Here is a 115,343-nt window from a genome sequence, read left to right on the forward strand (position 1 = left end):
TCGAGGGTTTTACCTTGTTAGCACCGAGGATTACTGTTGATAGGCCAGCAATTATTCCTTCCTGGATCTGCGAGGCAATTTCTTCAGATGGCGGTTGTGGCCACTGTGGAGGCTCAATGTCGGATGTCCATCCCCTGCGCCCTGCTGGGTACCACGAGAGGTAGGTAGATTCGCCGTATCGCACTACATCTCCAAAAGGTCCCAGAACGATTGTGGCTGACTGGAAAGCGACCGGCGCACTAGCGCCTAGTCGGAGAAAATATTTCATGCGGAAGTTCCATGGCTCGGTTGGCTTGATGCCGAGCGTTGAATCAATCGCTAGCCTACCAGCCCATGCGCAGTTAACGACATGGTCGTATGGACCGTATATCAGTTTGGACCCGTGTTGGTCCAATGTCCTCAATGAGCGTTCATCTCTGTCTATCGAGTTGACTTTGGCGCCGGCTAGAAATCGAATCCGCGGTTCGTTTGCAATTGCTTTGACGAGAAGGTCTGCCAGCGCATGGGGGTCTACCGCTCGTTCGTCGGTACGATAGACTGCTGCTACAGTGCTGCCATATCTGTTTTTCCACTCCCGTTCCGGTAGAGTTACGGCCTGCTGTAGTGTTCTCTGGCCCAGATAGTTCCAGTTGTCAGTGCCTTGAATACGTCGATCGATTTCGCGATACGCTGCATTCAGTGCTTCTGCACTCAAAATGCTGTCCTTGTGAATGACGTATTCAAAATGCTCTGATACTGGCACCTGATCAAAGTCTGGGCCGACCCAGCGGCGGAGAAGCGGTGTAAATACCTTGGCACCAGATATCATTAAATCGGCTGTTGCCATGCAGGGGTCGTTCGCATAAACATAGCCGAGGTGAATTTTCCCCTCGGTGTGTCGTGAGCTGCCATTGAGCGGCTGGTCTTCCAGGTCGAAGAGATCAACTTCGATGCCCCGGCTAGCGAGCTCCAAGGCTATCGACGTGCCCTGAATGCCGGCACCAATAACTGCTGTTTTCATTTGAATCTCGATTGCTCTCTGAAGTGCACACCGGGTAATAGGTATGTGCGGGGCGATTGTAGAACACTTCCTTGAAATGAAATACGTCTGTCTTCCATTGAAAAAGGCTGAAAAAGAAGCGAAAGTCTGTCTACGCAACACTCAGGAAGTGTGTGAGGTTGGCACATGATACATTCTTGATTGGGTATTGGCCTTAACTGGAGCGCAGGTATTGTTCTCAAAATTCCACCATCTAGGGTTGGTTTTTGCCTTGGTTTCCGTTTCCTGCTCTGGGAACAGGGTGGTCACGGTAGCTGATCCGGTAGATGACAGGCCATTTGTCTGGAAGGTGCAGTGTGAATCTTCACTAAAGCCCAGGGTCAAGCCAGGGGATGATCCTGAAACTGCAGTAGCCAAGGGTTGGATTGTCGCGCGGACGCCTGGTGACTATGAGATAAGTGTCCTCGGCCGAATGGAGGATGGATTTCTCCAGGTCGAGGAGGTTTTAAGCGATGACCCCGACTGGAGCCTGGATCAGACCCAGCCCTATGTGCACCTTCGCAAGGTGTGTCGCGACACTCTTTCGAACCGAAGAAATGGAGGGCTTTATCGGCCAGGTCTGGTGAGAACGTCGCACGAAGATTCGGGTGTCTACACTTCGCTGGTTTTTGATGAGTGGTCAGAGCGCGATCATGTTACGCGGCTGGTCATTTTCGGCGACAGTCTCAGCGATACGGGACGTCTCAAGCGGAGATTGAAAATGGTGCCGCGCCCGCCTTACTGGGTGGGTCGATTCGCCAACGGCCCGGTCTGGAGCGATTATCTGGAAGTATCAGCGCAGCTGGCGGTGCAAAACCATGCCCGTGGCGGAGCGATGGCTACCCAGCGCGAGCCCATGGATAGCGAGGAGCTGATCCAGCGGATCTATACGAACGGACAGTTTTTTGTCAGCGGCAGTATCACCCATCAGATCGATGGGTATACCGCCAATGATGTAGGCGACAGTGGGGTTGTTCGTGCCGATGCATCTGTGGCGATCTTGTGGGCGGGGGCGAATGACTATATCTCCAAAGAAGCTTTTGACAGTTCTATAAGCTTGCTCTTGAGCAAGCCGTACGCAGAAGATGGCTATGCGAGTATTGTCTCGAAAGTGACTGATGCCCTGGAGCTTAATCTGGCGCAGTTAAGGGAGCTGGGCTTCAAGCGCATGATGCTTGTTAACCTCCCTAACCTCGGCCTGACGCCTATGGTGCTCCAAAATGATAGTTACATGGTTTCGCGCAAGTACGAGAGTGAGGAGGCGAGGCTGATAGATTTCTCGACGCGGCTTGCAGAGCTAACGCGGCGGCACAATCAGGAGCTGGTGACTATGGTCGACAGATTCCTGGCTGATTCGCCAGGCGTGGAGGTGATTGTGATGGACGCTGATGCGGCGTTCGCCCAGGTGACCGATCCTGAATTCGGCGGTGACATCCTGGGGTTTGATCTTGAATCCAGAAAGGTGCAGGTTGAATTTGAGGGCCGCGAGGTGGCAATTCAGAATCAGTGCTACTCCGGAATGACGATGGGCGTTTTTTCGCCAACTGCGAATGTCTGTGACGAGGCATCGCGCGCTGTCTTCTGGGATTTAGTGCATCCCACCACATTCTTCCACTGCTGGATGGCCTACATGATGGGGGATTTAATGTTCAATGAGGGCTGGATCGGGCCGATGCCGCCTTTGGAAGAATACCGGGGGTGGTGCGAGATGGTAGCGGATGCCTATTGATCGGGTGACAGATCATTCAGCCAGACCACGATCATCGTTCATTGCCCCACCGCTAACATTCAGGCAACTGCTACACTTTGAAGAAATAACTTGGATTCTGGTGGCATCACATGACAGATATTCCCTTGTCCACCTGGGCGGCCATGGCCGAAATTATCGGCGCCGGCAGCATCATTACAGGGCTTCTTGTCGTACTGTTTCAAATACGTCAATTCAGGGTTCAGCAACGCAATGCCGTGGCGATCAATTTGGCCCAAACCTTTTATAGCCCCGACCTTGCACAGGCGCTCAGCCTGATGCAAAACGTGCCGGATGGGATCAGCCTTGCAGAAATTCGGGCTCGTGGCCCTGAGTATGAGCAGGCGGCTATCACGGTGTGCACTTCTTTCGAAACCATGGGGTTGTTGGTACACGAAAAGATTGCGCCGATGGGCCTGGTGCTGGATCTTGCCGGAGGGATTGTATCCACGATGAGTCGAAAGCTGGCCCGTTGGCAGGAGGACCTGCGAGAAGAACAGCAACAGCCTTCCTGGGGTGAGTGGTTCGAATGGTTAGGCGACCAGGCGCGAGCGATCAAGCATGAGCAGCCGCCGGCGCACATCCGCCTGGACCAGGGGGCTGGCGGCAGTTGATGACTATAACTCGCTGCCGGCCGCTCGCGTAATTCCCATGACCTGCTTCGTAAAGACCGTGGTTTTCGCTCTCCTGACCGCTGTGCTGTCGACCAGTGCCCTGGCAGCCGAGTATGGCTGTCGAGACGGCTCCTTTCCCGATGCTGTGCATGAGGGAGAAAGCTTGCGCCTGGCCACGCTGAATGTCGCACATGGAAGAGGTGATGGACTCAACCAGTTGCTGATTGGTCGGCGCAAGATAGAGCGAAATCTCGATAGTGTAGCCATGATGTTGGCCGATGTGGCTGTCGATGTAGTGGCTTTGCAAGAGCTCGATGTGGAGTCGCTCTGGAGTGGGAATTTCGATCACGCTGAGCGATTGATGACGCAATCGCCGCAGGATTGTGCGGTGCTGGGCCTGCACGCCCAGACATGGCTGTACCGCTTTGGCACCGCCATTCTGTCTCGTCTGCAACTCACTGATCCCGTAGTGACAACGTTCGAACCTACACCGCCGACGACTACCAAGGGATTGGTCGCCGCTACACTGAACTGGCGTCGGGGAGATGAGGTGGTACCGGTGCGTCTGGTGTCGGTGCATCTTGATTTCTCTCGCCGTTCGGCTCGCAGGAGGCAAGTGGGCGCTATCATCGAGGCCGCGAAGAGTTCCAGTGAGCCCATGATTGTCATGGGTGACTTTAATGAACAATGGCACAGTGAGGACTCGATCGTACGCCATCTGGTTGAGGAGGCGGGTTTGATTGCTTTTGAGCCTGAATCCAAGGCGCACCCAACCTATAAGGCCAAGCGGCTCGACTGGGTTTTACTGTCTGAAGAACTGGAGTTCGAAAGCCACCAGGTGATGGAAGAAGTTGTATCGGATCACCGTCTGGTGGTGGCACAAATTCGCTGGCGCAAAGAGCAATGATAGAGGGGAGTACGTCATGAGGTTTAGCCTGCTGTTCCTGGTCGTATTCCTTCACGCCTGCGCCACAACCGATATTCCCGCAAACCAGTGTCCGGCTGACCGGCAGGCCCTGGAAAATTGCCCGCCGCTGGACGCAGTCGACGATCCAGAGCTTAACGCGTGGTACGACGCACGAACTCGCTTGCCGCCCAAGTTCGAGGGAAGAGACTCCCTGGAGCTGGGAATAGAAGCGCAGATCCCGGTCCAGAATGCCCGTGCCAAATTGCTGGGAAGCAGCGAAGTAGAGGCGATCCGCTCTCTTACAGTCAAAATACATATGGTGGAGAATGCCCGCCATAGTATCGACGCGAGCTACTACATTTTTCAGGATGATCTGGCGGGGAGAGCCCTGCTTGGCGCGATGTGTGAAGCTGTGCAGCGTGGCGTCGATTTGCGTTTAATGGTCGATTCAATTGGTTCTGTTACTCTCGACAAGACCTGGCTCCGCGCGCTGCACAGCTGCCAGATAGGCGCGGGGTTTGTGCGGAATTCCACGGGCGAGGTCACCAATCGTCGGGCGCGAGTACAGATCTTCATCTTCAATGCCTTGAGCAAGTCACCGATTACCGCCAACCGGAGGTCGCACGACAAACTGCTGGTGGTCGACGGTTTTGTGCCGGAGAGGGCCATCGTGATTACCGGTGGCCGCAATGTTTCTCTGTCCTACTTCGGCATCCTTGAAGACGGCTCACCGAACCCGGATACCTACAACGATGCTGAAATCCTTCTAAGACCGGAGTTGGGGGTAGAAAAAGAGAGCACGGTAGGCGAAGTCGCTGAAGTCTATTTCACATTGCTTTCTCTGTACAAAAACAATAAGTACCTGCGTTCAAAGCAATTTCTGACCGGCACCGACTTATATCTGGACAGGCGTAAAGCCTTGTCTCGTTCACTGAGCGAATTGAAGTCGCTTGAGAGTTTGAAACCTCACTTCGAAGCTATGCCTGACTACCTGGAGACCGAATGGCGAGAGGCCGATGTGCGGCTGGCCCATGAATTCGCAAATCTCAGTAACGAAACGGTGGTGACGGAGGCGGTGGCGAACCTTACCAATAATCCGAACTCCATCATGTATTTGCTCGAGCACTCCAGGGAAGACAATCGCAATAGATCGGAGTCCAGGGTGGTATCACCCTATTTGTTTCTAGCACGCTACTACGATAAAGAGGGCAATCTACTGCTGGATGAAGCGGAACGGGTTCTCGAGTGGCTTGCGGAGGACCCGAGCCGCAGTTACGAGATGATCACCAACTCAGTGTTAACCTCGGATAATGTCCCTGCACAGGCCATCGTCGATATGGATATGGCGCCGCGGATGTTGCTGGATGATGATCATAAAGAGGGTTGGCTGGCGCACGCCGAGGGAAGTGAGCTTAGTGCCGAGTTGGTCGGAAGCGAAACCTGGGCCAACCTGGTCAATCACCCGCAGCTCAAAATCTACGAGACAGGCCGTCTGGACGATGCCTATTTCGGTGGTGACAAACACTATGGCAAGCTGCACTCGAAGTATCTTCTGGGAGATGAGGTCGGTTTTATTGGCACCGCGAACTTCGATTACCGCTCTCGCCTTTTTAACAATGAGATGGGATTCTTCTTCGAAAGCCCGGAGTTGGCGCAGGATCTTATTGAAGATTTTGAGCTGTTGAAGAGCGAGTCCTACCACTGGGGTACACCCGAATGGCTTGATATGCGGCGTCAGTTGATGGAGGGCAAAGGACTGAAGGCTGGCGCAGTGCGCAATCAACGCAAGGTCTTCAATGTTTTGCGTAAGACCAAGCTGGAATACCTCTTCTAGCCAAAAAGGTCTCTGCATCCAGTGGCTGCCGGCCAGGCGGCGCCCAGTATTGCGTGTTAGTATCTCGCGCTTCAAGACTCAGAAGATTTGACCCCGGTTTGAAAGCAAGCACTTCCCGTATACACGTCATCGATGCCATTCGTGGTTTCGCCGTGCTGGGTATTCTCATCGCCAATATCCAGAGTTGGAGTGGATACAAGTTTATCCCCTTCGACGTTGTGGCAACGCTACCTTACTTCCATCTGGACGCGCTGTTCCTGCAGCTCCATGAAATTCTGGTGGATGGAAAGTTCTACGCAATATTCTCAATATTATTTGGTGCTGGATTCGGCATTCAGTACGAAAGAAACCGGGAGAAAGGACCTGCATTTATCAGCAAGTACCGCAAGCGGACCGGTTTGTTGCTGATCTTCGGTATCGTGCACACGCTGTGCTGGTCGGGTGACATTCTTGGCCTTTACGCTCTATTGGCTTTTGTTTTAGTGATGCTCAGGAAAATCGCCGTACAGCATCTCTTGCCCGTAGCGGTGGCACTGCTGCTGTTTTTTCTATTGCCGCAGGTTCTTGCCTCGGTGTTCTATGAGCATCCCGCTGGTGTTGCGAAGGTCGCTCTCAAGACCTTCCCCGATGCAACGCCACTGGAACTAACGGCGTCGTTTGGTACTGGTGGCTGGGCAGATGTCCTGCGGATGAACCTGCATAACATTTACTGGCGCTGGCACGATTTTCTGCCTAATGGTCGTATTTCTCGGGTGCTTGGGTTGTTCTTGCTTGGTTTTTATCTGGCCAGATCGGGCTATTTCACCTCAGGTATATACAGCAAAAGTCGACTGGCGGTGTTTCTTTCAATCGGAATACTGGCAACTGCGACAGCGGTGTCTACTGATACGAATATCACGCAGTGGGCCGTGTCCTCGCAGGACGTGATCTTGAAAGGCGTCCTGGTCCTGGGGCAGATATGCCAGGCCATGGCCTACATGTCGATGCTGGCGATGATATACGCCAGTACCCGCGGAGAAAGCCTGCTGAGCCCCTTCACCCTGATCGGCCGGATGGCATTTACCAGTTATCTTCTACAGACGGTGATTGGCATGACGCTATTTTATGGCGTCGGATTTGGCTATTGGGGCAGCATGGGCCTGGCCCAATTGTGGTTGTTGGCGCTGCTGATCTACACGCTGCAGGTGTTGTTCTGTGCGCTCTGGCTGAAGTTCTACCAGAAAGGACCGGTCGAGTGGCTTTGGGCATCGTTGACGGCGGGTAGAATGGCAGCGAATCGACGGTCATGAACTCAGGCCGATCTCCGTGAAACCGGCCTTTGAGTTCTAGAGGCGGCCCTCTTTGGTCCTAGCGGCGGTACTTCTTCTTGTCCAAACCGGTAAGCGCTGCTGGGTCGAGTATTTCGTTGACCTGCTCCTCGGTCAAAATATCCTGTTCTCTGATGATCTCGAGAATACCCTTGTTGGTGCGATACGCCTCAGCCGCGAGCTCGGTAGCGCGCTCATAGCCAATCACGGGATTGAGAGCGGTCACGATACCCACGGTGCGCTCGATATACGCTTCCAGGGTATTTTCGTTAACGGTGATGCCATCGACGCAGCGTTCACGCAGGGTCTGCATGGCGTTGCCCAGCAATCGCTGGGAATCGAGAATCGCAATGGCTTCCAGCGGCTCGTAAGCGTTGAGTTGTAATTGACCGTTGCGAGCGGCAAGGCTGACTGACACATCATTACCAATCACCCGATAGGACACCAGATTCATCAGTTCCGCGATCACCGGATTGACCTTGCCCGGCATAATAGACGATCCGGGCTGCATGGGCGGCAGGTTGATCTCACCCAGGCCCGCCCGCGGGCCGGACGACAGGAGAATCAGGTCGCTGGAGATCTTGGACAGCTTGATTGCGAGGCTGCGCAACGCGGCTGACTCGGCAACGAAAGCGTGCTGGTCCCAGGTTGCGGCGAAAAGATCATCTGCGAGAGTGATTGGCTTGCCGGTCTGTTTCGCCAGGTGTCGGGTGGTCTTCTCGGCATAGCCCTTGGGGGCGTTGAGACCTGAACCAATCGCAGTTGCGCCCATATTGATACTGAAGAGGGGCTTCTCGGCATCGCGTAAAAAGGAAATCTCGGTTTCCAGTGCTGCTGCAAAGGCGTGGAATTCCTGTCCCAGGGTCATCGGAACAGCATCCTGCATTTCGGTGCGCCCCATCTTCAAAATGTCGATGAACTCATCGCCCTTGTTTCTGAAGGCCTCGATAAGGTTCTCGATCTCTGCGACAAGTTTGTCATTGTTCTGGAAGATGGCGACTTTCAGGGCAGTAGGATACGAGTCGTTGGTCGACTGGGACATATTGAGGTGGTCGTGAGGCTCAATGATGTCGTATTCACCTAACTGATGGCCGGTTAGTTCTAGTGCCACATTCGCCATCACCTCGTTGACGTTCATGTTGGTCGAGGTGCCTGCGCCGCCCTGGTAGGGATCGATGGGGAACTGGTCATGGTAGTTGCCGGCTATAATGGCTTCGCCAGCCTTGATGATCGCGTCGCGTACTTCCCTGTCCATCTTTCCGACGTCGGTATTGCCCTTTGCCGCGGCCATTTTGGTGTGGGCAAAACCGGCAATGAGTTCCGGGTAGTCACTGATCTGGCGGCCAGAAATTTGGAAATTCTCGAGGGCACGCGCGGTTTGTACTCCATAGTATGCCGAGGCCGGGACCGCTTTCTCGCCGAGCAGGTCATGCTCGATACGCATTTTCGGGGCGGTTTCGGAAATTGCCTGGACGCAGACCGCGCTCATCCCAACGACCAGAACGGAATTGCCCAGTGTACGGCGCCAGTTTTTCATCGATAGTTACTCCTGTGTCCATGAAGGTCGCTAGAAAGTATAGACAGTCCTGCGACGGCCACGGTACTTTTCACGGCTTGACCCCCCGAACACCGTTTGCGATGCTGCTGGCGCAACGATTGCCCAGCGTCAGCTTATTCACTCCCGGGTAAAGGGAAGGGGTCTCCATGTTAGTGTTGGAACTCGGCATACTTCTTACCTGCATTTTGCTGGGGGCTCGCCGCGGTGGTATAGCCTTGGGAACCATCTCGGGCATCGGGCTGGTTATCTTTGTCTTCCTCTTCGATATGCCTCCCGGCCAGCCGCCCGCTGTTGTGCTCGGAATGATCCTCGCGGTGATAACCGCACTTGCGATGATGGAGGCAGCCGGTGGCCTGCAGTTCCTGGTGGAGACTGCAGAGAAGCTATTGCGGCGTAATCCCTCGCGCATTACTTTTGTTGCCCCGCTAGTCACCTACCTTTTGATATTCGGCGCCGGTACCCAGCACGTCATTTACTCGCTGTTGCCGGTGATTGCCGAGGTATCTCGCAAGGCAGGTGTGCGGCCTGAGCGACCACTTTCTATTAGCGTTATCGCAGCGCAGCAAGGCTTGATAGCCTCACCGATCTCTGCTGTCAGTGTTGCCCTTGTGGCAGCGCTGGCCGGTTTCGAGGTTGGGCTTGCAGACATTATGATGGTGGTCATACCGGCGACTCTGGTTGGGCTCGCCGTTGGCACGCTATCCGTTGCCTGGCGAGGTGCGCCACTTGCCGAAGACTCGGACTATCAGGCGCGATTAAAGGACCTTGGCATTGATACTGAAGCGACGGCGGCTCCTCTGGCAGGTAAGGCTCGGCGCCGGGGCGCCGGCGCCTGTGCTGTGTTTCTGGTATCCGTTGCGCTAATTGTTATCATCGGCATATTTCCTGAGCTCCGGCCCGTGCATGGCGCTGACAGCGCCGGGGTGCCGCTGCAAATTGATATGGCCGCCGCGATCATGGTGATCATGCTGGGCGCGGCTGGCCTGGTAACCCTGCTGTTCGATGCCAGTCCTGCGCGTGCGATGAAAGGTGAGCTGATGCGCAGCGGACTGGTGGCGATAATTTCCATTCTGGGCGTGTCCTGGCTGGGGGCGTCATTTTTTGCAGCCAACGAGGTGCAGATTATTGCTGCCATTTCCTCGGTCATTGAGACCAGCCCATGGCTTTTTGCGCTCGGCTTGTTCGTCCTCAGTATTCTGTTGTTCAGCCAGGCCGCTACGATCGTGATTCTGGCGCCTATCGGCTTGGCACTGGGCCTTCCACCCCACCTGATGGTTGGGTTGTATCCTGCAGTGAACGGCAATTTTTTCTTGCCCACCTACGGCACAGTATTGGCAGCCGTTTCATTCGATAGAACCGGTACCACGCGTATCGGGAAGTATGTGCTCAATCATAGTTTCATGCGCCCGGGCCTGGCCGCGACTTTTTCAAGTACCCTGACAGCGCTGGCTTTGAGTCAGTGGTTGCTAGGCTGATTCTCAGCAGTCAGTCGTCTCTTCGATTGCTGCCTGCGGTTGCAAAACAGAGCTCACCGACAGATCAAAGCGTAGTGCACCCGCCAGACACCGCTCTCTCAGCTGGGTGCCCACCTCTATGCCCCGCTGAACGATGCCACTCGCTTCTCCGGCAGACAGTCGGTAATTTTGCCGCACAGCCTGGGCAATGGGGCCCGATTGTTCGAAATCGGCCGCCAACGATGTGATGCGTCGGTACAGGCCAGGGTCCATGTGGTGCCAGCTGTCGAGCATTCCGGTGCGACGGGCGTAGTTGGCATAGCTTGAGCGTACACCGGCATCATTGTCATTTAGTACGCTGACCTGCAACTTTGTAGCGGTGGATGCGTCCGGCTTTGATGGGCTTTGATGCAGGGCCTTGCCTTCGGTCCAGAGCCAGCGCCATTGGTAGTCGATATTGCCGATGCGATCCTGTTGCCGGAGAATCGTATCGAGGATAACGATCTCCGTGATTTCATGCATCCACCAAGCTACCTGCGCTGGCGAGATGGTTTCTGGTAGTGCCTTCGCCATGGCGGTATCTGCGCGCGCCTGTTTCAACCCTGAAACGATTGCTTGGGATAGTGGCAGATCGGTCCGCAATGCGAGGAATGGGGCTGTCTGTTGGAAGTCCCGGTTTTGACCGTCACCCCAACCCGATTTGCGTGTGCCGTTTACTTCAGGCCCGTAGCGATGGCCGCTTTCCAGCAGTAGGACCCCCCAGAGACTCTCGCCATCAGTGCTTATGATTTCTCTGCTGTGGCTGTAAGCGGGAGGATTCGAGAGCGCTTTGTCCATTTCCTGCCAGCCGGCGTGGAGCATTGTGAGTCGCTTCGAATCACTATAATTCAAGCCGGGACCCACAACTCTTTGTCGATAGGCGGATACGGGAAACTGCGCCATTACGGCGACAGGCACCTGTATCCGTGTCTGCAGCAGTCGACTCATGTGGTAGTAGAGCAGGGAGGCGGGCGCAAATGTTCCGCTGGTCTCACGCCCGTTCATACTGTTCTTGAAAATAGCGAGCTCGCGGCGAGCCTCGTCTCTGGCGTGGCCGCCGACTTGGCAGATCGCTTTTTCGTAGTCGCTCTTTCTGCCTTCCCAGGCGGTCGTGGTCAGGTCGTAGATCAATGCGCCCGGGCTGGTGCTCCAGGTTTTGGGGCAGATCGCAGTTGAGGTGTTGGTGAAATCAATGCCGCAGAAGGCGTCTTCTTCTGCACTGTCCCCGGGGGCAAGCGCTTCAACAAGAGGGGCAGTCTTGATGCATTTCATCTCTAGCGCAGACTCGGCTTCTGCTTGCAAGCCGATGCTTTGCAAGCAGATAAAGACACAGCTTGCCCGCAAGATGGTACGGCGAGTGATCCCGTTGAGCATGATGCTGTCTCCCTGGAGGGAAGATGGGTGGAAAGCGCCAAAAGAATACAATAGTTGCCGGGCTTGTTCTATTTTTACCCTGAAGGGAAAACTGCCATACTCGGGCAAATCCATATAGAAAATATTCACTGTGGAATACTTGCTAGCGCCGTTGGTCATATTTCAGCAAATACCTCTGTTGGCCGTATTGGTCGCGTTGCTGCTTCTTATAACCCTGCTTGGTAAGACGCAGAGAGAGATACCTCGGCCAACCCGTCTGGTGGTTGCTAGCGCTCTCTGCTGGGTCGCATATGGGGTATGGGAGTACCGCGTACTCGTTTGGTCTGAGACGGTTATCGCTCCGATCAGAGTGGACCTGTTGGTGATCTACCCGCTTCTGGCCCTTCTCACGGTGTGGTCGCTGCTCGCAATCTGGCGTTGGCGTAAAGCACCTGAGGGAGGTGGAAGCTGATGCACGCAAGAATCGGCACACCCGTTTTTCTAGCCGCTCTATTTTTGACTATCTGCTGGCCCAGTTTTGCCAGAGAGCCACTTGAGATAGTTATCATTTCCGACATTAATGGCCGTTACGGTAGCACTGGCTATCACAGGCGTGTTGCGGTGGCGGTTAGCCAGATTATCAGCCTTGAACCGGATCTAGTCATCAGCACCGGTGACATGGTCGCGGGGCAGCGGCCTTCGCCAAAACTGCAGCGGCTGGAGCTGGACGCCATGTGGGACAGTTTTCACCAGACGATAAGGCGTCCTCTGGAGGCAGCCGGTATCCCAGTGATAATGACCCCCGGAAACCACGATGCCTCCGCCTATCCTGGTTTCGAGGGAGAGCGGGCGGCCTATGCTGACTACCATCGTGCTCATCCGCCTACTGTGACCTTAGAGCCCGGTGGATTCTTTCCGTTTTACTTCTCGCTGGAATTTGGCGGACTGTTGCTGGCTTCGCTGGATGCAACGCGCAGTGGTGAACTGCCTGTAGAGCAGCGGGATTGGCTGCGAGCCAAATTGCAGGGTGAACACCTGGCAGCGCCCAAAATTCTATTCGGCCACTTGCCTATGCAGCCCATTGCTTCCGGCCGAGAGAGCGACGTCATAAATGATACGGCGCTGGAGCAACTGCTTCAGCAGAGTGGCAATGTGAGTTATCTCAGCGGGCATCACCATGCGTATTATCCGGGCCAGCGGCAGGGTATAAACATGTTCAGCATGGGAAACCTTGGCGGTAACCAGCGGAAGTTGATTGATGGTGGCAACGCTACCGGTTTCAGCTTCGCCCTAATGCGAGTTGACTCACTGGGAGTGGCAACGATAAAGGCATTCGCTGGGCCGGGTTTTGAGGACACCGTGCCGATCACTTCGTTGCCAGCGCAATTAGGAAATGGAGATCATCAACTTACTCGTTATAGAGGGAGTAGCGGTAACTTGGAGAATGCTCTGGATGAATAGAATAGCCTTCGTCGGAATAGTAATAGTATTGGGAATGGCGAGCGCAATGTCGCAGGCAGACTCGATGCGTGCTAGATGTGGATTTTCTGCAACAGCAGACGCCTCGCCAGCGAGCAACGCTTCTTGCACCTTTTCTCAGCGTCAGGGTTTTATCAGTGTAAGAATTGACGGAGGAAGAGATTTCGAGTTTTCACCGACAGGTGATGCGCCTGGAAACTACGTCGATCAACAGGGTAAATCCGTCTATCGCCTGGCAGGGCTCGGTGATGCTGGCCAGTTATTCAGACTGCCTGATTCCCACTTGTATGTTTTCTGGGATCGCGATAGCTGGCGTTGCGACAGGCAGCAAATCGCAACTCCCGGGCAGTGCACCCTACGTCACGACGCTCTGGGTTTTGACGTTGAGGTGACGGGTGAACGCAGTCTTAGTGTTCGGTCCACAGGGTTGTCACCTGCCGCTGATGAGTTGCTCGCAGAGTTGGACGGCACGGCCTATCAGGCCGAACTCGCTGATCTCGACGCCGACGGCTGGCCCGAAATCTATGTTTATGTCAGTTCAACGGGTAGCGGTAGCTACGGATCCCTGATCGCCTTTGCAGTAAACCAGGGAAAGTCACTCTCGCCCATTTACCTGCCGCCATTGAAGCAAACTCCGGAGGCGGTAAAAGGCTATATGGGGCACGACGAATTTGCTGTGGTAGAAAATAATCTGGTACGACGGTTCCCGATTTATGCGGCTAGCGACACGAATGCAGCGGCCAGCGCGGGAACGCGGCAACTGCAATATCGCTTGGAGAAGGGCGAGGCCGGCTGGGTTCTGGCAGTAGATCGAGTTGTTGAGTTCTAGTTGAGGCCGGCCCAGTTGATGAGGAATTTCGCCACGCGCTCCCCGAGAACCTCAGCACCCTTGTTACCTTGCGGGCCGCTGGCTCCCCAACCCAGGCCGTTGCGGCAGTCCGCAAAGTCTGCGAGTTTTTTCCCCGCTGCGTCGGTCAGTTGTCCAGATATACATACCTTGCTCTCGCCGGCACCAAGGCCAACCCAGACTCGCAGGTTCTGGCTGCCTGGATCCAGCTTGGTGAAATGACCGGTTAGGTTCATCGCGTTTTCTGCGGGCCCTTCCTTCGACTCATCAAGCGTTACGGCGGTAAAGCCGGAATTTCTAAGAGTACTTACGATGTCAGTGGCCAGGAGATGCGGGGCGGATTTGGCCATGGCCTGCGCTGTATCTTCAAATTTGGGGTTTCCCAGGTCGGCATCTGCCGTGCCGAAGGGGTGAACATGGATAGGCGCGGCTGAATCGATTTTGTCTATGTAAGTGTTTGTGTAGTCCATGTTGCCCTGGGCGAAAATACTCTGGCTCAGAGTGAGAGAAACAAGAGCGGCGGGGCCAATGAGACGAATTGTGCTTCGGGTCATACTGTTCATTCTCCAATGTTGGCAATCACATTAGTAACCGCGGGTCGGAAAACCGTTCTCCGGGGTACAGGTGTGGCAAACGTGGCCGTCGGGGTCGCGCCACTTCGCAACGTGACGGTCATAATAGAAGCCGCCGTACTCACCCTTGTAGTGCTCGCTTTTCTTGTGGTGATGGGAGTGTTTCAGGTGGGTATGTATTTCCACGCCCTTGAAGTGACCATCGTGGAACTTGCAGCTGCCAGTGGCGGTCTGGCCATCCCAGTGTATTGTCCAGAGCAGGTTGTGGTGATGGTGGCCATTCTGGGAGAACCCGGCCATCGGTATGTCCTGGAATTCCGCGGTTTCCGTCATGACTGCATTTTTGCATCTAGCGGCGTGATCCCCATGGTCAGAAGCTTGTGCGGCAGCTGCGGCGCAGCTTGCTGCCAAAAGGGCGACCCTGACAACAGTAGTGATGTTCATGTGGAACTCCTTGAGTTGAGCGAAGCGATATTTGATAGAAGGATAGGTAAGATACTCCGGTATTGCCACCCCTGATCATGTCGGCTTGGAGCGAGTGAGAAATGACAGAGACAGTATGCATGCGGCGCACTATCAGCATGACGATTCTATTCTTCTCAGCGTGTTTGGCTGCTTGTGGTGCGCGAGACACTGAGTCGCAAATTCAGCAGTTCTGTAGCACCTTGACAGAGGTAAATTCGGGCAGTGTCGATACGGTCGGGCTGAGTGAGCTCGACGGGCATACTGCTGTGGCTCTGGTGTTGCTGGAGAATTCGCCTCCCAGTTTAGCGAGTGATCTGGAGCGTATACACCAAACCGTGGGAGCCTGGGCCCGTTCGATAAGCGAGGGTCACTCGATGGTGGATACCTTTGACTTGTTGTCTGCCCCCGAACTCATCGGGAGCGAAGGGCGGGTGACTGACTTTGCTGCGAACCACTGCGACATCGATCTGGGCGGCCCCCAATGGATTGAGGCTCCTCCGCCATCGTCCGAGCAGTTGTGCCCTGCCTGGCCGCGCGTCGGCACGCCCCTTACCTTTAATCATTTCCCTAATCTTCCGGATATCGCGGGCTCTAACTACTTCGCGCAAAATTTTCTGATCTCGAAATTCGCGGCTATGCTGGGAATTGAGACGCTCAAGGGAGCCTTCGTGGTCGAACCTGGGGGGAGGGTAGTGTTTCGCGGTCAGTACCCTGAAACACGCTACTTCGCTTACCACCCCAATGATATGGACCTGAATAATCTGGAGACACTTAGGGATGAGAATCTGGAACCAGATACTGGCAGTGTCAATCCTTTCCGGGAGATTGCTTCATCGCTGGCCGAGAATCGTTACTCAGCGACATTGGTGTTTGGGCCGCAGCCGTCCCGCCCCGAGCCAAATACCAGCTACGTAGGTTTGCGCAAGGACGGTATGTCTGACAACAGTTTTGTGATCAACATGTTGAGGATGTATCACGTTGACAGTGGCAACGGCCCTGGATCTGGTGGAGTGCCGCTGCCCTCGTTAAGCATCTACGACGCCGAGGGTGAATTGACACTGCACTTTGAAGAGTGCGATATGTTCGCGCCCGGAAATGCGCCGGTGAGGACAGAGCAAGTCTTTCCAGCGCTCCCTGTCATTGATCATAGAGCGCGAAACCCTGCCCAATGGACGACCTCGTCAAACTTCGATGGCCCCTCCGACCTCATGGCCAATAGCGATGTGCAGTATCTGGCCACCCACTATAGCGAGTTGTTTGGCCACATTTTTGTTGTTCGCGGGAAGTACCTGACGCAACCGAATACGCGGAACGGTGAATCGCCAGCAGCCGAGGGTAAAGATGTCAGGCTGTTCAATTTGTGCACCTACAATTTTTGGAATGGCGGTGCCAGCCACTGCCTCTTGGGTAACCAATTGCAAAGGGATCCAGAGGGTTTTTACACTCTGGTGATATCGAAGCATGCGGATAAGCCGGAAAATTTGCAGGCCACTCACGCAAGCTGGATGGATTGGGGGCCTTACATGGACGGCCAACTGCAATACCGTTTTGTGTTTCGGGACAATCCGATTGTCGCTGCCATTGCCGCAGCGGCTGATGGAGGATCAGTCACCGAAGAAATAGAGCCCTACGTCCCGGCGGCTGTGGCTTGTGATCGAACGACCTATGAATCCGGTGGGTGGAGGGCATGCTTCGAGAAGGCGGGTATGGATAAGGTTCCCTACATGTAACCGACATTGCGTATTCAGGTGAGAACCGCCAGGCAGATCAAGCCGGTAACGGCACTGCCAGTGGCGGCCTTTCCCAGCACCGCCGGTGTGATTCCTGACAATTCCTGCAGTGGATTTTTACTCTTTCGTGTTCGGAGCAGTACCGGCCATTCAATGATTGAGCCAAAGGCGAAACTGGCAGCAGCACCTGCAACGAGGGCAGCGCGTCCGGTGGAGTCAATATCGATGGCCTGGGATATGAGCAGAAGGGCAGTCGCCCCGCCCAATGTGCCTGCGATGCTCATTGTATAAAACTGGCCCAGTCCATTTTTCTCGAAGTCCCAGTCAAACACAAACAGGCTGGGCTTGGCACTGAGCTTATAATTGGCCGAAGTCAGCTTTGCGCCGAAATAGTGGAACCATTCGTGCACGAGGTTAACCGTCAGAAAGCCCGCTGCGAGACCAGTGATTACGCTCAGTAGTGACGCCATTGACCAGCCGGTAAGTTGGTACCAGCCATCTGCCGCTGCAAACATGGAAAACACTGCCACCCAGGCTGCGAGATGAACCCCAGCCTGTTTCATCAATACTGCTGTCGGAGTCTCAGCCAATGCCCTGAATTTCTCTTCTGGGTTTTCCATTCAATCTGCCCCCTGCAGCTGCGCTGCCCCGGTAATGCGGGGTAGGTCGAGCACGGTGACGATGCCTGGATTGGCCTCGCACACCGCCGGGATTGCGTTGACCAGCCAGGCGGCAGCGGATGCGTTGCCACCTCCGCCAGCACCCGCTTCGACCGAATCGTCCCCGTGGACGCTGACCTGCAGCCTGGGGCTACCGGTGATAATAACCTGATGACAGCCTTGGCCGGACTCCGGGTACGGCCAGTCTGGCGCGCAGTCGTCGTCGATCCGGGTGATGTGTTCCAGCACGAAGAGGGGCTTGCCCTCGGAGTGGCCGACTACCTCGAAACGGAAAGCGCCTTGCGTACCCGTCTCGAACAGGCCCATGCCTGGCACATCGACGCTCTTCTCCAGAGCACGGCGCTCAACGTTTACCGCGATGCGTTCCACCGGCTTGCCCAAGGCCCGGGCCACGAGTTTGATCATGGGGGCCCACACCATCTCAATGGCGAAGTCGTGCAGCATCAATGGCAACTCGTCCATTGACTGGCCGAAGCCGATAACCTCGCGTACCACCTGTGGTTGGTCATACGAGGCGTAGTTGAAAACTTCGCGCGTGCGTATCTCGGTGATATTGGCGACAGCGCCCGACAGCACAACCGGTAGCATGTCCATGACCCAGCCGGGATCAATGCCTGAGACGAACAGCGACGCACCGCTCTTTTTACAAGCGTCTTCAATGGGGGCTAAAGCCTCCTGGGGAGTGGAGGAAGGGTCGAGATAGGCGTATAGACCGGGGGCCACGACACTGATGCCAGCCTCGAGGCAAGCGGTCACGTCTGCAATGGCCTCGACCGGCCGGGTATCCGCCGTCGCGCTATAAATCACCGCATCGGCACCGCCGCCGATGGCAGTCTCCCAGTCACGGGTTGCGAGAACACCACACTTCTCGACGCCGGCGATACTGCCAGCGTCCAGATTCTCCTTGGCGGCGCCAGAGACGATAACAGCGCTGAGTTCCAGGTCACTGTGGGATAGTACAGCCCTGATGGCCGGGCGACCGACATTGCCTGTGCCCCAGACAAGTACGCGCTTTTTCATAGTGAACCTCATCGTTATTATTTTTGTACGTGGTCACAGATCATGGAGATCAATGTCAATTAACGCAACAGCGACGCCCCACCTGCGAAACTAATCCGGAGATCCGCATATATTTTCGACCCACCGGGGAGGAATTCCAGAGATTTTATGTGGCAAGTGATCCGATTTGCGGGCAAATCGTGTATAAGAAAAGTAAGCCTTAAATCCAACACGGGTGGCGGCTGGACCCAAACAATACAAATAAGGGGTGACATCATGCGCGAGAAGCGCGTAGTAGTTTCAAGTCTGGCTCTGGGCATCGCCGCCAGCGCTGCGACCGTAGTGCCAATCCACGCTCAGGCCCAGATGGTGCTAGAGGAAGTGATAGTAACCGCACGGAAACGAGAAGAGTCGTTGCAAGAGACGCCCATTGCTGTAACGGCGCTATCGGCACAGGCGATGGAGGAACTGGGTGTCCGAGATATATCTGACTTGCGCAAAGTGGCGCCGAACGTGGACGTATACGACGGCAACGGCTCCACGGGTACCGGCAGTATTTATATTCGTGGTATTGGCGCGCGCAACGAAGGGGTAAATTTTGATTCCGGCGTTGGTCTCTATCTCGATGGCATATACGTGTCACGTACTTCTGGTGCGGTTCTGGACAACGTCGACCTGCAGTCCGTACAAGTGCTGCGTGGTCCGCAGGGGACGCTCTTTGGTAAGAACACTACCGGTGGAGCGGTTCTTTACACCACTAACAAACCCTCTGAGGAATTTGAGGGTCATGTGGAAGTGTTAGCGGGAAACTACGATCAGCGGACCGCCAAGGTCACCGTAAATGTGCCATTGATCGGTGACCAGCTGCTATCTCGCGTCTCTGTTTACAGCAATAGTCGTGACGGATATGTGACCAACCGGGCAAATGGCAACAGCTTCATCCCGGACGGCGAAGAGTTCAATGATATTGATCGCCAGGGGGCTCAGGTACAACTGCGCTGGGCCGCGAGCGATGATGTCACGTTGGACCTCAACTATATGTACAGCGAGACGGACCAGTCCGCTCGCGGTATGGATTGCGAGGTGGTGGACTCTATCCCCGGTTCAGGCTGGCAGGCTGAGTTGCAGAACCCCTTCATTATTGTTCCCTCTACCGGCCAGACCATTCAGGAATGGTGTGCGGAGAACAATGCGTTGGGTATCGACGATGTTATGGCTGGTATTGACCCGCCAGGCTACTGGGCAGAAACGAATACGCTAGGGTTTACTCTCGATTGGGAACTCGAGAACGCTACCTTCAAGAGTATTACCGCCTGGCGCAAAACCGAATCAGCGTTTTCTCAGGAAGTAGACGCCATTGGCATTCCGCTACTGGTGCGCAGTAACTATGACCGCGAGTTTGCCGGCGACTATATCACCGATGCGTATAGCCAGGAGTTCCAGCTCTCCGGGGCGGGTTTCGATGACCGATTGGATTATGTTGTGGGCCTTTATGCTTTCTGGGAGGATTCAGACTCCGGCCCGCGGGTGGAACCGGCTGGGCCATTTTTCAATTCCCTGTTTGTACCTAACATCGCGTACTACACGGCGTCGCACACTAGCCTGACCTCAGAGAACAAGGCGGCCTCGGTGTTTGGCCAGGCGGACTGGAGCTTCAATGATTCATGGCGTTTGACGCTGGGTTTGCGCTACACCTGGGAAGAGCGGGATCTGGAGCGCACTTATGAGGTAGCCAATATTGAGGAAGTGGCGACTACTGGTGACGCCAGTTATATTATCTCCGAGCAATTTATTCAGTTCCCCAGCGGGCCTGAGAGTTTCAATCCTCTCCACGGCTATCTTCTGCCGGACGACCCCCTGGCGCAGCAGTATGACAAGGTCGATGACTCTGACATTACCCCGATGGCCAGCCTGCAATACAGTTTTGATGAATCCCGTTTTATCTCAGGTGGCTCAGCTTACCTGTCCGCGACCAACGGCTTCCTGTCTGGAGGCATCAGTGACACGCTGGATATCGAGACTGGAATTCTGGAGCGTTACGAGCCTGAAGAAGTCTGGAACTACGAACTGGGCTTGAAGGTTGATTCGCTGAATCGCCAGTGGCGGGTGAATATGGCGCTGTTCTACACCGACTATGAAGATCGTCAGCTAACCACGGTCAAGATCAATCCGGTGGACGGTCGTATCGCAGGCTCGTTGATCAATGCAGAATCCTCCAGAATTGCGGGCATCGAGTTTGAGACGATGTACCTCCCCACCGACTCGCTTCAGATCATGGCCAATATCACCTTCAACGACGGTAAAATAGACGAATATAACGACACCCGCATTCTCACCGTACCTGAAAGTGGCGCGCCGGCGGAGTGCGAGGTCGTCACGGTTGGGACCGGTGATGTTATGAACTGTCCTGTCGATCGTTCCGATGAAAACCTGCCGCGCCTGCCGGAGGCCATCTACTATCTTGCGGCCCAGTACACCTGGGACACGTCTATTGGAGATATTCTGGCCATGGGAGCCTGGTCGTACCGCAAGGACGTGGACAACTGTTTCGATCGCAGCAGCTGCCTATCCGGCCTCTATTTGAATGACCAGGAAGACTTTTCCGCCAGGCTCACCTGGCTTTCCAGGGATGAGAACATCAGGGTCACGGCGTTCGGCAATAACCTGACGGATGAGCGGTATATTGTCGGCGGCGTGCCATTGGTGGATGTTACCCAGACGGCCGGCGTGGTTTACAGCGCACCGCGCATGTACGGCCTGGAGGCGAGCTACTCATTCTGACCTGGCAGCGCAGTGGTTAATTTTTGTCCATGAATAACGACCTTGTATTGCATCCAATCCAATTTTGGCCGCGTAGAAGAAGCTGTAATTGATACTGCGATGAGGTGTGGAGATGATCGAGAAGAATATTGGCAACATTGAACGGGTGATGCGACTGGCCTTTGGTTTGTTGCTAGCGGGCTGGATACTGACCCGCCAGGACGCGAATGGGATAGACATTTTCGTGGGGGTGGTGTCACTGGCGCTTATCCTGAATGGCATTTTCTCGCGCTGCTATCTTTGGTACGTCCTTGATATTAATACGGTAGCGAGCCGAGAGGACGGGCGAGCGGCCAGCCGAGACTGTAAGTCAGTCTAGGGTTTTCGTGATGACGAGTAGCAGATTTCCAACCCGCACACCGAATTTTGAGAGGGTGGATTCATTCAGCAGGACGGTTTCTGAAAGGAGGTACATGCGGTCATCGACGCGGACATCGATGGTATCTGCCCGGTAGGGTATGCGTAGGACATAGTCCAGGAAAGCACTGTTGCCCGAGACGGTCATAGTGCCGTCCCCAACCACATCGCCTGCAGTACCTATATAACTATTTTGCCCAGTGGGCGTCAGGGTCCAGACGCGTCGCTGCTCCTCTCCATCATCAAAGACAAAATCCTCCTCCAGCGTGCCCACACCATCCTTCCAGTAGGCAACGATGTCGGCGTTGAAGCTGCGAATGACGCGACCACCGCGATCTTTAACAACGCCATGGGCAGTCAATTTGCCATCAAAAAATTGTTCTGCGCTAAATACGGGCTGCATGTCGCTGTAGTCGCTAACCTGAACGCCTGAGCAGGCGGATAGGAAGGTCAGGAGAAGAAAGGCCTGCAAGCTGCGTAGTAGCATGGTGGTGGTCCAGTGATATTTCCTGTTTGTACGCAGTCCGGCTCCGATGCGATTAATCCGTAACAGGTATTTCGGCGTAGACAGGTGCATCCCTTTCAATGGAATTCAGGTGGAGAAAATGCCGAGAAAGAACAGGGTTGTCGCAGTAACAGGCGCTACCGGCTTCGTAGGCCGGCATTTTGTCGAACGAATTTTGCAGGAAACTGGCATCAGTGTGCGCTGCGTGGTCCGTGATAGTAGCGATGTGGCAGGCCTGGAGCACCTCGATGATGATATCGAGGTCGTTCACGCAGATGTCACTCGCCCGGACACGCTTGAGGACGCGTTTGCTGATGTATGGGGTGTCGTGAATCTCGCGGGCTACCGTGAATTCTGGAGTAAACGCCGAGAGCATTTCTACGACGTCAACCAGGTCGGTGCCGGCAACGTCTTTCGGGCATGTCTGGCCCGTGGGGTAGAGAAAGTTGTCCAGGTCAGCACCCCGCTCGCGTTTGGCCGGCCTGATGAGCAGCCTTTCGATGAGATGAGTGCCCCAGGGGCGCACCCCAGCGATTATGCGAGAAGCAAGTTTCTGGGAGACGAGGAAGGTTGGTGCCTCCATCAAGAGGAGGACTTGCCATTGACCGTCGTGCACCTGGCGGCAGTGATTGGTGCTGGCGACGACAAGGCGACCATGGAAGTTAAGCGCGCTGTCGATGGCAAACTACCCGCGTTAGTGGGTGCAGATACCACATACACATATCTGTATGTGCGAGACGCGGCCGATGCCATTGCTCGGGCGCTGTTGAACCCTGACACTGTAGGGCAACGTTATCTCATCGGTAACCAGCGAGCGACTACACGTGAGTACTTCTCGATCATTGGGCGGATAGCCGGTGTGCCGGTGCCTTCCAGAAATATACCCGAATCCTGGCTTATGCCTGTTGCGCGATGTATGGAGGCCGCCTCAAGAGTCACCGGAATCAGGCCAGTGGTCCCGTTGGATGTGTTGAAGACCACGGCTGCCGGTTCGCTACTCTTTGATGCGAGCCGCTCGGTGGACGAACTGGGTATGACGTATACATCCCTATCCACCGCCTTGTCCGAATCTGTAGAGGAGATACGCTCCGCTGCATGAGCGGCCTGGTGTATCCAGTACCCAGGGAAAAGCGAGGCTATGAGATGCCCTAGAGTTGATTGTGCAGCATCAGCTCCTGCGGATGAGGCTGCATATAGTAGGACTGGTTGATATAAGGATCGGGTGTTTTCCTGAAGTGGTGTCTGAGAATGGTGATGGGCACGATCAACGGAATATAGCCGAGACGATACTGCTCGATCATCTGGTCGAGTTCGGCACGGTCGTCTGCATCCAGTTTCCGCTTCAGATAGCCTTGAATGTGGCTCAACACATTGCAGTGATTGCGCCGACTTGCCGGTTTCTGCATGATTTCGGTAACCCCGGCCAGATAACTTTCACAAAACGTGTCTATATCCTGCCCGCCAATATCGGCGACCAGCCTTCCGAGCTCTCGTGCCTTGGTCTGGTTGTGGCTCATGTAGATGAGTTTGTTGCGTGCATGGAACTCAACCAGGTCCCGTTTTTCAGGTTGATCACTGATCAGGTCGCACCACCGTTTGTAAAAGAACACGCGTTTCACGAAGTTTTCCCGCAGTCGGGCGTCGTTCAGGCGGCCCTCTTCTTCCACAGGCAAATTAGGGAACATATCCATGATTTCCCCTGCAAACATGCCTCGCCCGTCGCGTGTTGCTGAGGATTTCCTATAAACTTTGACTCGCTCCATGCCACAGCTGGGTGAGTCTTTCTTGAAGATGTACCCGTACACAGAAGATACCCATGATGCCTGTGCCCTGGCGCTCGCGACCAATTCGTCTGTCACATCCAGGCTTGGATCTTTGGTGCCGACACAGCGAACGGAGTCATCATCTGCGTTGTTGACCAATCTGATGGGTTCACGGGGTGTGCCTAGGCCAATACTCACCTCTGGGCAAAAAGCCTGGAAGGAGAAAAACTCGCCCAGGTTTTGTGTGATGTAGGGGTTGTGCTTGTGACCCGAGTCGAACCTGACCTTCTGGCCTAATAGGCAACTGCTGATGCCGAGTGGAATCTTCATGGTGTCCTCAACGTAACTAGCGAGTGCTGAATCCTTCGTTGTCATAGTAGCACGTGAATTATCGTGGAGAGGCTTGATGCGCGTGCGCGCGAGAAATGTTGGATTCCAGGTGCATGAAGGTCTGCAGAGAGGAATATTGCGTATATCACTGTACTGTCTGGAAGAGCGAAAAAATTATGAAGTCCACCAATGTCGAAACAGGTGCGCGGTTGCGTTGTCGTGGTTGCACGCAGGATTGTGCTTATTATGAAATTTGCGATGGCAGACCATGGCGCGAGATGGATCCCGAGATGGCTGCTGGAGCAGCGGTCGTAGAAACAGATGTCTCCGGCGTGGAGCCGGTCAGCAACGCGTAGCGATGGCCGGGGATATCCTGAAACAGGAAGGCCTGAGTGCGGTTGTCGTGGGCAATGGAAGCATTGGCCTGGCGTTGGCGGCGAATCTCTTGCAGAGGGAGAACCTGAACAGCCTGGTTATTCTGAATCGCAATGGTGATGTGCCGTTCAGCGACCCGCGGGTAGCGAACGTGAAGTTTGATGCGGAAGCTCCTGAATCGATAGCGGCCGCGGCGAAGGTCGTGCGGTCTTCGGTAGATCGGGTACATCTGATGATTAACACAGTGGGTATGTTGCATAACCAGCAACAACAACCTGAAAAACGCCTGAGCCGTGTCTCGCCTGAGAACCTGCAGAGATCCTTTGCGGTGAACACTATGCTGCTGCCCGTTCTGGTGCAGGAATTTTCGAGCCTTCTTCGTCATCTGGACAGCGCTCTTTTTGTGTCACTTTCCGCCAGGGTAGGCAGTATCGAAGATAACCGACTGGGCGGCTGGTATAGCTACCGCGCCTCCAAGGCTGCGCACAATATGCTGTTGCGGACCATCGCGCAGGAATGGCGGTTGAGCCACCGTAATGCTGCGATAGTGGCTATGCATCCGGGGACGGTTGCGTCGCGGCTGTCAGAGCCGTTTATATCATCAGGCTATCAACATACCGTTCACACACCCTCCGAATGTGCTGATCATCTCGCGGCCGTATTCAGTACCCTGACATCAGAATCTTCGGGCAGTTTTCTCGACTGGCGAGGGCAGCCTGTCCCCTGGTGATGCCGGCGAACACCGGTTGCCAGAGGTGAAGATGCTAAGCTGAGCCTATGGAGAACGAAGCTTCATCTCAAGCTGTAAGCCTGGTGTTCGGTGCCAGCGGTTATATCGGGTCTAACCTGGTGCCTTTTCTCGCCTCCCGGGATAAGCGCGTGCGCGCCGTTTCGCGTAACCGGGCAGTTCTCGAGGGCCGTGAATGGCAGGGAGTGGAATGCGACAGTGCCGACGCGCTCGACCCCGGCTCACTTGATCGAGTGCTGTCCGAAGTGGACGTCGCCTACTACCTGGTGCACTCCATGGCCGCCGGAGCAAACTTTGGGGCGCTGGATCTTGAGGCCGCGACCAACTTCAGGGATGCTGCGGCCCGGGCGGGTATCCGGCGTATTGTGTATCTTGGCGGCCTGATTCCGAATGAACCCGAGTCTTTGCATCTGCAATCACGTTTCGAGACGGGACAGGTTCTTCGCCAGGGACAAGTGCCAGTAACCGAGGTGCGGGCCGGGATGATCATTGGTCCTGGCTCGGCGGCCTTCGAGGTTATGCGAGATCTGGTGAACAATTTGCCGGTCATGGTTACACCACGCTGGGTGTTTTCGCGCTCTCCCCCCATCGCACTGTCCGATTTACTGTCATATCTGGCGGCGCTGGCGGTGCTGCCCGAAGCGGCAGGAAAGATCTACGACGCTGCAGGCCCTGAAGTGCTGACATACGAGAAAATCATGCGGCGTCTTGCCGACATATTGGGGCGCCGCATTATCATAATTCCGGTACCTGTACTGACTCCGAAGTTGTCTTCTTATTGGCTGCGCCTGGTCACTACCGTGCCAGTCAATATCGCCCGGGCCTTGATTGATGGCCTCAAACACGATGTGTTGGCCGACGACGCCGCGTTGCGCGAACTCGTACCGATTCCCCTGCGCAATGTGAAGGAATCGATAGAGGATGCGCTGGCGGCCGAACGCAGCCTCTCGCTACCGGCACACTGGGTGGAGGGTTCGATTCGTTGCCGAAACTTTGAGCCCAGATACGCGTTTTATGCGAAACAGGCGACAGGAAAGTGTGAAACATTGGCGGAGCCAGACAGGCTCTGGCAGGCTATCTGCAGAATCGGCAGCGATCATGATTTCTTTGCATTGAATGCGCTCTGGTGGTTGCGCGGTGCTGCCGATTGGCTACTTGGCGGACCCAGCTTCAGGCGCAAACGCCGCGATCCTGACGTTCTTCGCATGGGGGACGTGGTGGATGCCTGGCGAGTTATCGCCCTCGTGCCCGAGCAAAAACTAACTCTCCTGTTGGAAATGAAGCTACCTGGGGCCGGCGTGCTTGAATTTGAGATCGTTGATTTGGGCAGCAGTCGCGAAGTACATGCTAGCGCCTACTTTCACCCCGCGGGTCTATGGGGACTGTTGTACTGGTATCCACTTGTGCCGTTTCATCTGTGGATATTCAAAGCGATGACGCGCGAGATTGCGCGTCGCGCAGAGTAAGTTCTGTGGGGGCCACCCTCGCGGCCATCAAACATGCAGTTCAATACATATTGTTCTGCGCATCATCTTCGATGGCGAACTCCAGCATGTTGGTAGTGTCGTCGTCTAATTGAAGGTGCCCTGACATTAGCTCAGCAAGTGTGGGGACGTCGCTATCCGGTAAATAGTCTGCCTGCCACAGCTTTGCTCGCCTGAATGCTTTGGAGCAATGCCCTAGAGCCTCTTCAACCGTGACAACTATGACCAGTGACGGCAGCTTGCCGTTGACGTCAAAGAGCCGCAGCAATTCGGGATCTGTACTCACAATACCCTTGCCGTTCACGCGCAGGGTTTCAAGAACCCCCGGTATCATGAACAGCAAACCCATGCTCGATTGCTCGATGATGTTGATGATACTGTCCAGACGTTTGTTGCCCGGACGATCCGGAATCACCAATGTGTGGTCGTCCAGAATATGGACGAAGCCCGGTGCATCTCCTCGCGGACTCACGTCAGCTGAGCCATCCGCACCGTGAGTTGCCATACAGACGAAGGGTGAGAGCTGAATATACTTTTTCATCGAAGGCGTTAAGCAATCAGCACTCTTAATGATTACTAATTCATGTACGGGTTCCCCCGTTATGGCTCGGAGCTGTTCTTCAGATGTGATTTGATGTTCGGGCACGGTTGAGTTCCTTCCGTCGGTGGATGGATAGGCATCTCTGCTGCGTCTACGGATGTTAAGCGTTATGACGCTGGAGGGCGCGCAGTGCGCTGAGCTTCAGGATTACCCTTCCCGTCTGGCTCAGGCGGGAAGGGCGACCCTGGGTTGCCAGAGCCTACTGCCGGCTCATGGCACCTTTCATTTTGTCCATGACAGCGTCAATGCTGAGAGAATCTCCCATGGATGGCGGGAAGTCTTTGAAGGTGGCCAGGAACTCACCAACCAGTGCTTGTGCCGGGACGAACATCCACATCTGATCTGCGTAGAACTGACGGATGTAGAGCGCTGAGTCGGGTCCCGCCTCGAACGGATCCATCCTCAAGTTCACAATCAGCGGCCATGATGGGGTTTTACGATACGCTTCGTTGATGGCCCCTTCCATGATAGTGAAGTGTATTTTCCAATCCTTGAAACGTACCGCGTTAAGGTTGCCGCCTGCATCGAAGTAGAAAATCTCATTGCGTTTGCCAGGCCCCTTGCCGGACAGTAGGTCAGTCTGGTTGTAACCGTCCAGGTGCGCCTTGAACTTGCTGCCGCCGGCCCGATGGCCTTTCAGCAATTTCTCTTTTACATCGGGTTCTCCGGCTGCTGCCAATAGCGTGGGTAGCCAGTCCTCTTGAGAAAATATGTCGTTAATGACGGTGCCCGGCTTGACGGTGCCGGGCCACCTCACCATCATCGGAACGCGAAAGCCGCCTTCCCAGGTGGTGCCTTTCTCGCCTCGGAATGGAATGGTGCCGCCGTCGGGCCAGGTAAACTTCTCGGCGCCATTGTCAGTGCTGAAGACAACGATTGTATTGTCGGCTATGCCCAGCTCATCCAGCTTGTCCAGCAGTGCGCCCACGCCGTCATCGAGTTCCATCATGCCGTCGGCGTACAGGCCATAACCTGATGCGCCTTTGTACTTTTCGCTCAAATGAGTCCAGACGTGCATGCGAGTAGAGTTGTGCCAGACAAAGAACGGCTTGCCTTTGCTGTGCGCATCCTCAATAAACTTGAGGCTCTCATTCAAAAACTCGGTATCTGCTGTCTCCATGCGCTTGCGGGTCAGTGGGCCGGTGTCTTCAATTTCCCCGTCAGCGCTGGAGCGGATCACGCCGCGCGGACCAAACTTTTTGTGGAATTCCGGATCCTTGGGATAAAACTCGCTTTCGGGCTCTTCCTCGGCATTGAGGTGATAGAGATTGCCAAAAAATTTGTCGAAGCCATGTTCGGTTGGCAAGTGCTCATCGCGATCGCCGAGGTGGTTTTTACCGAACTGACCGGAAGTGTATCCGTGATTCTTAAGCAGTTGAGCGATCGTGGGATCCTTTGCATTGATCCCCTGCTTGGCGCCGGGCATACCAATAGTCAGCAGGCCTGTACGGAACGGATGCTGGCCCAGTATGAAGGAAGCGCGGCCCGCGGTGCAGCTTTGCTGAGCATAGCCGTCTGTGAAGATGGCGCCTTCGTTGGCGATACGGTCAATGTTGGGTGTGCGTCCACCCATCATGCCATTGTGATAGGCGCTGATATTCCACATACCTACGTCGTCGCCCCAGATCACCAGAATATTCGGTTTGTCCGTTTTAGCGATGGAAAGGCTACTGAAGAACAATAACGACAGCGTGAGTAGGGTGTTTCCGATAGTTTTGGCGAATCTCATTGTGTGGTCTCCCTGGGAGATTGGGGTTGAAAAGCTCAGAATACCATTGAGAGTAGGCTAGATTTCGTCAGGGTGAAAGCTGGTCGCGAAGCATTTCTACCCTGCTGCGGTTAGCGCCCATGTCACTGATGCCCAATCTGGACGAGGAGCGCACCTGAATAACGCCCGTGTTTTGGTCAAAGCGGAGCTGTACATCATCGCGAAAGCGCATCAACGGTGTTTTCACCACGGCCTGCATAAAGTCACCATTGTCGATCGTGATGGTCCAGTCATCCTGTGCCGCAATCCAGGTTTTAAGTTCTAGCCACTGTTGCGCCGTGGCCGCGATCGGCGCGACGGCCTGGGTGCCTTCGGTTGAACTACTGCTCACACAGTTTGGGAACGTGCCGCAATCAGGCAGAGCGGCATCACTGGCGGGCTGGTTCGGCGCGCTTGTGCAGCTTGCGAGGGACATTGCGATCAACAGATAGATAACGCGATATACTCTCATGACGAAACGCTCTTAGGGCAGTTTCTATACTCTAACCCCTCGAAGCCCTAATCGGTATCAGTGAGTCGTCTTATGATTCGAATAATTCCACTTCTACTCGGTCTGTTATTGGCGTCCAGCCTTGCTTCTGCCGAATTAGATTCGGCAGCCTGGAACAAGCTACTCGGATCCGCTGTTGTCGCAGGGCATGTAGATTACGCTCAGTGGCGTGATAATCCTGATTTTGATGCAGTCGTCGAGCAAGTGGCGCGGGCCGATACCGGCGCAATGAGTCGTCAGCAAAGGCTGGCCTTCTATATCAATGCATACAATATTCTGGCCGCGCGCGGCATACTCGATGGTCGCTCGCCCGACGGCATATTGGGTAGATACCTGTATTTCAAGCGAGACACCTATGCCGTGGCCGGAGAGCGCATCAGCCTGCACCAGCTGGAACACGAGTGGATACGCCCACTGAAGGAGCCGCGTATTCACTTTGCCATCGTCTGCGCCAGTCAATCTTGCCCTATATTGCAGAGCGAGGCCTACACGGCAGATCGTCTGGAGGAACAGCTGGAATCCGCAGCTCGCGGGTTCATCAATGACAGATCTCGCAATCGGTTTGATCTACGCTCGGGGCGAGCCGAACTCTCCAGAATCTTTCAATGGTTCGAGGAAGACTTCGAGGAGTCGTCGGGTTCCGTCCAGGCCTACCTTGCGCCAATGGTGAGCAATGCGGAGGCTTCATCGCAGTTATCTCGCAACGGATTCGAGATCAGCTACCTTGAATATGACTGGAGTCTGAACGGGAGTCTCTAACGCGCAGCCCTGTCATCCTCTACATGACCTTTGCCTTGCCGTGCACTATCGGTAAATCCAGGTAGGTTTTGATGCCGGTAGTCGCTTTGCACACGAAGGGTATGCTGTTGACGCAGTGCATTGCGGTCGCGACCATTCCCGGATTGCGCCTGTGTACTTCGCTCCAGTCCATATCGCGGGAGGGGTGGACTCCATGGGTGGCTGTATAAACAGGGGGGTCGCCTTCAACGCGCATGGCGAAGCACTCTCCTGATTGGGCGATTTTCCTGGCGTCGAACCAGTCGGTCTCGATGTTGTCCGTGCCCATGTACCAGTTCACTTCGGCTTTCACCACAGGCTCACCTTGCTGCAGCCCCTCCCAGCGAAATCGTTGTGCAGCGATCAAGCCCGGATTGATGATACCCATGGGCGTGTCGATCGGCGCGGTGGCGAGTGCAAAGTCGTGTGTCGCTCTCAGTGGCCCATCCAGCGTAAAACCGAGTGAGTCGGCCAGCATGTGCACAGATTGGCCGAAGCCGCTCCCCAGCAGTTGTAGCATAAAGCTGTCTTTTGCCTCCTGCGGCGTTTTGCCGAAGAGCATGATATCGCGGAGTACATCTGCAGATCCGTAGGTGCGACAGTCGGAATATTCTTCGCAGCTGACATAGGTGACGTCACGAGAAAAGCTCGACATCATCAGCGGCCACTTCTCCGTGACGCCTCCGGGGTGAATACCGGTGCCGTGTAGTGTGCTGTTACCCTCGTTGCAGGCAGCTTCGATCGCTGTAGTTTCAAGGTCGCGGGGATAGAACCAGCCCAGAGGGGTCACCACATTGATACCGGCGCTCAGAAACCTCAGGAGTTCGTCCTCTATCGGTACCAGTGGGCTGTAGAGAATACAGTCCGGTGCCAGTGCGATCAGTGCATCGACATCGTTGGTAGCTTGTACGCCTGTTTCGAGGTCTGGCCGGTCGGCCAGGGCGCCGGCATCCTGGCCGATCTTGGCTGCGCTATGTACCCATACCCCGACCAGTTCTAACTCCGGGTGCGATACGATTCCTTCGATGGCAGGTCGCCCGAGGTTTCCTGTTGCCCATTGGACGACGCGATAGCGCATTATATGGCTCCTTATTAGAGTTATGGTTGCACGACTGCCGGTAGATTGGGCTGACTGGGTGTCGGCTACGATACAAGCCTATGCCAGATATCACAATGATAGGGGATGGGGCAGCGGGGCTGCGCGCGCCCGACGGCAGAGTCTGAATCTCGTGTAAACCTGCTACGCTGGGCGTCGAATTCGGGCGTGTATTGTTCTATCCGTCTAGCTGAAGTTCCTTGAGTTTTCTGTAGAGTGTCGCCCTGCTTATTCCTAGCAAGCGAGCGGCTTTGGTCCGGTTACCGCCAGCTTGTTCTAGCGCCTGCTGAAGCCTTTGCTGAAAGTCAGGCGCTGTCGTTGCCCGCTCGGCCGCTGTGGATTGGGCGGAGAGAAGCTCCGGCGGTAGGTCGCTGAGCGAGATTGAACCTGAATGGCAGTGAATCGTCGCAAACTGGATCGCGCTCCTGAGTTCCCGAACGTTACCAGGCCAGTTGTATTGACTAAGCTGACTTACGACAGGCGCAGCAATAGAGGCGATGGCTTTCCCTGTTTCCACTCTCATTTCTGCGAGAAACGCCTCGGCAAGTAAGGGAATATCTTCGCGTCTTTCTCGTAGAGGGGGCACCAGTACCCTGCCCACACGGAGTCTGTATAGTAAGTCCTCCCTGAAGCTACCAGCCGCCACCTGGTCACCAAGGTTTCTGTTTGTAGCGGCGATGATGCGGAGATCGATATGCTCGGTGTTGGGCTGCCCGAGTGGCGCTACTTCGGCGCTTTCTATGGCGCGAAGCAAGCTGACCTGCACGTCTTCGGAGATGTCTCCGATTTCATCTAAAAACAGGGTGCCACCATCGGCGGCCTGGAAGTACCCGGTTTGATCTTTCACAGCGCCTGAAAAAGCGCCCCGGCGGTGTCCGAACAGCTGACTGCCGAGGAGAGAACTACTTAGTGCCGCACTGTTTACCGCAATAAAGGGCCCGTTGCTTCTAGGGCTCGCAGCGTGGATCGCGCGTGCCACAAGTTCCTTGCCCGTTCCAGTTTCACCCTCAATAAGCACGGTCCAGTCGCCGTTTGCCACGTCATTGATGGTCCGATAGAGATTTCTCATGCCCTGGCTTTTGCCGATAAGTTGGCCGAATCGGCTGCGATCGAGTTGCCGCTGCAATTGTTTCAGCTGTTTGTCGGCTTCGGCTCTCTCTGACAGGTCACGAAGCATGCCAATGAACAGTCTCGATCCCTGTACATTCGTTTCGTTAACGGTCAGGTGAATAGGGAACTCTTTGCCATCTCTGTGGCGGCCTAATACTTCCCGTCCCTGGCCGATGACTTTTGCGTCGCCCGTTTCCAGATAATTTTTAATGTAGGTGTCGTGTTCCAATCGGTAGGGTGTTGGCATCAGGTTGCTGACATTTTCCCCACGTAATTCTAGCTGTGAATAGCCAAACATTTGTTCCGCTCGCTGGTTTGCGGACTCGATAATTCCTCGTTCGTCGATGGTAATAATCGCCTCGTAGGCGCCATCGAGAATCGCACGCAGGCGTTGTTGCTCATCTGATAGCTCGTCTGCCGCTTGCCTTCTGTCGGATTCAGCGCGGAGTGCAAAGATTGCGTTGGCACAAGTTTGGAGGAAGGGCGCCAGGTCGTTAATCAGTTTCTCGTCGTAGCCTTCAGGCCGATTGGCAATACCGATCATGCCAATCATCCGTCCCGCACTGTGGAGAGGAACACCCAGAAATGAATTCAGATCCGGGTGGCCCAATGGCAGGCCACCGCGTCTGGAATCGTTTTGGGGTTCGTTTGCTATAACCGGCTTTTCCTCCGTCATCACATGACCAAACAAAGTTTCCAGATTATGAAACTCGAGGCCATTGGGGGCGTTTTCTTCGAAGTGCCGGCGGGTATATTCGTTCCAGGCAATATTGGTGATGGCGTGTGTCCTCAGGAACACCTTGCCTTCTTCATCTAAATGGGTCTCACCTATGAACCCGTATTCGCTATCGCTGAGTTCAAGCAAGGCACTGAGGAGTCCGTCAAATAGTTGCTTGCGCTCGACCGTCCCGATCAATTGGGACTGAGCGTTCGTAATGGCAGTAAGCAGCCGCATATACCAATCAGAGCTTTCGATTCTATCCACGGACGACCTCGTTGTGTCATGAGACACTTAGAGTGTCTCATGAGTCGTATCAAAATTCTATCGATAGCTGTCTCAGTGGTGTAACCATCTGTTTTTTATAAATAAAAACTGTTTCGTTTTGTTGGTACGGTGTTTGCAATTGTTTAAGCCAGTATGTAGCGACGGGCAGAATCGAGGGAAACGTAGATGCTAATTATCACTAGACGTATTGGAGAGAGCCTGAAAATAGGGCAGTTGGAAGACCTGCTTGAGGGCCCGGTTACCGTGACCGTACTCGGAGTCAAAGGCAATCAGGTGCGCATTGGAGTGGATGCACAACGCAGCATACGCGTTGATCGGGAGGAGATCAGGAAGAAAGTTGATGCCGAGGCGGCGCAAAAAGGTCGCACCGTGTCATCTCCAGATTTCGCCGCTTCAGCCAGGGTGTAGACGAGCAAGAGGCGCCAAGCAGCATTGAGTGCCGCAAATTTGAATAGGTTAATAGTGAGAGGATAGCCAATGAGCGTTGCATATGAATTCGGTGGAGTCGATCGCACGCCCGTCAAGTGGGCGAGAAAGACCCCGTCAGCGTGGGGCGTGGGCAGCAAGAAGTTTGCAGGTTGGAGGCAAACCCTGAAAGCCCAGTTGGCTAAGGAAGCGTGGCCCAGGTCAGCTAGCGGAGGGCGGCGGTAAATTCGGCGTTCGAAAAACACCAGTTTCCAGGCGTGTACTAGAGCCAGATAATGTATGCTGCTAGCCTTCGAATTTAATGAAGGCTATCCGGATGTCGACATGCCCTTACACGAATCTGTTGGATCCCGATCTTTACGGCCAGGGCAACCACCTGCCGAAACTCGGTGAACTGCGTGCACTGGCGGACGCGCCGATTATCAAGATAGAAGACCCGCTTCAGGGTGTGCCGTATTGGGCGGTGCTGGAGCGCCAGCATGTCGACTACATTGCAAAACACCCCGCAATTTTCTCCAGTGAAAAGCGACTAACCATTCCCACCGAGTACGATGACGAAACCATTGCGATGCAGACGCAAATGCTCGTCAATATGGATCCGCCCAAACACGGCAAGTTCAGGCGGATAGCTCGAAATGCGTTTACCCCTAAAGCCGTTGAGAGTTATCACGCTACGTTTAAGCGCTACGCAAAGGAAATTGTCGACTCAGTGGCAGCCAAGGGGCAATGCGAGTTTATTACGGAAGTTGCGGCTGAGCTGCCCCTGATGGCGATTCTTGCACTGTGCGGTGTGCCGATCGAGGATCGCGACAAGTTCTTTACCTGGACCAACCAGATGATGTTCCAGGAAGATGAAGATATCGGAGGTGATGACCCTGCTGCCTTGGCGCAGGACGCCGCGGCCAATATTTACCTGTACGCTGGCGAACTCGCTAAGAAGCATGCCGAGTCGCCACTGACTAATATCGTTGGCTCTCTCCTGGATAGTGAGGTCGAGGACGAGAAGTTAACGGAAGAAGAGTTCCAGCTGTTCTTCCTCATGCTGATAGCGGCGGGCAACGAGAGTACCCGGTCAGTAACAGCGCATGGCATGCGACTGCTGATGGAGAACCCGGATCAGTTACAGATGCTGGTCGATGACCCCAGCCTGATTCCCGATGCCTGTGAAGAGATGCTCCGCTACAACCCAGCCTTTGTCACCATGCGCCGAACAGTAATGGAAGACACCGAGGTAGCGGGTGTGGAGATGAAGGAAGGCGATAAAGTCTTGCTTCATTGGCATCTCATCAACCAGGATCCTGGAATATTCGAAGAGCCGGAGAAATTCGACATTACCCGCGCCCGGCGCATGCCGGAATTGGCCAGGGAGCATCGTTCCTTTGGTATTGGTACGCACTTCTGTTTGGGGGCTCACCTGGCTCGGATGGAAATGCAAATTATGTTTGAGGAAGTTATTCCGCGCTTGAAAAACCCGCAGTTCGCAGAACCCGTCAAATATATGCGCGACTACTTCGTAAATGGGATCAAGGAAATGAATATCACCTTTGATCCCGAGCCCAAGCCCTGAGTATGGTAAGTGAAGGCAAGTATCCCTGAAACTCAATCAGGGGCAGAGTTGTCAGCTTTACGAAAGGTCATCAGATGTTGTTTTGGCAGCACATCGGATACGCCAGCGAAGTCCAGCCCCACTGCGGCCATTTCTTTTTTGGCCTGCTTAAGAGTCATGGTGTGAAGGGGCTTGATGCCAATGGTCGAATCTTCGCCTCGATATTCAACGAGCAGCACTCTGCCATCAGCTGCAAGGGAAGCGGTAATTGCCTGCATCACCTCTCGTGGGCAGGAAAATTCATGATAGGCATCTACCAGCAGCACGACATCGACTTCGACATCACTCAGAAGCGGATCGCATTCCTGCGCGAGACGTGGCTCCACGTTGGGCACGCTGCCGGTGACGATGCGCTGCTCAATGATGGCCAGCATCTGTGGTTGAATGTCGACGGCCAGCACGCGGCCTTCAGGTACCTGCTTGGCCATGGGAAAACTGAAGTATCCCGTGCCCGCCCCAAGGTCGACGACGGTGTCGTCTGGGCGTAGCTTCAGGGCTGCCAATAACAGGTCTGTGCGCTCCTCCTGTACTCGCTGCGGTCGTTCCAGCCAGCCTGCTCCGAGGTGACCCATAACGTGACTGATTTCCCGGCCCAGATAGAATTTACCGATGCCGTCGCGACTGGCCTGGGCTATGTTGTAGTGCTCGCTGCGCGCTGCGATTGGGTCAGAGGCTTCAGCGAAGCCTGGCACCGATAAACAGGCCTGTAAGGCCACCACCAAGATGCAGAGAACTGTGGTTACAGGGTTGCGTTTGTAAGTCATGCAGTAGTTACGTGTGCGGGTTCCCGCTGGATTGCCGCTGTGTCGTTTGCTGTGCTGTCGAGGCAGACCTACACTGTTCGACGTATCCCTTCAGGAGAGAGCGCATGACTCTGCCCCGTCCGTTTGCCGCATGTGGTTTTGCCGTTTTATTGGCGTTGAGCAATTTCGATGTTGCTGCCCAGACACACGGGCAGGTGAAGGGTGCTGCCACGACCCCTGAGGCCTGGAATGCCATGGAGGGCCAATGGCAGCCGGTAGAGGCCTGGTGGTTGGCTTACGCCAGCACGAGCGAGGGCCACTTCTGGGGCAAGCGCGCCGATTACCCGCCCTACGAGGAGGTGGGCGAACACGATACTCTTTTAATCGTTGCGCAGGACGGGCCGTGCCTCATGTACTTTTTCCACAATCGCTGGCGGCGGGCACAGGATGTTCGGCGCTGGGATCCGGTCTTCAATCAAATCCTCGGTTGTCCCACCGTATTTGATTGAGACGTGGCGCAACTAACCCTCTATCCGGAGCCGGCGTCGGAGACGCTCGAGTTGCCGGGTGCCGACTTGCGATTGATCAGACGCCCGGACCTGGGCGTAGATCCGGATTGCCTGATGGAATTGCTACTGGCGCAAACGCCCTGGCGGCAAGAGAGCATCACGGTGTACGGAAAGACCCACCTGCAGCCCCGGCTACTGGCGTGGTATGGCGAGCCGGCTGCGGTCTATCGCTATTCCGGCAAGACTCATCAACCGCTGCCATGGACAGATCAACTGGATGGATTGCGACGTCGCATGGAGGCGCTGGCCGGAACCCCATTTAACAGTGTGTTGCTGAACTACTATCGCGATGGGCGTGATTCCATGGGCCTGCATGCAGATGATGAGCCTGAGCTCGGTCCTGAGCCGGTGATAGCATCACTGAGCCTGGGAGAAGAGCGGGCGCTGTACTTCAGGCACAAACGCGACAAGCAAGCGCGGGGGCTGGATGTGAGTTTGCCTCACGGTAGTGTGTTGTTGATGAGCGGGGCCACCCAGCGCTATTGGAAGCACGGCATTCGCAAGCTGCGACGCGATTGTGGGCCGAGGCTTAACCTGACGTTTCGTCTGGTCGGTTCTATTTCGGCGCCCGGAGAAGACTAAACATGGACATACACTGCACATTTATACTCTTCAGCCACTAATGTTGCCCGGTGCTGCTGTATTTTGTTGCATATGCGCGGCATATTAACAGGCTATAAAAAGATAAGGATAAGCTGTGATGCGCAACCTCCATCGACTGACTCTTGCCGCCCTCCTTGGCCTGAGTATTACCGCCTGCAGCGATTCTTCTGACAGAAGTCCCAGCCTCCCCATTGAGCCTCCCGTTGAGCCACCGGTGGAACCTCCGGTAGAGCCCACATTTTCCGCAGAAATCCGCCGTACCGAATACGGCATCCCCCACATCAAGGCGGATGACTGGGCCGGCCTGGGTTACGGTTATGGCTACGCTTATTCGCAGGATAATTTTTGCGTCACCATGCGCGAGGTAGCGCTGGCGAGTGGACGCTGGGCTGAGTTTACTGGCGACAATGTAGACCGCGATCTGCTGTCGCGCTATATCAATGGCACCAAGGAGGAGTTCACCGCGAACTTCTTCGAAAAATTACCACAGCGCGACCAGGAACTGATTACCGGCTATGCGGCCGGTATGGCTCGGTACCTTGATGAAACCGGTGTGGACAATCTGCCGGACGGTGAGAATGGCTGCCGGGGTGAGCCGTGGGTTTTCACCCCTGATCGCATCGACCTGATGATGTATCTGCGCAGTATTGCCCTTCAGGCCAGCACCGGTCAGGGCATTGTTCGCGACGCTATTCTTGCGGTGCGCGGTCCGGACGCACTGCAAGACGCGAGCGCCAAGTCACTGCAGGTCAGGTCCGGCCTCAAGCAGGATCTTTCGACGGCGGGCAGGGCAATGCGTCCCGCTGAATCCGGCAGTAACGCCATTGCCCTGGGAAGCGATGCCACCCAGAACGGCGGAGGGCTGCTGCTGGGTAACCCTCACCAACCCTGGAATGGCAGTGGCCGCTGGTATGAAGCGCACTTGACCATACCCGGCGAGTACGATGCCGCTGGCGCTTCGTTGCAAGGACTGCCCTGGATTGGCATTGGCTTTACCCGCGATGTGGCCTGGACACACACCGTTGACTACGCCACGCGCTTTACCCTGTACGAGGTGCCCCTGAACCCTGAGGACCCCATGCAGTACGAATTCGACGGCGAGTACCGCGATATTGTCGAGACCACCGTGTCTGCCCAGCAATTGCTTGACGACGGCAGCCTGGAAACCCATGAGCGCACCTTCTATAGCACCCAGTATGGTCTGGTGTTGGATCTGGGTGGGGTCAACCCGGCCATAGGCGGCTGGCCCACGTTCGCCGGCACGCTAATGACCATGCGTGATGCCAACCTCGATACTGGTCTGCGCTCACTGCGCCAGTGGGTGGAAAAAGCCCAGGCCACCAACATGGAAGAGTATCGGCAAGCGCTGCGCTATATCGGCAACCCGGTGTTCCACGAGTTTGCAGCTGACCGCGACGGCGGCATGTTCTACGGCCAGATCAGCGCTGTGCCCCATGTTGACCAGGCCAAGCTGGACGAGTGCCTGACAGGCATTGGCGCACTGGTCGCCAGCGTCACCACCAACGCATTTATAGGCCTGGATGGCAGCCGTTCTGCCTGCGAGTGGGGCGAGGATGCGGATAGCCCTGAGGGTACCAATCTGTTTGGCCTGGATTCACATCCGCAGATCCTTGGCACCGGTACCGCAGGCAACAGCAACAACAGCTACTGGTTAACCGATGCCACCCAGCCGCTCGAGGGTTTCCCGGTGGTCTTCGGCTGGATGGGGCATGAGGGCAATCAACAATTCCTTCGCACTCGCATCACCCATCAGATGATCGCCGACAGGTTGGCCGGTGGCGACGAGTTTAGTGAAACACCGTTGTTCGATCAGGAAACCCTGAAAACCCTGATGTACAGCAATCGGGTGCACGGCGCGGAGTTGGTGTTGGACGACGTGTTACAAATCTGTAGCGAGTACCTCGATGGTCCTGGAGCGGACCCGTCCAGTGCCGCGGCGTTGGCAGAGACCTGCGAAGTGCTCACCAATTGGGACCGCAGAGTAAACGTAGAGAGTCGCGGGGCGCAGGTGTTTACTGAGTTTTGGGGAGGCATTCGCAATACCTATGGCAGCCCCTATCAGAATGTAGTGGTCAGCGACGAGTTCTGGGCCGTCGATTACGACCCAGCCGACCCAATCGCCACGCCGGCCGGGATAGATCTCACCGTGCAGGCCAATCGCGACCTGGTAATTGAACAGCTGCTACAGGCCAACCAGCGCCTGACTGATGCTGGCGTTGCCCTGGACGCGCCCTGGGGAGAAGTGCAATACCTCGAGCGCAACAACGAGAACGTCCCCATCCATGGTGGCGCGGGCACCATGGGTGTCTTTGGGGCGATCAGCGCCAGCCTGCAGGACGGGGGTTACATCAACCCGCGGGCGGGTAACTCCTATATCCAGGTGGTCACCTGGGATGAGAGTGAGTGTCCCATTGCAGACACTATTCTCACCCACTCACAGAGCGTACAGCCAGATTCAGACCATTACGCTGACCAGACCAAACTCTACGCCGACAAGCGCTGGGTCAGGTTTCCGTTCTGCGAGGAAGAAATCCAGGCTGCACAGATCGGTGAGACTCTGATACTCGAGGAGTAAGCCCTTGTCTCGTCGCGCAGCTTTAAACGGAGCAGCTATGTCTACTTTTGTTGATAATACTCGCCGCTACTTGTCCTCGCGCTTACTGGTGGCCGGCCTTGTTTTGTTGCTGCTTTCAGCTTGCGGTGACAGTGACAGCCGGGACCCATTGCCCCCAAGCTCCCCCACGCTGCCGATCGCAGTGGCAGAAATTTCAGCCCCGCCGGACGAGGGTCAGCCGAATTTGCTGTCCACTACCTTTGCCCTTGCGGACGTTGGCTATGAACAGCAAGAGTTTTTCTTGTCAGGCTCAGCCAGTGCGTTTACTAACCTTGGTGAACTTGCGAGTGATGGCCTCTGGGAAGTTGAGCCCGGAGAGGCGGCCGACTATCGCACGCGGGTGCTGGTCTATATGCCGGTCGACGCTGCTGCTTTCAGTGGCTCGGTCTTCGTGGAGTGGCTCAACGTCACAACCGGGTTCGAGTTGCCGGTAAGTTATGGCACTGCACATACGGAACTGCTGCGTGAAGGCCATGCGGTTGTTCTGGTCTCCGCTCAGTTTAATGGCGTAGAAGGCGGCGAAAACTCTTTGCTGCCGCTGCATTTGAAAGCCGTTAATCCGGACCGATACGGAAGTCTCGATCATCCGGGCGACAGCTTCTCCTATGATATTTTTACTCAGGTTGCCGGATTGCTAGACAATGACAGCGGCAGCGAATTACTGGGCGGCGCTACAGCGAATCTGTTATTCGCGATGGGGCAGTCGCAATCGGCATCGCGGCTCGTCACTTATTTTAATGCCGTACAGCCACTTTATGGCGCATTCGATGGCTTTTTGATCCAGAACCGCGGCGCCGGCAGTTCGTCTCTGGCACAGGACCCGCTCGTGGCCATAGCCACACCCACGCCAGTTTTGCTGAGAACTGACATTGCCGCCAAGGCAATTAATGTTCAGGGTGAGTCTGACGTTCACGGCCGTGGGATGAATTCTTCACGGCAAGCGGATAGCGCGACATACAGGCTATGGGAAGTTGCTGGAAGTGCCCACAACGATGAATACACGTTTGTGTCAGGCAGAAATGACCTGGGTGACGATCCCAGTTATGCGGTGGTCGTGGAGCAAACCAGTATCCTGGGCTTTCAGGAGTGTACGTTACCGATGAATTCCGGCTATCTGGTATGGCCGGTAAATGCGGCAATACACGCGCTCAACGATTGGGCAGGCGGGGGTGTGGCACCCGCACCAGTGCCCAGATTGGATATGGATGCTGCCGGCATCGATTTCCTGTTGGACGATTCGGGTAATGTGACGGGCGGACTACGTACCTCCTACGTTGACGCTCCAGCAGCAGTCTTGTCGGGCATTGGCCAGGAAGGTAACGCCTTTTGTTTTCTGTTCGGCACCACGGCGTTGTTCGATGCCGCTCAAATGGCGGCGCGTTATACCGACAAAGCAGGATACACGGCGGCGGTGCGCCGCTCCGTGGATGAAGGCATAGAGGCGGGCACGCTGTTGGCCCCTGATGGTGAACGTATCGTACAGGCAGCTGCACTGCAGTGGGACAGCCTGGATAACTAGTTCTGCGCGCGCTGCCGGGTTTAGCCTGAGCAGGGCTAAAAGCTACAGCCGCTCTATCCCGGGAACCCGCCAGCTACCATCGAGCACTGTGTCCCGGGGCAGATAGAGGCGCATGGTAACTGCAAATTCCCCCGCTGGAGCCGGGAGCCAGTTGTCCTGCGAGCCCAGTGGCGCATCGTGCTGGATCAGCACATCCAATGAGCCGTCCTCATTGAACACCAGCGTATCCCGGTCTCCCAGCGTGTACCGATCAATCGGGTTTTCCACAAGGAAGCCATTTGCGTCATACATCGTGAGAGACCAGAACGCATCTACGGGAGGCGTCTGCCCTGGCGGGAAGTGGATGCGATAGCGATGCTCTCCTGACAGAGGCTGCCCCTGGGCGTCCGAGATTGCGTTGGGATAGATTGCCTCTTCTGGAGGCAGGGCCCCCAGCCCGATCATCGCCACTCCGGTGCGGGTTCCGTAGTCGATTCCATAGTTGCCGATACCAGATCGTGCCACTCTCCAGCCATTTTCTGGGGTGCGGCTATCGAGTGCCTTGCGCACCCCGGCGTGGGCCAATCGTTTGCCAGTGTCCAGCAACCATGCGTCCAGCGAAGACAGACGCTCTATCTCATAGCGCTGGCCCGCCAGCAGGCCGATGCCCACCAGTTGCTGCAGGTAGGGGGCGTCTCTGGTTGTCGCCGGCTGCTCCGCCATTAGTTGTGCCAGCAATTGCAGGAAATCCGCTGCGGGCATGTTCTCTATCTGAGCGTAAGGATCGAGACCGGCATTCGTTGGCGACAATGGCGCGGCTTTTTTAGCTAAGTGGGCGCTCGGCGCTGGATTGTCCAGCGGGACAAGCCGAAACCCTTGTTGCAGAACACCAACCGAGGCGACGTCATCGGGGCCATTGGTCTGAATGCGGCCGATGACCCAAACCATGTTGGTGGGTGCCCTGACCAGTTCCATGCCTGTGGGAGCATCTCCCTGCCAGTCAGGGCCTGCCAGCAGATAGCTAGCTGCACCCGTGCCGCGGGTTCTCTTGCCAATGCTGGCGAAAACGTTGGTCCAGGCGTCCATCAGTGGAATAACGAAGTAGCGTCCGGCGGTATCCGGAGTGTCAAGCTGCAGGGGGCCGTCGGTGAGATCGAGCCAGGCTGAACTGTAGAGCGTGTCGGTGTTTGGCCGTACTACCTCGCGGAAGGTGTGATCCGGAAACACTTGATTGTGATTAAAGCGGTTTACACCCTCAGCCTCTACCATTCCTCGGCGGGTGAGCTCCATGACCACGAGAGGATAACCAAACACGTAGGCGCGGGCACCGCCAATCACTTTGGGAACGGTATAGAAAGCGCCAGCGGCGATCATGATCGTTGCGATGATAAGAACTTTTTTCAAAGCATTAGCTCCTCGGTAAAACTCAGGTCATCGTAGCAGTCTTTTTTTGGGTGGTCAGTGCTGCACGGTATCAATTGGTAGAGCCTCAGGCATTATGCGACCATCAACTGCATCGATGCCAAAGCGTCAATTCATAAGTAACAAGACGCCGCCCAGCAACTGGAAGCACAATGCTAAAAAAAGTACATCACATTAATCTGCTAGTGAATGATCTTGATAGTGCTGTTCGCAAATATCAGCTCGCATTTGAGATCGATCATTTTGAATATGGCGACCTCGATGCCAGGGGCGTTAAAACTGCCCGGTTCAAGGCGGGCGAAACCTGGATTGTCCTGATCGAGCCAATTGACCCTGATGGCGTACCGGCAAAACATCTCGCCGAACACGGGGAGGGCTTGTTCCTCTTGTCGTTTGAGGTTGAGTCTCTAGAAGCTGCCTCGGCCAAGGTAGAGTCCAACTTAAACGGACTCGGCGGAGAGGGTCCGCGTACAGGGCTTGAAGGGTGGCAAGTACGCGACCTTGATCCCACCATTTTCAACGGCGCTATACTGCAGTTGACGCAAGATGACGGAGCGTGAGCGCCTGCGTTTTGAAATTCTCTTCTCGAGATGAATCCAAAGCTACCTGCCTGCCGTAGCCTTATGTATGACGCGCGCTCGCTGTTTGAGCGCACATGGTTGTATAAGTAACTGATTATAAAATAATTTTCGCTTTCGTTCTGTGGTCAGGTACCCGGGAGAAGCGTTGGGTTCAGCCGTTGCGGCGTGAAAAAAGCCGGCGAGCTAGAGGCCAGGGTCATCAGTACCTTTCGCTCTCAATAAACCGCGTAGACCTTCCTCAGGCAATCTTCAAGGAGAAGAAGAATGACGTACCGGTTGGGTGTGGATGTGGGAGGAACCTTTACCGATTTCCTGCTGATGAATGAAGTCAGCGGCGAAACGTACACTGCCAAAGTGCCCTCTACGCCGGAAGATTCGTCCGTCGGAGTCCTCAATGGCGTAGCGCGTATTTGCGAAGAGTCAGGCGTTGACCCCGCAGGTATAAAACTGGTGATGCACGGCACCACTGTCGCCACCAATGCGGTACTGACCGGCAAGGGGTCGACAGTCGGTTTGGTCACCACCGCCGGCTTTGAGGACACCCTGCAAGTCGCTCGCTCGTTCTGCCCGGGTGGGTTGGGTGGTTGGGTCAGCTACGTCAAAAAGCCATTACTGGCCCCACTTGAGCTAACGATTGGAGCGAGCGAGCGCATTGATGCCGGCGGCAACATTGTCGCTGACCTAAACGAAGAAAAGCTAAGAGCAGATCTAAGGTTGCTGCATGAGAAGGGCGCTGTAGAAGCCCTGACCATATGCTTTATCAACGCCTATATGAACGCTTCTCACGAAGAGCGCGCCCGGGATATCGCCAGGGAGATCTTCGTGGATGTCCCCATTTCCATTTCCAGTGAGGTCGTCCCGGAAATGCAGGAGTATGAGCGTACCGAGACGACAGTTGTTAATTCCTACGTTAAACCCGAGGTCGCCAACTACGTTAATAATTTGCAGGGCGCCTTGGCGGACAAGATGGGTGCCGATGTTCAGCTGTCGATTCTTCGCTCTGATGGCGGCCTGGCTTCAGCGAGAGCTTCTGCAGAATCACCAGTAAACCTGCTCATGTCGGGACCCGCAGGCGGCGTCGCAGGGGCGGCCTATTTTTGTAGCCGGGCAGGGTTCGACGATATTCTCACGTTCGACATGGGCGGTACCTCTACCGACGTTGCCCTGATACAGGACTCCAGGGCGCGGGTGCGCAGAGAAACCATCGTCGGCGATGTGCGCGTGCGGGCCCCGTCTGTCGATGTGCGCACGGTGGGTGCCGGCGGTGGGTCGATCGCCTTTGTTCCCGAGTTGACCAAAGCCCTTCGGGTTGGGCCCGAGTCAGCCGGTGCTGTGCCGGGTCCCGCGTGTTACATGAAAGGCGGCGAACAACCTACGGTGTGCGATGCCAACGTTGTGCTCGGTTACCTCCCCTCCGACGCGCAGCTGGGCGGTAAAATGGAAATCAATCGCGATGCCTCGGTCGAGGCGGTTCAGAAAGTGGCCGATGCTATGGGCATCGAACTCATGGAAGCGGCCGAAGGCATCATCAAGATTGTTAATGAATCCATGTTTGGGGCGCTGCGTCTTGTCTCAGTAGAGCAGGGCTATGATCCTCGTGACTTTGCACTGGTTGGCTTTGGCGGTGCAGGGCCATTGCACGCCAATGCTCTGGGAATTCTAACCGACGCCTGGCCGGTCATCGTGCCACCTGGCCCAGGTGTGCTTTGCGCCTATGGCGATGCTACTACTCAGGTGCAAGATGAGGCAGCTCGCACTTATCTGACGATGAGTGAGGATCTCAGCGACGAAAAGCTTCGTCAGGATCTGCGCGAACTCCAGGTGCGCGCAGGCGAGTCCCTGCTTGCCGACGGTATTCCCACTGAAGATCACCAGATTACATATCAGGCTGACTTGCGCTATGCGGGCCAGGCATTTCAGATCACTGTTGATTTCACTGAAGCAGAGCTACAGCAGAAAGGGCTGGCACTGATTACCGATCAGTTTGATGCCGAGCACGAACAATTGTTTACGTTCAAGCTCGATGATGGCCATGAAATCCTGATGATCCGGGCTGTGGCGAAAGCGCGCACGCAAGCTATTGCAGAGCTCCAGCAGGCTGCAACGACGGCCTCTCTAGAAGAATGTGAGATTCACCGAAGCAAGTTCTATTACGCAGGCAACTGGCACGACGCGCCAATTTTCGATCGTAGAAAACTGCATCAGCAGCTGCAGGTGCCGGGACCAGCGATCGTCACTGAAATGGACTCCACCACGGTAATCCTTCCTGGTTTCGTGGCCAGGATCGACGCGGTAGGCAACTTACTAATCAAGCCGGTGGAATGAGGAGCGGACGATATGACTGCCAAAATAATTGAAAGCAACAACACCCCGCTCGACACAGTCGATGTAGACGGCGTCACCGTCGATATTATTGAGAATGCGCTGCGCAACGCGCGGGAAGAAATGGACGCGGTGTTGTTCAGGACCGCGATGTCCCCGGGCATCCGTGAACAGGGAGATTGTTTCCCAATGATCGCCAACCCGGATGGGAAAATGGTTGTTGGTCAATTTGGTTCCTTCATTGGCCCTTTTCTCGAAGCGTATGACGAGGAAATCGAGGAAGGAGATATCATCCTCACGAATGATCCCTACATGTGTAACGCGGCCGTATCCCATCTGCCCGATTGGGTGGTACTAGTCCCGGTGTTCAAAGACGGAAGACACATTGCCTGGTCGGCGATGTTCGGTCATATGTCTGATAACGGTGGAATGGTGCCTGGGTCAATTCCCATCCAGGCGACGTCTATCTATCAGGAGGGAATCCGTATTCCTCCTACCAAGCTGTATAAAAAGGGCGTACTGCAGAAGGATCTTTTGGAGCTCATCCTGCACAACGTGCGCACGCCGCAGTGGAATCGCTTTGATCTTAATGCGCTGGTTGCCGCATGTAATACCGCCGCAAAGCGTTGCGTCGAATTGGCTGAGCGATTTGGTGACGATGTTCTCGTATCCACGATGAATATCATGCTGCAGCGTAATCAGGTGGCAATGAAACACATTATCGAAATGATAATCCCTGAAGAACCCAGGGAGTTTGAGGACTACCTGTGTGACGACGGGATGGGTATGGGGCCCTATCGAATTCGCTGCAAGATGTGGCGCGAGGGTTCAACCGCTATTTTTGATTTTGAAGGCACCGATCCCCAGGCACAGAGCTCGGTGAATTTCTTCCTTAATGAAGATATGTTCAAGATGTTCTTCGGGTCGTTCACGATCAATGTTGTCGATCCCCAGATCGTATTCAACGATGGCTTCTACGACCTGGTGGACGTGCGCATACCCCAGGGCACACTGCTCAAGCCAAATTTTCCTGCCGCACTATCCGGTCGCACCCATGCACTTGGCAGAATATTTGATTTGTTGGGAGCGCTACTCGGCATGGGCGCACCCGAGCAAATGCTCAATGCGGCAGGGTTCTCGGATTCGCCACACTTGTTCTACTCTGGCTATGATAGCCAGGGCGAATGGTTCCAGTTGTTCCAGATAGGCTTTGGCGGTATCCCTGGCAGGCCCGTGGGCGACGGGCCCGACGGCCACTCCCTGTGGCCAGGGTTCACTAATGTCCCCAATGAATTCATCGAATCCTACTTCCCTTTGCGAATCGAACAATACGCCACCATTCCGGACTCAGGCGGTGCGGGCCTGCACCGTGGAGGCAATGGTCTGAGTGTTGCGTATCGATTCCTTGCCGACGGTGAAATTGGTATCCACGACGAGCGCTGGCTGATACATCCCTGGGGTGTCCTCGGGGGCGAAACTGGACAGCGCTCGACCAAGCGTCTCGTCAGGACAGACGGTAGCGAAGAATGGCTACCTGCGAAAGTCGAGGGAATTAAAGTCAAGCAGGGCGACCTGTTGTATTTCAATACCTGGGGCGGGGGTGGCTGGGGTGATCCCTACCTGCGCGATCCTGAGCTGGTAAAAATTGACGTGGAGCGTCGACTGGTTACGACCGATGGCGCACTGCGCTACGGCGTTGTGTTGGACCATTCGGGTCAGATAGATGAACCGGCCACTGAGGCGCTGCGAGCCAAACTCAAACAAGAGCGTGGGGAAACTGTCTTGTTTAATCGGGGCGGCACTATCGAGGAGCTAAAGTCACGCTGTCTCGAGGAGACGCATCTCCCTGCTCCGGTATCCCCCAGCTTCAACAGTACAAAAATTCAGGTTTCAAGTGGTAACTAATCCAACTGCACAGCAGGAGAAACACCATGAATTCCAGAAGAAAACCATTAGTGGTAGGGCTGGCTGGCATCATAGCCGGGTTAACAGCAGGGCCGGCGGTCTGGGCGCAATCGGAGTCGATGACCATCGAAGAGGTGGTGGTGACGGCACGAAAACGCACTGAGAATCTTCAGGATGTGCCAATTGCCATCAGCGCCATTAGCGAAACGACGATAAATCGTGCGGGCGTGGAACGCGCCTCTGATTACATCGCGTTGATTCCCAACGTGACTCTGGTGGACACTGCAAACGTGGGGGACACCCAGGTCAGCATCCGCGGTGTTGTTTCGACCCGTGACGCCGAGTCAACCTTCGCTTACGTTGTTGACGGGGTATTGAGTACCAATCCGAATAGCTTTAATGAAGAGCTGTTTGATGTGCAACAGATCGAAGTGCTGAAAGGTCCGCAAGGCGCGCTGTATGGTCGGAACGCCGTTGCCGGTGCCATTCTGGTGACGACCAAGATGCCAACGGATGAATTTGAGGCCAAGATTGGTGGTGGCGCTGGGAACAACGACAGCTACAAACTAAACGCCATGGTCAGTGGGCCTATCGTTGGAGACACAGTGTTGGGTCGCCTTGCCGTATCGACGCGGGAAACTGACGGTCACTTCGACAACATCTACACCGGCAGGGACGATGTGGTTGACTTCATTGAGGATACCAGCATTCGCGGGCGAGTCATCTGGAACGTCAACGAGGACATTAGCCTGGACTTCCGCGGTGGCTATACTGAGGTTGAAGCCGGAGCCATCAACTTCAACGCAGCATTTGCGCTCCCCGCCTTTGCTGAAAATTTCCAGGCGCCGGGTTACTTCCAGGATGTCAACGATCTGGATTTCCGTTACACCTTCAACACGCCGGGTGAGAACGAACAAGAGACCATGGACCTTTCCGTCAAGCTGGATTGGGACCTGGGGTTTGCTGATCTCGTGACGTATGTCGCCTATAACGACCTGGAAGAGTACCTGCTTTCGGATGGCACCAGCGCGACGTTCTATGGATACGAATTTACGCCCGCTTGTCAGTCTGATCGGGAGACACTTAATAGTTTTACCCGGCCGGACCTCTTTGGCCCGTTTTTTAATCCATACGCGGTACTGCCTCCCGGCCCCGATGGAGATTTTGCCGGTGTCTACGGCCCCTATACGGCCACCAGTTGCGACGGCTACCAGTATCAGGAGCGGAACCAGGAGGATCTGAGTATCGATGCCCGCCTGGTGTCGTCCGGTACCGACAACTTGCGCTGGATCGCCGGGGTCTACATGGCAGAGATCGAAAGGGAAGTGGTGGTTGCCTACGGCGCAGATCAGGGGCAGGGTTTTGAGCGTGCGCCTTATGTGCCAGCTGACGGTCCTAATCCAACAGATTTGTTGTTCTGGGATGACTTCGACACCACGGTTTATGCTGTCTATGGCCAGCTTGAATTCGACCTGACGGAAACTCTGGAACTTGCCATTGCCGGTCGCTATGACTACGAGGACCGCGAGGTCAGCAACAAGGTACCCAACGTCAACAACTCCGGGCTAAACGGCAACCTGAACGACCCCGGATTCTCGGGCAACCCGGTTCCTATTAATCCGGCGTTTGTGAACAATCCAGATGGTATCCCTGACCGAGACGATAGCTTCAGCCAATTCCAGCCCAAGGTGACGCTCAACTGGGCAACAACGGACAACATCAACCTGTATGCCAGTTATGGCATCGGCTTCCGCAGTGGCGGATTCAACTCCGTGGGGACCGAAGATTTGCTTAACTTCTGGTTCAACTCAGGCTTTGGGGGGCCGGGCGAATTTGTCGACGCGCAAATCACCGTAACCGACGATTACGATAAAGAAGTGTCGACGACTTACGAGATCGGTTTCAAGTCAGAACTGTTCGAGAATCGCCTTCGCTTGAATGCCGCGATCTTCCGCAATGAGGTGGAAGACAATCAGTTCTTCGAGTTCTTCGCTGGGCCTTTCGGCCTGTTGCGTTCGGTGACGACCATCGACGAAATGTATGTGCAAGGATTCGAGGCTGATTTTCAATGGCTCGCCACCGAAGGGCTGACTTTCTATGGTGGTATCGGTTTGCTTGACTCTGAAATCGAAGAGAACAAGAATCGCCCCCTTTCAGAAGGCAATGACGTGCCGCAGGCCCCGGACACAACCGGTAATCTTGGTGCAGAGTGGGTGATGCCGCTGGGCAGTATCGATCTGGTGACTAGGCTGGACTGGCAATACGTTGGCGAGACCTGGTTCCACACACTGCAGGGCGAGCCAACACCGACGATCTGGAACTTCCTTTTCGCGGCGCCCGGTGCATTCTCGCAGGACTTCAGCAAGTCTTCTCGTGATGCTTACGACACGCTGAATCTGCGAGTAGGGCTTGAAGCTGAAAACTGGACTGTGACAGCCTGGGGACGCAACATCACTGATGAAGAGTATCTGCAGGAGGTAATTCCAGCGCCAGAGTTCGGTGGCAGTTTTAATCACCAGTCGGGGCTACGATCTTACGGTGTTGATTTCACCTATATGTTCTGAGCACGTCATCTCAAGCTAAGCGAGTAAGGCCCGGATCTCATATGAGATCCGGGCTTTTTACGACGGGACTAGAAATTGTATGCCAGGGTCACGCCATAGGTGCGTGGCTCCAACAGGAACTGATTGGTCGCGAGGCCGACGTTCTGATCACCCAGGTACTGGCCTGTTACGTGGTCGTCGTCATTGAGGTTACGACCCCAGGCTTCGACGAACCAGGTGCGATCTGCGCTGTACAGGGTCAGTGTCGCATTCCATACATCCCACTCTTCAACGGTATCGTTACCGGTGTTGAAAATGCGGGTATAGAACTCGTCCTGCCAGTAGTAGCTGGTGCCCGCGACTAACTCCATGCCGTTTTCCAGGTAGAAGGCATAGGATGCTCCCAGGTTGACCGAAAAGTTGGGTGCGTTGGGCAACTCGTTGCCATCGAGGCTCTTATCCAGGCCAGCACAGGGGAATACACCTTCGGGGCATCCGGCGCCAATGTAGAGATTGCTGTTGGGGCTGGAAACAATATTCTCGGTGGTACCGAGCGTATTGATATCCGCGGTGTCCAGGCTGGAACCTCCATCCATCTCAGAATCCAGCCAGGCGACATTCGCGGTGAAACGCAGGTTATCGGTTGGCACCCAAACAAACTCACTTTCGATGCCCTGAATTGCCGCATCATAGTTCAGGTTAAGAGAGGTCTGGTTGGTGATGGTGGAAATCTGCAGACCTTCGTAGTCGTAGTAGAAGTAGGTCAGGTTGGCTTGCAGTGTCTGGTCGAAAAAGCGCGACTTCAGGCCCATTTCAAACGAATTGATGTACTCAGGATCAAATTCTGCGAGCGATGGGTCCGCCTCGAGCACAGGAGAGTCGGCAGCAATCGGGTTGAAGCCACCCGACTTGTAGCTGCGTGAGAGGGTGACATAAGTCATGATGTCGTCGGCCACATCCCAGGTGACGTTGAACTTTCCTGTGGGCTCTTCCCAGTCACCGCTGAAGTCGTCGTAGCCACCGTCGGGTGCAGTAGGATCAGACAGGAAACCGAGATAAATCGTGCGCTGCTTGGAGCTCTTTTCTTCTGCGCTGTAGCGCAAGCCGGCCGTGACCAGAATGTCGTCGGTAGCCTGCCAGTACACCTCACCAAAAGCAGCCCAGGTTTCCAGGTGGTAATCGGTGGTGTCATTGTCAAACAGCTGTTGCTCAGGCGGAATACCTGTGGTCTGCCCGAAGAGTGAGAGTGCCGCTGAATAGACGTAATAGTGGACGTCTGACTGGTAGTCCAGGTAGAAGCCCCCGAGCATGAAGTTCCAGTCGCCACCGAAATCAGAAGCCAGGCGCAGTTCGGCGCTGTATTGTTCAGGTTCGGTAGTGGAACGGTCTGAAGAATAGGCCCTGTCGACGGTGATAACACCGTCTGGCCCGCGATCCACATCTACTTCTACCGGCCACTGTTCCGATGCAACGGTAAAGTCATAGTCGTTGCGCGCGTTAAAATCAGAAGTGTGATAGCCCAGAATACCGGTCAACGTATAGTCGGCGAAATCAATATTGGATTCGAGGGATATCATGAGGTCTTCAACCTCATACTGAGGCGTGAAGTCCAGATACTGCTCGCGCGGATCCGCATTCTTGGGAGAGTTGGCGAAATCATCGGCTGGGAATTGTAAGCCGAGGAAGCTACCAGCCACCTGGGTCAGAAAGCCGGTAACCGTGGCGCCGCTATTGGTGTTTTGGTCCGCAAGCCCCGTCGGCAGGCAACCGAGAATTGCCTCTTCGTCTTTCAGGCAGCGCTGGTTGCTGCCGCGCATGCGTGTGGAGTCTTCTTCGAAGTAATTGATCACCAGGGTGGCGTCGGCATTCTCACCAGCCCAGCGAGTGGACGAACGTAGCGACCACATGTCGCGCCCATCCACGTCATCGCCATTGAATTCGTTATCGACATAGCCATCGCGCTCACTGTAGAACATCGCGAAACGCTGCCCCCACTGGTCGCCGAGCGGCAGGTTCAGCGCGCCCTTGATCTTGGCATGGCTGTAGTTACCCAGTTCAACGTTAATGTTTCCCTCAAGCTCATCGGTGGGTTTGTTGGTGATCATGTTGACCACACCCGCTGTCGTATTGCGGCCGTATAGCGTGCCCTGGGGCCCGCGGAGCACCTCTACACGTTCGGCGTCATAAAACTCGGTTTCGAAAATTCTTCCGCCGTTGAGATAGACGCCGTTGAAGTGCACGCCGGTACCACTATCTGAAGCAGATCCGATGGCGAGGTTACCAATGCCACGAATAGATATAGCTGCGGTGGTGAAATTGTCCTTACTCATCAGCATGTTGGGCACATTGAACTGCAGGTCCAGAGGCTTGCTGATCAAGGCCCTGTCCAGTTCGTCGCCACTAAAGGCACTGACAGCAATAGGCGTGTCCTGGACGGTAGTCGCGCGCTTTTCTGCGGTGACGATCACTTCTTCGAGTGCGCCCACGGACTGGGCGAGAGCATTGCTGGTGGCGAACGTTCCCACCAGAGCGGCGGCCAAAATTTTTCGATCGAACGGCATGCGATACATATGGTTTACCCTTGATTATTTAGTTATGGGAAAACGAACAATTAAACGGTAGCAGAAATTGAATCGTTGGGTCTAGCGTTCCTCGCGTGAAAACTTACCCCGTACAGGTCTTGCCCACCATCCGATATACTTTTCCGGGAGCAAAAAAAACCGCACCAAAAGGCGCGGTTCTTAACCCAGGCAACGCTGTTAGAAAGCGTACTTCAAGCGGCCACCCCAGATCTCACCCTCTTCCATGAAGTAGGTGTGAGAGCCAGAGAGAGTGGGAGTATCAAAGCCCTGTGCCAGGTTCGCCTCATCAAAGACGTTCCGCCCGTAGAACATGATTTCCCATTTTTCGCCGCGTACGCCGAACCGCATGTTGACCTTGGTGTAGGCGTCAATCACATCAAGCGGATCATTGTCGCCCGCGGAGTTGAAGTCATCGCGATAATTGACATCAGCGCCAACGAACAGCTCCATATCCTGGTTCATCGTGTAGATATAATCGGCGAACAACGCCGCACTGTAATCCGAGGCATAGGTCGTGGGAGCGCCAGAGAGATCATTGTTGGTCACGCCGTCTGCTGAGCCACAAAACTCATCCACATCCAATTGGATAGCGGTACAGGGTGCATCTTTGAAATCGTCGTAGGTGGCATCCAGCCAGGCGAAGTTGCCTCCGAGCCGTAGGTTATCCGTGGCCTGCCACAGCGCATCGATCTCGATGCCGTATACCTCGGAGCTGGCGGCATTCTTTACCTGGAAACCAACGCCCTTGAAGATGGAGGTTTGCAGATCGTCGTATACTGTATAGAACGCTGCCCAGTTCAAGGTCATACCGCCGTCGAGCAGGGTGTGCTTACCACCGATTTCCAGCGCGTCCACGGTTTCATCGTCAAACTCGAAGTCATCGTTGGGTATTGTTGCGTCGTAGCAGTCTTCAATCGTGATCGTGCCGTCAGGATTGGGAGCGCAGGGAAGCGTGCCCTGGGGTACGCCGCCCGGCTCACCGTCATCAGCTGAAGTGAAGCCGCCACTCTTGAAGCCCTGTGAAAAGCTTGCGTATAGCATGCTGTCGTCTGTTACGTCCCACTGTAAGTTAACCGACGGAATCCAGCTGTCAGTTTTACGGTCGTCTTTGAAGTTATAGGCGTAGGTGTTGAACTCCCCAGCTTGAATCGCGGCCAGGAAGTAGTTGTCGCTCGCGACATCCATACCTGTAATGGAGTCGCTCAAAGTTTGCTGACTAACAACTTCTTTTTCTTCTTCCGTGTAACGCAGACCGACGGTCAGGCGCAGCGTATCGGACAGGTTGAAGGTGCCTTGGCCAAACATCGCCCAGGATTCTGAATCCAGATTGTAATAGTGATTTCTTCCGATCTGCTCAGCACCGTAAGCGCCGGCGGTTGCTATCAGTAGCGCACTGGGGATGCCCAGGAGTTCTGGTACCAGCCCGTCCATATTGGCATCGATGGCAACTCTGCGGTCAAACTCCAGTTCGCTTTGCTCGTAGTAGGCGCCGGCTACGTAGTCGAAGAACTCACCGCCGGGTGAAGTGATGCGAAGCTCCTGGCTGAACTGATCGAATTCCTGATCGTCGTCTCTGTGGATAAACTGCAGCGGCAGCCAGTCGACATCTACGCCGTCTATGTATTGGTAATCTGTGTAGCCGGTAACGGAGGTCAGGGTAAGGTTGCCCATGTCGTAATCAATATTCAGGGCGTAGGTATTGAATTCCTCGTCATTGGAGTCCGGGTTGATACCGATACCTATGCCATCGGCCTGACTCTGGCCATAGCCATTATCCTTGTAGGTGGCGTAGTCCTTTTTGGCTTCTTCTGCCATTTCGGGATAGAAAACATCTGTCAGCAAATAACCCAGAACACCGAACTGGCCCAGATTAGGGAACAGTTCTGCGCGGCTCTCAGGGTCGAGATAAAGCTGTGTAGCAGAGGGCGCGCCAGTGCGCTCGAAGTCGGTATTGGTGTACTTGAAACCAATGTCGAGATTGTCTGTTGGCAACCAGGTGAGGCTCACCCGATAGGATGCTTCTTCTATCTGGCCTTCATCGTCGTCGAGGAAGTTATTCTCTACGTAGCCATCGGTCTCGCGATATTTGAAGGCAAGACGTGCAGCAAATGTATCTGTTAGCGCGCCACTGATAAAGCCTTCATAAATCTGGCCATCATTGGACTCGAGAGCGGCCGATATTTCACCGTTGAACTCATCTTCAGGTGACGCCGAGCGTGAGGTGATGTTGACGGCGCCGGCAACCGTGTTTTTTCCGAACAGGGTGCCCTGTGGGCCACGCAGTACTTCCACTCGTTCTACGTCAAGGAAACCAGCACGATACTGCCTGCCTCGACCCATGTAGATACCATCAATATACATACCCACCGATTGTTCAAATGCCTGGTTGTTACCCGAGCCAATGCCTCGCATGTAGATATTGGTGTTCACCGAAGCGCTTGCAATGTGCAGATTTGGAACGTAGTCCGCCAGGGCGGCCATATTGGGAATGCCGGCATCCTGCAGCTTTTCGCCTTGCATGGCGGTGACTGAAATAGGTACGTCTTGAAGGCTCTCAGCGCGTTTCTGTGCGGTTACGATGATCTCTTCGAGTTGCTGAGCCTGGGCGATGCCAGCGGTGCTGGCAATAGCAGTAGCTAAGACTAGTTTTTTTATCCTGCAAGATGCGGACATATCGGTGCCTCTAAGCTTTATTAAAATTATATGTACTTGTCTGGTCGCGCCGCTGGTCGATAAGGAAACGTCAAAAATCGACGTTTCCTATATATGAAGATAGAACCTCCAGCGCGACTAAAAATATGCTCAAAAAGCGTGCTACTGTCAATGCTTGTTGAAGCCTTTGATTATTGAGTTGGGGCGGCTGTTCTGGCGGCTCCAGCTATGATTGAATCTAGAATCGCAAAAACGAGCAGGTGATATCTTTCATGGCTAATGAACTTTGGCGACAGTCTGCATGCGCGCTGGCGCAAATGATAAAGACCAAACACGTGTCCAGTCGGGAGGTGGTCGAGAGTCACCTCGAGCGCATCGAAACAGTGAATCCGGCAGTCAACGCGGTGACTGTGGTCCTCGCCGATAGCGCACTCAGTGCGGCTGATGAAGCCGACGGCAAAGCCTCCACGGCACCTCTGCACGGAGTGCCATTTTCGATCAAGGAAAACCTGGATTGCGTAGGATCAGCAACAACCCAGGGATTGCCCGCGATGGCCGAGGCAGTGCCCAGTGCTGATGCACCTGTGGTGAGCAGGATGAAGGCGGCGGGCGCTATCCCTCTGGCACGCACGAATATGCCGGAGCTGGGTCTCAGGATTACGACTGACAACCCCTTGCGCGGCAGAACGCTGAATCCCTGGGACCCTACTCGAACAGCCGGGGGTTCCAGCGGCGGGGAGGGCGCCGCCCTGGCAACGGGAATGAGCCCCATTGGGCTGGGCAATGACATTGGGGGCTCCTTGCGAAACCCCGCTTACTGTTGCGGCATTACGTCGCTGAAACCTACGACGGGCAGGATTCCTCACGCATCGTCATTGCCGCCGGAAGATTTTTATCTCGCTGCCCAATTAATGTGCGTAGACGGGCCCATGGCGCGGCACGTCGAAGACTTACGGCTGGCTTTCAGTATTCTCTCAGGTCGTGATCACAGGGATCCCTTCTCTGTAGACGCTCCAATGCAGGGGCCAGAACCCGCGTGCAAACGAGCTGCTCTAGTGACCTCGATACCTGGTTTGGCGTTGCCCGACGGTGCGGTCTCGGCTATCCGGCGAGCAGGTGCAGAGCTGGCGGCCAAGGGCTGGTTGGTTGAAGAAACCGCGCCGCCGGAGCTTGAGCGCGTCAATGAACTGTGGGGGCATTTATTGGCCGCGGATATTGTCCAGACCCTGCCCTTTATAAGCCCACTGATGAGCGAGCCCACGGTGGCGCTGCTGGATGAATTGGTCACGACCTTTGATGTCGCGGACATGCCCTCATTGGTTTTGCATACTGATCGCGCAAGGTTGATGCGTCTCTGGTCCGACTTTTTCCAGAGCTACCCGCTAGTGATTGGCCCTACGTGGACTGATCTTCCATTTCTGCACGATGCCGACCTAAACCTGGGCGACGACGCCAATACCACGTTCAATCAACTGAAATTCATCACGCCGGGGAATCTACTCGGCATTCCTGCAGTGGCGCTGCCAATGGGCGTTGTTGACGGCCTGCCCACAGGGGTGCAGATATATTCGGACCTGTGGCGTGAAGATTTGTGCCTGGAGGCGGCGGCAGTGATTGAGCAAGCTGTAGGCCAAATTTGTCCGATAGATCCGCTTGGTTAGTCGAACGCCAAAGCAGCCATCTAGCTGCTGGCTGCGTTGACTATCTTTAGGGAAGCGGCCAGTCCGCCGCGTCGGTAACGAACTCGGGCTGACTGGGCTGCTTGCCTTCCCATTTCTCTACGAAGATGCCCTCGGGGTCGTGCTCGCTGGCCTGCTTGTCGAGGTTGAAGTGGCGTCCGCCGCGCGGATCGGCACCGACACCGGCAATGTACTGCCAATTGCCATAGTTACTGGCCACGTCGTAGTCCAGCAAATGCTTCTCAAAGAACGCTGCGCCATGGCGCCAGTCCATGCCCAGTTCATTGATGAGGCAGCTGGCCGCTATCTGGCGGCCGCGATTGCTCATCCATCCTGTGGCGACCAGCTGGCGCATGAGTGCGTTGACCAGTGGATAGTCGGTATCCCCACTGCACCAGCGGGCGAAGCCGCGTGGCTCGAAGGTGCAGTTGCGCAGTTTTTTCTGACCGCCAGTGGGGCGCAATTCGAACAGACTTACATCGTCGTGTACTGCTCGCCAGTGGAAGAACTCGCGCCACAGTAGTTCAAAGAGCAACCAGTACGTGGATTCATTGCTGGTGTGCGTGATTTCGAATTCCCCGAGCGCTGCGGCCACCTCTCTGGCAGACAGCGCGCCGTTGGCGAGCCAGGGTGACAGGGTGGTGGATCCGCTGAGGCCATCGAGGCAGTTCCGTGTTTGCTTGTAGTTCAGGATCGCCTTTTCCTCGAATACAAACTGGCGCAGGCGACGCCTGCCATTCTGGCTGCCGCCTCGAACAGCGAGTGCAGTATGTGGTTGTGCGGTCGCGTCAGGCACTCGGTGAAAGCGAACCGAGGGAGGGCGTGGCAAGGTGTCGGGCACGGGCCGCGGAGCCGTTATCTCCAGCTGCTCTACCGTTTTTTTGAAAGGCGTGAATTGCCCGGGTAACTCACCGAGGGCGAAAGGTAATTCGTCGCGAGTAAGCAGGGTGTTGCCCGCGTAGACATTCATCGGTATATCAAGGCGGGAGCGCAACAGGTTCAGGGTTTTGCGCTCGTAGTATCCGGGAGTGGCGCTGGTCCCGACGGCATCGATGCGGTAGTCGCGCACAAGGTCCGGAATGACCAACTCCGGCGACCCCTCAAGAACCAACAGATTCTGGCCCAGACTAGCTAATGATGCCTGCAGTGCTTGCAGGCTCTCACGAAGAAAACGCTCGCGCTGGTTGCCCATACCGGTCGTGTTGCACCAGGGGCGATTGACCGGCCACAGATACACGAGCAGTAAGCCTTCGGCGTCCTGCTGGGCTAGCAGCCCCGGATTGTCCTGCAGGCGGAGATCGTTCTGGAACCAATAGAGTTTGCGCATGTTGGATATACGCTGCGGATGTTATTCCGGATGTTTGGAATTACCCTGGGAGAGGAGCCCCGCACAAGACATATTGTGCGGGGCGTTTTGCGTCAAATGTGAGGCGTTACTCGCAGTTACCTTGCAGGCTGTTGATCCATTCCCGCACCAGGCCTACACCTTCGTCGTGAATGACGCTGCGGCCGATTTCCGGCATGCGCACGTCGGGCTCGTTTGAGTTCATGCGGTAAACGGTGATGGAGGAATCGGCATCGCCGGGCACCACGTCGAACCTCAAGCCACCCGAACCGCCACCTGCGGCCACCGGCGTCTTGCAGATGCCGTAGCTGGTGTCCACTTCACGCCAGTATTCCAGGAACAGGGCCGAGTTGCTGGCAAAGCCGCCTGGGCTGTGGCAATGAGCGCAGTTGGCGTCCAGGTAGCCTTTGGCGCGGTTCTGCAGGTCTTCAGCGGTGTCGTCCCAGACAGGCACCGTATCGATGCTCTCCAGATCTTCAGGCAGGCCCACCAGTACACCCTGTTGCTCCATATAGGCCAACTGATTGACGGTTTTGCCGTTGTACTGGTTGTCCTTGTTGAGGAAGCGGGCTTTGGGGCCAATGGGTGTGAGAACACTTTCCATATTCACGCCGCTGCCGGTTTCTGCCCTGACGGTGCTGTGACAGGTTTTGCAGCTGTTGGCGTCGGGAATCACGTAGTTGGTGCTGCGATTGCTACCGTCGCTGTGAATCCAGCTGAGTTCGCGAGTGCCGCCGGCCAGGGCGAGGTCGGCATCGCTGAGGTCTTCCCGCCAGATAAACGGCAGTGCCTTCCAGCCGTCTTTCCGGTGGATGAGCAAGCGGGTTTCGATAATCTCTTCACCCGCTGCCTCATTCAGGAAGTCATAGGGCATGGTAAAGGTCTTGGCGATGATCGTGCCCACCGGGAAGTCCAGTGACTCCTTGGAGCTGTAGGCTGCTTGCTTACCTTCAGGAATAAAAATGAATCGATACTTTTCCGCATAGTCGGTGAACAGCGGGGTGATCATGTCGTAGCCGATGCCTGTATTGGGGCCCTGGCGTGGATCGCTGGGGTCGGCAAACAGATTGTAGGCTGACAGGCTGTCGCAGCTCACTTCCACCGCAGCGAAGTTGGGTGTATCTCCCTCGGGTGTGCAGATCTGGGCAATCTCCTCATCCGTCAGCGGCTTTTCTCCCTCCAGAATTTCCTCTGGGGAATCCAGTACGACTTCCGGCAGCGAGGCATGGGCACAGTCGAAATAGGACTGGTCCAGGCTGGGGCCATTCTCGCCGAACAGTATGCCGCGGCTCACTGAAGCGTCTTCCTGGATACAAATTCGGTCGGCGTCTTCAAAGCGTCCGCCCTGCTCGCCGATCCCATCGTAGAAGATTTGCGGCATGCCACCTGCGGCGGCAAACAATGGCGCTACTTCTGCTGCCAGCTCGGCAGGCTCATAGCCGTTGTTGCTGTATTGGTTGTCGTGAATGTAGACACGGCGCGGTGTGCCGTCGTAGTTGGGGTCGTCCGTGGGACGGCCGCTGATATCGTAGTGCACAATTTCGATGGCCGCAGATTGGTTGTCTTCAATGGTATTGCCAAACACCTCCACGTCGGTGAACGCCATGATCAGCATGCCGCTACCTGTGGGTACTACACCCACGATGCTGCCGCCGGGGGCAAAATTGGTGGTGTTGTTGTGGCTGATAACGTTGTTGTAGACCTTGGTGCGGGTACCTTCGCGAGACAGGTTGGGCAGGTCGAAGACCAGGATGCCGCCGGTGTTATCCACCGCCTCGTTGTCGTAGACCTCCGAGTTGCTGGAGTTCTCGATCTCGATACCGGCCACGTTCAGGGAGGCATGGTTGCGGCGCACAATGATCTTGTCGGACTGGCCGACGTAGATGCCCGCGTCGCTCGCACCGATGGCCACGCTGTCCTCAATCAATACGTTCTCGGTTTGCACCGGGTAGATACCGTAGGCGCCGTTTTCGCTGCAGGCACCGCAGGTCCATTCAACACGAACGGCGCGCATGGTCACGCCGTTGCTGAACTTGAACTTTATGCCGTCGGAGGGGGCGTCTATCACTGCGAAGCCCTCCAGGGTGACATTGTTGCTGGTCACCAACACGCTTTCGCCGCCGCTGGTCTGCGCGTCGAAGTTGAGCAGGGTCTTTTCGTGGCCCTGGCCACGAATAGTGACGTTGTCCACGTCCAGGCTGATCGCACTGTTGAAGCTGAACTCGCCCTCAGGCAGCTCAATTATGTGGCCGGGCTGGGCTTCAATCATGGCTTCCATCAGGCGGGTTTGGAAGTCGTCACCCGCTTCAATCACAATCAGATTGGGGTCTACTTCTTCCTCGGGTTGTTCGGCCGCTGGAGGTGTCTCAGCGGGGCGGCTGGATGAACCACCACCGCCGCCACAGGCGGCCAGCAGGCTCATACCCAGCAGTAATGCCAGGAGGTTAAATGTGTGCTTCATGCTTAGTACGCTCGTTCTGGGTTGCGTCAGGGCTCAGGGAATAACAAATGACTGCCGGTATGATCCATACCAAGCTGAAACGATTATTAAACGATCCATTCCCGGACCCTCGCTGGTTTAGTGAGAGTTTGCCGTTTTTACAGATCCAAGACTACGTAATGTGTGGTGGGTGGCCTATGTCCGAACACGCCATGTGCATGACCGGGGACGCCAGAGGGGGATGTGGCCTGCCGGCCTTAGACTAGCTGTACCTGAAGCTTTTCGCCGCGAAAATCGATAACATCGCCGTTGACGATTTTTCTGCGCCGACGCGTCTCGGTCTCACCATTGACGGTCACCTGGCCATCTCCAATGAGCAGCTTCGCTTCGCCACCTGTGACAACCAGCCCTTCGAATTTGAGGATCTTGTAAAGCTCTACAGGTTCTCTCGTAATTTCTACAATGCGCATTGTGGTGTCATCCCGCGGCAAATCTGCCTTCCAGGTAATCGATAATTTCCCCGGACTCATACATCCACCGGGACTTTTGCTCGCTATCCTTGATCCGCAGGCAAGGCACTTTCAAATTGCCGCCTCCGGCCAGCAGCTCTTCCCGGGCCTTCTCTGATCGCTTGACGTCCCGGGTTTCAATGTTCAGTGCCTGGCGCTTCATTGTGCGACGTACCTTTACACAGAAGGGGCAGGCCTCGTATTGATACAGCGTCAGGCTGCCTGTCTGCTCATCGATGGTCGCCTGAGCCAGCGGGTCGCGGGCAATGGATTTCGGGGTGAACGCCCAGTTGAGGAACAGAATCAGTTTGCCGAGAACGAGGCGAATGATGCGCATTGTTTATTCCATGTAGTGACAGCTAGCAAAGAAGAACCCCCCCCGGCTGTTGGCCATGGAGCGGGGAGCGCATCCTAATGAAAGCGGGATGATTGTGCTAGCGCTAAAGGTAGGATTAACAGAAAACGGTGGAGGATTGAAATCTGTGCAGGCGCGCATTGTCAATGTGGACCGCTTGCCGGTCGCCAGGTGTCAGGCTACGGGTACTGCTCCAGCGAGAGGGGTAGCTGGAGCAGGTTATCGTGCTCCCGAACTGGCTGGCCGATCATTTCATCGTAGGCGGAATGTTGACGTAATTGCAGCATCGATACCGGCTGCGAGAGCAATGCTTCGCGGACCGACTGCAGGTTGCGGCGTTGGAAAGCCTTGCCCGTATCTTCGGTCAGCAGGGCCTCTCCGTCCGGAAGCCGGATATAGACCTGATAAATCGAGCGTTCGAGTGAATAGACAATGGCTGCAACTGGCGTGGAGAGTTGCTGTAGTTGCGTTAACGAGATTTTCATAGACCCCTCTGTCTGGCCCCGGCGTTGGGAGCCTGTTGGCATTGCTTGCAAAGATAAAGCCTGCGCGTGCTGATATCGATGCGCTCAATTCGCACGCCACATTCGTAGCATGCCAGTCCCTCTCGCTCGAAGACGGCGAAGCGCCGCTGCCCGAAACTGGCGTCGGCTGCTTCAAGCTTGCGCGCGCGGGCCGGCGGGTTGGTTATCCCGCCGGTGAGATAGCTGCGCCGACTGAGGTCCAGGGTACTGCGGGCCAGGCGTCCCAGCTGGCCCCGGGTCAGCTCCGAGGGTGTCATTGAGGGGTGCAGACCGGCCGCGAACAGGATCTCGCTGCGCAGATAGTTGCCTAGCCCGGCAAGAAAAGTCTGGTCAAGGTAGAGCGCCCCCAACTGTCTCCCTGCGAAACGCGGCTCTTCTAACAGAGCTGTGATAGTCCGCCATTCCAGGTTCTCATTGAGAATGTCTGGACCGAGTCGGCTCAGGAAGGGGTGCTGGTCCAGCTCGTCGGTCCTCCACACGCTGATTTCTGATGCACTGTATAGCAGTGCCTCATGACTCGCGGTTGTCAGGCGAAGGCGCAGACTTCGCTTGGTGTCTGGCAGGCTGCCGCGTTTTGCCACGTGCCAGACACCGTACAGTTGGTTGTGACTGTAGATAGTCCAACCGTGATCAAAATGAGTCAGCAGGGCCTTGCCTCGCGTTTCAACGTGCTCCACCCGACGCCCCTTAAAGCGCTTGCCATGGTGCCGCAGTGGCGGATGGGCAAAGCTGACACGCTCAACGACGCGGCCCTCCAGTACCTGGGCGATCTCGTCGGCGGCGCGCCGAATTTCGGGCCCCTCTGGCATAAATAAGTTCTCGTGTTAAAGAAGGGAAATACGTTGTTCTCTCTGCTGCAGACCACTCGGGCAGTGCTTGGGTAGTGATTGGGTAGTCATTGATAGTGGTCTCTTGTATACACAGTTGCGTATCATGAGGGCTATTTAGTATTGACTAGTGTCGAACAGGAACGTAACTGAATGAAAACTTTCACAACTCACATACGCAGAATGGGAGCGACACTCGCAACCGTGATGTGCTGTAGCACCGTTTATGCGGCGGATAAACCGAACATTCTGGTGATCATGGCGGATGATGTCGGCTGGGCGAGTCTCGGTAGTTATCATCAGGGCATCAAGAGCATCGAGACACCGAATCTGGACAAGCTTGCTTCAGAAGGGGTGAGACTCACCGATTACTACGCTCAACCGTCGTGCACTGCGGGGCGTTCTGCATTTATCACCGGCCAATTGCCGGTCAGAACAGGCATGCACACTGTGGGCCTGCCCGGTGAAAAGAAGGGCCTGCACGAGGACGACCCAACTATTGCCAATCTGCTGAAGAAGCAGGGCTACGTTACGGGGCAGTTTGGCAAAAATCATCTTGGTGATCTCAATCAGGTGTTGCCGACGAATCGCGGATTTGACGAGTACTGGGGCTGGTTGTATCACCTGAATGCGATGGAGTACACCGTGGATCCCGACTGGCCGCAGGACGAGGAGTTCAACAAGCAGTATGGCCCGCGAAACATCATTCACTCCTATGCGACAGAACGTAACCAGAGGATCACAGATGAGCGATGGGGCCCCGTCGGCAAACAGCGCATCGAAGACGATGGCCCAGCGCCCCCCGAACGTCAAAAAGGCCTCGATGATGAAGTGACTGCCCACACGCTTAGCTTTATTAATCGGGCAGTTGATGATGGCAAGCCGTTCTTTGTCTGGATGGCGCCAGCGCGCGCTCACGTCTGGACATATCTGAAGCCTGAATATGAGCAACAACTGGGCAATGGGAAAGGCCTGCAAGATATCATCATGAAGGAACTGGACGACAATGTAGGCAAGGTGCTTGCTGAGCTCGAAAAGCTGGGTGTAGCGGACAACACCATTGTTGTCTTCACTTCAGATAACGGGCCAGAGACCATGACCTGGCCTGACGGTGGAACCACTCCGTTTCATGGTGAAAAGGGCACTACCTGGGAGGGCGGATTCCGCGTCCCTGCGATTGCTCGATGGCCCGGTAAATTTCCAGCGGGCAAGGTATACAACGGTATTTTCGACGGAATGGACTGGCTGCCAACCTTCGTAGCGGCCGCCGGCGGCCCAGATGACCTACCCGCTGAGCTTCTGAAAGGCTATGAGGGTTATAAGGTTCATCTGGACGGATACAATCAGTTGTCCTTCCTGATGGGCGAGACAGACAGCAATAGGGAAGAATTGTTCTACTATGCCGGCGCCACGCTTCAGGCAGTTCGGTACAACGATTGGAAGGCACACTTCGTGGTCCAGAATCACGGCTGGGCAGGCGCAAAGGAAGAATTGAACGCTCCCTTGCTCTTCAATCTGCGCAGAGATCCGTATGAGAAAGCCGCGGAAGAGTCTGGTATGTATACGAAGTGGATGGGCAAAAAGATGTGGGCATTCGGCCCGGCTAAAAATCTCGTAGTGGAGCATTTGACCACTCTTGCGCAGTTTCCGCCGCGCGGGTCAGCGTTAGCTAATCAAGCCGAAATCGAAAGGCATGTCAGTGAAGATTCTGGCCTGGCTCAGTAGGCGGCGGGGCTTTTTGTTCGCGTAGGTCAGCCTGGATCTCATTCACTTGTTGCATGCTGAAGCTGATTTTATTGGCGTAGTAGATAGCGGCCATAAGAGTGGGAATTGACACCAGTAGTACAGAGTACATCAGGCCCGCAAGAACTGGCTCGGCTACCTGACCTGGCAAGTCGTGTTGGTTCAAGCCTATGACATCGAGGACGATACCCCCGTACAGCGGGCCCACGAGGGAGGAGATTTTGGTTGTGAAATTGATGACTGAGAAGAAGCCTCCCTCTCTTCGGCCACCCTGTTCGAGTTCATGCTGGTCGGTAATGTCGGCCACGATCGACATAGCGCTGGTGACGCGCAGCAAGAAGAAAAACATATACAGTGTAAGACTCAAAACGTTCAGTGCCAGGATGGCAGGGGTATCATTGGGAGGCAGCACGCCCGCTAGTTTGAGGGGGATTAACCACAAGCCGTTGAGCAGACCACCCCACAGGGTGTAGCGCATGATCTGTGGTTTTTCCCATCGCTCGCTGATGGGTTTGAGCAGTGCCCAAACCAGCAGTACGGCCGTCAGGCTGGGTGCCGCCAGAGTGATAGCCATTTCATCCGGGCTGAATTCGAACACATAGGTTGCTACAAGAATGTTCAGTGCCGATGTGCTTCCCCAACTGATTGAAGCGGCGACATCGTAAGCGATCATCGTGCGAAACGTCTTGTTGCGAAAGGTCTGAACTACATCGTCGATAAAGTGCTGGAGTCGGGGGAGCCCATAGTGTTCTCCTCCGGTATCAGGCTGGCTGGTGTGTCGGCGTGTGCCCATCACCGTGAGGGTTCCCAGTGTGATCACAAGACCCGCCGACATAAGGCCATACCAGGGATAATTGCTCGCAACGAAGCGGCCATCAATGTTTGGGTCCGCGCCGAAGATAAAGACGAAGCCGGCTGCTGGCAGAAAAAGCGTCGTCATGAACATAAAGCCGAGGCGCGTGCCCATTAGCTGGCTACGTTCGTGGTAGTCACTGCTTAGCTCTGCACTTAAAGCCAGGTGTGGAATAGAGAATGTGGTGGTGAAGGTTCGCAGCCATAGCGACCAGAACAGTAGCCATAAGGCGAGAAGGCCCGACGATTCAACCACTGAGGCCGGCGGTGAAAATAGCCCTATGAAACCGATGGCGACAGGCAGGATGCTGTACACCATGAATGGGTGTCGCCGGCCGTAGCGACTGCGAAGCCGATCTGACCAACTTCCTATCAGCGGGTCGGATATTCCATCCCATAGCAGGCTGATAGCGATTATCGCGCCGGTCGCAAATCCGGACAGGCCCAGCACCTGTGTGTAGAACAGCAAGATAAATATCGCGTACGCCGCTTCTTTGACGGCATAGACGCCGCCGCCAATGCCATAGAATATTCTTGTCCTCGTTTTTAGCATTGGTTAAGAATACGTATCCTTCGCTGTCGCCTCGAGTCCACTATAACAGGAGGATTGACGCTGTGAGGGTTTTGCCAGCCGGGCTGAGTCCTCTGGTAGTATTCAAGCACTTATACTTCTTCAGGGTTGGCAGAGTATGGATATATCCGGGCGTCGCATCGTGATCACTGGTCCCACCGCAGGGATTGGACGAAGTTCCGCGCTGTACCTGGCAGGTCAGGGCGCAAAGCTTGTTTTGCTGTGTCGCAACCTGGAGAAAGGCGATGTTCTGGCAGAGGAAATTGTGACTAGCGGTGGCAGCAAACCCGAGGTGATCCTCATGGACATGGCGGACCTCTCAAGTGTGCGCAAGGCTGCCGAGCTATGTCTGGCGCTGAATGAACCTATCGATATATTGCTCAACAATGCAGGCGTGGTTAACACTCACCGGAAAGTGACCGTCGACGGTTTCGAGGAAACACTCGCGGTGAACCACCTGGCACCCTTCCTGCTCACCGGGCTGCTATTACCAAGGCTTCTGGAGGCTCCCGCTGCCCGTATCGTCAATGTCGCCTCGGATGCCCATCGTTTTGTAAAGGGCATGGGTTTCGACGACATGCAGGCGGACAATGGCTATAAAACCTTCCGGGAATACGGGCGCTCCAAGGGGGCCAATATTCTCTTCACCCGGAGTCTTGCGAAACGCCTCCAGCAAACGCCTATCACCGTGAATTGCCTTCACCCCGGAGCGGTATCCACTTCCCTCGGCACACAAAACGAAGGGCTTTTCTCAAAGCTGCTGCCCGCGCTACTGAAGCCTTTTTTTCGCAGCCCGGATCAAGGGGCGGAAACATCGCTTTATCTGTGCGAGAGCGACGCAGTGGGCGGAATCAGTGGTGCCTACTTTAGCAACTGCAAACAGGTCAAAGCTAAACCATGGGTTCAGGATGAGGGCACTGCGGATAAGCTCTGGACGTTTAGTGAGAAGGCAACAGCATTCAGCTATGGATAAATTAGAGAAAGGCGGCCCAGAAGGGGCGTGAGCGGTAGTTGCAGCCGAAGAGACCTACCGCGGCCTTCGCGTTCAACTAACGCTTGGTCTTTTGCTCCCGACGAGCCCGCTTGGTCAAAGGCCTGCCATCTTCTCCGACGGTGCTTTTGGGCTTCTCACCCTTGGCAGTTTTTGAAGCTCGGCTGATTTCTATTAACGCAAGGCTTTCGCTATCGCCCAATTTAGTCGCGTTTTTCTCCAGGGTGTCCAGCTCTTCAAAGCTGTACACGTCGTTCTTTAACTTCTCTATTCTGTTCATTTTATGCGACCTGCCTCGGTGTCTCGCCAACTCATGCGCGCTAATCCGGCTTTAGAGTTGGCTTCTTGCGCGTGAACTTACCATGCGCTATTCGCAGAGTCGATTAACCTTTGGGGTGCGCAATCACCTGCAGGTCCTTGATGCCGTGCACGAAGCTGTGCTCGACACGCTCTGGCTCGCCGACCACTTCCAGCCTATCGAAGCGCTTGAGGATCTCTTCCCACACGATTCGCAGCTGGGCTTCGGCAACGCGATTGCCCATGCAGCGGTGAATGCCGAATCCGAAGGCCATGTGACGACGGACGTTGGAGCGATCAATAATAAATTTGTCTGCGTCCGGGAAGAAAGACTCATCGCGATTGCCTGAGGCATACCACATCGCGATTTTGTCGCCTTGCTTGATCTGTTTGCCGCCAATCTCGACGTCTTCCTTGGCGGTTCTGCGCATGTACGACAGTGGTGTCTGATAACGGATGATCTCCGATACCGCAGAGGGAATCAGTGACTCGTTATCCTTTAACTTTTGGAATTCCGAAGGGTTTTCGTGCATGAAAAGGACGCCCGCCGACATCGAGTTGCGGGTAGTGTCATTGCCGCCGACGATCAAGAGCATCAGATTTCCCAGCAACTCAACCCCATCCATGTCGGCTGTGGCCGGGTTATTGGCCAGCAGGGAAATAAAATCCTGACTCTCGTTGCCCTCAAACTTGCGCTCTTTGAACTGCGCGGTGAACGTTTGCAGGCACTCTGCCAAATGGTTGAGGCGATCCTCGATGGTCAGCCCCATGAGGATGGGTGGCGTGGTGATGATATCGGACCAGTAGGTCAGTTTGTGACGCTCCTCGAAAGGAAAATCAAACAGGGTCGCCAGCATGCGTGTGGTAAGTTCGATAGAGACCGTTTCGACCCAGTTAAACGGCGTACCCGTGGGCACTTCGTCCAGTACTTCCACAGTGCGTTGACGAATAAGTTGATCGAGGTCCTTCAGTCGGACCGGGTCGACAGCTGGTAGCACGGCTCCGCGCTGCACATCGTGCTTGGGCGGATCCATGGCAATGAACATGGGGGCCCGTTCCTCGCCGAGTAGTTCATCGAACAGGGCGATGGAGGGTTCGGAGGAAAATTTTTGAAAATCGCTGTCCACTGCCATGATGTCTTCATAGCGGGTCAGCGACCAGTAGGGGCCGATATCCGGGTTCTTGTCGTGGTAGTGCACAGGATTTTCCTGGCGCAGACGTTTGAAATATTCGTGGTGTTTTTGAGCCTGGAAAATGGAGCCCGTGGCGAGGTCAATGTCTTCCAGTGGCAAAGCCCAGGGGTCCGCCTCGGGGGTGGTCGTGGGGGATCGGTAAAACTCTTCCAGGTTCTGATCCGCGTTCTGATCCGGGGCATTTTCCATTATTGTCAGCCTCTCTTGTTGCCACTGTTAACATGCTGGAGTCGAGACTATACAACAGTTCAAGATTTTGGGGCAGGCATGATCGACCGGGCGATAAGTGTCGCGTTAAGCCGTCCCGGTTATTCCACAGCCTGGTCGTCCAGCTGTATTTCAACGAGGATTAACTGGTCTGCGATTGCCGCCAGACTAGGCTCAATGACATCCCCCTTGGCGTCCAACTTCAGACCGTAGACCTTGGCGTCTCTGGGTAGGGCACGGATAAAACGACGGACACCCTCTCGTAATGTCTCGCTATCGCCTTCCAGCAATACCGCGGTACCCGGGTGGCGCTGCCGGGCAATTTCCATGTCAACCTTCACTCCCTCCCCCCGAAAGTTCAGCCACCAACGAGTGTTCTGATTGGACAGCAGGCGTACCACATTTCCTTCACGAGTGTAGCTCAGGGGAGTGCTGAGTTTGCGTCCACTTTTGCGCCCAGTGAAGTGGACAATACCGATGTTTTGGCTAGTGATGCCATGCAATGGGGAGCGAAGCAAAGTGCGCATCACCGGGTTGAGAAAGTAACGATAAAAGTTGTTGCTGGAACTCATGGTGCTTCAGCCATTGTGACCCTTGTTAGAAAACAGTTTATACCAGGGCACCTGGTTAAAGACATTCTACCGTTGGAAGCGTCTCAGCATCCCTTCCAGGCCATTGAGCTTAACTTCATACATCAATGCCAACTGTGTGCCCAGTTTCCCCTGAGGAAAACCCTTGCTGTGATACCAGACCAGGTAGGGTTCCGGCAGGTCAAGCAACTGCCTTCCCTTGTATTTGCCATAGGGCATCACCTGGTTGATTGCTTCCAACAGATCCTGATTGTCCATGGGGTTCCGAATTACCTGTCTTCTAGCCACTGGCAAGCTGATTGATGCCCGTTCTTAGCCTTTTGTAGAATGCGGGCCTCGCGTCGGCGGCAAACGTCATATACATCCCGATCAGCACCTGGACGCGATAGCGGTCGAGGTCAATATAACCGTTGACCCAGTCCTGTCTCGCGAGCCGCTGACAGCCAAACAGCTGTTCAGCAAGCCAGTGGGTGTCTATGTCACCTTTCAGGTAACCATGATCCACACCATTCATACAGATCTGCCGAGCGATTTTCAGCGAGCGATTGAAAATGCCGGTGGGGAGTTGGTGCTCGAACAATCCGGTTCGTTCGCCGGCGACAAACGCAGCTCGGTAAAATGCTTCATCGGATCGGTACAGGCCGAGCAGATTCTCAATGTAGACCCCGACTGCTTCGATGGGGTCGGTCAGATCAGGGTCGGAGACGGCCTCGTTCACATTGGCAACCATTTCACCGCACAGCGCCTCAACGACCTCCTGTTTCTTACCAAACAGATTGTGGATGGTGGGTATGGATACCCCCGCGCGTTGCGCTAGTTCGCTCAGCGTAAACGCCTCGTATCCCTGGCTGGTGATTAGCTCGCGCGCCTCGTCGAGAATTTTCTGTTTACGCAGAGCCTTGTTCGCCTGGCGTGTGCTGTTTCCCCTGGCAGTCTGGGTCATCGGGGGCCTTACTCCAAAAAATAGCTTGACACAGATTTTATTATGCATAAAATTTAATGCAACATTAAATCTGTGAGAAATAGTATGCCACAGGATACCCTGAAATCGATCGAGGCGTGTGCCTCCCACTATGGCGATCAGGCACAAGAGATGCGTTGCTACCTGATCGAGGGAGAGCGAGCGGCTCTTGAAATGGATAATCGCGGCCCCATTCGTTTTGATGCCGACGGCGAACTGGCCGCCGATATTCTGGAGGCCTACTCCCGCTATGGATTCTATGTGTTCGAGGGAGTATTGGACGAAACCGAGCTGAAGGACATTACCGCAGACCTTGAGCGCATGCGTGCAACGTTCCCGTCAGAGCCCGATGCGCTGCTGACCCCATCGGGTGAGCCGGCTTTGGGCGCCGATTGCCAGGCGCCCAGCCTGCTCTGGTCAAAGCCACTGGGAGACCCGCTTGGAGGCACTGACCTCGCGAGAGGGCGGCACCAGGTGAAGCTGATTGAGCCAGAAGCCGCTGACGATGCACCGAAAGCAGCACCCTTTATTTTGTTAGGCTCGCTCCAGTTTTCGGAGGCTTGCCTGCGAGTGTATGGTCATCCCCAATTGCTGCGCGTGGCGGAAGCGGTGAACGGGCCTGACTTCGCTCCATTCAATGAAGCCCTGTTCATCAAGGATCCGGGAATTGGCGCTGCGGTGTCCTGGCATCAGGACGGCGACACTCATTGGGACAGTGATGATTTTGACGAGGGCATCCACGGTTTCAATTTCATGGCCCAGGTATACGGCAGCACGCCCGTAAACGGTGTTTGGGTTTTGCCGGGTAGCCACAAGCAAGGCAAGCTGGATATCAAGGCCCTGGTGTCGGAGTCTGGAAGCGAAAGGCTCGAGGGCGCGGTCCCTATTGTCTGCGATGCCGGTGATGTTGTGATCTGCAACCGTCAACTGGTGCACGGTTCCTTCCCCAATTCCGGTTATGAGCCCAGGCTTACGGTCAACTTTGGCTTCCACCGCCGTTCCTCCGTGCTTGATGTTATGGGTGCGGGGATTCACAACGACGTGATGTGTTACAACGCTGAACTGATCGAGCGTCGTTCCCGCGTGATCGGCTTTGCGATTGACGCGCGGGCTAAGCATTATCCTGATGAAGAGAGCTATCAATATCAGCCCTTCCTGGCGTCGGGAAAAGCCTACCTTTGGGACGAGGAGGCGAAAGCTGGCCTTCAGGATTACAACCTGGAAGATCTGAGTATCTAGGCCGTTTGCAGAGAGGGAGATTAGCCGATGAATGGAGCAGAGAGCCTGCTTAGCACATTGACCAATAGTGGAATCGATGTCTGTTTTACCAACCCTGGAACCTCAGAGATGCATTTTGTGGCTGCGTTAGATGAGGTAGAAGGCATGCGCTGCGTGCTGTGTCTGTTTGAGGGCGTCATCAGCGGGGCGGCCGATGGCTACGCCAGAATGGCTCGCAAGCCAGCCTCGACATTGCTCCACCTGGGTCCCGGCCTGGGTAACGCACTCGCCAATGTTCACAATGCCAAGAAAGGCTGCGTGCCGATGGTCAATATTGTGGGCGACCACGCAACCTACCACCTGCACTACGATGCGCCGCTGACGTCGGACATTGAGGGCATCGCAGGCCCAGTCTCGCACTGGGTGCATACTTCAGAGGCGCCGGAGCACATTGCGCGCGACGCGGCCGAAGCGATTCGCCAGGCCGGTTCGCACCGCATAGCGACTCTGATGTTGCCCGCTGATGTGTCCTGGGGAGAAAACCCAGCGGGAGCGGAGCCGGCGGTCAGTATCGGTGCGCCAGCGAAGGTGTCGACAGAACGCATTGCAGAGGCCGCCATCAGGCTTCGGTCCGGTAAAAACTGCATGATCATGATGGGCGGTGGCACTGAGGTGACATTGGAACGTGGCCACAAGGCCAGCCAAATCGCCGAGGCCTGTGGCGCGCAGTTGTGTACCGATGTTTTTCCCACTCGAGTGGCCAGAGGGGAGGGCACCGCGATGATTGAGCGCCTGCCGTACCTCGCCGAGATGGCGGTGGACCGGCTTAAGGATGTCGAAGAGTTAATCCTTATTGGGGCGAAATCCCCCGTGTCATTCTTTGCCTATCCAGACGTGCCAAGTGCAATCGCGCCCCCGAGCTGCGAGCACTTTGTACTGGCCGAAAATGAAGATGATATTGACCAGGCCCTGGAGTCATTGATCGCGGCGCTGGATGCGGGTGAAACGCCGCCGCGCATTCACGAGTTGGCGCTCTGCGATGCGCCGCGGGGTGACCTCGATGCCAACACAGCCGCGATGGCCATCGCACATCACCTTCCCCAGGATGCGGTGATTGTCGATGAAGCGATTACATCGGGCATAGCCGTGGCGCCTATGACCGCGACCGCACGCCGCCACGACTGGCTCAATCAGACAGGCGGTAGCATTGGCTGGGGGTTGTCAGCCGCAGTGGGTGCAGCCATTGCTTGCCCGCAACGGAAGGTCGTCTGCCTGGAGGGAGATGGCAGTGCCATGTACACCATCCAGGCGTTGTGGACCATGGCGCGTGAGGAATTGGATGTGACCGTGGTGATATTCAATAACCGCAAATACAGCATTCTGGAATTGGAGTTTGCACGGACCGGGGCTCGTGGCGGAGTGCCTGGGCCCAAAGCGGCGAGCATGCTCGACATCGGCAAGCCCAATATGGACTTTGTGGCCATGGCAACGGGGATGGGGGTGAAGGCTACCCGCGCGAGCACTGCTGAGGAGTTTAGTGCCCAGTTTGCCGGGGCGATGAAAGAAAATGGCCCCCGGCTGATTGATGCGCAGGTTCCTTCGTTGTCAGGTTGATGTGCGCGTGCTCCGCCAGATTATTGCCAGTAGTACCACCTGGATGATCAAGCGTACACTGAGGAATGTTTCCGGGACATCGGGAAACAAGTCGGGGTTCAGCCACATATGGATATTTGCTGGTGTGACACAGATTGTTAGGAGAAAGAGGCCGTTCCCTGCCCACTGCCTGAGTTTTGGAATGAGAATGCCGATTGCGCCGAGAACCTCAAAGACGCCGCTGATGTAAACGATCTCCAGGTGCCAGCCTATCCATGGCGGCATTATGGCCACAAAGAATTCGGGATCTGTAAAGTGGCTGATGCCGCCAACAAAAAACCAAAGGAAGACGATCGCCAGCCCGGCGTTTTTCCAGCTGAGGATTGTTGACAGCATGAGGTTTACTCCCGTCCTTGCCTAGACCAGCTTCGCTAGCATGTCAGTTTCATAGGCGCGCAGGGAATCCATGTTGCCCGCTCGTACTTGGTTTGCCCACTCCGGGTTGGCAATCAATGCCCGCCCTACGGCGACGAGGTCAAACTCATCGGCTTCGAGGCGACGTAGCAATTCATCGAGACTGGCCGGCTCTGCTGCCTTGAAGGACGCTGTCCCGGGGTCAGGTATGAAGTCCGCATTCAGGCCAACGCTGCCCACGGTGATCGCCGGTTTTCCGGTAATCTTTCGAGTCCAGCCGGCAAGGTTCAAATCGCTGCCCTCAAATTCTGGCTCCCAGAAGCGTCGCGTAGAGCAGTGGAAGATGTCTACACCGGCTTTACTGAGGGGAAGAACGAGTTTCTCAAGGCCTTCCGGGGAGTCGACAAGCCTTGCTGCGAAATCCTGTTGCTTCCACTGCGAGAAGCGGAAGATGATTGGAAAGTCTGGACCCACCGCAGAACGCACTGCTTGTATCACCTCGACGGCGAAACGCAGGCGGTTGTCAAAAGAGCCTCCATACTCGTCGGTGCGTTGGTTAACGCCTTCCCAGAGGAACTGGTCGATGAGATAGCCGTGCGCGCCATGGATTTCCACCGCATCAAATCCGAGGTCCTTGGCGTTTGCGGCGCCGCGGGCGTAGGAGGCGATGACCTCGTCGATATCGTCCTTCGTCATGACATGACGATTGACCTTGCCAGGCATGTTCATGCCCGAGGGTGTGTAGCCGTTGACGTCGCCTTCCGGCGGTGTGCCTGCTTTGCGCATGCCGCCGCAGTGCCATAACTGTGGCGCCATCTTGCCACCCTCAGCGTGCACCGCGTCGATAACCTTTTTCCAGGCTGCGAGACGTTCTTCGCCATGGAAGTAGGGAACGTCCGGATATCCGTTTGCAGCGATGTGGTCGATGCAGGTGCCTTCGCTGAGAATCAGGCCAACACCTCCGGCAGCGCGGCGGCGGTAGTATTCAACAACGTCATCGCCGGGAATATTCTGGGGAGAAAGATTGCGCGTCATGGGGGCCATGACGATGCGGTTTGCCAGTTCCAGTTTGCCAAGTTTGAAGGGCTTGAAAAGAACGCTGTCGTGCTGCATGAAATACTCCGGGAAATGGGCCTGGCCTGAGAGTTGAGGGAAAAATCGGACGACCGAGAGCATAGGCCAAATAGGAGGGCGGGTGGTAGCAAATTTCTGCATCAGGTTTCTGTTACAGTTAGCCGTCTCATCTGGAGGGAACGCAATGCCGAATATGCGATGGCTCTTTCTGTTTGTACTGTTCAGTCTGGCTGCCTGCAGTGGTAAATCACTGGAGCTCAAAGTGCCACCGGCCAACAACGATGCGCCACCCGAGGAAGGTCTGTCCTGGGCCAGCCGCGCGGCCATCGACGCCTTTTTTCGCGGCGTGGTCTGGAAGGGAGACCGTTCCGGATTCGTCGCCATGTTCGCCCAGGACGGGCATCTGGTTTACGGCACGGCAGCAGGTTGGGCCAACATTGAAGCTCGAATACCGATGCAATTGGATACCCGGATGCGCTTTGCTTCAATGACCAAGCCGGTTACTGCGGTGTCGGCGATGATCCTGGTCGAAGAGGGCAAGCTGGGGCTTGACGATCCCGTCGCCCAATACGTTCCTGCTTTTTCGGGTCTCAAGCTGGCTACCAGCCACAGCCGGAATGCCGAGGGCAGTTTCGATACCAAAAAACCCAATAACGAATTGCTGGTGAGACACTTGCTCATGTTTTCTTCTGGTATTGGCCCAGGCATCGAGTCGGAACCCACTGAACTTCATGAGTACTGGGAAGCGAACACAATTTATACGGAAGACACGAGGAGCCTCGCAGAGCGCATTGATCGCATGGCAAGCCTGCCATTGTTTGAGGAGCCAGGTACGGCGTGGCGCTACGGATGGTCCGCAGATGTACTTGCCAGGGTGGTTGAGGTGGCGGCTGATCAGCCGTACGGTGATTTCGTTGAAGAACGTATCTTGCAGCCACTGGGTATGGAGGCCACAGCCTACATGCAAGCGGGCGACTCCTTTGAGGATGTCGCTACGGTCTATACCCAGGATGAAAATGGTGACCTGGTGATGGCGAAGCCACGCTTCGACGCCTACTGGACTCCGGGTGGGAGCGGCCTGGTGTCCAACGCGGAAGACTATATGCGCTTTGCGCTCATGCTGTGGAACGGCGGAGAGTACCAGGGTGTGCGTATTCTGGAACCGGCCACCATCGCTGAGATGCGCAGCTTACACATGCCTGAGGGCGTATTAAGCAGCATAGGTATGGAGGGTCTTGGCTGGGGGCTAGGGGTGGCTGTCGCCGCCGATAGCGAAGCCAGCATGGTCCCGGACAATAACGGGGATTTCTGGTGGTCCGGTTTCTTTGGTACCACCTTCTTCGTCAGCCCGGCCACCGGGTTGGTCGGAGTTTTGTTGTCACAAAACGACCCCAAAACGTTCGATGACGACGGCGAGGGCGGGCCGATACATCTCTTCATCGCACAAGCGATTGCTCTGGCCGGCGCACCTGAGCGTGCAGAGGGGGATTAAGCTGTCCTGATTCAGAATGAATGAAGGCAAAGCCGTACATTTTTGTGGGTTCTATGCCCCTGCGCTTAGCAAAGCTTGTCGGGTGAGCAAGTCGCTGTCCTCTGCGCCGCCGGCTTCTTCGCTAAGCTACTGGATTGACCAGCAATGTAGTATCAGGGGAGAGCGTATTTCCGATACAGCCCTTCTAGCTCCACGACGGATCGATCCCAGCTAAAATTATGTGCAACGTGACGCTGAGCCGAATCGCCCATTCTCTTGCAGTTCTCTGGCTCCAGCGCGGTGCGCGCGGCCACCGCTAGGCCGGCACTATCTCCTGGCTCGACCAGGAAACCTGTCACCTTGTCGACAATGACTTCTGCAACCCCCCCGGCTGAATACGCGACTGTGGGAATGCCTGCAGCGGCTGCCTCAGCGAGTACCAGTCCGAAACCTTCTCGACTTGATGGTAGAACCAGCACTTTTGATTGCTTCATCTCGCCTATCACATCAGCGTAGTTTTCTAGTCTTCCAATGAACTCAATATGTGGTCTTCTCGAACATTCCTGTTCAATCTGGGCCAAGAGCGGGCCTTGCCCGATAATGGCTCCTCTGCATTCCAGGGTGTCACAAAGGTCTATGAAGTGTTGGATTCCTTTGCCCGGTACGAGGCGGCCGACGAATATCAGCTCCCGCTCTTTATGGGGCAACGGAGATCTTGAAATTATCTCGGTGGTTACCGCATTTGACACGACATGAACCTGGTCTGGACTACGTTTATAGCGAGAGACAAGTGCATTACGGGTAAACTGGCTAACGGTGATCAGGGCGCGAGCAGGAATGCGAAGTACAACGGACTCTATTGCTCGCGCCAATGGGTCCATCTGGTGGAAGTCATTCCCGGAAGAGGTCCTAACGTCGTGGACGGTTCCCAGCATGGGCGTTCTGGAGAATAGAGAGGCAAAGTAACTGATGAGTAGGGGCGAATAAGTCTGTGCATCAACGATATCGTACTTTGTGCGACACAAATGCCAGAAAAGGCGAAGGCTGTAAGAAGCGAAGTTGTTGAGAGAACGTTGCGGCGGACTTTTTACAAGGCTTCCCAGCGGTAATACATGGATGCCTTCGAAATCACCTTTGCCAGGCTGGCACATACATATCCATGTAACTCGGTGGCCACGAGCCACAAGACGCCGGGATAGTTCATAGATGCGACGTTCGCCGCCTCCTGCGAGACCAGCTACGTGAAATTCCGAAACTATGGCGATATTGAGTTTTCGAGCTTCACGTTCCATGGGGCCGAGTCTACTAATGATCACTGAGTTGAGCTAGAGCAACTTGGTGAAATATCTTCCATGCGCATCTGGTCAGGGTGTACCATGAAATCAGGCCATATTTTTTTGGGCATCCTCGAACGCATCTTAGTGAAAACATGAAGTTACCATCTGAAACACTTCCTTGTACTTTTGCTTACAATAAATTTTGCGGCTATTGCCTGCCAAACTCGTCGCTTCATCGGCCGGCCTCGAAGGCGGTTCAAGCCGGAAGGGCGTACGAAAGGCATACTATCGACTACATGATGGCTAACTGCGGCGATGGTGACATTATTCATGCCGGCGCGTACTTTGGAGATTTTCTGCCCGCGCTTTCAGGTGCTATCACTGATGGGGCCTGCATTTGGTCTTTTGAGCCCAATCTAGAGAACTTTCGTTGCGCAGAAATTACTCTGAAGATAAACAACCTGACGAATGTTGATTTAACGAATGCGGGTTTAGGTGAAGCTGGTTCAATAGGTTATTTGAAAACCGCTAGCCCAAACGGTGTATCGCTGGGAGGAGCAAGCAGGGTTGTTGCGAATCGGCAGGCTGGAAAACCTGGAATTACGTCTATCAAAATAGTCGCAATCGACGAGATTGTGCCCGCTGACCGGCAGGTCAGTATTCTACAACTAGATGTAGAAGGGTATGAAAAGGCTGCTTTGCTAGATTCTTTGGCTCTGATAGAGCGGTGTAGGCCGATTCTGATTCTGGAGCAGTTGGATGGTGGCGCATTGACGGATTCCGACTGGTTTAAACGGAACATCCTTAGCCTTGGGTATTCGGAGACAGCTAAGATTCACTCGAACGTAGTATATTGTGTGTCGCGTTAGTCGCTTAGATCAATGGCAGGCTAAAGCTTTACCTCAAATTTTCAGGCGTCGTTGGTAATGCTGTACCTTCTTATTTATCACTGGGCCATTTGGGCGCAAGATTTTGCATATTTGCATCAATACTAGAGCTTGCGAATAGTCTCCGCGTTTCTCCATTTCTAACGCCAGATCTCTGAGTTCGATTACTCTGGCGGCCAAGCTTGATAGCGTTCTCTCTGCAGTTCTTCCTCTTTCCATCGCTGCGGATATCGCTTGAGTCAATACTTCAAGTTGTTCTTCGCTAAATTGATAATTAGAGTTCGCGCTTTCAGCGGGGCCGTGTGATGCCTTCGGGCTCTCTAGCTGATAATGTTCTGATTTACTGATCATAGAATTCACTTTCTGAACAGCAGGGCGGATATTGTCCAGCATCTGATCCAGGTTCTTTGCGGGTATCTCTGGAATGTCGGGTTCTACTCTTGGTAGTTCGTTGCACAAAGGGTCACTAATGAAAGCCGAGCTTTCCTTGCCGAAGTATTCGCTGAATAGTTTCTGCAGTTTCGACTCTGAGTGTGTCAGCGACCGATTTACAATCGCGTCTTTGGCATCGATCAATACGCTGGGTGACACTTCGAGCCACTGCGCTGCTTTTTCAAGTAGAGCGTCGCGATGCCGAGAGTAGTTGACCACTGTCACCGCAACTTCTAGCCTGTCGAGCTCACGTAATACCTGGATGACATCCGCAGGCGTATTGTATGCAGATGTCAGCGCTGAAATATCTCTAGTCTCTCCTCCCCTTTTTACGAGCTGGCTATATCCCGAAAAAAAGTGTTCCACGGGGTCTCTGATAAACAACAAGGCGCTAATCCTATATCCGCTTTCAAGGCAGGGTCTCAGGTCCAGAGAGCCATTCAGCAATCGGTAATACAGATGTTCATTGGATAAGAGCAGTCTTTTTGCTTGTGGGCAGTCTAGCTCGGCCTTAAGCGCTATCTCTATAACCTCGTCTTTCTGGTCGATGTTTCCTGAGCTAATATGGCCTTGAATGGCTTTTGCTACACCGCAGGTGTAGGCCGGGTAGAAAATACCCTGATTCAAAAGTAGTTCAGATGAGCTTGCAAATACAGTTTGTAGGTAGCTGCTGCCGGTCTTATCGTGTCCCAAATGGAGTAGAAGCTGCTTTGGCATGATTGTGTAGATATCCTTAACAAGGGAAGTGCAAGAAAGCCTCAAATGGCGAAACTGCTAGTCAGGCATCTTTTGGTTGCCGGCTAATTGGCCGTCCAGCATATTCTTCGTAGAACATAAGGTCGCTAGAGTAAGCTTCTTCAATCTGCCTTCTGGTGTTGGGGGACAGGTTTTCAACGGAAATTTTTTGTGGACTCTTGTTAGCGTGAGGCATGTTTGCGTCGAGGTCCAGGTGTTCGCAGACCCGTTTGAAGTCGCTTTGCAAGAATTCATATCGAATTAGGAAATCCACCATGGGTTTGCCTTTCCCGTTACAGAATCTCAAGTGTTGATCCCTCAGCTGCCATTGCTTGCGGGTAACCCGCCTATTCAGGAACTCCTCGATTGTGGAGTCTCCTGTATATTGAGCTGTGCCACGAAAAGCCGACTTTGTGTGGGAGTTATAGATACTCAAAAACCATGATACCGGCTCTCGGATCACCCCAAATCTTATGTAGCTTTCAGCGTCACCGAGATACTTCCGGGGCCAGTGATTGATGAATTGACGTTCCAATTCGAGTGCGGACATATGCTTCCCAGACCGGGTAGTTTTTACATGTATATCTGCGTATTTCCGCAGTGCCGCTTCGATGGATGTTGAGGCGGTTTTGATATTCGCTATAAAAATAAAATTCTTTTGTCGGGACAGTATCATCGAATAACTCTATTCAGGAGGTCAGTGCGCCAGCGATTGGTAGACTGCGTTGAGCCGCTGATTGACCACCGTTGGAGAGAAATTCTTCGCTCGGGTCAGACCTTTCTCACTCATTGAGGCCAGGTCGCTGCCTATAAGCAGGTTGTTGATGCCGTGGCGAATCGCCTGCGTATCATAGGGGTCAACTTGGAGTGCTGCGCCGTGACTGATTTCGCCAAGAGATCCATTGTCAGAAGTCAGCACGGGCGTGCCAAGTGTCATTGCTTCGAGAACGGGGAGGCCGAAGCCCTCATACAGAGAGGGAAACAGTAGTGCCCTCGCACCCCGGATCAGTGAGATAACGTTGGCGAAGGCAACGTAATCCAATCGGATAACACGCCTGGACTTAAGGATCTTTTCTCCTTGAATGCTAAAATGGGATGTGAGTTCCTGATCCCATGAGGAGAGTTCATTCTCAGCCAGCCAGGCATCTGACCCAACCATGACTAATGGAAAAGTGCTGTCACTTCCCAGGAAAGCCTCAAGAAGCCGGCCCACATTTTTTTTGGGCTCTATGGCGCCGAGATAGAGAAAGTACTCGCCTCTTTTCAGGCCGTACATGTTGTTCAGTAAGTTAGTGAGTTCATGTCTTGAAGACGAAGTGAATTTTTCTGGGAAACTAACCGACTGGTAGGTGTTATGAACAAGACTGCTTTGCGCGCCTAGCAGGGTGCAGATGTCTCTTTTTGAATTCTCCGATACCGTTACTACTGCATCAGCAGTGGCAACGATTTTCTGGCAAAGCCCCAGATAGGACTGTTTGTCATCCAGGGTGGTAAACGGTAGCTTTAGCGGAACGAGATCATGAATAGTATATATATTTCGCGCGCCTGCTATGCGCAATGGAAGTGGATAAGTCCAGTGCGCGATGTCTGGGGGGTCGTCGAGCTTGATAGTGATAAAGCGCCCTGTCACTCGAAAGTACACCAGGCTGGCATAATAAAGGTGGGGAGCGTTGTAGATATGATCGTAGCTGGGTAATCGTGATTCTATGTGCTGGCTCAGGACCTGGCCCTTAACGGGAATGTAGTCTGGGCTAACATGGCCGGTCGCCGTTGCAACAACGGACTTGAGTCGTGTAAAGAAGTGGTCGAAGCTGGCTCCTGCCAACATGCGAGCGTCGGGGTGATCGAAAAAGAGAACTTCTTTGAGAAACTCATTCTGAGTTTTGGCCATGGGGACATCATAAAGAACGCTAACTTCGTGTCCCATGTCCTTCAGAGATCTGGAGAGGTTGCGGGCATAGGTCGCCACTCCTGTTCCTTTTGTAAGCGCCAGATTGTAAGCATCTATCATTACTTTCATGAGAAAAACATTGTTACCTCGGGTAGACTCAGTACTAATGGATTTGCCATTTTCATATCTAGAAATGGATGCTGTTACTCAATCGAGTAACAGTATGCCATAGGCTTTTGCAGGTATCAGCATCACGAAGAAACCTAATTGATTGATAGCTTTCAAATCACTTTTTGAGATGAACGCAATGACAATAAGCAGGGCAGCCATTACTGCCACAGGCGGGTATGTTCCAGACAAGATTGTGACTAACGCTGAGATATCGGCGGCTGTAGACACAAGTGATGAATGGATTCTTGCGCGTACCGGCATACGGGAACGCAGAGTGCTCGAGCCGCCTGCGGCCACTTCCGATATGGCGGTTATCGCTGTGCAGCGTCTGTTAGAAGAGAGAGGGTTAAGTGCGCTGGAGATTGACCTGATAATCTGCGCGACGGTATCCCCCGATCATGTATATCCAGCAACTGCTAATATTATCGCGACCAAAGTCGGTGCAAGCAATGCGTGGGGCTATGACATCGGAGCGGCTTGCGCGGGGTTCTTGTTTGCGCTCTGGACCGGAGCCAAGTTTGTGGAGTCCGGGACCCATGACAAAGTCATCGTTGTGGGAGCAGACACGATGTCCAGAAAGACTAATCCCCGAGACCGAGAGACCTGTATTCTATTTGGTGATGGAGCAGGAGCGGTGCTGCTTGAGCGCGATAATCGAGGATACGGGCTCATAGACGGGATAATGAAGTCCAATGGTAGTGGCCAGGAATTTCTCTACCAGAAAGCCGGAGGTAGTAAGTATCCTAGCACTGAGCAGAATGTTAAAGATGGCGATCACTTTGTCACTCAGTCTGGAGCCGTCGTTTTCAAACATGCAGTGAAAGGATTTACTGAAGTCGCTCGGCAAATTATGGATAGAAATGGATTGGGCCCTGGTGATCTTTCGTTCTTTATACCTCATCAAGCCAATCGACGGATTATTGATTCCGCGTCTTCGAATCTGGGTCTGGCTCCGGAGCAAGTGCTGTTGAATATTGACCGGTACGGCAATACAACGAATGCTTCGATTCCACTGTGTATTTGGGAGAACGCGGATAATTTTGAGCCGGGTCAGAACATTATACTGGCGAGCTTCGGTGGCGGATTTTCGTGGGGAGGGATATATCTAAGCTGGGCTTCGGATGGGGCCAGGCTCGAGGAACTTTCGCTTTGACGCGAATCGCGCTGGTCTGCAGCGAGCCTATCCGGGATTGCATGGCGGGTTCAGGAATTCGCTATTTCGAAATGGCACGGGCTTTGGCAGACGGCGGGTTCATCGTGAGCTTATATAGCCCGGCACCGTTGGACGGCACTGACTCCGGCCCCCTTCTAGCAGACAATTTTCGAGTGAATTACATAACAGAGCTGGAAGGAGTGGCCGCAAGCGCGGACATTGTCATCGTACAGGGGCATCTGTCTAGGGATATACTTTCTGCGCGCGCTAACGCTTTCGTTGTCGTTGATCTCTATGACCCCACGTTAGTCTCCCATGCCTGCTACGCCGATGAGCAAGGTTCAGGGTTATTTGAAAAAGAGTATTTGCAATGGCAGGAAATGCTGCGTTACGGCGATTTCTTTCTATCTGCCTGTGAGATTCAGAGAAGCTTTTACCTGGGGTTACTAGCCGCTGAAGGGCGAATTTCGTCCGATCTACTATTGAGGGATCCCTCGCTCCGAAGCTTAATAGACAACGTTCCCTTTGGTTTGTCTTCCGATGTTCCCGATCACGATCCGTGGCTACCGCCGAAAGAACAGGGGCAGTTCAGGATACTATTTGGTGGCTTGTATGATTGGTATGATCCTTGGACATTACTATACGCGCTCGATGACGAGCGATTGGCGGACTGCTGTCTGCTAATTGTCAGAAATCCTAATCCGGAAAGCACGCCACAGCGACTCCTTGAGGAAGTGGAAGCGTGGTGCCGAGAGCGAGAGTGGCCCGAGAGTCGTTTGCAGTTAGTTGATTGGGTTCCCCATAGAAGGCGGTACGATCTCCTCAGGGATGTAGATCTACTGGCCTGTCCTCATCCGGATTCACTGGAGTCCACTCTCTCATTTCGAACTCGCTTTATGGAGGCACTCCAGGTTGATTGCCCTGTTATTGCGACCGAGGGCGGTGCTGCTTCAGAGCTGGTCAAGAGTGCTGATAGTGGGGCTGTTGTAGCCCCCAGGGATATTGAAGGGCTACGTAATGCGATCTTGAAAAGAGTATCTTTGCGGCTTAGAGGCGACGAGCTCCATACTGCTGACAGCATCGACCTGAATAGCTATCAGTGGCGAGAGTGCGTTAAGCCACTCTCCGATTACTGTAGGCGAGTCATGTCGAATGGCATTACCATTGCTGAAACAGAGGCAACAGATTCGAACTGCGGCGGCTCAGGGTACTGTAAAAGCGTCTATTCTGTCCTTATAGCGACTTTTAATCGAATGGATGTGCTTCCGGAAGTTATAACAGCGCTTGAAAATCAGCAATATGCCCCTCCATTTGAACTCATCATCATCAACGATGGATCTGAAGACGACACTCGGCGTTGGCTGGACAGCTACACATTCAAGTGCCCGACAAGGGTGGTTCATCAGAGTAACGTAGGGCCAGCGAAGTCACGCAATCTCGCTATTGATATGGCTCTAGGGGAATACATAGCCTTGTTGGGTGACGACACCGTGCCTGCCAAGAATTGGTTGCAGTCGCTTTTTGAAGCCCAGTTGCAACACGACTACAGCTGCGGGCGTGACTTAGTTGCTGTTGGCTACACGGAATGGCATGAGGCCATTGTTCCGACGCCTTTTTTGAATCACCTAGACAGCACGGGCTGGCAGTTTGCCTTCGACAAAATCAAGGACCCGGAATACCTTCCCTTCAATTACTTTTACGGTTCCAATCTTTCGGCCCGACGAGCCCTACTCCAGAGTGAGAAATTCAGTACCGAGTTTCCTTTTCCAGCCTGGGAGGACACTGAGTTGGGGTACAGATTGTTCAAAAAAGGTTGTCAGATCCGCTATGTTTCCAGAGCGGTAACGCGGCATCAGCACCCTACCGATATTGCTCGGTTTGCAGAGCGTCAGGAAAAAGCAGGTTACAGTGGAGCGGTATTGAGTGAATTGCATCCTGAGCTGGCGCCCATGACATGGCCAAAGCCGTGGACATTGAGATATGAAAAGCTTGCTGGCATTGCCACATTCCTGTCGATCTGGTCTGGCAGGGTCGGGCTAGCAGCTCCCGCGCTATGGGACGCTGTATTGAATCTGAGGTATGCCAAGGGCACCGCGCGCTACTTGCGCCGAAAAGACATAGCTGGATCTCTGGACATATCAGCTCTTGGGCCAGTTTATCAATGGCCGATTATCTACACGCCCGCTTCTGAAAACATACAATCCAACACAGGGAAAGTATCGCAGGAAAAGTTAATGTGTACGGTTGGGGAGCATTCCAGCGGGCACTGTCTTTACGGCCCAGGGCTTCGCGTCTATACCGATGAGGAGCTGGATGTCAGGTTTTATCTGTCCGGTGACGTGGCGTCAGAGGGAGATCTTCCGTCAGTCACCATCGATATCTATGACGCTGGTGAGGGAGTAATACTTGAGCTATTGCAACTAAATAATGCAGATCTAGTAGACGGCTATATATCGCTGCCATTTACCGCTAAAGAGGGGCAGATACTGGAATTCAGAGTCTACTGGCATGGGAGATGTCAGATAGTGGTAGAGCGCGTGGAGGTGCATGCTTCTGCTGATGATTCCTTATCTCCAGTCGAGTCCATCACTGCGCCGCCCGCTATTGCTGACGTCCGCTATGTTACTGCTGTGCCAAGTTCGGATAGTAGCTTTACTGCCATCAATACAGGCTGGAAACTCAAGCGCAGTCCCGCAGGCCGGCTTGCGCTATATCTGCGAATAGATCCTTTGGCAGCGGTTGAACTCGGCTCTTCCTTTGACCTGGTGGTACAGTACCAGGACTGTGATCGAGGGCAGTTGATATTCGAATATACTCCTACGCCATTAGGCGAGGGTAATGATCCGCAATGGGCCGAGCTCAGCCGACATGAATTCATCGGGAGTGGTGAGAAGCGCTGTGCAGTTCTTCGTGCCAATGATGCCCGCTTGACTGGTTCACACGCAGGTGCAGACTTCAGGTTGGTCGTGCAGGGTGCCAACGTCGAAGAATTTGATGTTTTCCAGGTTGCGCCGATTATGAGCCCGGAGCGACGGGATAGCCGCCATAGTTATATGCTACACGGCAGATATTCGGTTCCTGGTGAGCCATCGAAGCTTGCTTTCGATTTCCCGGGAAAGCCCACGGTCAGTATTATCATCCCTGTGTACAACAATTTTCACTATACCCTGCAATGCCTGCACGCAATCTATGGGCACTCTCCGCCGATCTACGAAGTTATTATTGTTGATGATGGCTCCACGGACGAAACAGCTGACGCGGTATTGAAAATTCCAGGCGTTCGCCTCGTCCGCCAGCCTTCCAATCTGGGTTTCGCCAAGGCATGCAATAAAGGCGCTGACCAGGCGAGTACTGACTGGTTTCTGTTTCTGAACAACGACACTGTTCCGCAGCCTGGATGGCTGAGCTCACTTATCGCTTGTGCAGAGAGAACTCCGGAATTTGGCACCGTTGGTAGCAAGCTGATATTTCCCCAGACGGGAGAGATACAATCTGCCGGGGTAAAATTTGGCAAATACATGTTGCCTGAGGAGGACCAGCAATATGTTCAACCGACTAATCCGACGGCCGATGTTGATCGAGAGGTCTATGCTTTAACAGGCGCCTCATTTCTGTTTTCAAGGGAGTCGTTTTTCAAAGTGGGTGGTTTCGATGAAGCCTACCAGAACGGGTTCGAAGACACTGACATCTGTCTCAAACTTTTGGAGGTCGGTCGCAGAGTGATTTTATGTGCCCGTAGTGAAGTTTTGCATTACACCTCGGCATCAGAGGGTCGGTTTTCCAGTAAGAATGACAAATCAAATATGGAAATATTTCGTCGGCGCTGGCACAGATTTCTGCGCGATAAACAATGTTATGTGTCTGAGCGGTATCTCGGTCCAGAAACTCTACCACTGGAATACAACGGTGATTGCCAGAATTTTAAGTTTCAAACCGGAGAAAGGAGAAATGGGCAGGTTTATTGTGAGCCAGGCACTGACCCAGATGGGCACTGTGCGTTTGGCCCCAATTTCTTTGTAGGCAAAGATATGGGCATAAAAGCCATATTCAACTTGGATGTGCCTGCTCGAGAAGGAGAGAAGACGCTACTCACGCTGGATATCTACGACTGCGCCAACGATCAGATTCTGGTGATCGAGAACTTTAGTGCAAAAGACGTCACCCGCGAGGCTAGTAGCCTGGAGGTCGAAGCGAAAGAAGGGCAGATACTGGAATTCAGAGTATATTGGCATGGTGGTAGCGAGATTACTTTCCAGAGTGTTGAACTGCGAGAATTGAATGGCTAGGGAGCTCGGCCAAATGAAGAGTACGGCGAAGGCATCGAGATGGGTGGTTAGCGACATGTCGGTGGCAGACCGCGAGGAGATAGCTTCACTTTTTGAGCGCGTTTTTCACCAATCGATGAGTACTTCGCTTTGGGATTGGAAATATGCAGCAGGAAGAGGAAGCGCTGTCGTAGCCCGCTATAATGGAAAGATTGTTGCTCACTATGGTGGCATAAAACGAACGCTACTTAACAAGGGGCAGGAGCAAGAGTCAGTTCAGTGTGTTGATACCATGGTTGACCCCACGGAGAGAGGTAGCCTGAGTCGCCATGGCCCCTATTTCCTAGTGGCACAAGCGTTTTTGGATCGTTATGTCGGATACGGGCGTGAATACGAATTCGGCTTTGGCTTTCCCAACAGCCGTGTGATGCGCTTGGGCGAAAAAGTAGGGATTCAGGCGCAGGTTGACGAAATTGTCGAGCCAGTGTGGGATTCCAATGCAGTGTCCCCTTTCTCTGGTGCTGTTCTGGACCTATCGGTAGATGCAGACGTCCTGGAGGTTGACTCACAATGGTCGAAAATGTCTGCTTGTTTTGGCGAATCAATTATAGGATTCCGTGACTCATCCTACTTGCGTTACCGTTACGCAATGAACCCAAGCTATGAATACGAGTTGCTGCTGATCTCTTCAGTAGACAAGTCTGATAATCCAGGGGTGCTTGTGTTGAGACAAGAGGGGGCCAGAATTCTAATGCTGGATATTGTGGGAGAATGTAAATATTTTCCCGCTTTAATTCAGCACGCCCGTTCAATGTTGAAGAGTCGTGGTTGCACAGAGCTTTATACTTGGGTCACCGAGTCACATTTCTCGTTGCTTGACCATGAGGTCAAGCGTGTCGATCGTCCCGATGTTCGTATCCCAACCAGTGTTTGCACCAACGGTCCTGAGCCTGAAGAGCTTCGTGGCAGATGGTGGCTGACCGCCGGCGATGCCGAGTTCAAGTAACAGTATGCATGAATCTGACCTAGTCCCATTTAACACGACGAGCCCACCGGCTGGGCCCTGGCTGATTTTCGCTCCCCATTACGACGATGAGTCCTTTGGAATGGGTGGTAGCATTCTCCAGGCGGTGTCTCAGGGCCACGATGTCGACATTGTCTTCATGACGAATGGAGCTGGGGGCGGCACTGGTAGTGAGAACGAAGTGACGGCGATTCGCGAGAAAGAAGCTGTCTCAGCGTGTGAATATATGGGCGTAAAAGGTTATAGATTTTTGCGACAGGACGACAGGCAGCTAGAGCTGAGTAGTCAGCTTGTAGAATCTATTGCAGGTATTATTCGCGAGCTCAGACCTGCCTCAGTATTCTTCCCGTCTCCTCTGGAATATCACCCGGATCATCGCGCTACTGCCGAAATTGTCTGGGCATCAGTTCAAACGCTCCAAGGAAATAGTCCCCGACTCTTTTCGTATGACATCGGCAATCAAGGGCCCTGTAATGTTCTCCTGGATATCAGTGCCTTCAGAGAGAGAAAGCGACAACTGATGTCTCGCTATGTGTCGCAGGTAACGAAACACCGTTACATTGAGCTGGTTGAGGCATTGAATATATCGAGAACCTTCACTCTGCCTGAGCAATGCGATGCGGCGGAAAGTTTTTTCGAGTTCAAGTATCACCCTGGACTAACCATTCAACACGCGATGGAAAGTTGGATGGCAAGGTTTTTCGAGGAAAGTGAGCCCCATAACAGGCTGGTATCTGTCATAGTCCGAACGAAAAACAGGCGTGAGATGTTGAATCATTCGATCGCGTCCCTCGCGCAGCAATCACACCAGAAAATGGAGTTGATCATTGTCAATGATGGGGGAGAAGATGTTGAAGATCTGGTGTCGGAATACACTCAGGTCTTTCACTCCGTCAAATACATATCATGGCCATCTGGACGAGGCCGCTCCGCAGCGGCTAACGCTGGCATGGATATGGTCACTGGCGACTTTTTCCTGTTTCTTGATGATGATGATTGGTTTGACGCAGGTCATGTAAGAAACTTGTTAACGGCCCTGGAAAGTTCCAACAGCCTGGTGGCTTACTCCGGAGTGAAAACGATAGCTACTGACCCAGCCTCGGACTCTGATGGTCGCGTATTTAGCGAGCCGTTTGATCGACTTAAGCTCTATAGCAATAACTACATACCCATTCATGCAGCTTTGATTGATGCCTCGGTGCTAGACACTGGGTGTCGCTTTGACGAAAACCTTGACGTCTATGAAGATTGGGATTTCTGGTTGCAACTATGCCAAATCTCTCCAGATTTTATTCACGTTGATATAGTTAGCGCATACTATCGTGTAGGTGGTGCACATGGTTTCGGTCTACGTGGAGGACGCGAGGACCTTCGGAGGATGATCTACGCACGCTGGTGCAAGACCTGGCGCTTGGACGATATAACAGAGCTTTTGACAAGGCTGGAAAAGCATTGACTGCTGAGATTCAAGCTCGGATTTCAAGCCCAGCAACTCGATCGAACGTGATTGTTGAACCTTATCTTCACGTGCAGGCCGAGACGATATATAACCCGATTAACGATCGGGTTTACGAGAAAAATAGCCCCGGATTTTCGAAGCTTGAGCGTTTGCTTAAGGATCCATCTGGCCTAGCTGAGCTAGAGGTGGAGCAATGCAATAAGTGGCTGCGAGATGGTTGGCTGATCATTGATGATGACACCCGAGATCGTCGCTTTAGCTTGAAATACGTTTCCTTTGAAGCTAATTCCAACTGTAACCAGCGTTGCTATTTTTGTCCTGTCTCTGAGGGACCTCGTGAGTCCTTGGTTATGCCGATGGAAGCCTATCAGGAAATCATTCATAAGCTGCTGCCGTACCGGGATACATTAGAGGCCGTCTTTCTATTCATTTTCAATGAGCCGACCCTGGACCCGCTCCTTCTTGAGCGTATAGCCCTGCTAAAACGGTGCGAATTACCAATAGCCGTCAACAGCAACGCCACCGGCCTTACGCCTGATTTGGCGGAGAAAATAATCGAACTGGGAGGGTTAGATTTCCTTTCCATCAATCTATCTACACTCGACCCTGCTCAGTATCGTGAAGATCGTGGTCTCGACCATCTACCGGTGGTGCTCAAAAATATGGACTACATATCGAATAGACCACTAGCAAAAATAATGCGAATCGCCGTGTTGGGTAATCAGGATATTATCCACCAGCAGCAATTAGCACGTATTAGAAAGCGATTTATGAATACGCGCTTTGACGTCCAAGATTATGGGTTGGTGGCGCGAACTGGTGAAGCGGCGAGCCGAAAGGCTGGCCCCAATGAAGCCCAGCGACCGGTGGGCTGTGACAATCTCGGATCCAGGTTGCTGCAACATTTGCATATAAATGCTGATGGTTCTTGTACGATCTGTTGCGAAGATTATCTGGGGCGCTATCTACTTGAAAGCCTACTGCATCAGTCCCCCAGAGATATTCTTACAAGTGAAAAAGTCGCGCAGCTGCGTCGATGGACCTATGGGTTGGAGCATCCACCAGCTGATTATATATGCAGAAGTTGTGAGGCTGCCCTAACGGAATGAAGATTCTATACGTGCTGGCGGAGCCCACCCTGGGTGGTGGGGTCAAGGTCGTATTTCAGCATGCTGATTTGCTTTCAAAACTCGGTCATAGCGTACACATACTGGGCAATGGTGACAGGCCAGATTGGGTCGCAGCCCATGTTGGCTACAGCAATCTAATGAAAGGCTGTCTTGGTATTCCGGTGCAGGACCTTGTGATTGCCACCTACTGGACAACCGTGAAATTTGCAGAGCAACTGATGCTGGGTCCGGTCGTTCATTTCTGCCAGGGATATGAAGGCGGCCTTGTACACATGGAGGGGCATCTACAGGAGATCTATAGCGCTTACTCGCGGCCATCTCCTGTTTTGGTTGTCTCTCCTCACTTGGGCGACTTGATGAAATCTCAGTTTAAGAGACCTTCGTTTTTGACGCCGCCCTCTATCGATCTAAACTTCAAGCCGAGACTTAGGTTTTTTCCACAGGAGCGCCCAATCGTCCTGGTGCACGGTATCTATGAAGCAGAGTCGAAAAATGTAAAAACCGCACTGCGGGCGATGCAAATTCTCAGAGAGGACGGGTTTGATTTTACATTGTGGAGAATATCCACTTTTCCCTTATCCCGTGAGGAAACTTGTATCATAAGGCCTGATCGATATATGCAAAATTGTCCACCTGAAACGGTCGCGCAGTTAACGAGAAAAGTGGACATCGCTCTCTGCCCTTGTAATGAGAGCGAGGGATTTGGGCTGCCTTTACTCGAGGCCATGCAGAGCCAGGTTCCAGTAGTGGCAGCGGATACGCCAGCGAGCAGGTTTGTCACTCAGGGGATGTTAGAGCTTGTGCAAACCTATGACGCTCAAGCATACGCGCAGCAAGTCAAGTTGGCGCTCAGTCAGCCTGTAACCTGGCGGAAACTGCGCAAAGTTGGAGCCAGGGCGGCCCGAAGATTTAGTCCTGAGAATATCGCTCGAGAGCTTGATGTAGCTATTCAAAACGCACACCAATTAGTACGGTGAAGCTTTCGGTCATCTACATCCACTACCATACAGAAGGATTGCTGGGTACTTCTATTAGGCACATGCTCGCGAGCCAGTTTAATCGGGAACTCGCTGTAGAGTTTATTATTGTCGATAATGGGAGTTCCTGTTCTCTGGAAAAGCACATTCCTCAGTGTAACTATCGGCTCATAACACCTGGGAAAAACCTTGGCTATGCAGGTGGAATTAACCTGGCATTGACTTGCTCAGACGCCGAATATGTTTGTGTCTTGAATCCTGATGTATATCCTCAGCCAGAATGCCTCCCACTTTTATTGAGTGAGGCCATTGCAAGGAAGGGGATTGTTGGTCCTCGCATGTATATAGATCCCGGTTGCAGGATGCTCTTACCGTGCAACGAGGAGCGTACCAGACAAGCAGAATTTTTCAGGACGATAGGAACTCGGAGCAGTTGGCTTTTGCAGCATGCGAGGCATCGATGGCGCCACCATCAGCGCACATTTATGGAGGCTAGAACGCCTGTGGAAAGCCATGATTTAAGTGGTGCGATGTTAGTTTTCTCGCGGGAAATATACGACTCTGTTGGGCGGTTTGATGAACGTTTCCAGTTGTATTTCGAAGAAAGTGATTGGTTGAAGCGAGCGAAGAGTGCTGGCGCCCCCGCGTTCTATATTCCATCAGCTGTTGCTCTTCACCTCTATAACCAAAGTGCCGTATCACAGAAATTCGCACAAAAGTGGATGGAAAATTCGACTTCGTTGTTCGCTCAACTACATTATGGAACGGCTTTTCGTCGCTTGATGTCATTTCTTGCGAAGGAAAATCTTGAGCAGGAAAAGAGTGTCCATGAATTACTAGATATTGGCGAACTTAGCCTGAGAGATCTTTCCCAGCATCACTTTCCTGTGTCTGTGGAGCTGGCCGCCTACCCTGATGGTTTTCCGGGGCTTATTGAAATAGTTGGATATGGTGATCGAGACTATTGGGTTTTTTCTGCAGATGCATGGGAGACGCTAGCGACCGGGCATTATATTGTTCAGGTGGTTAGTTGGAGCGGGAAAGAACTAAGGCGATCGAAGGTCGCGCGGAATGTGTAAAGATATGGCCAAGAATTCGCTGTCTATACGGAAGATTATGCTTGAGGAATCGGCTAGTTCTCCAGACTTTCAATACTTGTTGAGACAAGTGGAGACAGAAGCCCTTAAAGTCTTCGATGAAGTCGTTGTCGCTACGCTTGTCCCCGGAAGGGTCTACCAACCTGTTGATACAACCCATATCTTGCTGATCGATGAGCAGAATGTGTATGTGTCAGCGGCAAGCTTTGAGAAAATGTTGGCCTGCGATTCGGAGATATGCCTACCTTTGAGTTTCAATGCACTTTCTGGCGCTGCTCTGGTGGAAGGAGTGCATACGCAAAGGCATTACGAGCGGGCAGAGCGCCTATTGGAAGCTTGTGCGGTGCCCGATGATGAAGAACGAAGCGGGATTCATGTTGCACTATACAAAGCTGAGACATTCAATAAAGAGTGCCGAGGTCAGATGATAGACAATGTGCACGCTTACCAGAGTGCTTCTGAGGCATGCGAGACTGCCACTGCTGGATTCTACTACTTGTTCAGTGATTACTACGGTAATCAGCGTCTGGATATATTGGATAGACTGCCCGTCGATGCGCAAACAGTTCTTGAGGTTGGTTGCGGTCGTGGACTAACAGGCAAGGCCATCAAAGAACTCCATAATTGTCATGTAACAGGCATTGAGTTGAATCCAGAGGTGGCAGAAGAGGCACGGAATCACTTAGATGCAGTTATTTGCGCAAATGTGGAAGATCTTCAAATTTCCCAAAACTATGATGTCATCATAGCTACTGAACTATTCGAGCACTTGGTAAACCCCGAAGAGTTTCTCGTGAAGAGCTATGATGCCTTGAATTCGGGAGGCTGCCTTATCCTGACTGTTCCTAATGTCGGTCACTATCAGGTCGTTGAAGATTTGCTTGCAGGGCGTTGGGATTATGTAGCCTCGGGATTGTTGTGCTATACGCATCTTCGCTTCTTCACACAAAGTACGCTCGAGGATTGGTGTATTCGTTCGCCGTATACAGAGTATTCCATTGAACGACAAACAGGTGACCTGCCGGAGCGGGTGAGTCGGTGGTCTCAGGTCGCAGAAACTGACCAAGAAAGCCTATCGACCTTGGGATTCTATGTACGGCTAGTCAAATAGATTTTCTGAGCGTTGGCAGCGAAGCCACATGTGCAACTTTCTTTCGAATCTACTAGATCCCGTACGTTCAATACAGGTCCTTTCTATTGGCTAGAAACTCGCTGGCTATTTGACGATAGACTTTAGCGAAATCCCAGAATTCCTCGGTATTGATATTGGCGTTTACAGCAATAACGGCTTTGAACTCAGGGATAACAATTAGCCAGCTCTGGCCACCCCGCGACACACCGCCGTGATGATAGGTCGAGGTCGTTTCACCGCCGATGTCATAGGAGCCCCGGCGCCAGCCGAGGGCATATTTTTGCTCGTTTATTTCGCCATTTGTCAGTCTCTGAGGCTGCCAGATCTGGCTGACAATGTCAGAGCGCAAATAGTTTGGGTTAAAGTAGCCCGAACCCAGGCGAACCAGATCACTGGATGTCGAAATAAAGCCGCCGCCCGCCAGGCGGTGGCTCAGGTCGACTTTGCGCCATTCGCGCAGTTTTCCCGGTTCCAGCGCTTCATCTCGCCAGTAGGGAGTAGCTAGTTGTTTCCCGTCTCCGTTCATCGTGGTCGCGTGCATCTGCAGGGGCCCTAGGACCTGATGCTCGACCCATTGTTGGTACTCAACCTTACTTGCCCTTTGCATGAAGGCACTCAGTAGTACGGTACCCAGGCTGGAATAGCTGAAGCTTTCTCCCGGCACAGATAGCAAGGGAGTGTCGTCAAACAAGCTGACAGCGTCTTCGACATCATCGTAGTGCTTTTGTAAGCTCATGAAGTGATAGAGACCGGCAATATCTTTTGTGTCTCTGTAGTGAGGTAGCCCTGCCATATGTGAGGCTAACTGGCGCGGTGTTATTTGACCCCATTGTGGATTAGGTGTGGGCTGCAATACGCTATTGAGCGGTTGATCCAGATCGATCAGGTCGGCCTGCATCATTCTGCCCAGTGCGGTGCCGGTTAGTGCTTTGGAAGTACTGCCAATCCTGAACTGGGTATCGACTGTGGCCGGTTGCCGGCTTTGCAAATCGGCCCATCCGGCGGCGCCTGCCCATACATGTTCGCCATCTATGGCAACAGCTGCGGTGATGGCCGGGGCATTGATGAGTTTTCTATGCCGCACAAGCGCCGCCAGAGCCAGATCCCCTGCCTTGGCATAGTCGGGATTGCCTAAAACTTGCTGCTGGGGAGCGTCCGCCGTAAACGACATCCAACCAATGGGAAGGTGCGGCCACCCTTTCTGGTGGCTCATAAACCCATACAAGGGCCACAACATAGTGATAATCCAAAGAAATACACCAGCCGAAATAGACCGGATTAGCAGGTTTCGTTTCAGCAGAATCATTCTCAGCTCTCAGATAATTGCGGTTGTAAATACTGCAGTAGAGCGTGCTGTAGAGAGCTGGAAAGCGCCTATCAAAAACGAAAAATGATCGTGCAATTTCTAAATATCTAATTAAAACAGCCGCTTATGATCTACGTTTGTGCTCGGTAACTACTGGGTGAAACCCCGTATGATTCTTTGAAGGCGCGATTAAATGAAGAAATCGAGCCGTAGCCAAGGTCATAGGCCAGGTCAGTTATGGCGAGATCCTCGTTTTCTGTGAGCAACTTGCAGGCCAAAGGTAGTCGGTGGTCGTTCAAGTAGTTCGAAAAGTTTCGATACCCAAGACATTGGTTGATCAAACTGCGTAAGCGATGCTCCTGTGTGTTCAGTCGCTCCGCCAGCCGGGTCAGTGTGAGTCGAGATTCAGTGAAACCCTGATCATTCATGAATGCTATCAATTGTTGGTAGAGCGCCTGATGTTGCACAGGAATCTCACTCGCAGTGACAGCAAGGGCAGGGCTTGGCTCCGCTTCTGATTTTGGTTCCTGATCTCTATTCGCTTCTGTCAGAAAGAATACGCCTAGCGCAGTGGACAAGGAAAGCAGTAGCCCTGCCCCTGTGATAGAACCTATCTCACTGCGCATAAAAATGGCGCCGCTGATCTCGCTTGTTATAAATATGGCCATAACAGCACAGGCGGAAATGATTAGCATCGCGCGTAGGCGGCGCCGGGCATCGACGAGGTCATCACGCCATTGGCCAATACAAAGATAGACCAGGTGACAGCCCGCTACGACAGCGAGCCAGTGATTCACGTCGTGATAAATACCCTGGCCTTCAAGAACGATAAAGAAATAGGCGTGCCAGATAAGGTATATGCCTCCAACGAGCCCCCACCAGCTTTGCAGGCGAATGGGCCGTGCCAGATCCGAAAGGCTAAGAGCGCCATAGGCCCAGAAAACAAATGGCAGAGCATCAGTGAAGGCGAGCAAAACAGGGCGTAGCTGCAGAATCCATGGGGGCCGATAGTTGCCCGTCAGTAGAAGGGCGCAGGTGCAGCAAAACAGCAGGCAAATGAGTAGCAATCGTTCGGCGTCAACTCGTCGATGTCGAACTGGCTGCCATGCGGCTAGACAAATGAAAAGCAGCAGCTGCCCAAGGCACATCAAGCGCAGGCTGAAGTCAATCGCGACAAGTTCCGGCATCAAGGGTCCCAGTGATCAGCTGCCGGAACTCTGGCGTAGCAATTGTTTTATGCTATTCCGAATTACTTTTCTCAAAGGCAAATTTTTGGTGAACACTAGTTTGTACCCAAGAGCATTGAAGTCTTCTTTGTAGCAACGATAAATTAGCTGCACTGTCTTCAAGTCCAGCTGCTGGGTCCAGTATTTCTTCTTCGATTTTGATCCATGATCCCGAATTTTCGGTTCGACGTAGTCGAGTTTTAGATCGGATAAAACATGTGACCAGTCGGAATCAAAATGCTCAACTTTCATACAGTAATTTAGGCGTACTTCGGGATTAATTTTCAACCCTGAGTTGAGGTATGACTCAGCTGAAAAATCGAAATAATCCTTCTGAGCGGCACAGGTGTGGAAAACATCAAACTCACTCAGCCCGATCTCTTTTGCGATTTCGAAAATCTCAGATCTATCTGTTCCTCGCCTAAAATGTTGCCTTGTGATAAGAACTCGTTCCAAATATTCTCGAAAGCTGAGAGTTTGTCTTTTGTAAAATTCCTTGGATTCATGTGATCTATTACTATGATTGTAGGCAGACAAAATTCGGGTGATTGGGTGTCGAACTTGGCCGAATACATAATAATCACTGTGTTGATTCAAGGCATTGGCAAGCCGCTCCCACCTTAAATGCGGAGAGGTGAATTCGTCATGGAAGGACTGAGAGCGTGAAATAGTTGTGCCTCCAGCTTTTGGAACGTGAATAAATATGCACTTGTATTTGTGGCTAATCAATTTTCTTACCTGACATGAATCTTGCCAGCGTGGGTGCCTGCTATTTGAGAGCTAAGATGGTATCTCTATGTGAGGCTTGAGAGGCGGGCGCCCAGCCTTATCAATAGTAAAAAAGGCGCTTCCTCGTAGTTAAGAAGTCTACTCCAAAATCTACTTGCAGCGCGAATTTTGGCTAGACCGCAGATTTCCCGCTACGGGCAGCTACACGGCAGCGTGGGCATTACGCTGTAGCTTGAATCGCATTCGCCTGCGATTTTATTGAGGGAATTTTTGGTGACGGATTTCTAGTCGTGTTCCTGCGAGCTCTCTGCCAGCGCCGACACGGTGAAAGTGCGTAGGCGAGCGCCGGAACTTACAACAAAACTGGGGTGAACTGTGTGGCGTCGAAGGGTAAGGGCCATGCAGTTAGATTCGCTAGCAGCGACTTCTGTTTAAGTTGGAATATCCAGTCGCACCCGTGGATGTCAAAAAATCGGTGTCTCGGTGTCAGGGGGAATTTCCTGATAACCATCATCCGGTTGGTGTTCCTCGGTGAACACCTCTACTTGCTTTTCAACCTTCCCAACTTTGCGCCCATATTGAGCGATATGAAAAGTAGCATCGCCTTCGTAAACAAGCGGCAGGTTGGTGCGCCCGATGACCACGCCGGCGGTTTCCGCGACTATAGGAGTCTCTGCCTCTCCAAGAGGGTCGGCCACCACTGCGATTGTTTGGCCTTTCTTTACTTTGTCGCCCAGCGGAACGTACGCTCTGAGAATCCCGCTTTCGGGTGCGCGTACCCAACTCGTTCTATCGCTAACAATAGGGTCGGGAGAAACTTTCTTGCTACGTGATGCAGGTAGCATCTCGATAGCCCGCATTACATTAAGAACGCCTTTTACGCCAGCACGGATATATGTTTCTTCGAATCTCAGGGCTTCTCCAGCTTCGTATAGGATAACCGGAATGCCAGTGTCGCCTGCACATTCGCGTAGAGACCCATCTCGTATTTTCGAGTCTATGGCTAGCGGTACGCCGAACGCCTTCGTCATGGTAAGAGCGACTGGCTCGTCGAGATCTGCTCGTATCTGAGGGAAGTTACTGCGATGCCGTGCGCCGGTGTGCAAGTCAATACCGTGTGTACACTTGCGCACGATCTCGTTTACGAATGTATGGGCGACGCGTCCTGTGAGAGACCCTTTAGCTGAGCCCGGAAATGAGCGATTCAGGTCTCTGCCGTCAGGCAAGTAACGCGTGTGGTTCAGAAACCCATAAACATTCACTATGGGGATGGCGACCAGTGTTCCTCTGAGGCTCTTGAGCGATTTGTGCTGTAGCACCCGTCGGATTATCTCTACACCATTGATTTCGTCACCGTGGATGGCGGCTGAAATGAACATGGTTGGCCCTGGCTTTTTGCCGCGAACAACTTGTGCAGTAATTGACAGGTCATCGTGGGTGTACATGGGGGCTACAGCAACATCAATGGTTCGACGCTCGCCCGGGGCAACTGAGATGTTGTTGATGATTAGATCGGTCATTGCAGGTTTCCGCTATGAGGATTCTGAAAATTCACGATTGCTCATTGAGGCCTTTGGCGGACTCTCTTGCGCCTGCCTTGCAAATAAGACTGAGCAGGATCTACCAGGTACTTACCCCGAATCGCGCTGCGCCCTAGCAGACACCTGAACTTCATGGTGTCACGATCAGTTAGCGTGACCTCTACTCGTTGGCTTTGGCCGCCAATCAGCACTTCCGTGTCAATAACGTAGCGAATCTCCTCGTGACCGCCTGAGTCACGTACCGACCGGCGGTCCTTTACTATCGCCTCGCAAATCACTTCTGTCTCTGTGTCGTCCTGTTCGGGATGTATACCAAAGCGCACCCAGGCAACACCTTGACGTTCGAATGGCTCGACAACGTACGCGTGAAGGCAGCTCGTTCTGGCACCAGTGTCGACCTTGGCCTTGACCTTGGCGATACCAAGCTCGGGAAAGCTTAGCCACTCTCGCCAGCCAAGTGTGTTTTCTGAACCACTCATACTTCCTCCCGGCCTTCCAATTCGTGATCCTCGGGAAGTAGATCGGTATCTAGATCCTGGACTTCGGGGCGTCGCTTACGGCGCACCCGGGCTGGAATCATGTCGCGCATAATTTCCAGTTTGCCGAAGCAAAGGAGCTTATCACCGGGTTCCAACACGCGGTCTTTGCGCGGGTTGGGAATGATCTTGTTACCTCGGTAAAGCGTTAGCACATTCACGTCCATCTCGCGAAGTTGCGTTTCAGCGACGGTCTGACCGATGAATTTGGATCCGTCGGGGACATATATTTCGGTTACTCCGTAGCCCTTGCTGACTGTCAATCGTTGACGTAGATCGATCTCTGGAAAGTCGACCTGGGCGGCAATGTAGTCAATGACCGCCCCTGCTACATCCAGCTCGGTGCAGCTCTCAATCCCCTCAAGGCCAGGAGAGGAGTTCACTTCCATGACCTGGGGTCCATTGGCACCTTCCAACATATCCACCCCCGCTACACGAAGCCCAAGGATCTGGGCGCAGCGTATTGCGGTTTCCCTGTATCTTTCGTCCAGCTCGATGGGTTCCGCCAATCCACCGCGATGGACATTGCTACGAAACTCCTGCCCCTGGGCAACCCTGCGCATTGCAGCGACTACCTGGTCTCCCACGACAAATGCTCGTACGTCCTTTCCTTTGCTCTCGGCCACAAATTTCTGGATGAGCACGTTCTGTTTCTGGCTCTGCAACAGCTCGATGATAGACGCAGCCTGCTGCACGGACTCGGCCAGGAGCACCCCTATACCCTGGGTTCCCTCTATCAATTTAATAATGACGGGGGCACCACCTACTCTTTCAATGGCGGGTAGAACGTCGTTCTTATCGCGGACAAATGTCGTTCTGGGTATTCCAATATGGTGGCGACTGAGAATCTGTAAGCTTCGGAGCTTGTCCCTGGAGTCGCCAATTCCGTGCGCGGTATTGGCACAGAACACGTCCATCTCCTGGAATTGGCGCACAACTGCCGTGCCATAGTACGTAATTGAGGCACCGATGCGAGGGAGTACTGCGTCATAGTTGCTGAGAGGTTTCTGTCTGAAATATAGGTCAGGGTTGCCCCGGTCCAGATCGATAGCGAACTTCAGCGTATTCAGTACTTTTACTTTATGGCCGCGCTGCAGGGCTGCTTCCTTCAGACGACGGGTACTGTAGGCATTGGGGCTACAAGAGAGTATGGCTAGCTTCATTTGTGACTGCCTCTGTTCCAGGCTCGGATCCCGAATTGGGAACCGCTAAAGAGGCGGACTTTATACTCCGGAAATCTCTGGAGGACGCACAAAATTTTTTGTGGCTTATTGCCGGTTTCTTGGAGGGCACTCGACCATAAATAGTCGGGGGCGATAGAGCCAGGCGGCGTAAATTATAAAAACCAAATAAAAATCAATATGATGGCGCTTATGGTGGCTTGGGTGGTAGTAGCTGAGCGCCATTTCCCACCCGCCGGGTCACTGCCGCCGCCGACTGGCCATGAGCCCCACTAGTGCAACCAGGGCTGCAATGGGCAGTGTCACCTGGTCCAGAGGCACTGGTAGAGCGCCTGCATCTGGCGATAATGGTTCGCCGCTTATCTGCCATAAACCCGCGGCTGCACTAGTTGAAGCTGATGTACGGTAGTAAGGCGTACCGAAGTTGTCACATCCATCTGCGGTGGAACTCGGCCCACAGAGTGCGTCCAAGCCAAAGTCCTCGGGCCCTTCATCATTAAGGGTTGCTTCAATTGTCTGTCTAGGGCCACCACCGTCGGTGTCACTGAAGGTCGCTCTGATTGACCATTCCGTGATCGTCCCGAAGGCGTCGGTTGTGAACCGGAAGCTCGATTCGGAGACGTTGGCGTCGGTCAAGGTGCTCACGCCATCGGTAAACACGAACGACAATGGCGTCACTTTGATGCGGTCCATGTTGGGGTCGAGATAATCCGCTAACGTGATCGTACCGCTCACACGATCGGCCGTGGTGTGCTCCTGGGGAATGGGGACCGTGCCGCCAGGATCGAAGCTGGTGAAATTGGCACCGGTGTAAGTCAGTATGACCTGCGCGTGGGCTCCCAGAGCACTCAGGGCAAACAGACCTGCAATGATGCTTTTAGTTATCGTGTTCAATACGGTCACCTTTGATTGTGAATTTGCTTACGCATAATAATACGAGGTTGCGGGTGTAGGATACAGAAAGTGTGTGTACCCGACCGCCTCTAGTTTAATTTTGAGCAGGGCTTGTCGACTCCTGTAAAAGCGCGATGGAGCAAGTATCCGCCAACTGCGATATCAACAACCGCACAGAACATCGGATACCAGGCAAAGACACCTGCGTTAGTGAAAAATACGTCGTGGTAATAGTCATAGAGGCCATGACTCAGCCATGCAAAGCCGAGCGCACATAGCATGAACCTGGATTTGGTGCGCCAACTAAGATAGCCGGTAAGGAAATAGGGCAGGCCGACAAGCGCCTCGAGCGCTATGACGTTCGCATCCCCGGCCAAGACGCCGAATAACATGTACCAGACAGGTAGGCTGGCTAGAAAGAAAGGCCATGCCCAGTCGTCAAGTCCTCGCTTGCGAATCATGCAGATGGTCGGCACAACAAAGACGATACCGAACACAAGACCGAAAACTGTATAAAAGGAGTCAGGTAACACGCATTAACACCTCTCGTTTCAGTCCGATCCCCAGTAGATTCTCCAGCCTGGCTTTGAATTTAAAGGCGGAACTCATGAGCCGGTGCTTGCCCATAACGCCCTCCCTGAACGAAGGTCGCTGTGAAATGCGCTGAAACCAGGCAAAGTAGAGAGGGAAACATTGTTCGAAAGGATAGCCGCATTCTATCAAGCGCAACGTCTTCATGGCCCATATGACGTCAGCCATGGTGAGGTCACTCCCGGTGAGGAAATCCCTGCCGTCTGATAGTCGATGTTCGTGGTCTCTGAACGCCGCATTAAGTTTCTCCAGGTGCTCTTCATAGATAGTTTCGGGTATAGATTGCCTATCGTAGCCCTCATAGAAGTTGACCAACTGCTCGGTATCGTTGCCGTTCTTAAGCAGGTCGCGCAACTGCTCCTCATCTTCTTTTGACAGTCTGGCAAGCCCTCGTAGCCCCCAGCGAAAAGTGACGAATCGAATCGACCGATGTAGTTCCTTACCCAGACGGGTGAGTCCTGTCGCGTCTTCCATCACAGCGGTATCGTTTTTTGGTACAAGAGGGGCGCCGCCGAATGCCTCGTCCAGGTATTCGACGATGTCCATTGATTCAATGTGCAGCCTCCCGTCATGGACTAAGGCAGGCACAACCAGATTGGGTTGAATCAGTGCGTACGCTTCTGTCAGGTGATCCTTCTTTACCAGCGATACCTGGCGGCTTACCCAGGCCCCTTGCTGCCCGGCGCAGCTCACAGGATCACCGGCATCAAACTTGACCTCTCGTCCGCGACTGAGGCCTTTTTCATGCAGTGCAAATCTTACACGCTGGGCGCAGGGCGCACCGTCATAGTGGAACAAGTGCACCCCTTCCAGCTTGCCAGCGATCGGGCTTCTGGGGTGTTCGATCAAGGCCATTATTCTCTCCTGTATTAATAATGTATTGTTTCGCATAAAATAACGACACGTCAATTTTTATTATGCGAATTGGTACATATATGCCTCGAGGTAGACCAAGAAAATTCGATGAAGACCTGGCACTGATGGGAGCCATGAACCTGTTCTGGGCGAAGGGTTTATCGGCCACCTCGCTCGATGACCTGGCGATAGCGATGAGTATGAATCGGCCGAGCATCTACAATGCCTTTGGTAATAAAGAAGCCATATACCGGAAATCGCTAGAGCGTTTCTGTGGTCAGCTTGATCAAGAATTACAGTCAACCCTGAGTTCGGGAAAGTCACTGGTGGGTGCGCTACACGCCTTTTTTGACCAAGCGATAGACGTGTACTGTAGCAGTCAGCCCCCGCTGGGCTGTTTGATGATATGTACGGCGCCGAGTGAGGCAATCAATCATCCTGAGGTTGGCGATGACCTTAAGGGGCTAATCAAGCGCCTGGATGCGGGTTTGACCGATCGCCTGGTCAGAGCCCAGCACGAGGGAGAGTTACCGGAGGCGGCACAGCCCAAGTTGGGGGCGCAGTTGCTACAGGCAACATTACAGAGTATTGCTTTGCGAGCCCGGTCCGGGCATAGCAAGACTAGCTTGCGAAAACTGGCTCGCTATTCGATTAATCTGATTGTGTCGGATAAGGGGGGGTAGGCCCAGAATCTGCTACTGCTCGAGCATCTGCCGCGCCAAGTTAAACCGGCTGTACAATTTGTCCATCGGCTTGTCGCCATAAGCCTCTCTCGCCCGTTGTTCAATTGCATCAAGTGCGAGTGCTAAGTCGGTGGCACTGGCGGAAAAGGCATCAGGGTCAGTGCTGCCGATCTCGCCAATCCAGATGGGCTGGCTGTGAGCAAACGGCTGCTTCAACATGGCAGGCCAGGGGTCATCGAGCCATTGTGTACTGTAGGCGCGTGCGGCGATCCAGCCGCCCGCCGGCAGATTTACCGTGCCCGTCAGTGTTTTGGATTTACCGGCGGCCACGCCTGTATGAGTCGTTGCGACTTGGCCATTGACGATAATTTCTACTCGGTCGACATCCGAGGTGCTCGTGATATCCAACGACCAATCCCGGGTGCCGGTAGCAATCACATCACCAGGGCGCGCATCGCTACTCACTGTGAACAGCAAAGCCGGTCCAGTACTGAGAAATCCTCGACCCGCTGCTGTTGCGGCCAAAACGCTGTCAAAGTCATCCTTTCCATCTCGCAATGGAACAAAGTTGCGTGCTGTCCCCAGGGCTGGAGTGCGATAAAAGTCGACCCATCCGTCGGTGCCGGAAATGCCGGGCACGGCTCTCCCTAGATTCAGCAGTCGATACCATAGCTGCACGTTCCCCATTGGTCCATCCCAGCCAGAGATAACCTCAAATCCGATGCCGTCTTGTAGAATGAGTTCATGTAACGCGTCGATCATCCTGATTGAAACCCCAGGGTTTGCAAGTGGGTCATCTGATGGAATGCCCGGGTGAACGAAAGTGGGGAAAGCACCTATGCTTTTTGCGTAATCAATGACGTCAGCATTGGCAAGGTTGGGGTCGCCCAGAACGGGATTGCTCGGACCCCAAAACCAGGGCTCGTAAGGGTCTTCTATACCGATAATGCCGATGTGCCCGTGAAAGTGCGAGCGCACCTCCTGACCCTGATCGACAACGTGGCTTCCCTGCTGCGTTCGCTTTCCTAGAATGTCGCGATCGATGCGCCTTTCCCACCGATTCCAGGACATCAACGCCGTGTGCTCCAGGTCTTCGCCTGCCATTGCTCGCAAGGCATCCTCGTGCTTTGCGCGGCTGGTGCCATCCCCATTCAAATGGTTGTGATAGTCAGCCGAGGCATATCCTGCTTCTTGCGCGCTCCATATCGGTGTTAGTTGTAATGTGGCTTGCGCTTCGCTGCCATTCTTCACGGTCAATTCTGTAGTTTGAACAGGGGTGAAGAATCCGCGCGTGGCTTCGACTTTGTAGCGCCCAACGGGCAGCGAAAGTTTGGTGTCTCCTTCCACATAGAAATAGGTGCGGCCTGTCTTCGTATCCATGTAGGTGGCGTCAGTAGGTGAGGGCACGGGATGTCCGTTCTCTCGCGCAAGGGAAACGCGGGCTGTTGTTGGTCGCCCTTGGCCATCGACCACGCTGATACGCGCATTGCCGGTTGCCGCTCCATAGTCCCAGTCTTCAATGGTGAGGGTTTGTACTTCACCACCGTAGGTGTTGATCCGTTTCAGGTGAAACTGGCGGTTGTCATCTGCCTCAACGAAATAGACATGATGTCCACTAGCGCTGAAAGAAGGTGTTAGCGCATAGCGGGAGCCATCGGTTAAACGATGTCGTACACGCGTGTCGTTAATGTCCATCGTCCATAGGTGGTAATCTGTATCGATCGGCGCACTGTAGACGATGAGTGGCAGCTCTGGGTGAACATCGGCGGTTAAGTGGTAGGTCAGTGTTTCTGCATGAATGATTTCATCTTTGCCGCTCTCAATATCATGTAGTCGTAGTGATCGATGTGGGTCCTGGGCATCCAGGTAGACGAACGCTGCGCCTCCAGGTACTCGCCGGATATTGCGCTCTACTTGGTCCAGTTCGCTGAGTTGTTGTTCCTTACCTGACGCCAGGTGATGGCGCCAAAGATCAACCGAGCCGGTGGTGCTATTTGCGTAAAAAAGATACTCGCCATCCGCTGAGAATTCGGGGTCCAGGTCCAGGGCGGGAGAGTTGATGCTGCGCTCTTTTCCGCTCTCGATATCGCGGACAACGATGCCGGTATCACTGCCATAGTCACGCACGAAGGCGAGCTGCTTTCCTTCAGGTGACCAACGCGGGCGCGAATCAACATATTGACTGTCGGTCATGCGTGTCGCGGTGTTGCGCGACAGGTCAAGCAGCCATATCCAGCCTTGCGCTGCAAAAGCCAATGTTTTGCCGTTGGGCGCGGGGGCAGGATCCGTAGGCCCATGCGCCATGGCGGGCAGCTCATGTTGTTCAAAATAAATCTGATGGCCATAGTCGTTCAGCTCTGGATAGCGATCCGGCATTTGGGCGCTGGCCTGTGGCGCAATCGCAATACAACTCAGCACGAGGATGTTGAAAACTTTCGATGGCTTACAAGCTGTCATATTTCTACTCTTCTTTTGTGTTGCTGCGTGGACCCTGGCTCGGAACCACCAACTAACGGAAGGCCATACCGATGAAACCATGTACGCTATCCGGCTTGGCTATGGACGTGTTGAAGGTGGGGTACACAAAGTAAGCGCAGGTTGAACTCTCACTGTCAACCGGGCTCTGGCACGAGTAAGGCCTACTTTCTGTATGACTAGCGCATTGAGTTCTGGGGCGGCCCCATGATCGGAGCTGGGCGGTTGCTTGAAGGTTTTACCCTAACTACTATCAACTGAAAGAGTTAACTAGTCAGATTCGTTTAGAAGGAAAAACATGCCTACATTACGCTTATTTTTCGCAATACTAATTCTGTGCGGCTCTGGCTCAGCAGTAAAAGCAGCTCCCACTCACTTGGTGGAAGAAAGGGCCGTTAGTATCACACGGCAGGATTCAGGGCGGATTATCGTGGACTTTGGCCGTGTTGCCTTCGGCAATATCAAGCTACTGCCTCCCGAAGGAGCAAAAGGCAAGATCACCGTCCATTTCGGAGAGGCCTTCGCCAACGGTCGGGTCGACCGGGATCCTATCGGTACTGTGCGTTACAACAAAGCAAGGGTCAGGCTTAAAGGCGCTAAACCCATTCTCGTGGCACCGGCGAAGAATTCCCGCAACACCGAGGTCCGGAGCCGAAAACACCCCCCAGCCATTCTGACTCCAGCGGAATGGGGCGTTGTTATGCCCTTTCGTTGGTTAGAGATTGAAGGGTGGGATGGCGAGTTACTTGCAGAGCAGATTGTTCGTCAGTCCGCGTTTTCCAGTACCTGGAACGATCAGGCATCCTCATTCGAATCCTCTGATGAAGTGCTCAATCAAGTATGGGAGCTAAGTCGGTATTCCATCAAGGCCACAACCTTTGCCGGGGTGTACGTTGATGGCGACCGCGAACGAATCCCCTACGAAGCAGACGCCTATCTTAATCAGTTGAGTCACTACGCCACCGATAACGATGTGCAAATGGCCAGGGACACTTTTGATCACCTTATGCAATACGGCACCTGGCCGACCGAGTGGGCACCGCATATGGTTTTTATGGCCTATGCCGATTGGATGCACACCGGCGACCTGCAATGGCTGGCGCCGCGCTACGATTCACTTAGATCGAAACTGCTACTGGAGCGTGCAGGAAAGAACGGGCTGATTACCAGCAATAAGCGTCAAATAGAACGTACCGATATTGTGGACTGGCCAAGGGTGGAGCGTGACGATTATGTCTTTACGGAGGTTAATACTGTTGTCAACGCCTTTCACTTGCGCGTCATGTACCAGATGGCCGAGCTGGCTGATGCGCTTGGGAGAAAAGCCGATGCTGAAAACTTTGGCAACACTGCTAAAGCTAGCCAACAAGTCTTTCAAGAAACACTGTTTAACTCCGAGTCCGGGTTGTATCGTGATGGTATCAGTACGGACCATTCGGCACTGCACGCGAACCTGTTCCCACTGGCCTTTGGTCTCGTGCCCTTGAATCGCCAACGTCATATTGTTGACTGGCTGGTAGAGCGCGGTATGGCTTGCTCGGTCTATGCGGCGCAGTATCTTTTGGAAGGCCTCTTTGAATATGGTGCCGATGACGCAGCGATTGAACTCATGGTGGCTCCCGGTGATCGCAGTTGGCGACATATGGTAGAAAGCGGCACCACCATTACCTGGGAGGCCTGGGATGTTAAGTACAAACCCAATCTCGATTGGAACCATGCCTGGGGTGCAGCCCCAGCGAACTTGTTACCGCGCTTTGTGCTCGGCGCGCAACCCTTAAAACCAGGCTGGGAAAAAGTGCGTATCAAGCCTATGCCGGGAAAACTGGCCAATGCCAAAGGGAAGGTGCCGACACCTCGCGGCCCGATTGTTATCGACTGGGTCGGCGGTGACAACTTTAACTTATCACTCACTCTGCCCGAGAACGTAACAGCTAAAGTGGAGCTCCCTGCGGGACCTGCTTCTGAGGGCGTGTGGATAAATGGGAAGCAAGCCAAAGCTACCGTCGCTGGCGACTACTGGCTTATCGATCAGGAGATAACCAGGTCAGCACAGTTTGAAGTGAAGTGATGGGTCTGGAGTTAACGGCCCGATTTCGGACTATGAGTCAGTGCCTATAGTCTGCAGTCGGGCAGCGGTCGCGAGTGGGGTGCGCACGGCTTTACTGACTATCTCGAAATCAAGGCGGTGGCCGGCGCCGCCTGACATCGGGTTCAGCGGGGCACTGTAATGTGCTCCGGCGCTTCACCGCGCAGGTACCTGTCGTAGGTCGCCTCGTAAGCAGCTTCAATATCCTGGGTGAAGCGCGCTGTATCAAACAGTGGCGCTTTGGCCCCGCGATCTTCCAGCCGCGTTCGAATGTCGCTAAGGCGGTCTGCGTCCCGCGCCAGCTCGAGCGCTAGCTGCTCGTAAGCTTCATCGCTCTCGGTGATGAGCTCATCCAGTCCCACGGCCCTGAGCAGACTGCCTCCCACTCGTGACGCAAATCCCTGACCAAGGCGGGTGATCACCGGCAGCCCTGCCCAAAGGGCATCGCTGGCGGTGGTGTGCGCATTGCAATTGAAGGTGTCCAGGAACAGGTCTGCATGGCAGTGGCGCGATAGATGCTCAGATAGCGGCAGTTTTTCCGAGAAAATCAGCCTGGCTGTATTAATGCCATGACTCTCCGCTGCACGGGTCAGGTTGGTCTTTGCGGTTTCCCCGGGATTCAATAACCAGAGGACACTGTTGTCTACCTGAGATAACAGCCGCATCCAGATATCAAATTCTCTGGAGGAGATCTTGTAATTGCTGTTGAAGCAGCAGAAGACGAATGCGCCTTCCGGCAATCCCAGACTTTCGCGGCTTGGCGGATGAGTGGAGATTTCACGCGTGTTGTCGTTAGCCTGATAGCTATTGGGAAGGCTGATAATTTTTTCACTATAGTGTTTCGCTTGGTGGGCGGGCGTGACAGTCTCGTCGCCGATGATGTAATCCATCTCCGGCATGCCGAGTGTGCCTGGATAGCCAAGATAGCTGATCTGTATCGGTGCTGCGCGGTAGCCAAATATGCCGGGGCGGCAGTTAGCTGTGTACCCCTTCAGATCCACCGCTATGTCGATATTCTCTGCAATTGACAGTTCTGCAATGGTTTGTTCGCTCATATGACGCACATCATGGTATGCATCGACGGCCTTGCGCAGGCGTGTGTTTTGCGGATCGTCATCGACAGGACCGAAAGAGAATGCATGAATTGAGAAGCGTTCCCGATCGTGCCGCTCAAGCATGCCGCCCATGAGATACATGGTTGCATGAGCGTGAAAGTCGGCAGAAAAATAACCGATACGAATCTTCTCAGGCCTTTCCGCTGCTGCTGGAGGTAGCGCTCGAAGTGCTTCAATCTGGCCGTACTGTCGCTGGTAGTATTGAGTGGCGCGGATCAACTGTTGCGCCGGGTCCGGATCGATAGACAACATGCTGAATGGATTGACCTCTTCGCCGGCCAGCCCCAGCGAGCGGTCATGGGCGGTTTCTGGTGCAGACCAATCGCATTGGTAGCGTCGGATATGGAGCGCCTTGGCGCGGGCTTCACCCAGCCCAGGGTCCAGCTTCAGCGCTTCTTGATAGGCTTTCATCGATTTGTCGAAATGTCGTGTCTGGAACTCAGTCTGACCCAGATTGAACCAGATATCTGCATTGCCTGGGTTCAGGTTAATCGCCTGTGTATAGCTCGCCACTGCACTGTGATAGTTGCCAAGATACTGCAGTAAATTGCCCAGATTGTTGTGAGCGCTCGCGTTGCTGGGGTCTATCTCCAGGCTCAACCGATAGTCCTTAACGGCGCCCTCCAGATCGCCCCTGTCTCGCCGTGTGGTTGCCCGCCCCATAAGCGCGCGCGGATTATTCGGCTCCAGTTCTACCGCCCGATCGAAGGCATCAAATGCGTTATCGGCTTGACCAGCGGCCTGCATACTGATGCCCTGATTGCAGAGCGCTTCTGTGTAGGTGGGGAGTAATTGGATCGCCCTTGTATAGGCGGCCACTGCTTCCAGGTGCCTTTGCTGGGCCGCATAGACCACGCCGATAAAATTCAATATCACTGGATCAACGGGGAATTGATCCGCGAGTTGGCGGGCCATTGCCAGGGCCTTTTCGTAGCGGCCTGTCTGGTACATGGCCACCAGTTGCGCCATCTGCTCGCGTGAGGGGGCTGGTCCAGCGGTGCGCAGAGTGCCACCGCTAGTGAGGGCGGCGAGGCCTTTGATTGCCTGCGAGTTCTGGGGAAACTGCTCCAGTATGTCGCGGTAAATTTGCTCTGCGGCCTGCGGATTGCCGCGCTTGATCATGCTGCTCGCCTTGAGCAGCGACTTCTTTACATTAATTGGCATTGCGGCGTTTTCTGGACTTCGCCGCCTTCAGTAGTTCCTTGAACGAAGCGTCAAGACAATCCTGGTAGAAGGCGGAGTCCGGCATCATTTCCCTGGTGGATGTTGCGTTGATCGTGATTTTATCAGAGGAACTGATGACCGCGTGGAACAAACCCATCATATCCAGCAATACACCCAAGCCCATCATTATGTGGCCCCAAGTATAGGACAAATAAACGGCCTGCTGGGAGTAGAGTGCCCGGCTGATTCAGCTTCCCCAAAAGGATACTTTGAAGAAGGTCTCTGGGGGTAGGTTTCGCCAGTTCCGGTGTTATGCCCTATAGTGGATACTACTGGTAACTCCTGGGGGCACAGCGAATGATTCGAATAATATGCGGGCTCGCAATCTTGTTGACTGTGGCAGCCTGTAGTGTGAGCAGTATCAATGTACCCGCGATTAGTAGCGGCAGTGATCGTCTGGCAGGGAAAGTGATCTGGCACGAGTTGTTAACCGACACGCCGGCGGAGACCGAGCGTTTTTACGCACAGCTGCTGGGGTGGGAATTTCGCTCATTGCCGAACGCGAACTTCAACTATCGCATGATTTTCAATGAAGGCCGGCCTATTGGTGGCCTGATCGATCAAACGCAGTTGGCCACGTCGGCGGATATTTCCCAGTGGGTGTCCCTGCTGTCCGTTTATGACATTGCAGCAGCCACTGACGCTGTTGCCAGCGGCGGAGGCACCGTCTACACGCCGCCCACATCGCTGGGCGACCGCGGTGATATTGCAGTTGTCGCCGATAACCAGGGCGTTTTGTTCGCGTTATTGCAAACGCGAACCGGTGATCCGGCCGATGGTGGCGATATACGCCCCGGTGATTTTCTGTGGGATGAGTTATGGGCGGAAGATGCCAGTGCGGCTGCCGCATTTTATGAGCGTCTCGCTCCGTTGAGCGTAAGCTCGACCGAGTTGGACGCCGAGGACACTCGTGTGGACTACAGGGTGCTTTCCAGCCAGGGCCAACGCCGGTTCGGCATCCGTACCAATCCTGTGGCCGAACTGCCTTCGCTGTGGCTGCAATATCTCCGTATCACTGACAAGGCGGCTCTCGAGGAGCTTGTATCTAGAGTGGAATCACTCGGGGGCAAGGTACTGCTGCCAGTCACCGAGCGCCCTTCGCAGGGGCATATGGCAATTATCACAGGGCCGTCCGGCGCTGGTATTGGCCTGCAGACCTGGGATGACAAGAATACATCGAGGGGAGGCGACGCATGAAAAAGGTACTCAACAGGGTTGGTGTTGCTGCGCTGACTAAAGCGCTTGTCGCCAGCGCACTCCTTCTCTCAATGGGGTCGCTGAGCGGGTGCTCAGATCCTCAAGTTTATGGCAGTGTCGGTATTTCCAGTGGCTATAGTTCCTGGGGAGGCCGAGGCTACGGTAGCGGTATTCACACCAGTATTTCCGTGGGTGGGCGCATTCGATAGGCGGCTACGCGCCGTCATTTGGCTAAAGACCCTATGATCGAGAACTGGTTGCGGATTCAGGAAAAGGTGCTGAATGAAACGCGCATCTTCACTCCCATGGAGGTGCTCGACCGTTCTCCCTACAACTCGAGAGAGCACACGTTCTGTGTTATCGACAGTCCCGACCGAGTCAATCTGGTCCCTGTCACAGCGCAGGGAGAGGTCGTAATGATCAGGCAATATCGGCATGAGAGCCAGCAAAGCGCCACCCTGTGGCGGTTTCTGGATCAGTGGAAAGACATATAGCTGTATGTGATTCCTTGTTGGAAAGCGAATCGTATCCCGCGCGGGATGAAACCAAGGCAGAGCAGACTATTGTGTGGCCTGGCCTCTCTTTCTGATGACGTGACGGAGCGCGATAGCCAATAGTGCGAGTGCAGTGAACAGCAGTGTAATAGCCGAAGAGGCGGGTACCGCAACCGGGGTTGGCGCGGGAGCCGGCGGTACCACCGTGGGAATGTCTCGATACAGCCATGCGCCTATGTCCGTAGCGGGGTTGGAATCAGGGACGCCGAAGTTGGTTTCAGCATTGTCCTGAAAGCCGTCGGCCCCATCAATGATGGTGGGTGCGATCGCATTGAAAACTCCGCCCTGAGTCTCACGACATGTGGCAATGATGGAAGTGCCACAACAACCGGTGGATATGAAACCGGCGGCGAAGAAGGCGGGCGCCCACGCCGAGTCGATTTCGGCGATTGCATCTGGTCCCGCGAGCGGCGGTGACACCCCGAACGAATTAAACAGGGCGTTCACGTCATCGACATTGGCCCAGGTATAGCCAGTGACATCGATGGCGCCCAACATACCATTACAGGCGCCGGTATCCGAATCGCAAACGGCGGCAACATCCAGCCATGACAGATTGATAAAGTCCACAGGCTGCAGCCATTCCCTGCCGTCGACCTCCACGGCCCTGGCAGGCATGGAGACGACGAGAGTAATGATTGCCAGTAGGAATACTCTAGAAGACATGTTGGCTCCCTTTGTTTTGATGGCCTCACAATTCGCCGCCCTGGCGCGAGAGATTAGCCTTAGCTGTGTCAGGGAATAGACTAAACGTTACGAATGGGGATTGCCAATGTGCTTGGGAAGAATGTCTCAATAGCTTCGCGTCGAATGGTGCATCATCCCTCGATCGTCTTCGACCTGCCGATTATGAGGAGCTCGCACGGAGCAAAACTCGGTCATTAAGTGGAAGAGAGGTAAGGGTTTTTCCTGGTGGGGTAGGGTAGATGAGTCGAAACCGAACGTCTGCCGAACCTGAATTGGGTCGGTTTTTAAATCGGTGATCCTAAGCCGAAGAATAGCAACTGATTTTCAAAACTGAACTCCGAACCAGGGCCGAAATAGTCAAGCTCAACGATTTTTGGGTGTCCATGTTGCCATTGGCAACCTATTCAACCTGGGTAGGTACCTCGTCCGGGCCGAGCGCTATCGGAAACTCAGAGTTGGTGCGTGCGCAGAATGGGAAAGGGCGGTTGCTTGATTACTATGGACTGGATTTACTCCGTCCCAATCAGTTACTTGCCAGAACCGATTAGGGCAGTCGTCCCACGCGGGCTAGATAGGATTTTTTTCGGTTCTGACTTTTAACTTGTCAGAACCCGATGACGCACTAGCCCTTTTCTGCAACGAAGGACATATGAGCCGCATAAATCAACAAGCGGGTATTTTTTTCCTGAACGGACTCTTTGCTGCATTTGCTTTCAATTGCATCGCCAATCCATGACTTACCGCGAAAAATACCAGGAAATAATTTTTTGTTCTCTGATATGTGTCGCAGTGCCACCGCCATTCCGTCAGCCCCCGGTAACAGACGAGTAACCTCGAAGCCCGCATCGTTCAGTATGGTATACCAACCGTAGGGTGTGAAATTAAAGAGGCTGTAGAAGTGGTAGGGTTCATGTCCGGATACGCTGCCAAAAAAAATTCCTCCCTTTTTCAGTACACGGTAAATTTCGGACAGGAGTTTTTCTGGTTGTCTGACATGTTCGAATACCTGCCTGGAGTAACAATAATCTACCGAGTTACTCTCCAGAGGTATTTCATGCCCATTAAAAAACCGGATTTGATCAACCTTGGGTTTATTGTAGGTGTCAGCGACCTCTAATCCCAGCCAGTTCATGCGGGGAGCTACTTCCTGGAAAATAGCTCTTGAAGCACCTTTTCCACAGCCTATATCAACCACCATGCCATTGGCTGTAGCATCGAGTAACTCAGGAATGAGATCCTCCGCCTCATAAATCCTGACTGTATCCGATGGCACAGCGTGTCCGATTTCCGCAAACAGAGATTTGGTGTTGGCGCCACTGTCGAAGGGTTCTACGTCGAGCGCGTCATATAGCATGGACAAGATTTGTGGAAGAGTTGTCGATTCGCTCAGATCCAAGTGGCTACCCTCATTTCCCGTTTTTCCAAGAAAATTTGTCCTGCCAGTATCGACTAAAGACTCAGTTTTCACAGATTTTCGGTTGGGAGAAGGCAGGATTTTTTGCTCCCAAAGTGCGGAAAATATATTTCGCAATTTCTCTTTGATGATAGCGCTCCCGGCTAGATTTTCTGGCAGTTTATCGAGGTCAGAACAGTCAAATAGATAATAAGCGCCGAAATACTTCCTTGCAACGTAGCGATTACAATCTTCAAAGCTGGAGCCTTTTCGTCGTGAAAGCGGACCTCACCAGCCCCAGCATCCAAGCTGATCAGATTTTGACAGGCATGTCCGTTTTGAGGGGCGGAAGCCAGTGCAGGATTACCCTGTTCTTGGCAGGAAGAAAATGTCTCTTTTGCGTCGAAAGCGGCCCTTAGCTCGTCCGTACTAAGGTACCGGTCCCTACCACGAGGTTCCTTGGGTTTCGTCACTTTTAGGACAGGGTTTTCATCGACCCAGCCCCATTCCTTAACACCCGTTGTGAACGCGTGGGATAGTAGGGCTAGATACCCGACTACTGTCGCTGACTCCGTCTATCCGGAATTACTTGGGTCTCGTACTTGTCCAGAAGCTGAGCTTGGGTTCTTCTCCTTGCTTCAGAGAACATGGGCCGCCGACCTTCGT

At 54.0% G+C, this 115,343-nt stretch carries 96 protein-coding genes and 1 pseudogene (1 of these 97 running past the window's edge); 46 read left to right on the forward strand and 51 right to left on the reverse strand.

Annotation, left to right across the window (positions count from 1 at the left end; translation table 11 throughout):
• A protein-coding gene (locus tag EY643_RS01030; protein ID WP_152660455.1) for an FAD-dependent oxidoreductase crosses the window boundary here: on the reverse strand, positions 1 to 1,000 show its 5' portion. The gene continues 194 nt to the left of window position 1, outside the view; only the first 1,000 of its 1,194 coding nucleotides appear in the window; it begins with the start codon at positions 998 to 1,000; its stop codon lies beyond the left edge, outside the window.
• 280 nt (positions 1,001 to 1,280) lie between these two features.
• Here EY643_RS01030 and EY643_RS01035 point away from each other — a divergent pair, with 280 nt between their 5' ends.
• The 5 genes from EY643_RS01035 to EY643_RS01055 all read left to right on the forward strand — a co-directional run bounded on the left by EY643_RS01035 (position 1,281) and on the right by EY643_RS01055 (position 7,409).
• Positions 1,281 to 2,747 carry an SGNH/GDSL hydrolase family protein gene (locus EY643_RS01035; protein WP_152660456.1) on the forward strand — a complete coding sequence of 489 codons (1,467 nt, stop codon included), beginning with the start codon at positions 1,281 to 1,283 and terminating at the stop codon, positions 2,745 to 2,747.
• A 110-nt stretch (positions 2,748 to 2,857) separates the two neighbouring features.
• Positions 2,858 to 3,379 carry a DUF4760 domain-containing protein gene (locus EY643_RS01040; RefSeq protein WP_152660457.1) on the forward strand — a complete coding sequence of 174 codons (522 nt, stop codon included), beginning with the start codon at positions 2,858 to 2,860 and terminating at the stop codon, positions 3,377 to 3,379.
• Positions 3,327 to 4,286 (forward strand): endonuclease/exonuclease/phosphatase family protein, encoded by a 960-nt coding sequence (locus tag EY643_RS01045; RefSeq protein ID WP_152660458.1) that lies wholly within the window; start codon positions 3,327 to 3,329, stop codon positions 4,284 to 4,286. Before EY643_RS01040 ends, EY643_RS01045 begins: the two co-directional genes overlap by 53 nt.
• A gap of 16 nt (positions 4,287 to 4,302) precedes the next feature.
• A complete protein-coding gene (locus EY643_RS01050; RefSeq protein ID WP_152660459.1) occupies positions 4,303 to 6,120 on the forward strand; it encodes a phospholipase D-like domain-containing protein in 1,818 nt (605 codons plus the stop codon).
• 98 nt (positions 6,121 to 6,218) lie between these two features.
• Complete coding sequence (locus EY643_RS01055) at positions 6,219 to 7,409, forward strand: DUF418 domain-containing protein (RefSeq protein WP_152660460.1); 1,191 nt, start codon at positions 6,219 to 6,221, stop codon at positions 7,407 to 7,409.
• Positions 7,410 to 7,467: 58 nt separating this feature from the next.
• Here the strand turns inward: EY643_RS01055 and EY643_RS01060 are convergent, their stop codons facing one another.
• Complete coding sequence (locus EY643_RS01060; RefSeq protein WP_240732788.1) at positions 7,468 to 8,964, reverse strand: aspartate ammonia-lyase; 1,497 nt, start codon at positions 8,962 to 8,964, stop codon at positions 7,468 to 7,470.
• A gap of 167 nt (positions 8,965 to 9,131) precedes the next feature.
• Here EY643_RS01060 and EY643_RS01065 point away from each other — a divergent pair, with 167 nt between their 5' ends.
• Positions 9,132 to 10,460 carry an anaerobic C4-dicarboxylate transporter family protein gene (locus EY643_RS01065; protein ID WP_152660461.1) on the forward strand — a complete coding sequence of 443 codons (1,329 nt, stop codon included), beginning with the start codon at positions 9,132 to 9,134 and terminating at the stop codon, positions 10,458 to 10,460.
• A gap of 3 nt (positions 10,461 to 10,463) precedes the next feature.
• Here EY643_RS01065 and EY643_RS01070 read toward each other — a convergent pair whose 3' ends face one another.
• Complete coding sequence (locus EY643_RS01070) at positions 10,464 to 11,981, reverse strand: hypothetical protein (protein WP_205743118.1); 1,518 nt, start codon at positions 11,979 to 11,981, stop codon at positions 10,464 to 10,466.
• Between the two features lie 321 nt (positions 11,982 to 12,302).
• Between EY643_RS01070 and EY643_RS01075 the strand changes: the two genes are divergently transcribed.
• Together EY643_RS01075 and EY643_RS01080 are read left to right on the forward strand one after the other, a co-directional pair.
• The gene (locus EY643_RS01075; RefSeq protein WP_152660463.1) at positions 12,303 to 13,292 is read left to right on the forward strand and encodes a metallophosphoesterase family protein; all 990 of its coding nucleotides are present in this window, start codon (positions 12,303 to 12,305) and stop codon (positions 13,290 to 13,292) included.
• 64 nt (positions 13,293 to 13,356) lie between these two features.
• Entirely contained in the window at positions 13,357 to 14,139 is a 783-nt protein-coding gene (locus EY643_RS01080; RefSeq protein WP_170287222.1) for a PliI family lysozyme inhibitor of I-type lysozyme, read from the forward strand.
• Here the strand turns inward: EY643_RS01080 and EY643_RS01085 are convergent.
• Together EY643_RS01085 and EY643_RS01090 are read right to left on the reverse strand one after the other, a co-directional pair.
• Positions 14,136 to 14,711, reverse strand: coding sequence for a DUF4410 domain-containing protein (locus EY643_RS01085; RefSeq protein ID WP_170287223.1), 576 nt, complete (start codon positions 14,709 to 14,711; stop codon positions 14,136 to 14,138). The genes EY643_RS01080 and EY643_RS01085 overlap by 4 nt on opposite strands.
• Before the next feature lie 30 nt (positions 14,712 to 14,741).
• Positions 14,742 to 15,173, reverse strand: a complete 432-nt coding sequence (locus EY643_RS01090) for a hypothetical protein (protein WP_152660466.1) — start codon at positions 15,171 to 15,173, stop codon at positions 14,742 to 14,744.
• A gap of 101 nt (positions 15,174 to 15,274) precedes the next feature.
• Between EY643_RS01090 and EY643_RS01095 the strand changes: the two genes are divergently transcribed.
• Positions 15,275 to 16,924: a hypothetical protein gene (locus EY643_RS01095; RefSeq protein WP_152660467.1), complete on the forward strand. Its 1,650-nt coding sequence runs from the start codon at positions 15,275 to 15,277 to the stop codon at positions 16,922 to 16,924.
• Positions 16,925 to 16,938: 14 nt separating this feature from the next.
• Here EY643_RS01095 and EY643_RS01100 read toward each other — a convergent pair whose 3' ends face one another.
• On the reverse strand, positions 16,939 to 17,544 hold the full coding sequence (locus EY643_RS01100; RefSeq protein WP_152660468.1) for a hypothetical protein: 606 nt from the start codon (positions 17,542 to 17,544) through the stop codon (positions 16,939 to 16,941).
• Positions 17,545 to 18,624, reverse strand: a complete 1,080-nt coding sequence (locus tag EY643_RS01105) for an NAD(P)H-dependent amine dehydrogenase family protein (protein WP_170287224.1) — start codon at positions 18,622 to 18,624, stop codon at positions 17,545 to 17,547.
• Positions 18,625 to 18,879: 255 nt separating this feature from the next.
• Between EY643_RS01105 and EY643_RS01110 the strand changes: the two genes are divergently transcribed.
• Both EY643_RS01110 and EY643_RS01115 read left to right on the forward strand, forming a co-directional pair.
• Entirely contained in the window at positions 18,880 to 21,384 is a 2,505-nt protein-coding gene (locus tag EY643_RS01110; RefSeq protein ID WP_170287225.1) for a TonB-dependent receptor, read from the forward strand.
• A 112-nt stretch (positions 21,385 to 21,496) separates the two neighbouring features.
• A complete protein-coding gene (locus tag EY643_RS01115; RefSeq protein WP_152660471.1) occupies positions 21,497 to 21,742 on the forward strand; it encodes a YgaP family membrane protein in 246 nt (81 codons plus the stop codon).
• On the opposite strand, the gene EY643_RS01120 is transcribed toward EY643_RS01115, so the two are convergent.
• Positions 21,734 to 22,267, reverse strand: a complete 534-nt coding sequence (locus EY643_RS01120; protein WP_152660472.1) for a DUF3833 domain-containing protein — start codon at positions 22,265 to 22,267, stop codon at positions 21,734 to 21,736. The two genes, EY643_RS01115 and EY643_RS01120, sit on opposite strands and share 9 nt — an antisense overlap.
• A gap of 118 nt (positions 22,268 to 22,385) precedes the next feature.
• Between EY643_RS01120 and EY643_RS01125 the strand changes: the two genes are divergently transcribed.
• A complete protein-coding gene (locus EY643_RS01125; protein WP_170287226.1) occupies positions 22,386 to 23,384 on the forward strand; it encodes an NAD-dependent epimerase/dehydratase family protein in 999 nt (332 codons plus the stop codon).
• A gap of 49 nt (positions 23,385 to 23,433) precedes the next feature.
• Here the strand turns inward: EY643_RS01125 and EY643_RS01130 are convergent, their stop codons facing one another.
• The gene (locus tag EY643_RS01130; RefSeq protein ID WP_240732789.1) at positions 23,434 to 24,423 is read right to left on the reverse strand and encodes a YbgA family protein; all 990 of its coding nucleotides are present in this window, start codon (positions 24,421 to 24,423) and stop codon (positions 23,434 to 23,436) included.
• Between the two features lie 131 nt (positions 24,424 to 24,554).
• Here EY643_RS01130 and EY643_RS19615 point away from each other — a divergent pair, with 131 nt between their 5' ends.
• Genes EY643_RS19615 through EY643_RS01140 form a run of 3 tightly spaced genes read left to right on the forward strand, consistent with a single transcriptional unit; the run spans position 24,555 to position 26,967 of the window.
• The gene (locus EY643_RS19615) at positions 24,555 to 24,734 is read left to right on the forward strand and encodes a hypothetical protein (RefSeq protein WP_205743119.1); all 180 of its coding nucleotides are present in this window, start codon (positions 24,555 to 24,557) and stop codon (positions 24,732 to 24,734) included.
• Between the two features lie 2 nt (positions 24,735 to 24,736).
• Entirely contained in the window at positions 24,737 to 25,483 is a 747-nt protein-coding gene (locus EY643_RS01135) for an SDR family NAD(P)-dependent oxidoreductase (RefSeq protein ID WP_170287227.1), read from the forward strand.
• A gap of 47 nt (positions 25,484 to 25,530) precedes the next feature.
• Positions 25,531 to 26,967 (forward strand): SDR family oxidoreductase, encoded by a 1,437-nt coding sequence (locus EY643_RS01140; RefSeq protein WP_152660476.1) that lies wholly within the window; start codon positions 25,531 to 25,533, stop codon positions 26,965 to 26,967.
• Between the two features lie 40 nt (positions 26,968 to 27,007).
• On the opposite strand, the gene EY643_RS01145 is transcribed toward EY643_RS01140, so the two are convergent.
• The 3 genes from EY643_RS01145 to EY643_RS01155 all read right to left on the reverse strand — a co-directional run bounded on the left by EY643_RS01145 (position 27,008) and on the right by EY643_RS01155 (position 29,805).
• The gene (locus EY643_RS01145; protein ID WP_170287228.1) at positions 27,008 to 27,631 is read right to left on the reverse strand and encodes an MSMEG_1061 family FMN-dependent PPOX-type flavoprotein; all 624 of its coding nucleotides are present in this window, start codon (positions 27,629 to 27,631) and stop codon (positions 27,008 to 27,010) included.
• A gap of 154 nt (positions 27,632 to 27,785) precedes the next feature.
• Positions 27,786 to 29,315 carry an arylsulfatase gene (locus EY643_RS01150; RefSeq protein WP_152660478.1) on the reverse strand — a complete coding sequence of 510 codons (1,530 nt, stop codon included), beginning with the start codon at positions 29,313 to 29,315 and terminating at the stop codon, positions 27,786 to 27,788.
• A gap of 67 nt (positions 29,316 to 29,382) precedes the next feature.
• Positions 29,383 to 29,805, reverse strand: coding sequence for a DUF1499 domain-containing protein (locus EY643_RS01155; protein WP_152660479.1), 423 nt, complete (start codon positions 29,803 to 29,805; stop codon positions 29,383 to 29,385).
• 72 nt (positions 29,806 to 29,877) lie between these two features.
• On the opposite strand from EY643_RS01155, the gene EY643_RS01160 reads away from it, so the two are divergent.
• On the forward strand, positions 29,878 to 30,603 hold the full coding sequence (locus EY643_RS01160; RefSeq protein ID WP_152660480.1) for a DUF547 domain-containing protein: 726 nt from the start codon (positions 29,878 to 29,880) through the stop codon (positions 30,601 to 30,603).
• 19 nt (positions 30,604 to 30,622) lie between these two features.
• On the opposite strand, the gene EY643_RS01165 is transcribed toward EY643_RS01160, so the two are convergent.
• Together EY643_RS01165 and EY643_RS01170 are read right to left on the reverse strand one after the other, a co-directional pair.
• Positions 30,623 to 31,699 (reverse strand): NAD(P)H-dependent amine dehydrogenase family protein, encoded by a 1,077-nt coding sequence (locus EY643_RS01165; protein ID WP_152660481.1) that lies wholly within the window; start codon positions 31,697 to 31,699, stop codon positions 30,623 to 30,625.
• A gap of 196 nt (positions 31,700 to 31,895) precedes the next feature.
• The gene (locus tag EY643_RS01170) at positions 31,896 to 33,812 is read right to left on the reverse strand and encodes a sigma-54-dependent Fis family transcriptional regulator (RefSeq protein WP_152660482.1); all 1,917 of its coding nucleotides are present in this window, start codon (positions 33,810 to 33,812) and stop codon (positions 31,896 to 31,898) included.
• A gap of 186 nt (positions 33,813 to 33,998) precedes the next feature.
• On the opposite strand from EY643_RS01170, the gene EY643_RS01175 reads away from it, so the two are divergent.
• Together EY643_RS01175 and EY643_RS01180 are read left to right on the forward strand one after the other, a co-directional pair.
• Positions 33,999 to 34,241, forward strand: a complete 243-nt coding sequence (locus EY643_RS01175; RefSeq protein ID WP_152660483.1) for a carbon storage regulator — start codon at positions 33,999 to 34,001, stop codon at positions 34,239 to 34,241.
• A 334-nt stretch (positions 34,242 to 34,575) separates the two neighbouring features.
• The gene (locus EY643_RS01180; RefSeq protein ID WP_152660484.1) at positions 34,576 to 35,826 is read left to right on the forward strand and encodes a cytochrome P450; all 1,251 of its coding nucleotides are present in this window, start codon (positions 34,576 to 34,578) and stop codon (positions 35,824 to 35,826) included.
• 32 nt (positions 35,827 to 35,858) lie between these two features.
• Here EY643_RS01180 and EY643_RS01185 read toward each other — a convergent pair whose 3' ends face one another.
• On the reverse strand, positions 35,859 to 36,629 hold the full coding sequence (locus tag EY643_RS01185) for a class I SAM-dependent methyltransferase (protein ID WP_152660485.1): 771 nt from the start codon (positions 36,627 to 36,629) through the stop codon (positions 35,859 to 35,861).
• 104 nt (positions 36,630 to 36,733) lie between these two features.
• Here EY643_RS01185 and EY643_RS01190 point away from each other — a divergent pair, with 104 nt between their 5' ends.
• The 4 genes from EY643_RS01190 to EY643_RS01205 all read left to right on the forward strand — a co-directional run bounded on the left by EY643_RS01190 (position 36,734) and on the right by EY643_RS01205 (position 41,934).
• Positions 36,734 to 37,117: a hypothetical protein gene (locus EY643_RS01190; protein WP_152660486.1), complete on the forward strand. Its 384-nt coding sequence runs from the start codon at positions 36,734 to 36,736 to the stop codon at positions 37,115 to 37,117.
• Between the two features lie 3 nt (positions 37,118 to 37,120).
• Positions 37,121 to 37,759: an alpha-ketoglutarate-dependent dioxygenase AlkB family protein gene (locus tag EY643_RS01195; protein ID WP_240732790.1), complete on the forward strand. Its 639-nt coding sequence runs from the start codon at positions 37,121 to 37,123 to the stop codon at positions 37,757 to 37,759.
• A gap of 118 nt (positions 37,760 to 37,877) precedes the next feature.
• Positions 37,878 to 40,376, forward strand: a complete 2,499-nt coding sequence (locus EY643_RS01200) for a penicillin acylase family protein (protein WP_152660487.1) — start codon at positions 37,878 to 37,880, stop codon at positions 40,374 to 40,376.
• Positions 40,377 to 40,413: 37 nt separating this feature from the next.
• Positions 40,414 to 41,934, forward strand: coding sequence for an alpha/beta hydrolase domain-containing protein (locus EY643_RS01205; RefSeq protein WP_152660488.1), 1,521 nt, complete (start codon positions 40,414 to 40,416; stop codon positions 41,932 to 41,934).
• Between the two features lie 42 nt (positions 41,935 to 41,976).
• Here EY643_RS01205 and EY643_RS01210 read toward each other — a convergent pair whose 3' ends face one another.
• Positions 41,977 to 43,317, reverse strand: coding sequence for a DUF1254 domain-containing protein (locus EY643_RS01210; protein WP_152660489.1), 1,341 nt, complete (start codon positions 43,315 to 43,317; stop codon positions 41,977 to 41,979).
• A 170-nt stretch (positions 43,318 to 43,487) separates the two neighbouring features.
• Between EY643_RS01210 and EY643_RS01215 the strand changes: the two genes are divergently transcribed.
• From EY643_RS01215 to EY643_RS01230, 4 genes are all read left to right on the forward strand, one after another.
• Positions 43,488 to 43,895, forward strand: a complete 408-nt coding sequence (locus EY643_RS01215; RefSeq protein ID WP_152660490.1) for a VOC family protein — start codon at positions 43,488 to 43,490, stop codon at positions 43,893 to 43,895.
• A 285-nt stretch (positions 43,896 to 44,180) separates the two neighbouring features.
• Positions 44,181 to 46,241, forward strand: coding sequence for a hydantoinase/oxoprolinase family protein (locus EY643_RS01220; protein WP_152660491.1), 2,061 nt, complete (start codon positions 44,181 to 44,183; stop codon positions 46,239 to 46,241).
• Between the two features lie 12 nt (positions 46,242 to 46,253).
• Entirely contained in the window at positions 46,254 to 48,143 is a 1,890-nt protein-coding gene (locus EY643_RS01225) for a hydantoinase B/oxoprolinase family protein (protein WP_152660492.1), read from the forward strand.
• 26 nt (positions 48,144 to 48,169) lie between these two features.
• Positions 48,170 to 50,707 carry a TonB-dependent receptor gene (locus tag EY643_RS01230; protein ID WP_152660493.1) on the forward strand — a complete coding sequence of 846 codons (2,538 nt, stop codon included), beginning with the start codon at positions 48,170 to 48,172 and terminating at the stop codon, positions 50,705 to 50,707.
• A 68-nt stretch (positions 50,708 to 50,775) separates the two neighbouring features.
• Here EY643_RS01230 and EY643_RS01235 read toward each other — a convergent pair whose 3' ends face one another.
• The gene (locus EY643_RS01235) at positions 50,776 to 53,256 is read right to left on the reverse strand and encodes a TonB-dependent receptor (protein WP_152660494.1); all 2,481 of its coding nucleotides are present in this window, start codon (positions 53,254 to 53,256) and stop codon (positions 50,776 to 50,778) included.
• A 189-nt stretch (positions 53,257 to 53,445) separates the two neighbouring features.
• Complete coding sequence (locus EY643_RS01240) at positions 53,446 to 55,941, reverse strand: TonB-dependent receptor (protein ID WP_152660495.1); 2,496 nt, start codon at positions 55,939 to 55,941, stop codon at positions 53,446 to 53,448.
• A gap of 251 nt (positions 55,942 to 56,192) precedes the next feature.
• Here EY643_RS01240 and EY643_RS01245 point away from each other — a divergent pair, with 251 nt between their 5' ends.
• Complete coding sequence (locus EY643_RS01245; RefSeq protein WP_152660496.1) at positions 56,193 to 57,581, forward strand: amidase; 1,389 nt, start codon at positions 56,193 to 56,195, stop codon at positions 57,579 to 57,581.
• Between the two features lie 46 nt (positions 57,582 to 57,627).
• Here EY643_RS01245 and EY643_RS01250 read toward each other — a convergent pair whose 3' ends face one another.
• From EY643_RS01250 to nei, 6 genes are all read right to left on the reverse strand, one after another.
• Entirely contained in the window at positions 57,628 to 58,926 is a 1,299-nt protein-coding gene (locus EY643_RS01250) for a DASH family cryptochrome (protein WP_152660497.1), read from the reverse strand.
• A gap of 106 nt (positions 58,927 to 59,032) precedes the next feature.
• A complete protein-coding gene (locus EY643_RS01255) occupies positions 59,033 to 61,405 on the reverse strand; it encodes an SO2930 family diheme c-type cytochrome (RefSeq protein ID WP_152660498.1) in 2,373 nt (790 codons plus the stop codon).
• 236 nt (positions 61,406 to 61,641) lie between these two features.
• A complete protein-coding gene (locus EY643_RS01260; protein ID WP_152660499.1) occupies positions 61,642 to 61,854 on the reverse strand; it encodes an RNA-binding S4 domain-containing protein in 213 nt (70 codons plus the stop codon).
• 7 nt (positions 61,855 to 61,861) lie between these two features.
• Positions 61,862 to 62,230 (reverse strand): glutaredoxin family protein, encoded by a 369-nt coding sequence (locus tag EY643_RS01265; protein WP_152660500.1) that lies wholly within the window; start codon positions 62,228 to 62,230, stop codon positions 61,862 to 61,864.
• A 197-nt stretch (positions 62,231 to 62,427) separates the two neighbouring features.
• Positions 62,428 to 62,733 carry a DUF6482 family protein gene (locus EY643_RS01270; RefSeq protein ID WP_152660501.1) on the reverse strand — a complete coding sequence of 102 codons (306 nt, stop codon included), beginning with the start codon at positions 62,731 to 62,733 and terminating at the stop codon, positions 62,428 to 62,430.
• Positions 62,730 to 63,581 (reverse strand): endonuclease VIII, encoded by an 852-nt coding sequence (nei, locus tag EY643_RS01275; protein WP_152660502.1) that lies wholly within the window; start codon positions 63,579 to 63,581, stop codon positions 62,730 to 62,732. The genes EY643_RS01270 and nei overlap by 4 nt, the downstream gene beginning before the upstream one ends.
• Positions 63,582 to 63,752: 171 nt before the next feature.
• Between nei and EY643_RS01280 the strand changes: the two genes are divergently transcribed.
• A complete protein-coding gene (locus tag EY643_RS01280) occupies positions 63,753 to 65,324 on the forward strand; it encodes an arylsulfatase (protein WP_205743120.1) in 1,572 nt (523 codons plus the stop codon).
• Here EY643_RS01280 and EY643_RS01285 read toward each other — a convergent pair.
• Positions 65,296 to 66,747, reverse strand: coding sequence for an MFS transporter (locus EY643_RS01285; protein WP_152660503.1), 1,452 nt, complete (start codon positions 66,745 to 66,747; stop codon positions 65,296 to 65,298). The two genes, EY643_RS01280 and EY643_RS01285, sit on opposite strands and share 29 nt — an antisense overlap.
• Before the next feature lie 160 nt (positions 66,748 to 66,907).
• Here EY643_RS01285 and EY643_RS01290 point away from each other — a divergent pair, with 160 nt between their 5' ends.
• Positions 66,908 to 67,738: an SDR family oxidoreductase gene (locus EY643_RS01290; RefSeq protein WP_240732791.1), complete on the forward strand. Its 831-nt coding sequence runs from the start codon at positions 66,908 to 66,910 to the stop codon at positions 67,736 to 67,738.
• Positions 67,739 to 67,814: 76 nt separating this feature from the next.
• On the opposite strand, the gene EY643_RS01295 is transcribed toward EY643_RS01290, so the two are convergent.
• The 5 genes from EY643_RS01295 to EY643_RS01315 form a co-directional block, all read right to left on the reverse strand.
• The gene (locus EY643_RS01295) at positions 67,815 to 68,036 is read right to left on the reverse strand and encodes a hypothetical protein (RefSeq protein WP_152660505.1); all 222 of its coding nucleotides are present in this window, start codon (positions 68,034 to 68,036) and stop codon (positions 67,815 to 67,817) included.
• A gap of 103 nt (positions 68,037 to 68,139) precedes the next feature.
• The gene (locus EY643_RS01300; protein ID WP_152660506.1) at positions 68,140 to 69,435 is read right to left on the reverse strand and encodes a cytochrome P450; all 1,296 of its coding nucleotides are present in this window, start codon (positions 69,433 to 69,435) and stop codon (positions 68,140 to 68,142) included.
• A gap of 119 nt (positions 69,436 to 69,554) precedes the next feature.
• Positions 69,555 to 70,025, reverse strand: a complete 471-nt coding sequence (locus EY643_RS01305; protein WP_152660507.1) for a nitroreductase/quinone reductase family protein — start codon at positions 70,023 to 70,025, stop codon at positions 69,555 to 69,557.
• 66 nt (positions 70,026 to 70,091) lie between these two features.
• Positions 70,092 to 70,301, reverse strand: coding sequence for a DUF3820 family protein (locus EY643_RS01310; RefSeq protein WP_152660508.1), 210 nt, complete (start codon positions 70,299 to 70,301; stop codon positions 70,092 to 70,094).
• 22 nt (positions 70,302 to 70,323) lie between these two features.
• Positions 70,324 to 70,986 (reverse strand): TetR/AcrR family transcriptional regulator, encoded by a 663-nt coding sequence (locus tag EY643_RS01315; protein ID WP_152660509.1) that lies wholly within the window; start codon positions 70,984 to 70,986, stop codon positions 70,324 to 70,326.
• A gap of 84 nt (positions 70,987 to 71,070) precedes the next feature.
• On the opposite strand from EY643_RS01315, the gene EY643_RS01320 reads away from it, so the two are divergent.
• Together EY643_RS01320 and EY643_RS01325 are read left to right on the forward strand one after the other, a co-directional pair.
• Entirely contained in the window at positions 71,071 to 72,243 is a 1,173-nt protein-coding gene (locus EY643_RS01320; protein WP_152660510.1) for a phytanoyl-CoA dioxygenase family protein, read from the forward strand.
• Positions 72,244 to 72,270: 27 nt separating this feature from the next.
• Complete coding sequence (locus EY643_RS01325) at positions 72,271 to 73,836, forward strand: acetolactate synthase large subunit (protein WP_152660511.1); 1,566 nt, start codon at positions 72,271 to 72,273, stop codon at positions 73,834 to 73,836.
• Here EY643_RS01325 and EY643_RS01330 read toward each other — a convergent pair.
• Both EY643_RS01330 and EY643_RS01335 read right to left on the reverse strand, forming a co-directional pair.
• Positions 73,828 to 74,211, reverse strand: a complete 384-nt coding sequence (locus tag EY643_RS01330; RefSeq protein WP_152660512.1) for a DoxX family protein — start codon at positions 74,209 to 74,211, stop codon at positions 73,828 to 73,830. The two genes, EY643_RS01325 and EY643_RS01330, sit on opposite strands and share 9 nt — an antisense overlap.
• A 21-nt stretch (positions 74,212 to 74,232) precedes the next feature.
• A complete protein-coding gene (locus EY643_RS01335) occupies positions 74,233 to 75,342 on the reverse strand; it encodes an NADH:flavin oxidoreductase (RefSeq protein ID WP_152660513.1) in 1,110 nt (369 codons plus the stop codon).
• Positions 75,343 to 75,487: 145 nt separating this feature from the next.
• Here EY643_RS01335 and EY643_RS01340 point away from each other — a divergent pair, with 145 nt between their 5' ends.
• On the forward strand, positions 75,488 to 76,795 hold the full coding sequence (locus EY643_RS01340; RefSeq protein WP_152660514.1) for a serine hydrolase domain-containing protein: 1,308 nt from the start codon (positions 75,488 to 75,490) through the stop codon (positions 76,793 to 76,795).
• A gap of 152 nt (positions 76,796 to 76,947) precedes the next feature.
• Here EY643_RS01340 and EY643_RS01345 read toward each other — a convergent pair whose 3' ends face one another.
• Positions 76,948 to 78,066, reverse strand: a complete 1,119-nt coding sequence (locus tag EY643_RS01345; RefSeq protein ID WP_152660515.1) for a glycosyltransferase family 4 protein — start codon at positions 78,064 to 78,066, stop codon at positions 76,948 to 76,950.
• Between the two features lie 137 nt (positions 78,067 to 78,203).
• Between EY643_RS01345 and EY643_RS01350 the strand changes: the two genes are divergently transcribed.
• Complete coding sequence (locus EY643_RS01350; RefSeq protein WP_152660516.1) at positions 78,204 to 78,920, forward strand: FkbM family methyltransferase; 717 nt, start codon at positions 78,204 to 78,206, stop codon at positions 78,918 to 78,920.
• 33 nt (positions 78,921 to 78,953) lie between these two features.
• Here the strand turns inward: EY643_RS01350 and EY643_RS01355 are convergent, their stop codons facing one another.
• The 3 genes from EY643_RS01355 to EY643_RS01365 all read right to left on the reverse strand — a co-directional run bounded on the left by EY643_RS01355 (position 78,954) and on the right by EY643_RS01365 (position 82,125).
• A complete protein-coding gene (locus EY643_RS01355; RefSeq protein WP_152660517.1) occupies positions 78,954 to 80,087 on the reverse strand; it encodes a hypothetical protein in 1,134 nt (377 codons plus the stop codon).
• A gap of 61 nt (positions 80,088 to 80,148) precedes the next feature.
• Positions 80,149 to 80,781, reverse strand: coding sequence for a sulfotransferase family 2 domain-containing protein (locus EY643_RS01360; protein ID WP_152660518.1), 633 nt, complete (start codon positions 80,779 to 80,781; stop codon positions 80,149 to 80,151).
• A gap of 21 nt (positions 80,782 to 80,802) precedes the next feature.
• Positions 80,803 to 82,125 carry a glycosyltransferase family 4 protein gene (locus EY643_RS01365; protein ID WP_152660519.1) on the reverse strand — a complete coding sequence of 441 codons (1,323 nt, stop codon included), beginning with the start codon at positions 82,123 to 82,125 and terminating at the stop codon, positions 80,803 to 80,805.
• A gap of 178 nt (positions 82,126 to 82,303) precedes the next feature.
• Between EY643_RS01365 and EY643_RS01370 the strand changes: the two genes are divergently transcribed.
• From EY643_RS01370 to EY643_RS01405, 8 genes are all read left to right on the forward strand, one after another.
• Positions 82,304 to 83,320 carry a beta-ketoacyl-ACP synthase III gene (locus EY643_RS01370; RefSeq protein WP_153240857.1) on the forward strand — a complete coding sequence of 339 codons (1,017 nt, stop codon included), beginning with the start codon at positions 82,304 to 82,306 and terminating at the stop codon, positions 83,318 to 83,320.
• On the forward strand, positions 83,317 to 87,606 hold the full coding sequence (locus EY643_RS01375; RefSeq protein ID WP_152660520.1) for a glycosyltransferase: 4,290 nt from the start codon (positions 83,317 to 83,319) through the stop codon (positions 87,604 to 87,606). The genes EY643_RS01370 and EY643_RS01375 overlap by 4 nt, the downstream gene beginning before the upstream one ends.
• 13 nt (positions 87,607 to 87,619) lie before the next feature.
• The gene (locus EY643_RS01380) at positions 87,620 to 88,591 is read left to right on the forward strand and encodes a GNAT family N-acetyltransferase (protein WP_170287229.1); all 972 of its coding nucleotides are present in this window, start codon (positions 87,620 to 87,622) and stop codon (positions 88,589 to 88,591) included.
• 100 nt (positions 88,592 to 88,691) lie between these two features.
• Entirely contained in the window at positions 88,692 to 90,065 is a 1,374-nt protein-coding gene (locus EY643_RS01385; protein WP_170287230.1) for a glycosyltransferase, read from the forward strand.
• Positions 90,062 to 91,177 (forward strand): radical SAM/SPASM domain-containing protein, encoded by a 1,116-nt coding sequence (locus EY643_RS01390; protein ID WP_152660523.1) that lies wholly within the window; start codon positions 90,062 to 90,064, stop codon positions 91,175 to 91,177. The genes EY643_RS01385 and EY643_RS01390 overlap by 4 nt, the downstream gene beginning before the upstream one ends.
• Positions 91,174 to 92,175 (forward strand): glycosyltransferase family 4 protein, encoded by a 1,002-nt coding sequence (locus EY643_RS01395; RefSeq protein ID WP_152660524.1) that lies wholly within the window; start codon positions 91,174 to 91,176, stop codon positions 92,173 to 92,175. Before EY643_RS01390 ends, EY643_RS01395 begins: the two co-directional genes overlap by 4 nt.
• A gap of 62 nt (positions 92,176 to 92,237) precedes the next feature.
• Positions 92,238 to 93,254 carry a glycosyltransferase gene (locus EY643_RS01400; RefSeq protein ID WP_240732925.1) on the forward strand — a complete coding sequence of 339 codons (1,017 nt, stop codon included), beginning with the start codon at positions 92,238 to 92,240 and terminating at the stop codon, positions 93,252 to 93,254.
• A gap of 4 nt (positions 93,255 to 93,258) precedes the next feature.
• Positions 93,259 to 94,383 (forward strand): class I SAM-dependent methyltransferase, encoded by a 1,125-nt coding sequence (locus EY643_RS01405; RefSeq protein WP_170287232.1) that lies wholly within the window; start codon positions 93,259 to 93,261, stop codon positions 94,381 to 94,383.
• A gap of 67 nt (positions 94,384 to 94,450) precedes the next feature.
• Here EY643_RS01405 and EY643_RS01410 read toward each other — a convergent pair whose 3' ends face one another.
• From EY643_RS01410 to EY643_RS01450, 10 genes and pseudogenes are all read right to left on the reverse strand, one after another.
• Complete coding sequence (locus EY643_RS01410) at positions 94,451 to 95,641, reverse strand: serine hydrolase domain-containing protein (protein ID WP_170287233.1); 1,191 nt, start codon at positions 95,639 to 95,641, stop codon at positions 94,451 to 94,453.
• 200 nt (positions 95,642 to 95,841) lie between these two features.
• On the reverse strand, positions 95,842 to 96,897 hold the full coding sequence (locus EY643_RS01415; protein WP_152660528.1) for an AraC family transcriptional regulator: 1,056 nt from the start codon (positions 96,895 to 96,897) through the stop codon (positions 95,842 to 95,844).
• Positions 96,898 to 96,912: 15 nt separating this feature from the next.
• Entirely contained in the window at positions 96,913 to 97,665 is a 753-nt protein-coding gene (locus tag EY643_RS01420; RefSeq protein WP_152660529.1) for a sulfotransferase family 2 domain-containing protein, read from the reverse strand.
• A 464-nt stretch (positions 97,666 to 98,129) separates the two neighbouring features.
• Positions 98,130 to 99,185, reverse strand: coding sequence for a succinylglutamate desuccinylase/aspartoacylase family protein (locus EY643_RS01425; protein WP_152660530.1), 1,056 nt, complete (start codon positions 99,183 to 99,185; stop codon positions 98,130 to 98,132).
• A gap of 41 nt (positions 99,186 to 99,226) precedes the next feature.
• On the reverse strand, positions 99,227 to 99,685 hold the full coding sequence (locus EY643_RS01430; RefSeq protein ID WP_152660531.1) for an ATP-dependent zinc protease family protein: 459 nt from the start codon (positions 99,683 to 99,685) through the stop codon (positions 99,227 to 99,229).
• The gene (locus tag EY643_RS19740) at positions 99,682 to 100,005 is read right to left on the reverse strand and encodes a cation:proton antiporter regulatory subunit (protein ID WP_240732926.1); all 324 of its coding nucleotides are present in this window, start codon (positions 100,003 to 100,005) and stop codon (positions 99,682 to 99,684) included. The genes EY643_RS01430 and EY643_RS19740 overlap by 4 nt, the downstream gene beginning before the upstream one ends.
• Positions 99,982 to 100,905, reverse strand: a pseudogene (locus tag EY643_RS01435) (ATP-grasp domain-containing protein); the annotation flags it as partial. The pseudogene EY643_RS01435 and the gene EY643_RS19740, both read right to left, overlap by 24 nt.
• A 258-nt stretch (positions 100,906 to 101,163) precedes the next feature.
• Positions 101,164 to 101,817, reverse strand: a complete 654-nt coding sequence (locus EY643_RS01440) for a hypothetical protein (RefSeq protein WP_152660533.1) — start codon at positions 101,815 to 101,817, stop codon at positions 101,164 to 101,166.
• 89 nt (positions 101,818 to 101,906) lie between these two features.
• Positions 101,907 to 102,350: a hypothetical protein gene (locus tag EY643_RS01445; protein WP_152660534.1), complete on the reverse strand. Its 444-nt coding sequence runs from the start codon at positions 102,348 to 102,350 to the stop codon at positions 101,907 to 101,909.
• Complete coding sequence (locus tag EY643_RS01450; RefSeq protein ID WP_170287234.1) at positions 102,340 to 103,263, reverse strand: glutathione S-transferase family protein; 924 nt, start codon at positions 103,261 to 103,263, stop codon at positions 102,340 to 102,342. Before EY643_RS01450 ends, EY643_RS01445 begins: the two co-directional genes overlap by 11 nt.
• An 80-nt stretch (positions 103,264 to 103,343) precedes the next feature.
• On the opposite strand from EY643_RS01450, the gene EY643_RS01455 reads away from it, so the two are divergent.
• Entirely contained in the window at positions 103,344 to 103,946 is a 603-nt protein-coding gene (locus tag EY643_RS01455) for a TetR/AcrR family transcriptional regulator (protein WP_152660536.1), read from the forward strand.
• Between the two features lie 12 nt (positions 103,947 to 103,958).
• On the opposite strand, the gene EY643_RS01460 is transcribed toward EY643_RS01455, so the two are convergent.
• Positions 103,959 to 106,403 carry a CehA/McbA family metallohydrolase gene (locus EY643_RS01460; RefSeq protein WP_152660537.1) on the reverse strand — a complete coding sequence of 815 codons (2,445 nt, stop codon included), beginning with the start codon at positions 106,401 to 106,403 and terminating at the stop codon, positions 103,959 to 103,961.
• A gap of 316 nt (positions 106,404 to 106,719) precedes the next feature.
• On the opposite strand from EY643_RS01460, the gene EY643_RS01465 reads away from it, so the two are divergent.
• On the forward strand, positions 106,720 to 108,489 hold the full coding sequence (locus EY643_RS01465) for a family 78 glycoside hydrolase catalytic domain (RefSeq protein ID WP_152660538.1): 1,770 nt from the start codon (positions 106,720 to 106,722) through the stop codon (positions 108,487 to 108,489).
• A gap of 143 nt (positions 108,490 to 108,632) precedes the next feature.
• Here the strand turns inward: EY643_RS01465 and EY643_RS01470 are convergent, their stop codons facing one another.
• Positions 108,633 to 110,786 carry a tetratricopeptide repeat protein gene (locus tag EY643_RS01470; protein ID WP_152660539.1) on the reverse strand — a complete coding sequence of 718 codons (2,154 nt, stop codon included), beginning with the start codon at positions 110,784 to 110,786 and terminating at the stop codon, positions 108,633 to 108,635.
• The gene (locus tag EY643_RS01475; protein WP_152660540.1) at positions 110,776 to 110,997 is read right to left on the reverse strand and encodes a WS/DGAT domain-containing protein; all 222 of its coding nucleotides are present in this window, start codon (positions 110,995 to 110,997) and stop codon (positions 110,776 to 110,778) included. The genes EY643_RS01470 and EY643_RS01475 overlap by 11 nt, the downstream gene beginning before the upstream one ends.
• Before the next feature lie 200 nt (positions 110,998 to 111,197).
• On the opposite strand from EY643_RS01475, the gene EY643_RS01480 reads away from it, so the two are divergent.
• The 3 genes from EY643_RS01480 to EY643_RS01485 are packed head-to-tail and all read left to right on the forward strand — an operon-like array spanning position 111,198 to position 112,537.
• Positions 111,198 to 112,043: a VOC family protein gene (locus EY643_RS01480; protein ID WP_152660541.1), complete on the forward strand. Its 846-nt coding sequence runs from the start codon at positions 111,198 to 111,200 to the stop codon at positions 112,041 to 112,043.
• On the forward strand, positions 112,040 to 112,252 hold the full coding sequence (locus EY643_RS19620; RefSeq protein ID WP_205743122.1) for a hypothetical protein: 213 nt from the start codon (positions 112,040 to 112,042) through the stop codon (positions 112,250 to 112,252). The genes EY643_RS01480 and EY643_RS19620 overlap by 4 nt, the downstream gene beginning before the upstream one ends.
• A gap of 33 nt (positions 112,253 to 112,285) precedes the next feature.
• The gene (locus EY643_RS01485; protein WP_205743123.1) at positions 112,286 to 112,537 is read left to right on the forward strand and encodes a hypothetical protein; all 252 of its coding nucleotides are present in this window, start codon (positions 112,286 to 112,288) and stop codon (positions 112,535 to 112,537) included.
• Between the two features lie 66 nt (positions 112,538 to 112,603).
• On the opposite strand, the gene EY643_RS01490 is transcribed toward EY643_RS01485, so the two are convergent.
• Positions 112,604 to 113,263, reverse strand: coding sequence for a hypothetical protein (locus EY643_RS01490; protein ID WP_152660543.1), 660 nt, complete (start codon positions 113,261 to 113,263; stop codon positions 112,604 to 112,606).
• 643 nt (positions 113,264 to 113,906) lie between these two features.
• Positions 113,907 to 114,680: a class I SAM-dependent methyltransferase gene (locus tag EY643_RS01495; protein ID WP_152660544.1), complete on the reverse strand. Its 774-nt coding sequence runs from the start codon at positions 114,678 to 114,680 to the stop codon at positions 113,907 to 113,909.
• Positions 114,681 to 115,343: the final 663 nt, after the last annotated feature.

The sequence above is a fragment of the Halioglobus maricola genome, from assembly GCF_009388985.1.
Taxonomy (GTDB): domain Bacteria; phylum Pseudomonadota; class Gammaproteobacteria; order Pseudomonadales; family Halieaceae; genus Halioglobus; species Halioglobus maricola.

What these genes read in the sequence shown, in the direction of transcription:
- EY643_RS01405 (WP_170287232.1), top strand. Translation starts at nt 93,259, where the DNA reads ATGGCCAAGAATTCGCTGTCTATACGGAAGATTATGCTTGAGGAATCG.
- EY643_RS01115 (WP_152660471.1), top strand. Translation starts at nt 21,497, where the DNA reads ATGATCGAGAAGAATATTGGCAACATTGAACGGGTGATGCGACTGGCC.
- EY643_RS01155 (WP_152660479.1), bottom strand. Translation starts at nt 29,805, where the DNA reads ATGAGAGTATATCGCGTTATCTATCTGTTGATCGCAATGTCCCTCGCA.
- EY643_RS01250 (WP_152660497.1), bottom strand. Translation starts at nt 58,926, where the DNA reads ATGCGCAAACTCTATTGGTTCCAGAACGATCTCCGCCTGCAGGACAAT.
- EY643_RS01380 (WP_170287229.1), top strand. Translation starts at nt 87,620, where the DNA reads ATGAAGAGTACGGCGAAGGCATCGAGATGGGTGGTTAGCGACATGTCG.
- EY643_RS01245 (WP_152660496.1), top strand. Translation starts at nt 56,193, where the DNA reads ATGGCTAATGAACTTTGGCGACAGTCTGCATGCGCGCTGGCGCAAATG.
- EY643_RS01235 (WP_152660494.1), bottom strand. Translation starts at nt 53,256, where the DNA reads ATGTATCGCATGCCGTTCGATCGAAAAATTTTGGCCGCCGCTCTGGTG.
- EY643_RS01470 (WP_152660539.1), bottom strand. Translation starts at nt 110,786, where the DNA reads ATGCCAATTAATGTAAAGAAGTCGCTGCTCAAGGCGAGCAGCATGATC.
- EY643_RS01045 (WP_152660458.1), top strand. Translation starts at nt 3,327, where the DNA reads ATGAGCAGCCGCCGGCGCACATCCGCCTGGACCAGGGGGCTGGCGGCA.
- EY643_RS01120 (WP_152660472.1), bottom strand. Translation starts at nt 22,267, where the DNA reads ATGCTACTACGCAGCTTGCAGGCCTTTCTTCTCCTGACCTTCCTATCC.
- EY643_RS01065 (WP_152660461.1), top strand. Translation starts at nt 9,132, where the DNA reads ATGTTAGTGTTGGAACTCGGCATACTTCTTACCTGCATTTTGCTGGGG.
- EY643_RS01295 (WP_152660505.1), bottom strand. Translation starts at nt 68,036, where the DNA reads ATGAACAGAATAGAGAAGTTAAAGAACGACGTGTACAGCTTTGAAGAG.
- EY643_RS01460 (WP_152660537.1), bottom strand. Translation starts at nt 106,403, where the DNA reads ATGACAGCTTGTAAGCCATCGAAAGTTTTCAACATCCTCGTGCTGAGT.
- EY643_RS01385 (WP_170287230.1), top strand. Translation starts at nt 88,692, where the DNA reads ATGGGTGGTAGCATTCTCCAGGCGGTGTCTCAGGGCCACGATGTCGAC.
- EY643_RS01310 (WP_152660508.1), bottom strand. Translation starts at nt 70,301, where the DNA reads ATGGACAATCAGGATCTGTTGGAAGCAATCAACCAGGTGATGCCCTAT.
- EY643_RS01180 (WP_152660484.1), top strand. Translation starts at nt 34,576, where the DNA reads ATGTCGACATGCCCTTACACGAATCTGTTGGATCCCGATCTTTACGGC.
- EY643_RS01410 (WP_170287233.1), bottom strand. Translation starts at nt 95,641, where the DNA reads ATGTTGTGGCCCTTGTATGGGTTTATGAGCCACCAGAAAGGGTGGCCG.
- EY643_RS01300 (WP_152660506.1), bottom strand. Translation starts at nt 69,435, where the DNA reads ATGGAAAATGCCCCGGATCAGAACGCGGATCAGAACCTGGAAGAGTTT.
- EY643_RS01150 (WP_152660478.1), bottom strand. Translation starts at nt 29,315, where the DNA reads ATGAGATTCGCCAAAACTATCGGAAACACCCTACTCACGCTGTCGTTA.
- EY643_RS01400 (WP_240732925.1), top strand. Translation starts at nt 92,238, where the DNA reads ATGCTCGCGAGCCAGTTTAATCGGGAACTCGCTGTAGAGTTTATTATT.
- EY643_RS19615 (WP_205743119.1), top strand. Translation starts at nt 24,555, where the DNA reads ATGAAGTCCACCAATGTCGAAACAGGTGCGCGGTTGCGTTGTCGTGGT.
- EY643_RS01345 (WP_152660515.1), bottom strand. Translation starts at nt 78,066, where the DNA reads ATGGAACGTGAAGCTCGAAAACTCAATATCGCCATAGTTTCGGAATTT.
- EY643_RS01050 (WP_152660459.1), top strand. Translation starts at nt 4,303, where the DNA reads ATGAGGTTTAGCCTGCTGTTCCTGGTCGTATTCCTTCACGCCTGCGCC.
- EY643_RS01255 (WP_152660498.1), bottom strand. Translation starts at nt 61,405, where the DNA reads ATGAAGCACACATTTAACCTCCTGGCATTACTGCTGGGTATGAGCCTG.
- EY643_RS01360 (WP_152660518.1), bottom strand. Translation starts at nt 80,781, where the DNA reads ATGATACTGTCCCGACAAAAGAATTTTATTTTTATAGCGAATATCAAA.
- EY643_RS01075 (WP_152660463.1), top strand. Translation starts at nt 12,303, where the DNA reads ATGCACGCAAGAATCGGCACACCCGTTTTTCTAGCCGCTCTATTTTTG.
- EY643_RS01190 (WP_152660486.1), top strand. Translation starts at nt 36,734, where the DNA reads ATGACTCTGCCCCGTCCGTTTGCCGCATGTGGTTTTGCCGTTTTATTG.
- EY643_RS01230 (WP_152660493.1), top strand. Translation starts at nt 48,170, where the DNA reads ATGAATTCCAGAAGAAAACCATTAGTGGTAGGGCTGGCTGGCATCATA.
- EY643_RS01350 (WP_152660516.1), top strand. Translation starts at nt 78,204, where the DNA reads ATGAAGTTACCATCTGAAACACTTCCTTGTACTTTTGCTTACAATAAA.
- EY643_RS01185 (WP_152660485.1), bottom strand. Translation starts at nt 36,629, where the DNA reads ATGACTTACAAACGCAACCCTGTAACCACAGTTCTCTGCATCTTGGTG.
- EY643_RS01165 (WP_152660481.1), bottom strand. Translation starts at nt 31,699, where the DNA reads ATGCGCTATCGCGTCGTCCAATGGGCAACAGGAAACCTCGGGCGACCT.
- EY643_RS01085 (WP_170287223.1), bottom strand. Translation starts at nt 14,711, where the DNA reads ATGACCCGAAGCACAATTCGTCTCATTGGCCCCGCCGCTCTTGTTTCT.
- EY643_RS01265 (WP_152660500.1), bottom strand. Translation starts at nt 62,230, where the DNA reads ATGCGCATCATTCGCCTCGTTCTCGGCAAACTGATTCTGTTCCTCAAC.
- EY643_RS01455 (WP_152660536.1), top strand. Translation starts at nt 103,344, where the DNA reads ATGCCTCGAGGTAGACCAAGAAAATTCGATGAAGACCTGGCACTGATG.
- EY643_RS01110 (WP_170287225.1), top strand. Translation starts at nt 18,880, where the DNA reads ATGCGCGAGAAGCGCGTAGTAGTTTCAAGTCTGGCTCTGGGCATCGCC.
- EY643_RS01335 (WP_152660513.1), bottom strand. Translation starts at nt 75,342, where the DNA reads ATGCAGCACGACAGCGTTCTTTTCAAGCCCTTCAAACTTGGCAAACTG.
- EY643_RS01200 (WP_152660487.1), top strand. Translation starts at nt 37,878, where the DNA reads ATGCGCAACCTCCATCGACTGACTCTTGCCGCCCTCCTTGGCCTGAGT.
- nei (WP_152660502.1), bottom strand. Translation starts at nt 63,581, where the DNA reads ATGCCAGAGGGGCCCGAAATTCGGCGCGCCGCCGACGAGATCGCCCAG.
- EY643_RS01205 (WP_152660488.1), top strand. Translation starts at nt 40,414, where the DNA reads ATGTCTACTTTTGTTGATAATACTCGCCGCTACTTGTCCTCGCGCTTA.
- EY643_RS01370 (WP_153240857.1), top strand. Translation starts at nt 82,304, where the DNA reads ATGACAATAAGCAGGGCAGCCATTACTGCCACAGGCGGGTATGTTCCA.
- EY643_RS01215 (WP_152660490.1), top strand. Translation starts at nt 43,488, where the DNA reads ATGCTAAAAAAAGTACATCACATTAATCTGCTAGTGAATGATCTTGAT.
- EY643_RS01095 (WP_152660467.1), top strand. Translation starts at nt 15,275, where the DNA reads ATGACAGAGACAGTATGCATGCGGCGCACTATCAGCATGACGATTCTA.
- EY643_RS01175 (WP_152660483.1), top strand. Translation starts at nt 33,999, where the DNA reads ATGCTAATTATCACTAGACGTATTGGAGAGAGCCTGAAAATAGGGCAG.
- EY643_RS19620 (WP_205743122.1), top strand. Translation starts at nt 112,040, where the DNA reads ATGAAAAAGGTACTCAACAGGGTTGGTGTTGCTGCGCTGACTAAAGCG.
- EY643_RS01040 (WP_152660457.1), top strand. Translation starts at nt 2,858, where the DNA reads ATGACAGATATTCCCTTGTCCACCTGGGCGGCCATGGCCGAAATTATC.
- EY643_RS01425 (WP_152660530.1), bottom strand. Translation starts at nt 99,185, where the DNA reads ATGACCGATCTAATCATCAACAACATCTCAGTTGCCCCGGGCGAGCGT.
- EY643_RS01315 (WP_152660509.1), bottom strand. Translation starts at nt 70,986, where the DNA reads ATGACCCAGACTGCCAGGGGAAACAGCACACGCCAGGCGAACAAGGCT.
- EY643_RS01365 (WP_152660519.1), bottom strand. Translation starts at nt 82,125, where the DNA reads ATGAAAGTAATGATAGATGCTTACAATCTGGCGCTTACAAAAGGAACA.
- EY643_RS01450 (WP_170287234.1), bottom strand. Translation starts at nt 103,263, where the DNA reads ATGGCCTTGATCGAACACCCCAGAAGCCCGATCGCTGGCAAGCTGGAA.
- EY643_RS01485 (WP_205743123.1), top strand. Translation starts at nt 112,286, where the DNA reads ATGATCGAGAACTGGTTGCGGATTCAGGAAAAGGTGCTGAATGAAACG.
- EY643_RS01080 (WP_170287222.1), top strand. Translation starts at nt 13,357, where the DNA reads ATGCGTGCTAGATGTGGATTTTCTGCAACAGCAGACGCCTCGCCAGCG.
- EY643_RS01225 (WP_152660492.1), top strand. Translation starts at nt 46,254, where the DNA reads ATGACTGCCAAAATAATTGAAAGCAACAACACCCCGCTCGACACAGTC.
- EY643_RS01280 (WP_205743120.1), top strand. Translation starts at nt 63,753, where the DNA reads ATGAAAACTTTCACAACTCACATACGCAGAATGGGAGCGACACTCGCA.
- EY643_RS01140 (WP_152660476.1), top strand. Translation starts at nt 25,531, where the DNA reads ATGGAGAACGAAGCTTCATCTCAAGCTGTAAGCCTGGTGTTCGGTGCC.
- EY643_RS01125 (WP_170287226.1), top strand. Translation starts at nt 22,386, where the DNA reads ATGCCGAGAAAGAACAGGGTTGTCGCAGTAACAGGCGCTACCGGCTTC.
- EY643_RS01330 (WP_152660512.1), bottom strand. Translation starts at nt 74,211, where the DNA reads ATGCTGTCAACAATCCTCAGCTGGAAAAACGCCGGGCTGGCGATCGTC.
- EY643_RS01240 (WP_152660495.1), bottom strand. Translation starts at nt 55,941, where the DNA reads ATGTCCGCATCTTGCAGGATAAAAAAACTAGTCTTAGCTACTGCTATT.
- EY643_RS01415 (WP_152660528.1), bottom strand. Translation starts at nt 96,897, where the DNA reads ATGCCGGAACTTGTCGCGATTGACTTCAGCCTGCGCTTGATGTGCCTT.
- EY643_RS01260 (WP_152660499.1), bottom strand. Translation starts at nt 61,854, where the DNA reads ATGCGCATTGTAGAAATTACGAGAGAACCTGTAGAGCTTTACAAGATC.
- EY643_RS01135 (WP_170287227.1), top strand. Translation starts at nt 24,737, where the DNA reads ATGGCCGGGGATATCCTGAAACAGGAAGGCCTGAGTGCGGTTGTCGTG.
- EY643_RS01490 (WP_152660543.1), bottom strand. Translation starts at nt 113,263, where the DNA reads ATGTCTTCTAGAGTATTCCTACTGGCAATCATTACTCTCGTCGTCTCC.
- EY643_RS01395 (WP_152660524.1), top strand. Translation starts at nt 91,174, where the DNA reads ATGAAGATTCTATACGTGCTGGCGGAGCCCACCCTGGGTGGTGGGGTC.
- EY643_RS01090 (WP_152660466.1), bottom strand. Translation starts at nt 15,173, where the DNA reads ATGAACATCACTACTGTTGTCAGGGTCGCCCTTTTGGCAGCAAGCTGC.
- EY643_RS01220 (WP_152660491.1), top strand. Translation starts at nt 44,181, where the DNA reads ATGACGTACCGGTTGGGTGTGGATGTGGGAGGAACCTTTACCGATTTC.
- EY643_RS01465 (WP_152660538.1), top strand. Translation starts at nt 106,720, where the DNA reads ATGCCTACATTACGCTTATTTTTCGCAATACTAATTCTGTGCGGCTCT.
- EY643_RS01105 (WP_170287224.1), bottom strand. Translation starts at nt 18,624, where the DNA reads ATGAAAAAGCGCGTACTTGTCTGGGGCACAGGCAATGTCGGTCGCCCG.
- EY643_RS01285 (WP_152660503.1), bottom strand. Translation starts at nt 66,747, where the DNA reads ATGCTAAAAACGAGGACAAGAATATTCTATGGCATTGGCGGCGGCGTC.
- EY643_RS01325 (WP_152660511.1), top strand. Translation starts at nt 72,271, where the DNA reads ATGAATGGAGCAGAGAGCCTGCTTAGCACATTGACCAATAGTGGAATC.
- EY643_RS01160 (WP_152660480.1), top strand. Translation starts at nt 29,878, where the DNA reads ATGATTCGAATAATTCCACTTCTACTCGGTCTGTTATTGGCGTCCAGC.
- EY643_RS01320 (WP_152660510.1), top strand. Translation starts at nt 71,071, where the DNA reads ATGCCACAGGATACCCTGAAATCGATCGAGGCGTGTGCCTCCCACTAT.
- EY643_RS01355 (WP_152660517.1), bottom strand. Translation starts at nt 80,087, where the DNA reads ATGCCAAAGCAGCTTCTACTCCATTTGGGACACGATAAGACCGGCAGC.
- EY643_RS01430 (WP_152660531.1), bottom strand. Translation starts at nt 99,685, where the DNA reads ATGAGTGGTTCAGAAAACACACTTGGCTGGCGAGAGTGGCTAAGCTTT.
- EY643_RS01060 (WP_240732788.1), bottom strand. Translation starts at nt 8,964, where the DNA reads ATGAAAAACTGGCGCCGTACACTGGGCAATTCCGTTCTGGTCGTTGGG.
- EY643_RS01270 (WP_152660501.1), bottom strand. Translation starts at nt 62,733, where the DNA reads ATGAAAATCTCGTTAACGCAACTACAGCAACTCTCCACGCCAGTTGCA.
- EY643_RS01100 (WP_152660468.1), bottom strand. Translation starts at nt 17,544, where the DNA reads ATGGAAAACCCAGAAGAGAAATTCAGGGCATTGGCTGAGACTCCGACA.
- EY643_RS01130 (WP_240732789.1), bottom strand. Translation starts at nt 24,423, where the DNA reads ATGACAACGAAGGATTCAGCACTCGCTAGTTACGTTGAGGACACCATG.
- EY643_RS01340 (WP_152660514.1), top strand. Translation starts at nt 75,488, where the DNA reads ATGCCGAATATGCGATGGCTCTTTCTGTTTGTACTGTTCAGTCTGGCT.
- EY643_RS01305 (WP_152660507.1), bottom strand. Translation starts at nt 70,025, where the DNA reads ATGAGTTCCAGCAACAACTTTTATCGTTACTTTCTCAACCCGGTGATG.